Source organism: Massilia sp. Root418, from assembly GCF_001425265.1.
In the GTDB taxonomy this organism is placed as follows: Bacteria; Pseudomonadota; Gammaproteobacteria; order Burkholderiales; family Burkholderiaceae_D; genus Rugamonas.
Genome location: NZ_LMEC01000022.1, coordinates 564093 through 659049 on the forward strand (window position 1 = coordinate 564093; position 94957 = coordinate 659049).

At 66.6% G+C, this 94957-nt stretch carries 85 protein-coding genes, 4 tRNA genes, 3 pseudogenes and 1 riboswitch (1 of these 93 running past the window's edge); of the genes and pseudogenes, 58 read left to right on the forward strand and 34 right to left on the reverse strand.

Annotated elements, in window-relative coordinates; translation table 11 throughout:
* The 9 genes in view from ASC94_RS23035 to ASC94_RS23075 are tightly spaced (at most 42 nt apart) and all read left to right on the forward strand, a layout consistent with a single transcriptional unit that may run on beyond the window.
* A protein-coding gene (locus tag ASC94_RS23035; protein ID WP_082616769.1) for a type II and III secretion system protein family protein crosses the window boundary here: on the forward strand, positions 1–76 show its 3' portion. The gene continues 1520 nt to the left of window position 1, outside the view; only the last 76 of its 1596 coding nucleotides appear in the window; its start codon lies beyond the left edge, outside the window; it ends in the stop codon at positions 74–76.
* Positions 73–438, forward strand: coding sequence for a hypothetical protein (locus ASC94_RS23040; protein ID WP_056401159.1), 366 nt, complete (start codon positions 73–75; stop codon positions 436–438). The genes ASC94_RS23035 and ASC94_RS23040 overlap by 4 nt, the downstream gene beginning before the upstream one ends.
* Positions 435–1880 (forward strand): pilus assembly protein TadG-related protein, encoded by a 1446-nt coding sequence (locus tag ASC94_RS23045; RefSeq protein WP_082616770.1) that lies wholly within the window; start codon positions 435–437, stop codon positions 1878–1880. The genes ASC94_RS23040 and ASC94_RS23045 overlap by 4 nt, the downstream gene beginning before the upstream one ends.
* Positions 1877–2341, forward strand: a complete 465-nt coding sequence (locus ASC94_RS23050) for a hypothetical protein (protein ID WP_056401164.1) — start codon at positions 1877–1879, stop codon at positions 2339–2341. The genes ASC94_RS23045 and ASC94_RS23050 overlap by 4 nt, the downstream gene beginning before the upstream one ends.
* Positions 2331–2933 (forward strand): TadE family protein, encoded by a 603-nt coding sequence (locus ASC94_RS23055; RefSeq protein WP_082616771.1) that lies wholly within the window; start codon positions 2331–2333, stop codon positions 2931–2933. The genes ASC94_RS23050 and ASC94_RS23055 overlap by 11 nt, the downstream gene beginning before the upstream one ends.
* 42 nt (positions 2934–2975) lie before the next feature.
* Positions 2976–4151, forward strand: coding sequence for an AAA family ATPase (locus tag ASC94_RS23060; RefSeq protein WP_056401175.1), 1176 nt, complete (start codon positions 2976–2978; stop codon positions 4149–4151).
* Between the two features lie 22 nt (positions 4152–4173).
* Complete coding sequence (locus ASC94_RS23065; protein WP_056401177.1) at positions 4174–5541, forward strand: CpaF family protein; 1368 nt, start codon at positions 4174–4176, stop codon at positions 5539–5541.
* 34 nt (positions 5542–5575) lie between these two features.
* Positions 5576–6568 carry a type II secretion system F family protein gene (locus ASC94_RS23070; protein WP_056401179.1) on the forward strand — a complete coding sequence of 331 codons (993 nt, stop codon included), beginning with the start codon at positions 5576–5578 and terminating at the stop codon, positions 6566–6568.
* Positions 6565–7503, forward strand: coding sequence for a type II secretion system F family protein (locus ASC94_RS23075; RefSeq protein WP_056401182.1), 939 nt, complete (start codon positions 6565–6567; stop codon positions 7501–7503). Before ASC94_RS23070 ends, ASC94_RS23075 begins: the two co-directional genes overlap by 4 nt.
* A gap of 7 nt (positions 7504–7510) precedes the next feature.
* On the opposite strand, the gene ASC94_RS23080 is transcribed toward ASC94_RS23075, so the two are convergent.
* From ASC94_RS23080 to ASC94_RS23090, 3 genes are all read right to left on the reverse strand, one after another.
* A complete protein-coding gene (locus ASC94_RS23080; protein WP_056401184.1) occupies positions 7511–8272 on the reverse strand; it encodes a GIN domain-containing protein in 762 nt (253 codons plus the stop codon).
* A 41-nt stretch (positions 8273–8313) separates the two neighbouring features.
* Entirely contained in the window at positions 8314–8514 is a 201-nt protein-coding gene (locus ASC94_RS23085; RefSeq protein WP_056401187.1) for a hypothetical protein, read from the reverse strand.
* A 145-nt stretch (positions 8515–8659) separates the two neighbouring features.
* The gene (locus ASC94_RS23090) at positions 8660–9748 is read right to left on the reverse strand and encodes a tartrate dehydrogenase (protein ID WP_056401189.1); all 1089 of its coding nucleotides are present in this window, start codon (positions 9746–9748) and stop codon (positions 8660–8662) included.
* An 89-nt stretch (positions 9749–9837) separates the two neighbouring features.
* On the opposite strand from ASC94_RS23090, the gene ASC94_RS23095 reads away from it, so the two are divergent.
* Positions 9838–10743, forward strand: coding sequence for a LysR family transcriptional regulator (locus tag ASC94_RS23095; protein ID WP_056401194.1), 906 nt, complete (start codon positions 9838–9840; stop codon positions 10741–10743).
* A gap of 22 nt (positions 10744–10765) precedes the next feature.
* Here the strand turns inward: ASC94_RS23095 and ASC94_RS23100 are convergent, their stop codons facing one another.
* From ASC94_RS23100 to mscL, 3 genes are read right to left on the reverse strand one after another with little or no spacing between them, the layout of a single operon-like run.
* Entirely contained in the window at positions 10766–11455 is a 690-nt protein-coding gene (locus ASC94_RS23100) for a DUF2461 domain-containing protein (RefSeq protein ID WP_056401200.1), read from the reverse strand.
* A gap of 18 nt (positions 11456–11473) precedes the next feature.
* On the reverse strand, positions 11474–12634 hold the full coding sequence (locus ASC94_RS23105) for a S1C family serine protease (protein WP_056401202.1): 1161 nt from the start codon (positions 12632–12634) through the stop codon (positions 11474–11476).
* A gap of 45 nt (positions 12635–12679) precedes the next feature.
* Positions 12680–13099, reverse strand: coding sequence for a large conductance mechanosensitive channel protein MscL (gene mscL / locus ASC94_RS23110; RefSeq protein WP_056401210.1), 420 nt, complete (start codon positions 13097–13099; stop codon positions 12680–12682).
* Positions 13100–13305: 206 nt separating this feature from the next.
* Between mscL and petA the strand changes: the two genes are divergently transcribed.
* The 8 genes from petA to ASC94_RS23150 all read left to right on the forward strand — a co-directional run bounded on the left by petA (position 13306) and on the right by ASC94_RS23150 (position 18753).
* Positions 13306–13914 (forward strand): ubiquinol-cytochrome c reductase iron-sulfur subunit, encoded by a 609-nt coding sequence (gene petA / locus ASC94_RS23115; RefSeq protein WP_056401212.1) that lies wholly within the window; start codon positions 13306–13308, stop codon positions 13912–13914.
* Between the two features lie 3 nt (positions 13915–13917).
* Positions 13918–15330 (forward strand): cytochrome bc complex cytochrome b subunit, encoded by a 1413-nt coding sequence (locus tag ASC94_RS23120; RefSeq protein ID WP_056401214.1) that lies wholly within the window; start codon positions 13918–13920, stop codon positions 15328–15330.
* 30 nt (positions 15331–15360) lie between these two features.
* Positions 15361–16125 (forward strand): cytochrome c1, encoded by a 765-nt coding sequence (locus ASC94_RS23125; RefSeq protein WP_056401215.1) that lies wholly within the window; start codon positions 15361–15363, stop codon positions 16123–16125.
* A gap of 117 nt (positions 16126–16242) precedes the next feature.
* A complete protein-coding gene (locus tag ASC94_RS23130) occupies positions 16243–16854 on the forward strand; it encodes a glutathione S-transferase N-terminal domain-containing protein (RefSeq protein ID WP_050409980.1) in 612 nt (203 codons plus the stop codon).
* A 2-nt stretch (positions 16855–16856) separates the two neighbouring features.
* Positions 16857–17387 (forward strand): ClpXP protease specificity-enhancing factor, encoded by a 531-nt coding sequence (locus ASC94_RS23135; RefSeq protein WP_056401218.1) that lies wholly within the window; start codon positions 16857–16859, stop codon positions 17385–17387.
* A gap of 19 nt (positions 17388–17406) precedes the next feature.
* Positions 17407–17482, forward strand: a tRNA-Thr gene (locus tag ASC94_RS23140).
* Between the two features lie 203 nt (positions 17483–17685).
* Positions 17686–18093 carry a cupin domain-containing protein gene (locus ASC94_RS23145; protein WP_056401222.1) on the forward strand — a complete coding sequence of 136 codons (408 nt, stop codon included), beginning with the start codon at positions 17686–17688 and terminating at the stop codon, positions 18091–18093.
* Between the two features lie 156 nt (positions 18094–18249).
* Positions 18250–18753, forward strand: coding sequence for a hypothetical protein (locus ASC94_RS23150; RefSeq protein ID WP_157201551.1), 504 nt, complete (start codon positions 18250–18252; stop codon positions 18751–18753).
* Here ASC94_RS23150 and ASC94_RS23155 read toward each other — a convergent pair.
* The 8 genes from ASC94_RS23155 to ASC94_RS23190 form a co-directional block, all read right to left on the reverse strand.
* Complete coding sequence (locus ASC94_RS23155) at positions 18740–20002, reverse strand: hypothetical protein (RefSeq protein ID WP_056401229.1); 1263 nt, start codon at positions 20000–20002, stop codon at positions 18740–18742. The genes ASC94_RS23150 and ASC94_RS23155 overlap by 14 nt on opposite strands.
* Positions 20003–20019: 17 nt before the next feature.
* Complete coding sequence (locus tag ASC94_RS23160) at positions 20020–22041, reverse strand: hypothetical protein (RefSeq protein WP_056401231.1); 2022 nt, start codon at positions 22039–22041, stop codon at positions 20020–20022.
* A gap of 12 nt (positions 22042–22053) precedes the next feature.
* Complete coding sequence (locus ASC94_RS23165; RefSeq protein ID WP_056401234.1) at positions 22054–22542, reverse strand: hypothetical protein; 489 nt, start codon at positions 22540–22542, stop codon at positions 22054–22056.
* A gap of 173 nt (positions 22543–22715) precedes the next feature.
* A complete protein-coding gene (locus tag ASC94_RS23170) occupies positions 22716–23759 on the reverse strand; it encodes an NAD(P)H-dependent glycerol-3-phosphate dehydrogenase (RefSeq protein WP_056401237.1) in 1044 nt (347 codons plus the stop codon).
* Between the two features lie 10 nt (positions 23760–23769).
* Positions 23770–24213 (reverse strand): SH3 domain-containing protein, encoded by a 444-nt coding sequence (locus ASC94_RS23175; protein WP_056401238.1) that lies wholly within the window; start codon positions 24211–24213, stop codon positions 23770–23772.
* Positions 24214–24326: 113 nt separating this feature from the next.
* Positions 24327–24800, reverse strand: coding sequence for a protein-export chaperone SecB (gene secB / locus ASC94_RS23180; RefSeq protein ID WP_056401240.1), 474 nt, complete (start codon positions 24798–24800; stop codon positions 24327–24329).
* A 125-nt stretch (positions 24801–24925) separates the two neighbouring features.
* Positions 24926–25186: a glutaredoxin 3 gene (gene grxC, locus ASC94_RS23185; RefSeq protein ID WP_056401242.1), complete on the reverse strand. Its 261-nt coding sequence runs from the start codon at positions 25184–25186 to the stop codon at positions 24926–24928.
* A 20-nt stretch (positions 25187–25206) separates the two neighbouring features.
* Positions 25207–25608 (reverse strand): rhodanese-like domain-containing protein, encoded by a 402-nt coding sequence (locus ASC94_RS23190; RefSeq protein ID WP_056401249.1) that lies wholly within the window; start codon positions 25606–25608, stop codon positions 25207–25209.
* A 106-nt stretch (positions 25609–25714) separates the two neighbouring features.
* Between ASC94_RS23190 and gpmA the strand changes: the two genes are divergently transcribed.
* The 17 genes from gpmA (at position 25715) to ASC94_RS23275 (ending at position 43619) form a co-directional block, all read left to right on the forward strand.
* Positions 25715–26461 carry a 2,3-diphosphoglycerate-dependent phosphoglycerate mutase gene (gene gpmA / locus ASC94_RS23195; protein ID WP_056401251.1) on the forward strand — a complete coding sequence of 249 codons (747 nt, stop codon included), beginning with the start codon at positions 25715–25717 and terminating at the stop codon, positions 26459–26461.
* A gap of 61 nt (positions 26462–26522) precedes the next feature.
* Positions 26523–28064 carry a murein hydrolase activator EnvC gene (locus tag ASC94_RS23200; RefSeq protein WP_056401573.1) on the forward strand — a complete coding sequence of 514 codons (1542 nt, stop codon included), beginning with the start codon at positions 26523–26525 and terminating at the stop codon, positions 28062–28064.
* 23 nt (positions 28065–28087) lie between these two features.
* A complete protein-coding gene (locus tag ASC94_RS23205) occupies positions 28088–29581 on the forward strand; it encodes a S41 family peptidase (RefSeq protein ID WP_056401256.1) in 1494 nt (497 codons plus the stop codon).
* Positions 29582–29585: 4 nt separating this feature from the next.
* On the forward strand, positions 29586–30350 hold the full coding sequence (locus ASC94_RS23210) for a HesA/MoeB/ThiF family protein (RefSeq protein ID WP_056401258.1): 765 nt from the start codon (positions 29586–29588) through the stop codon (positions 30348–30350).
* 13 nt (positions 30351–30363) lie between these two features.
* A complete protein-coding gene (locus ASC94_RS23215) occupies positions 30364–32511 on the forward strand; it encodes an amidohydrolase family protein (protein WP_056401261.1) in 2148 nt (715 codons plus the stop codon).
* A 60-nt stretch (positions 32512–32571) separates the two neighbouring features.
* Positions 32572–33018, forward strand: a complete 447-nt coding sequence (gene gspG, locus ASC94_RS23220; RefSeq protein WP_056401264.1) for a type II secretion system major pseudopilin GspG — start codon at positions 32572–32574, stop codon at positions 33016–33018.
* Positions 33019–33027: 9 nt separating this feature from the next.
* Complete coding sequence (gene gspH, locus ASC94_RS23225; RefSeq protein ID WP_056401267.1) at positions 33028–33510, forward strand: type II secretion system minor pseudopilin GspH; 483 nt, start codon at positions 33028–33030, stop codon at positions 33508–33510.
* A gap of 2 nt (positions 33511–33512) precedes the next feature.
* Positions 33513–33899, forward strand: coding sequence for a type II secretion system minor pseudopilin GspI (gspI, locus tag ASC94_RS23230; protein ID WP_056401271.1), 387 nt, complete (start codon positions 33513–33515; stop codon positions 33897–33899).
* On the forward strand, positions 33896–34573 hold the full coding sequence (locus tag ASC94_RS23235) for a type II secretion system protein J (RefSeq protein WP_056401274.1): 678 nt from the start codon (positions 33896–33898) through the stop codon (positions 34571–34573). Before gspI ends, ASC94_RS23235 begins: the two co-directional genes overlap by 4 nt.
* Positions 34573–35613, forward strand: a complete 1041-nt coding sequence (gene gspK / locus ASC94_RS23240) for a type II secretion system minor pseudopilin GspK (RefSeq protein ID WP_229417381.1) — start codon at positions 34573–34575, stop codon at positions 35611–35613. Before ASC94_RS23235 ends, gspK begins: the two co-directional genes overlap by 1 nt.
* 28 nt (positions 35614–35641) lie before the next feature.
* The gene (gene gspL, locus ASC94_RS23245) at positions 35642–36910 is read left to right on the forward strand and encodes a type II secretion system protein GspL (RefSeq protein WP_056401278.1); all 1269 of its coding nucleotides are present in this window, start codon (positions 35642–35644) and stop codon (positions 36908–36910) included.
* Positions 36907–37449 (forward strand): type II secretion system protein GspM, encoded by a 543-nt coding sequence (gene gspM / locus ASC94_RS23250; protein WP_056401281.1) that lies wholly within the window; start codon positions 36907–36909, stop codon positions 37447–37449. Before gspL ends, gspM begins: the two co-directional genes overlap by 4 nt.
* Complete coding sequence (gspN, locus tag ASC94_RS23255) at positions 37446–38222, forward strand: type II secretion system protein N (RefSeq protein WP_056401284.1); 777 nt, start codon at positions 37446–37448, stop codon at positions 38220–38222. The genes gspM and gspN overlap by 4 nt, the downstream gene beginning before the upstream one ends.
* Positions 38223–38231: 9 nt before the next feature.
* Positions 38232–40433: a type II secretion system secretin GspD gene (gene gspD / locus ASC94_RS23260; RefSeq protein ID WP_056401286.1), complete on the forward strand. Its 2202-nt coding sequence runs from the start codon at positions 38232–38234 to the stop codon at positions 40431–40433.
* Entirely contained in the window at positions 40433–41854 is a 1422-nt protein-coding gene (gene gspE / locus ASC94_RS23265) for a type II secretion system ATPase GspE (protein WP_056401289.1), read from the forward strand. The genes gspD and gspE overlap by 1 nt, the downstream gene beginning before the upstream one ends.
* A 5-nt stretch (positions 41855–41859) precedes the next feature.
* Positions 41860–43080, forward strand: a complete 1221-nt coding sequence (gspF, locus tag ASC94_RS23270) for a type II secretion system inner membrane protein GspF (protein ID WP_056401291.1) — start codon at positions 41860–41862, stop codon at positions 43078–43080.
* A 2-nt stretch (positions 43081–43082) separates the two neighbouring features.
* The gene (locus ASC94_RS23275) at positions 43083–43619 is read left to right on the forward strand and encodes a type II secretion system protein N (protein ID WP_056401294.1); all 537 of its coding nucleotides are present in this window, start codon (positions 43083–43085) and stop codon (positions 43617–43619) included.
* Positions 43620–43823: 204 nt separating this feature from the next.
* On the opposite strand, the gene ASC94_RS23280 is transcribed toward ASC94_RS23275, so the two are convergent.
* The 10 genes from ASC94_RS23280 to ASC94_RS23325 form a co-directional block, all read right to left on the reverse strand.
* A complete protein-coding gene (locus tag ASC94_RS23280; RefSeq protein ID WP_056401298.1) occupies positions 43824–44018 on the reverse strand; it encodes a hypothetical protein in 195 nt (64 codons plus the stop codon).
* A gap of 19 nt (positions 44019–44037) precedes the next feature.
* The gene (gene hslU / locus ASC94_RS23285; RefSeq protein WP_056401301.1) at positions 44038–45375 is read right to left on the reverse strand and encodes an ATP-dependent protease ATPase subunit HslU; all 1338 of its coding nucleotides are present in this window, start codon (positions 45373–45375) and stop codon (positions 44038–44040) included.
* Positions 45372–45920 (reverse strand): ATP-dependent protease subunit HslV, encoded by a 549-nt coding sequence (hslV, locus tag ASC94_RS23290; protein WP_056401304.1) that lies wholly within the window; start codon positions 45918–45920, stop codon positions 45372–45374. The genes hslU and hslV overlap by 4 nt, the downstream gene beginning before the upstream one ends.
* Positions 45921–46049: 129 nt before the next feature.
* Positions 46050–47468, reverse strand: coding sequence for an STAS domain-containing protein (locus ASC94_RS23295; protein WP_056401307.1), 1419 nt, complete (start codon positions 47466–47468; stop codon positions 46050–46052).
* Between the two features lie 144 nt (positions 47469–47612).
* Positions 47613–48065: an RNA polymerase-binding protein DksA gene (gene dksA, locus ASC94_RS23300; RefSeq protein WP_056401310.1), complete on the reverse strand. Its 453-nt coding sequence runs from the start codon at positions 48063–48065 to the stop codon at positions 47613–47615.
* Between the two features lie 125 nt (positions 48066–48190).
* The gene (locus ASC94_RS23305; protein WP_056401313.1) at positions 48191–49252 is read right to left on the reverse strand and encodes a GTP-binding protein; all 1062 of its coding nucleotides are present in this window, start codon (positions 49250–49252) and stop codon (positions 48191–48193) included.
* Positions 49253–49373: 121 nt separating this feature from the next.
* Positions 49374–50318 (reverse strand): tyrosine recombinase XerC, encoded by a 945-nt coding sequence (locus tag ASC94_RS23310; protein ID WP_056401315.1) that lies wholly within the window; start codon positions 50316–50318, stop codon positions 49374–49376.
* 4 nt (positions 50319–50322) lie between these two features.
* Positions 50323–50997 carry a DUF484 family protein gene (locus tag ASC94_RS23315; RefSeq protein WP_056401318.1) on the reverse strand — a complete coding sequence of 225 codons (675 nt, stop codon included), beginning with the start codon at positions 50995–50997 and terminating at the stop codon, positions 50323–50325.
* 97 nt (positions 50998–51094) lie between these two features.
* Positions 51095–52390 (reverse strand): porin, encoded by a 1296-nt coding sequence (locus ASC94_RS23320; protein WP_056401321.1) that lies wholly within the window; start codon positions 52388–52390, stop codon positions 51095–51097.
* A gap of 220 nt (positions 52391–52610) precedes the next feature.
* Entirely contained in the window at positions 52611–53687 is a 1077-nt protein-coding gene (locus tag ASC94_RS23325) for a porin (protein WP_056401323.1), read from the reverse strand.
* A 466-nt stretch (positions 53688–54153) separates the two neighbouring features.
* Between ASC94_RS23325 and ASC94_RS23330 the strand changes: the two genes are divergently transcribed.
* Complete coding sequence (locus ASC94_RS23330) at positions 54154–55749, forward strand: SEL1-like repeat protein (protein ID WP_056401326.1); 1596 nt, start codon at positions 54154–54156, stop codon at positions 55747–55749.
* A gap of 20 nt (positions 55750–55769) precedes the next feature.
* On the opposite strand, the gene dapF is transcribed toward ASC94_RS23330, so the two are convergent.
* From dapF to ASC94_RS23345, 3 genes are read right to left on the reverse strand one after another with little or no spacing between them, the layout of a single operon-like run.
* A complete protein-coding gene (gene dapF / locus ASC94_RS23335) occupies positions 55770–56633 on the reverse strand; it encodes a diaminopimelate epimerase (RefSeq protein WP_056401328.1) in 864 nt (287 codons plus the stop codon).
* A 20-nt stretch (positions 56634–56653) separates the two neighbouring features.
* A complete protein-coding gene (locus tag ASC94_RS23340) occupies positions 56654–57556 on the reverse strand; it encodes a lipid A biosynthesis acyltransferase (RefSeq protein WP_056401331.1) in 903 nt (300 codons plus the stop codon).
* Entirely contained in the window at positions 57553–58431 is an 879-nt protein-coding gene (locus ASC94_RS23345; protein ID WP_056401334.1) for a lysophospholipid acyltransferase family protein, read from the reverse strand. The genes ASC94_RS23340 and ASC94_RS23345 overlap by 4 nt, the downstream gene beginning before the upstream one ends.
* A 188-nt stretch (positions 58432–58619) precedes the next feature.
* Between ASC94_RS23345 and metK the strand changes: the two genes are divergently transcribed.
* The 4 genes from metK to metF all read left to right on the forward strand — a co-directional run bounded on the left by metK (position 58620) and on the right by metF (position 62646).
* Positions 58620–59789, forward strand: a complete 1170-nt coding sequence (metK, locus tag ASC94_RS23350) for a methionine adenosyltransferase (RefSeq protein WP_056401337.1) — start codon at positions 58620–58622, stop codon at positions 59787–59789.
* A 53-nt stretch (positions 59790–59842) separates the two neighbouring features.
* Positions 59843–59919, forward strand: a riboswitch (S-adenosyl-L-homocysteine riboswitch).
* Between the two features lie 28 nt (positions 59920–59947).
* Positions 59948–61363 (forward strand): adenosylhomocysteinase, encoded by a 1416-nt coding sequence (gene ahcY, locus ASC94_RS23355; RefSeq protein ID WP_056401343.1) that lies wholly within the window; start codon positions 59948–59950, stop codon positions 61361–61363.
* A 112-nt stretch (positions 61364–61475) separates the two neighbouring features.
* Positions 61476–61832, forward strand: coding sequence for a phage holin family protein (locus ASC94_RS23360; protein ID WP_056401346.1), 357 nt, complete (start codon positions 61476–61478; stop codon positions 61830–61832).
* On the forward strand, positions 61819–62646 hold the full coding sequence (gene metF / locus ASC94_RS23365) for a methylenetetrahydrofolate reductase [NAD(P)H] (RefSeq protein WP_056401349.1): 828 nt from the start codon (positions 61819–61821) through the stop codon (positions 62644–62646). Before ASC94_RS23360 ends, metF begins: the two co-directional genes overlap by 14 nt.
* 88 nt (positions 62647–62734) lie before the next feature.
* Here metF and ASC94_RS23370 read toward each other — a convergent pair whose 3' ends face one another.
* The gene (locus ASC94_RS23370) at positions 62735–63349 is read right to left on the reverse strand and encodes a 5-formyltetrahydrofolate cyclo-ligase (RefSeq protein WP_082616773.1); all 615 of its coding nucleotides are present in this window, start codon (positions 63347–63349) and stop codon (positions 62735–62737) included.
* A 38-nt stretch (positions 63350–63387) separates the two neighbouring features.
* Between ASC94_RS23370 and ASC94_RS23375 the strand changes: the two genes are divergently transcribed.
* Genes ASC94_RS23375 through ASC94_RS23390 form a run of 4 tightly spaced genes read left to right on the forward strand, consistent with a single transcriptional unit; the run spans position 63388 to position 68066 of the window.
* Complete coding sequence (locus ASC94_RS23375) at positions 63388–65373, forward strand: lytic transglycosylase domain-containing protein (protein WP_056401356.1); 1986 nt, start codon at positions 63388–63390, stop codon at positions 65371–65373.
* Between the two features lie 23 nt (positions 65374–65396).
* Positions 65397–66113 carry a glutathione S-transferase family protein gene (locus tag ASC94_RS23380; protein WP_056401359.1) on the forward strand — a complete coding sequence of 239 codons (717 nt, stop codon included), beginning with the start codon at positions 65397–65399 and terminating at the stop codon, positions 66111–66113.
* A 20-nt stretch (positions 66114–66133) separates the two neighbouring features.
* On the forward strand, positions 66134–67393 hold the full coding sequence (locus ASC94_RS23385; RefSeq protein ID WP_056401362.1) for a multifunctional CCA addition/repair protein: 1260 nt from the start codon (positions 66134–66136) through the stop codon (positions 67391–67393).
* On the forward strand, positions 67386–68066 hold the full coding sequence (locus ASC94_RS23390; protein WP_056401365.1) for a GNAT family N-acetyltransferase: 681 nt from the start codon (positions 67386–67388) through the stop codon (positions 68064–68066). The genes ASC94_RS23385 and ASC94_RS23390 overlap by 8 nt, the downstream gene beginning before the upstream one ends.
* Before the next feature lie 15 nt (positions 68067–68081).
* Here ASC94_RS23390 and ASC94_RS23395 read toward each other — a convergent pair whose 3' ends face one another.
* Positions 68082–68609 (reverse strand): Lrp/AsnC family transcriptional regulator, encoded by a 528-nt coding sequence (locus tag ASC94_RS23395; RefSeq protein WP_056401368.1) that lies wholly within the window; start codon positions 68607–68609, stop codon positions 68082–68084.
* A gap of 127 nt (positions 68610–68736) precedes the next feature.
* On the opposite strand from ASC94_RS23395, the gene hppD reads away from it, so the two are divergent.
* The 4 genes from hppD (at position 68737) to ASC94_RS23415 (ending at position 77174) form a co-directional block, all read left to right on the forward strand.
* Positions 68737–69861, forward strand: a complete 1125-nt coding sequence (gene hppD / locus ASC94_RS23400; RefSeq protein ID WP_056401370.1) for a 4-hydroxyphenylpyruvate dioxygenase — start codon at positions 68737–68739, stop codon at positions 69859–69861.
* A 189-nt stretch (positions 69862–70050) separates the two neighbouring features.
* On the forward strand, positions 70051–73611 hold the full coding sequence (locus ASC94_RS23405; RefSeq protein ID WP_056401373.1) for an indolepyruvate ferredoxin oxidoreductase family protein: 3561 nt from the start codon (positions 70051–70053) through the stop codon (positions 73609–73611).
* Positions 73612–73752: 141 nt separating this feature from the next.
* Positions 73753–75357 carry a S41 family peptidase gene (locus tag ASC94_RS23410; RefSeq protein ID WP_157201553.1) on the forward strand — a complete coding sequence of 535 codons (1605 nt, stop codon included), beginning with the start codon at positions 73753–73755 and terminating at the stop codon, positions 75355–75357.
* A 56-nt stretch (positions 75358–75413) separates the two neighbouring features.
* Positions 75414–77174: a M14 family metallopeptidase gene (locus tag ASC94_RS23415; protein ID WP_056401380.1), complete on the forward strand. Its 1761-nt coding sequence runs from the start codon at positions 75414–75416 to the stop codon at positions 77172–77174.
* 35 nt (positions 77175–77209) lie between these two features.
* Here ASC94_RS23415 and ASC94_RS23420 read toward each other — a convergent pair.
* The 4 genes and pseudogenes from ASC94_RS23420 to ASC94_RS23435 all read right to left on the reverse strand — a co-directional run bounded on the left by ASC94_RS23420 (position 77210) and on the right by ASC94_RS23435 (position 82143).
* Positions 77210–79607 (reverse strand): annotated as a pseudogene (locus tag ASC94_RS23420) (membrane-bound PQQ-dependent dehydrogenase, glucose/quinate/shikimate family).
* 375 nt (positions 79608–79982) lie between these two features.
* Positions 79983–80897 (reverse strand): tRNA 2-thiocytidine(32) synthetase TtcA, encoded by a 915-nt coding sequence (ttcA, locus tag ASC94_RS23425; RefSeq protein WP_056401384.1) that lies wholly within the window; start codon positions 80895–80897, stop codon positions 79983–79985.
* On the reverse strand, positions 80897–81295 hold the full coding sequence (locus tag ASC94_RS23430; RefSeq protein WP_056401387.1) for a dihydroneopterin aldolase: 399 nt from the start codon (positions 81293–81295) through the stop codon (positions 80897–80899). The genes ttcA and ASC94_RS23430 overlap by 1 nt, the downstream gene beginning before the upstream one ends.
* Positions 81296–81336: 41 nt before the next feature.
* Positions 81337–82143 carry an SDR family oxidoreductase gene (locus ASC94_RS23435; protein ID WP_056401390.1) on the reverse strand — a complete coding sequence of 269 codons (807 nt, stop codon included), beginning with the start codon at positions 82141–82143 and terminating at the stop codon, positions 81337–81339.
* A 34-nt stretch (positions 82144–82177) separates the two neighbouring features.
* Here ASC94_RS23435 and ASC94_RS23440 point away from each other — a divergent pair, with 34 nt between their 5' ends.
* The 5 genes from ASC94_RS23440 to ASC94_RS23460 all read left to right on the forward strand — a co-directional run bounded on the left by ASC94_RS23440 (position 82178) and on the right by ASC94_RS23460 (position 89714).
* Positions 82178–83332, forward strand: coding sequence for a class I SAM-dependent methyltransferase (locus tag ASC94_RS23440; protein ID WP_056401393.1), 1155 nt, complete (start codon positions 82178–82180; stop codon positions 83330–83332).
* Between the two features lie 131 nt (positions 83333–83463).
* Positions 83464–84489, forward strand: a complete 1026-nt coding sequence (locus ASC94_RS23445) for a J domain-containing protein (RefSeq protein ID WP_082616774.1) — start codon at positions 83464–83466, stop codon at positions 84487–84489.
* Positions 84490–84646: 157 nt separating this feature from the next.
* Positions 84647–86236 carry a DUF3369 domain-containing protein gene (locus tag ASC94_RS23450; protein WP_056401395.1) on the forward strand — a complete coding sequence of 530 codons (1590 nt, stop codon included), beginning with the start codon at positions 84647–84649 and terminating at the stop codon, positions 86234–86236.
* A 196-nt stretch (positions 86237–86432) separates the two neighbouring features.
* On the forward strand, positions 86433–88079 hold the full coding sequence (locus ASC94_RS23455) for a tetratricopeptide repeat-containing response regulator (RefSeq protein ID WP_056401397.1): 1647 nt from the start codon (positions 86433–86435) through the stop codon (positions 88077–88079).
* A gap of 93 nt (positions 88080–88172) precedes the next feature.
* Positions 88173–89714, forward strand: coding sequence for an HDOD domain-containing protein (locus ASC94_RS23460; RefSeq protein ID WP_056401400.1), 1542 nt, complete (start codon positions 88173–88175; stop codon positions 89712–89714).
* Positions 89715–89788: 74 nt separating this feature from the next.
* Here the strand turns inward: ASC94_RS23460 and ASC94_RS23465 are convergent, their stop codons facing one another.
* Entirely contained in the window at positions 89789–93046 is a 3258-nt protein-coding gene (locus ASC94_RS23465) for an EAL domain-containing protein (RefSeq protein ID WP_056401403.1), read from the reverse strand.
* A gap of 228 nt (positions 93047–93274) precedes the next feature.
* Between ASC94_RS23465 and ASC94_RS23470 the strand changes: the two genes are divergently transcribed.
* From ASC94_RS23470 to ASC94_RS33855, 5 genes and pseudogenes are all read left to right on the forward strand, one after another.
* A tRNA-Tyr gene (locus ASC94_RS23470) sits at positions 93275–93358 on the forward strand.
* A gap of 49 nt (positions 93359–93407) precedes the next feature.
* Positions 93408–93481: transfer RNA gene (locus ASC94_RS23475), tRNA-Gly, on the forward strand.
* A gap of 38 nt (positions 93482–93519) precedes the next feature.
* Positions 93520–93594, forward strand: a tRNA-Thr gene (locus tag ASC94_RS23480).
* Positions 93595–93677: 83 nt separating this feature from the next.
* Positions 93678–94741, forward strand: a pseudogene (locus ASC94_RS23485) (GTP-binding protein); the annotation flags it as partial.
* A 1-nt stretch (position 94742) separates the two neighbouring features.
* Positions 94743–94957, forward strand: a pseudogene (locus ASC94_RS33855) (EF-Tu/IF-2/RF-3 family GTPase); the annotation flags it as partial.

The following is a 94957-nucleotide window of genomic DNA, read 5'->3' on the forward strand; positions in this document are numbered from 1 at the left end:
GCCCACCGGCGGCATGGCGCCGCCCGAGCGCGGCGAACTGTTTCTGGGCGCCCGCCCGCAAGGAGCACAGCCATGAAGCCATGCATCAAGCCGCGCGGTTCCCGTACGTTGCCAGCGCTGCCGGCCCTGCTGCCGGCCATGCCGCCTGTCCTGTTGCCGGCATTGCTGGCCGCGCTGCTGTCGGGCTGCGCCGCCGGGCGCGCGCCGCAATCCGCCGCAGCCGCGCCGCCACCGTTCGGCAGCGTGACCCGCGCCGCGCTGGCGCAGCAGATAGCCCATCCGGACGCGGCCCGCCAGGCCCAAGCCAGGGGGCAGGGCGAGGCGGCCGGCATGGACGGCCGCGCAGCCGGCCAGGCGCAGGGGCGCTACCAGAAGAGCTTCGGCGAGGCCGCGCCGCAGCAAAGCAGCTTCACCATCGGCGTGAGCGGCGCAAAATGACACGCCGGGCCCGCCCCATGCACTGCGCGGACGCCCGCCAGCGCGGCGCGCTGCTGATCGTGTTCGCGCTGCTGCTGCCGGTGGCGCTGGGCGCGGCCGGCGTGGCGCTGGAACTGTCCCTGGTCTACCAGCGCAAGGCCCAGCTGCAAAATTACGCCGACGCGGTGGCGCTGGCGGCCGCGCGCTCGCTCAACGGCACCACCGCCGGCGTGAACGACGCAGTGCTGAAAGCCGCCACGGCGGCCGCCGACCAGGCCGCGTCCGGTGCGGCGATGACCTGGAGCCCGGACGCGCTGAGCTTCAGCGCCGCGCCGGATGCGGCCGAGGCGGATTGGCGCAACGCGGCCGCAGCGGCCGCCGCACCGGCCGGCCTGGCCTACGCCAGGGTCGATACCCGCGAGCTGGACATGGCGCCGGTCAGCAGCGCCTTCCTGGCCCTGGTGGGCGGCGCGGCGCCGGTGTCGGCAGCCGCGCGCGCCGTGGCGGGACGCGCGGGCACCAGGGTCACGCCGCTGGCGGTGTGCGCCATGGGCGATCCCACGGCCACGCGCAGCAACCCCGGCGGCGGCACCGGCACCGGCGGCGGCGCCACGGAACTGCTGCAGTATGGCTTCCGCTTCGGCGTGTCCTACAACCTGCTCAAGCTGAACGCCGCGAAGAACACGGTCACGCCGGAGTACTTCCTGGTCGACCCCATCCAGCAGGGCGGCGGCGGCCCGGGCGGGGCCGTGGATCACACGGCCGACGCGGTGCTGGCGCCGTTCATGTGCAGCGGAACGGTGCAGCTGCCGCGCGTGACGGGCGCCACGCTCAGGCTGCGCCGGCCGGCCAGCTTTACGCTGGGCGGCCAGCTCAATTCCCGCTTCAGCGCGTACGGCACTGGCGCGCTGGCCTGCCTGCCGGCCAACGCCCCGCCCGATACCAATGTGCGCGAATACAACAGCACCGGCAGCTGGATGGCGCCGGCGCCCGCCGCCGCCAGCGCGGCGCCCGCTGCGGCCGACAGCGACCAGCCCTACAACACGGTGGCGGACCGCGCCATTGCGCCGGACGCGGCGTCCTACGGCCCGCTGTGGGCCTACGGCACGGCGCGCCAGGCTGCGGGCGGCGGCGCCATCAGCCGCAACCGCTGGCCGGCCCTGTATCCGGTTGCCACCGGCCAGGCACCCACCGCGCCGGCCTACGGATCGGGCACGCCGTACACGCAAACCACCGTGGCCAATTTCCTGGCGCCCACCGAGCCTGGCCTGGCCCTGCGCCGCATCCTGGTGATCCCGCTGGTGAGCTGCCCGGTGCCGCCGGGAGCGGACACCCAGGCGCAGGTGCTGGCGCTGGCGCAGTTCTTCATGATGGAGCAGGCCGGCGCGGCCGGCGTGCGCGGCGAATTTGCCGGCGTGGCCGACGAGAGCACGCTGGCCGGCGCAGTGGAGCTGTACCGATGAAGGCGCGGCTTCCGCAGCGCTGCTTCGCGCGCGGCGTGGCTGCCCTGGAGGCGGCGCTGACACTGGGCCTGGCGGCGTTCATGGTGCCCTGCCTGATCGTGCTGGGCAACGTGCTGCGCCAGCGCCTGGTGCTGGAAACGGTGGCCTACCAGAGCGCGCGCCAGCTGGCCGTGCTGCCGCGCCCGCAAATGTCGAAAAGCGCGGGCTACCAGGAAGCCGAGGCGCGCATACGGGCACAAGCCATGGCGGCGCTGGGCGGCGCCGGGATAGACACGTCCGAGGTGACCTTCCTGGCCGATTGCCCGCGCGGCTTTTGCGGCAGCGCCAGCCTGCCGCAGCAGGTGCAGGTGCGCCTGGTGGCCACGGTACACGCCAGCGCGTGGGGCCCGGCGGTCGGCTGGCTGATCGGCTCGCAGGGACTGGAACTGCGGGCCGTGGCGGTGCTGCGCTATGAAAACTGAACGCCGCCGCGATGCCGGATCGATGCTGGTCGAGATGGCACTGGTGCTGCCGTTTTTTCTGCTGTTCATGTACGGCCTGCTGGAGTGCGCGCGCCTGGTCTTCCTGTGGAACACGCTGCAGGAAGCCACGCGCGCCGCCGCGCGCGCCGCCGCCGTCACCGACTACACCGATGCGGCGGCCATGCAGGCGCTGCGCCGGCGCGCGCTGCTCCGCCCCGGCGGCGGCGCCTTGCCGATGGCGTCCCAGCTCGACAGCAGCTACCTGCGCATCGAGTACCTGTGGCAGGACGCGGCTGGCGCGCTGCAGCCGGTGGCCGCCGCCGCGCGCGCGCCGTGCCCGGCGCTGAACCGGCTGTACTGCCTGCGCAATCCGAACGGCAGCGACTGCATCCGCTACGTGCGCGCCAGCGTGTGCAGCCCGGACGACGCGGCCAGCTGCCAGCCCGTGCCGTTCCAGCCCCTGCTGCCCCTGCCTCGGGTGGACTGGCGGGGCCTGGCCTTGCCGTCTTCGGCCAGCACCGCGCGCGCCGAAGCGCTGGGGTATCAGCCGGGCAGCGCGCTGTGCGCCGCGCCTGCCCCGCCGCCTGCCTGATACGGCGCGCCAACAACGATGGAAGCTTGCGAAGGAATGCCTATGAAAGCCTTGATGATAAGCCGGGACAGCCAGCTGCACGCCGAAGTGGCGGCGCAGGGATCGGCCCGCATGCCGGCGGTGCAGGTGGTGGCCACGCGCCAGGGATTGCGCGACGCGGTCGAACGGGTGCTGGCCGAGCCGCCCGATCTGGTGGTGTTCGACGCCAGCGACGTGGCGCCGGAGGAGGCCGAGCTGGTGGAGCGCCTGGGCAAGCACTATCCGCGCGCCTCCTACATGATGCTCACGCGCGAGCCGCAGCAGGACCTGCTGATCCGCGCCATGCGCGCCGGCATGCGCGAGGTGCTGCCGCTGCCGCTGGTGCACCGCGCCTTCCACGAGGCCATGGACCGCATCGAGATCGAGACCGGCGTCGCCCATATGCGCGACGGCAAGGCGCTGGCCTTCATCTCCTGCAAGGGCGGCAGCGGCGCCACCTTCCTGGCCACCAATTTCGGCTACGCGCTGGCGGTGCTGGCCGAGCGCAAGGTGCTGCTGATCGACCTGCACGGCCAGTTCGGCGACGCCACCTTGTACGTGTCCGACCAGAAGCCGGCCATGACGCTGTCGGACATCTGCGCCCAGATCGGGCGCATGGACGGCGCGTTCCTGGACTCCTGCCTGGTGCACGTGACGCCCAATTTTGGCGTGCTGGCCGCGGCAGACGATCCGCACCAGCTGTCCGACATGAAGCCGGACCACATGGACGCCATCCTGCGCGTGGCGCGCCAGCACTACGACTACATCGTGCTGGACGTGGGCCGCCAGATCGACGCCATCTCGCTGCGCGCGCTCGACAGCGCGGACGCCATCTATCCGGTGCTGCAGCTGGCGCTGCCGGACATCCGCGACGGCCGCCGCCTGCTCGACATCTTCCGTTCGCTCGGCTATCCGGGCGAGCGGATCCGCCTGATCGTCAACCGCTACGAGCGCGGCGGCAAGCTGCGCCTGGCGGACCTGGAGCAGGCGCTGGGCGCGGAGGTGATGCACACCGTGCCGAACGACTATTTGTCGGCCACCGACTCGGTGAACCAGGGCGTGCCGCTGCTGCAGCTCTCGCGCAGCAGCCCGGTGGCGCGCAGCCTGGCCGACCTGGTGGAAGTGGTGACGGCGCGCCGTATCCCGGAGAGCAAGGGTTTGTTCGACCGCCTGTTCGGGCGCAGCGACGCCGAACTGTGACAGTCCATTCAAGGAGAGCGACATGAGTTTGCGGGAACGCCTGGCCAGCGGCGACGAGCCGCGCGGCAGCAGCAACGTGGTGGGCTTGCAGCCGGGGGCGATGGGCAGCCTGCCCGACGCCTCCTACCAGGAACTGCGCAAGACCATGCACCAGACCATACTGGACCGCATCGACCTGGAGCGCCTGAAGCGCCTCACGCCGGAGCAGTTCAAGCACGAGCTGGCGCTGCTGGTGCAGCGCGTGATCGAGGACGAGCGCATCGTGCTCAACCAGCAGGAGCGGCACCGCCTGGTGCTCGACATCCAGCACGAGATGCTGGGCTTCGGGCCGCTCGAACCGCTGCTGGCCGATGCCGGCGTGTCCGACATCCTGGTCAACACCTGGTCCAAGGTCTACGTCGAGCGCGCCGGCCGGCTGGAGCTGACCGGGGTGACCTTCCACGACAACGCCCACCTGATGAAGATCATCGAGAAGATCGTCTCGCGCGTGGGCCGCCGCATCGACGAGTCGAGCCCCATGGTGGACGCGCGCCTGCCGGACGGTTCGCGCGTTAACGCCATCATCCCGCCGCTGGCGATCGACGGCCCCATGCTGTCGATCAGGCGCTTCGCGGTGCAGCCGCTGACGGTGGCCAACCTGCTGGCCTACAAGAGCGTCACGCCGCCCATGGTGCAGGTGCTGGAGGCGCTGGGCCACGCCAAGATCAACATCCTGATCTCGGGCGGCACCGGCAGCGGCAAGACCACCTTGCTCAACGTGCTGTCCGGCTTCATCCCCGGCAGCGAGCGCGTGGTCACCATCGAGGACGCGGCCGAGCTGCAGCTGCGCCAGCCGCACGTGGTGCGCCTGGAGACGCGCCCGCCCAATATCGAGGGCAAGGGCGAGGTGACGCAGCGCGCCCTGGTGCGCAACGCGCTGCGCATGCGGCCCGACCGCATCATCCTGGGCGAGGTGCGCGGCGCCGAGGCGGTGGACATGCTGCAGGCCATGAACACCGGCCACGAAGGCTCGCTGGCCACCATCCACTCCAATACGCCGCGCGACGCGCTCTCGCGGCTGGAAAACATGGTGGGCATGGCCGGGCTGACACTGACTCCGCGCGCCACCCGCCAGCAGATCTGCTCGGCCATCACAGTGGTGATGCAGGTGTCGCGCCTGACGGACGGCGCGCGCAAGCTGGTCAGCCTGCAGGAAATCACCGGCATGGAGGGCGACATGATCGCCATGCACGAGATCTTCCGCTACGAGCAGACCGGGGTGGACGGCGACGGCAAGGTGCAGGGGCAGTTCCGCGCCACCGGCGTGCGGCCGCGCTTCGCCGACCGCCTGCGCCTGTTCGGCGCGGCCGTGCCGGACAGCGTCTTCGACCCGGACAAGATCTACGAATAGGCGCGTGGCGGCCTCAATTTATCTGGAGACGCATATGGACCTGGTGTTTTCCTCTTTCGTAGTGCTGCTGTTCGCCGCCGTGATCCTGCTGATCGAGGGGGCGTGGCTGTGGTGGTCGGGCACCCACGGCGGCGGCGCGCGCCGCATCGCGCGCCGGCTGGAACTGATGGCCGCGCGCGGCGACGACGGCGGCCTGGGGCCGCGCGTCACCATTCTCAAGCAGCGCCGCTACAGCCATGCGCCGTGGCTGGAGCAGCTGCTGCGGCGCGCGCCGCTGCTGCCGCTGGCGGCGCTGCTGGACCGGCTGCTGCTGCAGGCCGGCCTGGGCTGGAGCGTGGCCCGCCTGCTGGGTGCGCAGCTGGCGCTGCTGCTGGCGGCGGCGCTGCTGCCGCCGCTGGCCGGCTTGCCGCGTCCGGCGCAGCTGCTGGCGCTGGCCGCTGCGGTAGTGGGGCCGGCGCTGCTGCTGTACCGGGCCCGCAGTGCGCGCCTGGCCAAGCTGCAGGAGCAGCTGCCGGAGGCGGCCGATTTCCTCAGCCGCGCGCTGCGCGCCGGACACTCCTTTGCCAACGTGCTGCACATGGTGGGCAACGAAATGCCCGAGCCGATCGGCCGCGAATTCCGCACCGCCTACGAGGAGATCAACTATGGCGTGCCGATGAACGAAGCCTTGCACAACCTGGCCGCGCGGGTGCCGCTGACCGACCTGCGCTACCTGGTGATTGCGGTGTTGATCCAGCGCGAGTCGGGCGGCAACCTGGCCGAATTGCTGGGCAATATCTCGCGCATGGTGCGCGCCCGCCTGCGCCTGCTGGCGCAGATCCGCGTGCTCTCGGCCGAGGGGCGCATGTCGGCCTGGATATTGGGCCTGCTGCCGCTGGGGACCATGGCGCTGATGTCGCTCACCAGCTACCAATACATCAGCCAGCTGTGGACCGATCCGGCCGGCGTGAAGCTGCTGTGGTACGGCGCCGGCGCCATGCTGGGCGGCCTGCTGTGGATGCGCCAGCTGATCAGGATACGCATATGAGCGCCGCGCAGCTGGACCTGAACCACCTGCTGTTCCTGGCGGTGGTATTCCTGGCGGTGCTGCTGGTGGCGCTGGCGGCCATGCTGCTGTTCGCGCCCGGCGCACTGCGCCAGCGCCTGGCCGCGCACGCGCTGCCCGAGGGCACGGCCGAGACGCCGTCCGGCTGGGTGGAGCGCGCCGCCAAGGTGGCGCAGCCGTTCATGCGCCTGTCGCTGCCGGAGGAGGGCTGGGAGCGCTCGCCGCTGCGCACGCGCTTCATGACGGCAGGCTGGCGCCACGCATCGGCGCCTACTTTCTACTTCGCCGGCAAGAGCGTGCTGGCGCTGCTGCTGCCGGCGCTGGTGGCCGGCCTGAAGGGCGGCACCATGGGCGGCGGCTGGCTGTACTTCCTGCTGGGGGCGGCGGCCGTGGGCTATTACCTGCCCAACGCGCTGCTGGCGCGCACCGCCGCGCGCCGCCAGCGCGACATCTTCGAGCATCTGCCCGATGCGCTGGACTTGCTCACGGTGTGCGTGGAGGCGGGCCTGAGCCTGGAGCGCGCACTGGCCAAGGTGGCCGGCGAAGTGCACATCAAGAGCGTGGTGCTGGCGCAGGAACTGCAGCTGGTGCTGATGGAGATGCGGGCCGGCTTCAGCAAGGAGAAGGCCTTGCGCAACCTGGCCTTGCGCAGCGGCGTGGAGGATGTGGATACGCTGGTGGCCATGCTGATCCAGTCCGAGCGTTTCGGCACCAGCATGGGCGACTCGCTGCGGGTGCATGCCGAGAATTTGCGCAGCAAGCGCAGCATGCTGGCCGAGGAAGCGGCCGCGAAGATCGCGCTCAAGCTGCTGTTCCCGCTGATCTTCTGCATCTTCCCCACCCTGATGATGGTGCTGCTGGGGCCGGCCATGCTGCAAATGTCCCGCGTGCTGCTGCCCGCCGTCGGCGGGCGCTGAGCCTGGCCTAGTTCCAGGCCACGCTGCCCAGGCCGCGCGCGCTGGCGCTGCGGTTGGCCGGCTTGCCGTACACGGTGGCCGAACCGAGGCCGCTCAGGCGCAGGTTGGCGCTGGTTTTGGCGTACACAGTGGCGCCGCCCAGGCCGCTAAGGTCGACGTCCACACTGTCGGCGCGCAGCTGCTGCGCGTCCAGGCTGCCGATGCCGCCCAGCTTGGCGTTCAGGTTCTTGCTCTGGCCGCTGACCACCATCTGGCCGGCGCCGCGCAAATCGATGCCCACCGTGTCGGACTCGCCGGCGTTCACGTGCATGCTGCCCACGCCGGTCAGCCTGGCGTTCACGGTGCGGTAGCGCGAGGTCAGGTTGACGGCGCCCGCGCCTTCCAGCGCCACGCGCATCTCGTCGCCGGTGAACCCGCTCACCTCGGTCGAGCCGACGCCGGCCGACACCAGTTCGCGCAGGTTGGGCAGGGTCAGTTCGGCGCGCAGGTTATGGCTGTGCATTTGCACGCCGCGCAGTTCGGTGCCGATGCGCAGCGTGTCGCCGCTCTGCACCACGGTGACTTTTGGCAGGTAGCGTTTGTCGCCGGTGACCACCAGCGACGCGGTCGGGCCTTGTTTCACGCTCAGGCTGATCACGCCGTCCAGCACCACCTTCACGGCACGCGCGTCGATGCTGCGGCTTTCGCTGGCCAGTTCCTGCGCTACCGCGGCGCCGTGCGTCGCGTACAGGGTGACTGCCATCATCGTGGCGCTGATAAAGTTGTTCATTGCGTGCTCCGTGTGGTGGTCTGCGTGGCGTGGCGTGGCGATTAATTGGCGAGCGCGGCTTTTTCGGCAGCGCTCAGCCGTTTGGCGGTAATCGTCACGACCTGCATGGGAGCGGCCTTGGCGACGGTGACGGTGACGGGAGCCGGTGCGGTGGCTGGCACGGCTGCGGTGGCGAAGCTTGCAACGCCTGCCAGGGCGACGGTGGCGATGAAGATGGCTTCCATGTTTTTTGCGATGTTCATGATGTGCTCCTTGTCTGGTGGGGTGCTGCGTTTGTGTTTGCGTTTGCGATGAGTGAACTATAGATAAACCCAAGGCACCACTCCACCGGAGTGCGACGAACTGCCGAATCGGCGACATGAACTGCAAAAATGCGAACCCGGGCGCTCAGATCAGCGCGGCGATGGCTTCCCCCATGGCCGTGGTGCTGGCCGTGCCGCCCATGTCCGGCGTGCGCGGGCCCTGCACCAGCACGGTCTCGATGGCGCGCATGATGTCGTCGTGCGCCGCCTGAAATGCGGCCTGCCGCTGCGCGTCGCCCTGGCCGAGGAAGTCCAGCATCAGCGCGCCGGACCAGATCATGGCCACCGGATTGGCGATGTTCTTGCCGGCGATGTCGGGTGCCGAACCGTGCACCGGTTCGAACAGCGAGGGGAAGGCGCGCTCCGGGTTCAGGTTGGCCGACGGCGCAATGCCGATGGTGCCGGTGCAGGCCGGGCCCAGGTCGGACAGGATGTCGCCGAACAGGTTGGACGCCACCACCACGTCGAAGCGCTCGGGGCTGAGCACGAAGCGCGCCGCCAGGATGTCGACGTGGTACTGGTCCCAGCGCACGTCGGGGTAGTGCCCCGCCATCTGCTTCACGCGCTCGTCCCAGTAGGGCATGCTGATGGCGATGCCGTTGGACTTGGTGGCCGAGGTCAGGTGCTGCTTCGGGCGGCTCTGCGCCAGCTCGAAGGCGTACTTCAGAATGCGGTCCACGCCCTTGCGGGTGAACACGGCTTCCTGCAGCACCGTCTCGCGCTCGGTGCCTTCGAAGATGCGACCGCCCACGGACGAGTATTCGCCCTCGGTGTTCTCGCGCACCACGAAGAAATCGATATCGCCCGGCTGCTTGTTGGCCAGCGGGCAGGGCACGCCCGGCATCAGCCGTACCGGGCGCAGGTTGACGTACTGGTCGAACTCGCGCCGGAATTTGATCAGCGAGCCCCACAGCGAAACATGGTCGGGCACCGTGTCCGGCCAGCCGACTGCGCCGAAGTAGATCGCGTCGTAGTCTTTCAGCTGGGCGAACCAGTCGTCCGGCATCATTTTGCCGTGCTGCGCGTAATACTGGCAGTCGGCCCATGCGAAGGTGGTGAATTCCAGGGGCAAACCGTGCTTGCCGGCGGCCGCCTGCACGGCGCGCAAGCCCTCCGGCATGACTTCCTGGCCGATGCCGTCGCCGGCGATGACTGCGATGCGGTGTGTTTTCATGAGGGACTCCTCCTGTTGGTGTGTGTGCAGCATAGCGTTAATCTGCGGCGCTATAATCGGCTGATTCGTAATCCCGGCGTACACATATCGTGAACAATCAACCTCTGCTGGCAGACCTGCGGCTGTTCTGTACCCTGGTGCGCGAGCGCGGTTTCGCCGCCGCCGCGCGGGCGCTGGGCGTGTCGAACGCGTACGTGAGCAAGCGCATTGCCTTGCTGGAGCAAGCCTTGCAGGTGAAGTTGCTGCACCGGACCACGCGCAACGTCACGCTGACCGAGCAGGGCGGAGTGGTGCACCAGTGGGCGCTGCGCATCCTGGAGGACGTGGACCAGATGCGCGACGCGGTGTCGAGCGAGCGGAGCGCGCCCAGTGGGCTGCTGCGCATCTGCACCAGTTCGGGCTTCGGCCGCAACCGCGTGGCGCCGGCCATCTCTGCGCTGGCGCTGCGCTATCCGGCGCTGGAAGTGCAGCTGGAACTGCTGGACCGGCCGGTGGACTTGATCGGCGAAGGCTTTCACCTCGATATCCGCGTGGGCGAGGCGCATGAGCCGCACCTGATGTCGCGGCGCATTGCGGCCAACCAGCGCGTACTGTGCGCGGCGCCGTCCTACCTGGCGCGGCATGGCGCGCCAGCCTCGCTGGCGGAACTGGCGCGGCACCACTGCATCGTCATCCGCGAGCGTGACCAGGGGCATGAGCAGAATGCCGGCCGCTGGCAGCTTACCGGGCCTGGCGGCGTGGAATCGGTGAAGGTGCGCGGGCCGCTATCGGCCAGTAATGGCGAGATTGTGCACCAGTGGGCGCTGGACGGCCATGGCATCATCTTGCGTTCGATCTGGGATGTGGGGCCGGCGCTGGCGCGCGGCGAGCTGCAGCGGGTGCTGCCGGGCTATGCCCAGCCGGCGGACGTGTGGGCGGTCTATACGTCGCGGCTGTCCACCTCGGCCAAGGTGCGGGTCTGCGTCGAGTTTATCGAGCAGTGGCTGAACGGTTGACCAGCCCTGCGGCACCTGCGCCTTACTCCGCCAACTCTTCGACCTTGGCCGAGCGCATCCAGGTCACCAGCGGGTAGGCGTCCTTCAGGCCGTTGGCGATCAGGGGCAGCAGCAGGTCGGGCTTGTTCAGGTCCAGCTTCATCTCGGTCCACACGAAAAAGCTCTTCAGCTTGATGAATTCGATGTGCTCGTGATCGGCGTCGAAGCCCTTGGGCGGGCGCTGCAGCTTGCCCTCGTCCTGGATGGTGCCGTAGCGCGCCTTCAGGGCCTTGTTCTTGAGCGCTTTGGAGAAGCCGGCCGCATCCTCCACCATGTGCTTGCGCAGGGCCCTGGTGCGCTCGGGCGGCGGCATGTATTCGCCGGCGCCGAACAGCAGCCGGCCCTCGCCGTCCAGCTGGAAGTAATAGGTGGGCCCGCCGGCCTTGGACGGGCGGCGCATGTCGTTGGGCGCGATGGCGGCCGAGAAACGCGTCTTGTACGGGCTCTTGTCGTGGGCGAAGCGCACGTCGCGGTTGATGCGGAACATGGCTTTCTTCGGATTGCAGAACTTCACCGCCGGATCGAACTTGCCCAGCTCGATGATCACCTGGGTGACCAGTTCCAGGAATTCTTCGCGCAGGATGTCGTAGCGCGGCTTGTTCATGATGAACCAGGGGCGGTTGTTGTTGTCGGCCAGTTCGGTGAGGTAGTTCTTCAGGTCGCGCAGGTGCATGTCGGATGGGAGAGTGATTTAGCGTGAAACCGGGCGCTTGCCCACGGTAATGGCAAGGTCCGTCTCGCGGCTCTTGCGCAGCACCCGCATTGTAGCTTTTTCCCCCGGCGGCAGCTGGGCGATCAGGTTCAGCATGTCGTTGGTGTCGTTCACGGTCTTGCCCTCGACCGACAGCAGGATGTCGCCCGGCTTCATGCCGCCCTGGTCGGCCGGGCCGTTGCGCACCACGCCGGCGATGATGGCGCCGCTCTGCACCTTCAGGCCGAAGCTGTCGGCCAGCTCGGGCGTGATTTCCTGCGATTCCACGCCTATCCAGCCGCGCACCACGTGGCCGGAGGTGATGATGGCGTCCATCACGTTCTTGGCGGTGGAGACCGGGATGGCGAAGCCGATGCCCACCGAGCCGCCGGTCTGCGAATAGATGGCCGAGTTGATGCCCAGCAGGTTGCCGCTGGTGTCGATCAGCGCGCCGCCCGAGTTGCCGAAGTTGATGGCGGCGTCGGTCTGGATGAAGTTCTCGAAGTTGTTGATGTGCAGATTGTTGCGCCCGAGCGCGGAAATGATGCCCATGGTGACGGTCTGGCCCACGCCGAAGGGGTTGCCGATGGCCAGCACCACGTCGCCCACCTTGGCCTGCTCGGCGTGGCCCAGCACGATCACCGGCAGCTTGTCCAGGTCCACCTTGATCACGGCCAGGTCGGTTTCAGGGTCGGTGCCCACCACCTTGGCGGCCGCCTTGCGGCCGTCGGCCAGCACCACCTGGATCTCGTCGGCGGCGTCCACCACGTGGTTGTTGGTGAGGATGTAGCCCTGCGGGCTGACGATCACGCCCGAGCCCAGGCTGGACTGGTCGTCCTCGTCGCCGTCCCGGTCGCGGTCGCCGAAGAATTTCTTGAAGAAGGGATCGCGCGTGAGCGGATGCTTGCGGCGCGGCGCCTTGGTGGTGAGCACGTTGACCACGGCCGGCATGGCTTGCGCGGCCGCCGCGCGGTAGGAGCCGGGCGAGGGCGCGGCGTTGTTGAGCAGGGCGCTGCGGGCGGCGCCGGCGGCCGGCAGGGACGGCGCGCGGGGCCCGAGGCCCGGCAGTCCGGGCCAGTCCGGCCGCATGGCGCTGTAGACGAAGTACAGCGCCAGGACCACGGTCACCGCTTGTGCAAACAATAACCACAGTCGTCGCATGATACCGTCCTAAACGTTGCCGCCGGGCGGTGCGTGCCGTCCGGCTTATTTTTTCAGCGCGTCGCGGATTTCGCGCAGCAGCAGGATGTCCTCGGCAGTCGGCGCCGCCGCTTCCGCCGGAGCGGGTTCGGCCTTGCGGGCTTTCTGCAGCACGCGCACCATCTGGAAGATGATGAACGCGAGGATGATGAAGTTTAACAGGATGGTCAGAAAGTTACCGTACGCCAGCACCGCGCCCAGCTTCTTCGCTTCCGCCAGGCTCAGGTTGGCGGCCTGGCCGTTGAGCGGCAGGTAATAGTTGGCAAAATCCAGCCCGCCGATCAGCTTGCCGATCGGCGGCATGATGATGTCCTGCACCAGGGAATCGACGATCTTGCTGAAGGCCGCGCCCACGATCACGCCGACCGCCAGGTCGACCACATTGCCCTTCATGGCGAAGTCTTTGAATTCCTGCATCATGCCCATGGTGTCCTCCTTGCTATGTTGTATAGCTGATCATAACGTGTTTTTTAGCAACTGGTCGATAGTTTGCGACGATCGCCATGGGGCGGAATTTAGACAAATGCAACGTTTCGCTTTAAAACGGTTTTGGCTTCACCTATAATCTAAGGTTGCTGGAAGCTTGGTTGACGCATAATAACTATTTCGCAATTTGATGATTGGGGTTTGGTATGAGTAACGATAAGCAGGTCGATTCTGGCCGTCGTGGCTTGATCGCCGCAACATGCGCGGCAGGTGGCGTGGTAGGACTGTCCACTGCCGGTGTCCTGGTAAGCACCTTCCAGCCGTCCGAGCGAGCGAAAGCGGCAGGCGCTCCAGTCGAAGTTGATATCTCCACGCTGCAACCGGGCGAAATGCGCACTGTCGAGTGGCGCGGCAAGCCGGTCTGGATCCTCAAGCGCACCCCCGAGATGGTGGCATCGCTGAAAAAGACCGACGGCAAGGTGGCCGACGCCGACTCCAAGCGCAACCCCGAAGAATTCACCCCCGAATACTGCCGCAACGAACACCGCTCCATCAAGCCTGAAATCCTGGTCGCGGTGGGCATCTGCACCCACCTCGGCTGCTCGCCATCGTCGAAATTCACCCCGGGACCGCAGCCTTCGCTGCCGGACGACTGGGAAGGCGGCTTCCTGTGCCCATGCCACGGCTCCACCTTCGACATGGCCGGCCGCGTCTACAAGAACAAGCCTGCGCCGGATAACCTGCAGGTTCCGCGTCACATGTATCTGGGCGACACCAAGCTGGTGATCGGCAAAGACGAGAAAGGCGAGGCATAAACCATGGCAGCGTTCAAAGAGACCAAACTCCCCGCCAACGCCCCGGCTGCGCAAAAGGCGCTGGGCTGGGTGGACGACCGCTTCCCGCTGTCCAAGCTGTGGAACGACCAGTGGGGCAAGTACTACGCCCCGAAAAACTTCAATTTCTGGTACATCTTCGGTTCGCTGGCCATGCTGGTGCTGGTGCTGCAGATCGTCACCGGCATCTTCCTGACCATGCACTACAAGCCGGACGCCAACCTGGCCTTCGGTTCGGTGGAATACATCATGCGCGAAGTGCCGTGGGGCTGGCTGGTACGTTATATGCACTCGACCGGCGCCTCCGCCTTCTTCATCATCGTCTATCTGCACATGACGCGCGGCCTGCTGTACGGTTCCTACCGCAAGCCACGTGAACTGATCTGGCTGTTCGGTTTCGCCATCTTCCTGTGCCTGATGGCCGAGGCCTTCTTCGGCTACCTGCTGCCATGGGGCCAGATGTCGTACTGGGGCGCCCAGGTGATCGTCAACCTGTTCGGCGCCATTCCGCTGATCGGCCCCGACCTGTCGCTGTGGATCCGCGGCGACTACGTGGTGTCCGACGCCACCCTGAACCGCTTCTTCGCCTTCCACGTGATCGCCATCCCGCTGGTCCTGCTGGGCCTGGTTGCCGCCCACCTGATCGCGCTGCACGAAGTGGGCTCATCCAATCCGGACGGCATCGAAGTGAAGGAAAACCTGGGCCCGGACGGCCACCCGGTCGATTCCATCCCGTCGCACCCTTACTACACCGTGCACGACCTGTTTGGCGTGTCGATCTTCCTGCTGATCTTCAGCACCGTGGTGTTCTTCGCGCCTGAAATGGGCGGCTATTTCCTGGAATACAACAATTTCCTGCCGGGCGACTCGCTGAAGACCCCGCTGCACATCGCGCCGACCTGGTACTTCACGCCGTTCTACTCGGTGCTGCGCGCCACCACCGCCGACTTCATGTGGGTGCTGATGGTGGCCGTGGCCGCCTACGTGGCCTTCCTGTGGCTCAAGTCGCGCCTGGCGTTCACCACCAAGGCCATCATCGCCGTGGTGGCGCTGGTGGCCATCGTCGGCATGCTGCCGTCGGTGCTGGACGCGAAATTCTGGGGCGTGGTGTTCTTCGGCGGTTCCGTGGTAATCCTGGCCTTCCTGCCGTGGCTGGACCACTCGCCGGTGAAGTCGATCCGCTACCGTCCGGACTGGCACAAATACGTGTACGCCGTGTTCGGCCTGTCCTTCATCACGCTGGGCTACCTGGGCACCCAGCCGCCCAGCACCGTGGGCACCATCGTGTCGCAAGTGTGCACGCTGTACTATTTCTTCTTCTTCCTGCTGATGCCGTGGTGGAGCGCGATGGGCCAGTTCAAACCTGTGCCTTCCCGCGTGACTTTCCATCCGCACTGATCCGCCGACCACAGCTCAAGAGGACTAGATATGAATTTTGCAAAGAAACTGCTCGCGATCCTGGCGCTGCTGCCGGGCCTGGCCCTGGCAAGCGAAGGCGGCCACCCGCTGGACAAGGCGCCGGACCGCTCCACCAACATGGCTGCGCTGCAAAATGGCGCCAAGTTGTTTGTGAACTACTGCCTGAACTGCCATAATGCGTCTTCGATGCGTTTTAACCGCCTCAAGGACCTGGGCCTGACGGAAGAGCAGATCAAGGGCAACCTGTTGTTTACCGGCGAAAAAGTGGGCGAAATGATGACCACGGCCATGCCGGCAAAGGATGCCAAGGCCTGGTTCGGCGTGGTGCCGCCAGACCTGTCGGTGATTTCGCGCGCCAAGGCAGGCCCCGGCGGCAGCGGCGGCGACTACCTGTACACCTATCTGCGCACCTTCTACAAGGATGACACCCGCCCGAACGGCTGGAACAACCTGATGGTGGCGAACGTGGCCATGCCGCACGTGTTGCATGAACTGCAAGGCGTGCAGGTGGCCAAGTTTGTCGAGGAAAAAGATCCGCACGATGCCAGCAAGGTCGTGCACAAGTTCGCCGGCTTCGAGCAGGTCAAGCCCGGCACCATGGACAAGCTGACCTTCGACACCAACGTGGCGGACCTGGTCGGCTACATGGAGTGGATGGCCGAACCGGCCGCGCAGACCCGCAAACGCCTCGGCGTGTGGGTGCTGATTTTCCTGACCGGCTTCGCGCTGCTGGCCTGGCGATTGAACGCATCGTACTGGAAAGAGGTCAAATAAGTGAGCATGCCGGCCCCGGGCCGGCTATGTTGTTTTGTGCGCCGCCCGCGTGGCGGGCGCGTTCTGGGGTGAGCCGTTCGCGGCTGCATCCCATTTTGTTTCTAAGGAACTACAAAAATGATGGTTCTCTATTCGGGTACAACCTGCCCATTTTCGCAACGCTGCCGCCTGGTCCTGTTTGAAAAAGGCATGGACTTTGAAGTGCGCGACGTCGACCTGTTCAACAAGCCGGAAGACATTTCCACCATGAACCCGTACGGCCAGGTGCCCATCCTGGTCGAGCGCGAGCTGATCCTGTACGAATCGAACATCATCAACGAGTACATCGACGAGCGCTTCCCGCACCCGCAGCTGATGCCGGCCGACCCGCTGATGCGCGCGCGTGCCCGCCTGATGCTGTTCAACTTCGAAAAAGAACTGTTCGTGCACGTGCACACGCTGGAAAGCGAGCGCGCCAAGGCCAACGACAAGAGCCACGACAAGGCGCGCGCGGAAATCCGCGACCGCCTGACCACGCTGGCGCCGCTGTTCCTGAAGAACAAGTACATGCTGGGCGACGAGTTCTCCATGCTGGACGTGGCCGTGGCCCCGCTGCTGTGGCGCCTGGACCATTACGGCATCGAGCTGTCGAAGACCGCCGCGCCGCTGATGAAATACGCCGAGCGCATCTTCTCGCGCCCGGCCTACATCGAAGCGCTGACGCCGTCCGAGAAGGTCATGCGCCGCTGATCATGTCCGAGATTTCCACCAAGCCCTACATGCTGCGCGCCATTTACGAATGGTGCACCGACAGCGGCTACACGCCTTACCTGGCCGTGAAAGTCGACGCCGCCACCACGGTGCCGATGGAATACGTCAAGAAGGGCGAGATCGTGCTCAACATCAGCTTCGGCGCCACCTCCGGGCTGAAGATGGACAATGACAGCATCCGCTTCCACGCCCGCTTCGGCGGCGTGTCGCGCGAGATCTACGTGCCGGTGAACAATGTGATGGCGATCTACGCCAACGAGAACGGCCAGGGCATGGCCTTCGAGCCGCAACTGGGCGGCTACGACGACGCCCCGGCCGCCTCGGCGCCCGCGCCCGCTCCGGCGCCGCTGGCACCGGTGTCCGCCGCGCCTACCCTGGCCCCTGTGCCGACCCCGGCGCCGCAGCCGCGCCCGGCCGGCACCGACGGCGGCGACGGTCCGGATGGCCCGGACGGCGGCGGCGAGCCGCCCAAAAAAGGCGGCGGACGCCCCACCCTCACGCGTATCAAATAGCGTATAATCTTCGCGCAACGCCGACTTAGCTCATTTGGTAGAGCAGTTGATTTGTAATCATCAGGTGGCCAGTTCGAAACCGGCAGTCGGCACCAGATACGACAAAAAGCCCAGCCTTCATGGCTGGGCTTTTTGCATTGGCGGGCGTCTTTCTTGTATCCGCGTGTGTCCGGCGGGGCGCTGGACACATGCCGACTTCCTGCGCGCCGATCGCGACACAAGCGCGATACACGCAGCCGGTGTAATGGCTGCATGGAATCGATATCCGATCCGGTCAACGCAGAAAAAGGACACGCCAATGAAAACCGTACACACCATGATGGCAGCAGCAGTGATCGCCGGCAGCGCGCTGATGGCGCAGGCCGCGCAGGCGCAAGTGCAGATGCAGGGCTTGAAGCGCACCGACATCCTGAAGAGCGACTTCAGCGTCCCCGGCCGCGAAGTGCTGCAGGTGCGCGTCGATTTCGCCGAAGGCGTGGAATCGCCCAAGCACGCCCACCCCGGCGAGGAGGTCGCGTTCGTGCTGGAAGGCACGCTGGAATACCGCATCGAAGGCAAGCCGCCCGTTACGCTGAAGGTGGGCGACGCCGTCTTCATCCCGGCCGGCGCCATGCACGTGGCCAAGAACGTCGGCCCTGGCAAGGCGTCCGAACTGGCCACGTACCTGGTGCAAAAGGGCCAGCCGCTGGCTACCTTTGCCAAATAGGCGACGCCCCTGGCCTGCCGCGCTGCACAATGCTTGACTTCCATGCTGAAAGATGTCATTTTTATATGATAAAAATGACATCTTCGCCAAAGGAAGAACATGGGGCGCATTGTTGCTGACTATCCGAAACCTGCCAGCTGGCAGGATTTTGACCGCTTGAGCCGCAGTCTGATGTCGGCGGTCCACGGCGTGAAATTTGAGCGCTGGGGACCGCAGGACCGCCGCGAGCACGGCGCCGATGCCTGGGCCAGGCTGCCGAACGGCAAGGTGATGGTGTTGCAATGCAAGGGCCGCAGCCGCAGCTTCGGCAAGTCGCTCAGCATCGCCAACCTGGACGCGGCGGTGCGCGAGCTCGACGGCTTCCCGCATCCGGTGGAGGAGCTGATCATCCTGACCACCACCCCCGAAACCGTCGCGCTGCAGGACCGTGCCGACGACCTGACCGAGCAGCGCGCGAAAGCGGGGCTGTCGCGCGTGTCGGTGCACGGCTGGTACAGCATCGGCAGCCTGATCGCGCAGAACGAAGCGGCGCTGCAGGACTATTTCAAATCCCGCCGCCGTGTCTGGCACCGCCTGCGCTGGCTGGCGGTGGTGGTGCTGGCTGTGCTGGCCGTGCTGCTGGCCAGCTTCGCCTTCCTGCCGGGACTTAAGTTATTTTGATGATCTGCGGTTTGCGGGTCTGGTCACTGCAGAACACAAAGCCTTGCAGCTGCCTGGACCAGCGGAACTTCGACCAGGCGCCGTTCTGGGCCGCTTGCAACTGAGCCTGGCCCCCCACATCCTTATCCCAGTGCTGTACCGTGACCGTGCTCCACGTCCACGGGTTGGTGGCCGGATTGGTGGCGGGGGGCGTCAGCTTCACCAGCTCAGGCGGCGACTTGGACTGATCCAGGCCGAACATGGCACCCAGCTCTTCCACCCATTCCAGGCCCATCGTATCGGGCCGGTGGAAGTTAAGGCCGCCGCCGTCGTACCCGCCCAGTAGCGCAGGAACCGTGCCCAGCGTGGTGTTGCGCGTCACTGTGCCGGTAGCCAGGTTTCGGATGTGCAATGTTCGGTAGGAGCCATTGGCATACGAGCCGTTGATATAGCCGCCGTCCACCGCTACCAGCAGATTCAGTTTAGGGCAAAGCGCGAGTACGCCATTGGACAAATTGCCGCCCAAAGCAGGGTACTGGGTGACCTCGCCGCTCTTGCTGATGAACAGCGTATAGTCGACCATACCGGTTACGGATGCCCACCACCCCTGGCGCTGTTCGTCAATCACCGTGATCGGGTAGTTGCCGCCAGCTCCGCCGGCCGAGAACCGGATTTCGCTTGGCACGGCGTTTTGCGGCTGGCGCGTGGCCAGCTTGCTATAGCCCAGCTGTGCGCGCGAAACATCGATCAGCTTCACCCGGTTGGGGAAGCGGGAACCGCCCCAGAAGAACGACACCAGCGTTCCTTTCGGTGCCCCGCCCCACGCCGCAGGCATTTCCTGCAGACCAAGATAGCTGTGAGGATTGTAGGGCGTGCCGTCGGCTGCGTAGCCGTTCGCGTCAAAGCTCCCCGCTGCGTTGCTTTGCAATGGCACGTTGGCTGTTTTCCATGTCAGCGTAGTGAAGTCGCAAATCAGTGTGAACTGCAGGTTAGGCAAGCCGGGAGAGGACTCGTGGCCCGCCGAATAGTACACCTGAGCGCCGTAATCCCCATAGTCGCGCAGGATCGCGCTGCCGCCCCAGATGACGAAGGGCGTGTTCATGATGTAATTGTCGCGGTTGTATATCGACGGCGTGACACTCATTGGTGTGTTGGTCATCGGCACGTCGGCGAAATACCCGGCTGGCGGTACCCATGCCGGCAACACCGGACGTGCGACGGGATTGGCAGCCACGGAAACCGTGAAGGCGTTGGACGATGCTTGGCTCATAACTTTCCTTGACTGAATTAATCGGCGCGCGGCTGTACGCCCCATACGGGCGACTTGTTCCAGCCAGCGGCCAGTTCATTCCAGTTGCTGGCGCTGATCATGCGATTGTATGCCGTTTGCGCGCCGGGCACGCCGTGTTGAACGGCATACGCAATGGCCGGCTGTAAATTGCCCCAGTAGCCGGTGGCATCCGGGAAATTGCCGCCGCGCAGCGGGCCGGCGACGCCGGGATTACGCGTGCGCTGGGCTGCGAAATACAAGTCTCCCCAACTGGCGTACCAAGGGCCCGTGCCGCCTTCAAAATCGGCACGCTCGACCGGCGCCACCGGCATGTAGTATTGCGCGGCGTCGCAGTACAGATACTCGCCGCTGGTGGTGCCGCCCAGGCGGCCGATGACGCTTTGGGCTTTCCAGGCAAAGAAAGCGTTCAGCTTCACCAGTACGGCTGCAGCCAGCGGCGGACGCAGATCAATGGCATAGCCGATGGCTGCAGTGAAGAAGTCTTGCTGCCAGGTTGCTTCGGACTGCACGCCGGTTCCCTGCGTATAGTTGGTGTAGGGAACAACAAACCCGAACTGGTTGTTGGGCTTGGCTACATAGGTGCTGTGGTAGTACTCGACGTTGGCCGCCAGCGAAGCGCTGAACTCACCGCGCAGCGCAGTGTCGTCATCCGGTGTAGCGCACAGCGCCTGCGCCAGCGTGCGCAGCGACCATGCCGCGCCGCGCGTGGTGTTTGAGCCCGAATTGGACAAAAACAGCCCGGCGGAATAGTTACGGTGGTTATCCGGATTTTTCAGATAGCCCAGCGTGGCGGAAAACTGCACCTCTTCCATGAAATAGAACCGGCCGGTCAGCAGGTAGGCGGTGTAACCCACGGACGGGTGGTGGGGCGTATCCCATACGGGGGCGGCAGTGCCGCTCGCGGCTGGCGTGGTCTGGCCCTTGGTTGACCCGCCGACCCCTGCCACTGCGCTGGTGCCGCTCGCTACAAGATTAGGATAGCTTGAAAAGCGCAGCGGCCGTTGCGTGGTTTCGTCGCGGAAGTGGATGCCGTAGCGGCCTGCTGCGTAGCCATTGAATATCACGGCGGCGTAGGGGCGGGCATCGCTGCTGGTCAGGTAGAGTGCCTCCCATTCCGGGATCAGGCCGATTGCGCCGTGGTAGCCGGTTTGGCCCATGGCATTTGAATAGTTGCCTTGCTGCAGGGGAGAGTATGAGCTGGTCAGTCCGCTTAGCGCGGGCGCCGTGGACGGCACAGTGGCGCGGTAATGCGGCACCAGGCGCGACGCTTGCAGGTAGGCCTTGTCGTGGCTCGGTGCGATGCCCGGGTCGGCGGCCAGCCAGTGGCTGTGCGCCGTGCCTTGCAGCAGCACGGTGCGGCAGTGGTGGGGCAGGTCGATGGCGGCGCTGAAGCGCTGCGTGCCGCCCAGGGTGAAGCTGTAGGTGGCGCTCTTGTTGGTGGGGCCGGCCACTTTCAGGTAGCCGTTCTCCACCCACGGCAGCACTTCCACCGCGCCGCCCGCATACAGGCGCACTTCCAGCCACGCCACCAGGTGCGCGTCGCTGCCGATGGGCTTGCGGTAGATCCAGGAACTCATGGCCGGGCCGCTGACCCAGGCCAGGAAGGGCGTGTCCCAGTCGGCGCCCGACCAGCTGGCCGTGCCGAAGCTGCCCGCGCCCACGGCGGCGGCCAGGTTGGTGGCGCGCAGCGAGGCCGTGCCGAGCGCGGCGGACGTGGCGGCCGCGCCGGCCGCGTTCAGCGTGTAGCTTTGGGCGGTATTGGCCGCCAGGGTGGCGCGTCCGGACAGGATGGCGAACTTGAGCGAGCCGTCCGGCCAGTAGTTCTTGGGCGTCACCTGCAGGCCGGCCAGGCTGCTGCCGACGAATTTGCCGGCCGGCACCTGGCCCTGGCGGAAGGCCTGGCCCAGGGTGAACGGCAGGTTGGCACCGCCGGTCGCCGAGCTCAGCGAAAACGTGGCGAAGAATGCCGCAGGCGCCTGCACCTGGATGGTGAAGGGGTTGGAAGAGGACTGTGACATAGGATCAGCCTGTCAGATATCGCTGGCGGTCAGCACATGGCCGTCCGTGCTGCCCACCGCGCCGATGCCGTCGTAGACAAAGGACAAGGTGCGGGCGTTGTAGGTCACGCCGGGCGGCAGGGCGATGTTGTTGAGTGCGATGGCCAGCGGTCCGCCGCTGGCGCTCTTGACGTATTTGGAAATGGAAATAGTGCTGGCTACGCCTTGCGTGAACGTCAGCGTCGGCACGGCGGTCCACACCGGCGGCGTGCTGGCCGGCACCAGTGCGGAAGGGCCGCTGCTGCCACCCGAAGCGGTGCTCGGCGGCAAAACGCCCTCGGCAGGCGGCGGGCCGCCTTGGGTAGTGGCGGCGCTGGCGGCTGCGCCGCCGCCGCCGCAGGCTTGCAGGGCCATGCCTGCGGCGCCGGCCGACATCAGTTTGATGAAGCGGCGGCGCTGCCTGGCCTGCTGGCCGTCCTGGTCATTGCTGGGGTGTGCGACGAAAGTGCGAGTAGGTTTCATTGCCGATGATCTTCTGAAATAAAGGAAGAGCAGAACGTTGCCGCGCTGCATGACAACTAGTTTCGCACAAAATTAAGGCAAATTAGTGGCGGATTCAACCGTGCGTTCGATTTATTTTGTTCGGCAAAATGACAATTGACGGAATATTATTTAACTTTTAAACACCGGATATTTCACACAGGCAAGCCATTTTCGCCGCGCGGATCGCGCGCCAGCAACTGCGCCACCAGGGCCTGCGGCTGGTCGCCGTCGAACAGCACGCCGGCCACCGCGTTGGTGATGGGCATGTCCACGCCCAGGCGGGCCGCCAGCTCGCGCACGGCCTTGGCGCAGGGCACGCCCTCGGCCACGTGGCCCAGCTCGCTGACGATGGTGTCCAGCGCCTTGCCCTGCGCCAGGCCGAGGCCGACGCGCCGGTTGCGCGACAGGTCGCCGGTGCAGGTGAGGATCAGGTCACCCATGCCGGTCAGGCCCATGAAGGTTTCCACCGCGCCGCCCAGGGCGGTGCCGAGGCGGGTGATTTCCGCCAGGCCGCGCGTGATCAGGGCGGCACGGGCGTTCAAGCCCAGGCCCAGGCCGTCCGCCACGCCGGTGGCGATGGCCAGCACGTTCTTGACCGCGCCGCCCACTTCCACGCCCACCAGGTCGGCGCTGCTGTAGACCCGCACATTGCCGCCGTGCATTACCCCCACCACGCAGTCGCGCAGCGCGGCCGAGCTGGAAGCGATGGTCAGCGCGCACGGCAGGCCGCGCGCCACTTCCTGCGCGAACGAGGGGCCGGACAGGGCGCCGCCGGGCACGCTGTCGCCCAGCACCGCGTGCACGATCTGGTGCGGCAGCAGGCCGGTGTCGTACTCGAAACCCTTGCACAGCCATACCAGGTTGGGCAGCACGCGGCCGCTGTGCTGCGCGGCCTTGAGCTGTTCCAGCAGCGGGCGCAAACCGGCCACCGGGCAGGCCGCGATCAGCAGGTCGCTGCCGTGCGCCAGCGCGGCGCCGAAGTCGCCGCCCACGCGCAGGCCGGGCGGGAAGGGATGGCCGGGCAGGTAGTGCAGGTTGTCGCGCGCGGCTGCCATTTCATGCATGGCGGCATTGTTGCGCCCCCACAACAAGACATCGTGGCGGGCGGCCAGCGCCATGGCCACGGCCGTGCCCCAGGCGCCCGCGCCGAGCACGCTGATCCGGCGCGCGCCGGCGGCATGTTGATGGTTCTGCATGGCTGCCTTCTTAAATGCCCCAGATATCGCTGCTTTTTACGTAGCCGCTCTGGCCGTCGCGATGGCGCACCTTGACCCAGCCGTTGCCGGCCGACTCGGCCAGCTCCAGCAGCACGCCCTTGTCGGCGGTAAACACGGTGGCGGCATTGTCGTCGGCGCTGGCGCGCACTTTGGTGTTGGCGGCGCGCACCACCAGGGTGCGCCTGGGGCTCAGGCCCTTGGCCTCGGTCCATGCCAGGTCGCCGCTGGCGTCGCGCACCTTGACCCATTCGCCGTAGCTCAGCACCACTTCCAGCGGCATGCCGCGCGGCGCCACGAACAGCTTGCCGCCCTTGGTGGACGGCGCGTCATACAGGATGGCCGGGGCCGCGCCCACCGATTTGAAGTCGAGCGCGTGCCCGGCCGTAGCGGCCAGCAGCAGTGCTGCGCCTGCGATCCATCGGAAGAGTGTCATACCGGGGCCTCTGATTCAGAATTCGGGAGTGGAAAAACGCAAAGGCCGCTGCCGGCCTTTGGGATGGCAGCGCGCACCGCGCGCTGCCGGTCCAGCATCCAATCGCTCAGCGATTAGTGTGCTGCGCCTTCGGCTGGGGCAGCAGCTTGCTGCTCGGCCAGGGCTTGCAGGCGCTGCTGGTAGAACACTTCGAAGTTGATCTCGGCCAGGTGCACGGGCGGGAAGCCGGCGCGGGTGATCATGTCGGCGATGTTGGCGCGCAGGTAAGGGTACACGATGTTCGGGCAACCGATGCCCAGCAGCGGATCCAGCTGCTCGGCTGGAATATTGCGCGCTTCGAAGATACCGGCTTGCTTGCCTTCAACCAGGAAAGCCACTTTGTCTTTGATCTTGGCGGTCACGGTGATGGTGACGGTCGACTCGAAGATGCCTTCGGCCAGCGGCTCGGCAGCCACGTCCAGCGCCACTTCGATCGCAGGCGCTTCCTGTTCCAGGAAAATGGCTGGGGAGTTCGGCTGTTCCAGCGACATGTCTTTCAGGTAGACGCGTTGGATTTGGAAGACTGGTTGCAGATTTTCGTCAGACATGGTGCGCTTTCATATATTGGAAAAGAGCGGCAGAACCGCCCGCAGTTAGGGTATCCGCGCGCCGCATCCACGGGGGACGGGCGCGCCAATGCGCAGCAATTGTAGCAAAACCAATTTGAGGGCGGTCAGCCTTTTAACAAGGGGTCCAGGCCGCCGGCTTGATCGAGCGCATACAAATCGTCGAAACCGCCGACATGGGTGTCGCCGATATAGATTTGCGGCACGGTGCGGCGGCCGGTTTTCTGCATCATCAATACGCGCTGTTCCGGGTCGAGGTCGACGCGGATCTTGTTGATGCCGGTCACGCCCTTGGCTTCCAGCAGGCGCTCGGCGCGCACGCAATAGGGGCACACTGCGGTGCTGTACAGGGTTACTGGGGCTGTCATGATGATAGTTCCTCTGTCAATTATTTGGCTACTGGCAAGCCTGCGGTCTGCCAGGCGGCTTGGCCGCCCTCCAGGACGACCACGTTGTCGAATCCAGCCCCTTCCAGGATCTTTGCCGCGCCGAACGCCCGTCCGCCCTTCTGGCAGACCACGACGATGGTGCGGTTCTTGAATTTTTCCAGTTCTGCGATGCGCTGCTTGAGCTCGCCTGCCGGGATATGCTTGGCATCCGGCAAGTGGCCGTCGGCGTATTCCTTGCCTTCGCGCACATCCAAGATGGTGGTCTTGGCGCGGTTTATCAACTGCACGGCCTCGGCCGGGGAGACTTTTTTGCCGCGCTGGGTCAGTACCGGCCACAGCAGCGCGCCGCCCGACAGGGCAACGATGCCAATAAGAAAAATCTGATCAATAAGGAATTTCACGGTGTTCCAATGGTTATAGGTTATGCGCGCATTATAAAATAGAAGCTGAACAGAGGCTGGAACGCTGCCTCCCGCAGATTTTTTCACACTTTAATAGATAGTTCCCATGTACAAAATTGTCTTCATGCGTCACGGCGAGTCCACCTGGAACCTCGAAAACCGCTTCACCGGCTGGACCGATGTGGATCTGACTGAAAAAGGTATTGCTGAGGCGAAAGCCGCCGGCCAAGTGCTGAAACAGGAAGGCTACACCTTCGACCTGGCCTACACCTCGGTGCTCAAGCGCGCCATCCGCACCTTGTGGCTGTCGCTGGACGAAATGGACATGATGTACCTGCCGATCAAGCACGACTGGCGCCTGAACGAGCGCCACTACGGCGCGCTGCAGGGCCTGGACAAGGGCGAAACCGCCGCCAAGTACGGCGACGAGCAGGTGCTGGTCTGGCGCCGCAGCTACGACACCCCGCCGCCGGCCCTGGAGGCGGACGACGACCGCACCTCCTTCAACGACCCGCGCTACGCCGGCCTGCCCAAGGACAGCATCCCGCTCACCGAATGCCTGAAGGACACCGTGGCGCGCGTGATGCCGGCCTGGGACGAGGAAATCGCCCCGGCCATCCGCGCCGGCAAGAAAATCATCATCTCGGCCCACGGCAACAGCCTGCGCGCGCTGATCAAGATGCTCGACGGCATCAGCGACAGCGACATCGTCGGCCTGAACATCCCCAACGGCCAGCCGCTGGTATATGAGCTGGACGCCGACCTGAAGCCGATCCGCCACTACTACCTGGGCGACCCGGCCGCCATTGCCGCTGCGCAAGCTGCGGTAGCCAACCAAGGCAAGGCCAAGTAAGCAATAGATGTCCTGGTCTTCTACCACCCGCAGCGCGGGGGCGGCGCTGTCGCTCCTGCTGATGCTGGGCGCGGCGGTGCCTGCGCACGCCGCGCCCGCCAAGCCCACCGAACGCAGCAAGCAGAAACTGCAGGCCGAAGCCGAGCGCGCCGGCCTGCAGCAAAAGCTCAACGAGCTCAAGCGTGACATCGGCAAGACCGAAAGCGCCCGCGAGGACGCAGCCGACACCCTGGCCGAGTCCGAGGAGGCGATCTCCAACGCCAACCGCAGCCTGCGCGAGCTGTCCGAGGAGCAAGCCCAGACCAACGTCAAGCTGCAAACGCTGGGCGAGGAGCGCGCGCGCCTGCAAGCCACGGTGGAGCAGCAGAAGCAGCAGCTGGCCAAGCTGCTGCGCGAGCAATACGTGGCGGGCAATGAAGACCGCATCAAGCTGCTGCTGTCCGGGGACAACCCGAACCGCATTAACCGCGACCTGCAGCTGATGGCCTATGTGTCGCAGGCGCAGGCGCGGCTGCTGGAATCGCTGCGCGCCAATCTGCGCGCGGTGGAGGCCAACCAGGCCGAGGCGCAGAACGCGCGCGACGAGCTGGAAGAAATCGCGCAGGAAGAACGCCAGCAGAAAGAGCTGCTGGTGAAGGAAAAAGCCAAGCGCGCCGCGGTGCTGGCCGGCCTGTCGCAGCGCCTGGTGGCGCAGCGCAAGGAAGCCGGCAAGGTGGCGCAGGACGAGCAGCGCATGGCCGGGCTGGTGGACAAGCTGGGCAAGCTGATCGAAGAACAAGCCAGGGCGGCCGCCGCCGAGAAGGCGCGCCTGGAACGCGTGGCCGCCGCCAGGGCCGCCAAGGCCAGGGCGGACGCCGAAGCGAAGGCGCTGGCGCAGGCCAAGGCACGCGAGCAGGCCAAGGCGCGCGCCGAGGCGCTGGCCAAGGCCAGGGCCGAGCAGGCCGAGCGCGAGCGCATCGCCAAGGCCGAGGGCAAGCCCAAGCCGGCGCCGCTGCCGTTGCCGCCGGCTGCCGTCGCCCCGCCGCCGGGCCCGACGCCGCCGGCCGCGCCGGCGCAGACCGCGCAGGCCGAACCGGGCAAGCCGGCCGCGTCCGGCGAGCACGGCAAGCTGGAGCCGATCGAGGTGGACGAAAGCAAGGTGGCGGCGGTGAAGGACGAGCCGCCGGCGCGCAAGGCCGACATTGCGCTGGCCCCGGCCATGCCGGACGGCGCCTTCGCCGCGCTCAAGGGCCAGCTGCGCCCGCCGGTGGCGGGCAAGGTCGCTGCGCGCTTCGGCAGCAAGCGCGGAGACGGCCCCAGCTGGAAGGGCATGTTCATCCGCGCCGCCGAAGGAGCCGAGGTGCACACGGTGGCCAGCGGGCGCGTGGTGCACGCGGCCTGGCTGCGCGGCTTCGGCAACCTGATCATCGTCGACCACGGCGGCCAGTACTGGAGCCTGTACGCCAACAACCAGTCGCTGCTGCGCCGCGTGGGCGACGTGGTCAAGGCCGGCGAGGTGATTGCAGCGGCCGGAAACACCGGCGGCAACGAAGAATCGGGTTTATACTTTGAACTCAGGCACAAGGGCAAGGAGTTCGATCCGGCCGGCTGGGTCAAATTCTGAAGTCCAACACAGCGGAAGAAGTCATGGGTAACAAGTTCAAGAATTTCGGCCTGATCGGCCTGGGCATGGTGGCCGGCGTGGCCGCTTCCCTGCAGTTTTCCGCTGTGGCACAAAAAGCGCCGGGCATGCCGCTGCCGCTGGAGGAACTGCGCCAGCTGTCCGACGTGTTCGGCCTCATCAAGTCCGACTACGTGGAAGACGTGGACGAGAAGAAGCTGGTCACCGAAGCTATTTCCGGCATGGTGGCCTCGCTCGATCCGCACTCGGTCTACCTGGACAAAAAAGCCTTCAAGGAAATGCGCGAGTCCATGCTGGGCAAGTTCGTCGGCATCGGCATCGAGGTGGCCATCGAGGACGGCTACGTGAAAGTGGTCTCGCCGATCGAGGATTCGCCCGCCTTCAAGGCCGGCATCAAGGCCGGCGACCTGATCACCCGGCTGGACAATACCCCCATCCGCGGCCTGTCGCTGGACGACGCCATCAAGAAAATGCGCGGCGAGCCGCACTCGAAAATCGTGCTGACCCTGTCGCGCAAGGGCGAGGACAAGCCGCTCATCGTGCCCATCGTGCGCGAAGAGATCCGCGTGCAGAGCGTGAAAGCCAAGATGATCGAACCGGGCTACGCCTGGCTGCGCGTGTCGCAGTTCCAGGAGCCGACAGTGGACGACATGGCGCGCAAGCTGGGCAACCTGTATGCGCAGAACCCCGGCATCAAGGGCCTGGTGCTGGACCTGCGCAACGACCCGGGCGGCGTGGTGCCGGGCGCCATCGGCGTGTCGGCCGCCTTCCTGCCCAAGGACGCGGTGGTGGTCTCCACCAACGGCCAGCTGGCCGACTCCAAGCAGACCTTCTATGCGCGCCCCGAATACTATTCCGGCCGCGCCAACAGCGACCCGCTGGCCAAGCTGCCGGCCGCGCTGAAGAGCGTACCCATGGTGGTGCTGGTCAATTCCGGCTCGGCCTCGGCCTCCGAAATCGTGGCAGGCGCGCTGCAGGACTACAAGCGCGCCGTCGTCATGGGCACCCAGACCTTCGGCAAGGGCTCGGTGCAGACCTTGCGCCAGCTCACAGCCGACACCGCCGTCAAGCTCACCACCGCGCGCTACTACACGCCGCATGGCCGCTCGATCCAGGCGCGCGGCATCGTGCCGGACATGCTGGTCGACGAAACCGCCGAGGGGGACGGCTTGAACAGCATGCGCTTGCGCGAGGCCGACCTGGTCAAGCACCTCAACAACAAGGACGACGCCGAGCTGCCGTCGGCGCCGCCGCAGCCGCTGCACGACGAGCTGGAGGAAGAGCAGCGCCTGCTGGCCCTGTCCAAGACGCGCAAGCCGGTGGAGTTCGGCAGCAAGGACGACTTCCAGCTGGCGCAGGCGCTGAACCACTTCAAGGGCCTGCCGGTGCAGCTGTCGAAAACCGAAAAGGCGCGCGACCTGGACCCTGAAGCGGCCGCCAAGCCCGCCAAGCAGGAACCGGTCAAGCAGGATGCGCCGGCCAAGCCGAAGAAGCAGTAAGTCGATGGACGACAGCCAGCTGTTGCGCTACTCGCGCCATATCCTGCTTGATGAAATCGGCATCGAGGGCCAGCAGAAACTGCTGGACGCGCGCGCGCTGGTGATCGGCGCCGGCGGCCTCGGTTCCCCGGCCGCCATGTACCTGGCCTCGGCCGGCGTGGGCCGGCTCACCCTGATCGACAACGACACGGTCGACCTGACCAATCTGCAGCGCCAGATCGCCCACAACATGGCGCGCGTGGGCCAACCCAAGGCCGAATCGGCGCGCGCCACCCTGGCCGCCATCAACCCCACCATTGCCATCGAAGCGCTGGTCGAGCGCGCGGACGACGCCCGCCTGGCCGAGCTGGTGGGCCGGGCCGACGTGGTGCTCGACTGCACCGACAACTTCGCCACCCGCCACGCCGTCAACCGCGCCTGCGTGGCGCATGGCGTGCCGCTGGTCTCCGGCGCGGTGATCCGCTTCGACGGCCAGGTCAGCGTGTTCGATCCGCGCGGCGGCAGCGCGCGCAGCGCGGACCTGCCGTGCTACTCCTGCCTGTTCCCGCAAGACCAGCCCTTCGAGGACGTGGCCTGCTCCACCATGGGCGTGTTTGCGCCGCTGGTGGGCGTGGTCGGCGCCATGCAGGCGGCCGAAGCGCTCAAGCTGCTGATGGGCATAGGCGAGCCGCTGTCGGGCCGCCTGCTGCTGCTGGACGGCTTGCGCATGGAATGGACCAGCATCAAAATCGCCCGCAACGACGCGTGCCCGGTGTGCGCGCAACCTTAGGAGACAGACCCAGATGAAGCGACTTCCCGCCGCCATGGCCATGGCGATAGCCTCGGCCTTTGCCGCCTACGCCCCCACTGCGGCCACCGCCGCCGAGACCCTGCGTTACGTGCTCATCACCGAGAACGGCAAGCAGGCCGGCGAGCAGGTGGTCGAGCGCGGCGACGACGGCCTGACCAAGGTGCGCTTCATCTACAAGAACAACGGCCGCGGCCCCGAGCTGACGGAGCAGATCCGCTACCACGCCGACGGCACCATGGCCAGCTACGCTGTGCAGGGCAACTCCACGTACGGCGCCGTGGTCAACGAGCAGTTCTCCGTCAAGGACGGCAAGGCCGCGTGGCAGTCGACCACCGAGCGCGGCGAGAAGGCCGTGGCCGGCCCGGCCATGTACGTCCCCCTCAACAACTCCTTCGAAGTGGCATCCGCCGCCATCAGCGCACTGTCCGCCGCGCCGGATGGCAAGCTGGCGCTGCTGCCCTCGGGCACGCTGACCCAGCGCAAGCTGGCCGAAGCACAGGTCACCCTGGACGGCCAACGCCGCACGGTGCAGCTGCTGGCGCAAACTGGCCTGGGCCTGTCGCCGCAGTTCTACTGGGCCACGACCGGCGCCGGCACGGCTGAGAAGCCGCGCCTGTTCGCGGTGGTGATCCCCGGTGCCTTCACCGCCATCGAGCAGGGCTGGGAAGCCAACGGCCCGGCGCTGGCCGCGCTGCAGAAGGAGGCCGAGCAGAAGATGCTGGCCGAACTGGCCGCCACCCTGCAGCATCCGCTCAACGGGCTGACGGTGGTGAAGAACGCGCGCGTGTTCGACAGCGAGAAAGCGAAACTGGGTCCGGCCTCGGACGTGTACGTGCTGCGCGGCCGCATCACCGCCGTGCTGCCGGCCGGGTCGCCGGTGCGCGGCGCCGTCAACGAGATCGACGCCGACGGCCGCGTGCTCCTGCCCGGCCTGTTCGACATGCACGGCCACGTGGGCCGCTGGGAAGGCGGCCTGAATATCGCCGCCGGCGTGACCTCGGTGCGCGACATGGGCAATGACAACGCCCAGCTGCAGCAGATCATGGACGAAACGGCGGCCGGTACGCTGCTCTCGCCGCAAGTGGTGCCGGCCGGTTTCCTGGAAGGCGAAAGCCCCTATTCGGCCAACCTGGGTTTCGTGGTAAAGACGCTGCCGCAGGCGAAGAATGCCATCGACTGGTACGCCGAGCACGGCTACCCGCAGCTGAAGATCTACAACTCCTTCCCGAAAGCCATCCTGAAGGACACGGTGGCCTACGCGCACAGCCGCGGCATGCGCGTATCCGGCCACATCCCCGCCGGCCTGCGCGCCTTCGAGGCGCTGGACGCGGGCTTCGACGAGATCCAGCACATCAACCAGGTGATGCTGAACTTCCTGGCCACGCCCGAGACCGAGACCCGCACCCTGGAGCGCTTCGTGCTGCCGGCCGATAAGAGCGCCGCGCTCAAGTTCGATTCCAAGCCGGTCAAGGATTTCATCGCCCGCCTGGCGAAGCAGAAGACCGTGATCGACCCCACCCTGGCCACCTTCGCCTTCCTCAAGCAGAAGGACGGCGACATGAACACGCCGTTCGCCGCCATCGCGCCGCACATGCCGCCGGACCTGCAGCGCGGCTTCCGCGTCGGCACCATGAAGATCGCGGACGAGGCCACGCTGAAACGCTACGAGCAGTCCTATGCCCACATGGTGGACTTCGTGGGCCGGCTGTACCGCGCCGGCGTGCCCATCGTGGCCGGCACCGACGAACTGGCCGGCTTCACCCTGCAGGCCGAGCTGGAACTGCTGGTGCAGGCCGGCCTGACGCCGTCGCAGGCGCTGCAGGTGGCCACCCGCAACGGCGCGCTGTACACGCGCACCAGCCACGAGCGCGGCAGCATCGCGCCGGGCAAGCTGGCCGACCTGGTGCTGGTGGACGGCGACCCCACCAAAAACATCGGCGACGTGCGCAAGGTGGCTGCCGTCATCACGCGCGGCTTCCTGGTCTATCCGCACGAAGTGGACCGCGCGCTGGGCATCCAGCCCTTCGTGACGGCGGGCCCGGCGCTCAAGAAGCTGGAGCCGGTGTCGAGCAACATCGCCGGCGGCGGCAACGAGGGCGCCTTGCAGCGCATCGGCGTTTCTGGCCACCGCCACGATTAAGCCTGCGGCCGCGATTAAGCCTTATACTTCCGCACTCTCACCTGAAAAGTGTCCTTGACTATGCAAAACGTAACACTCCCCGCCAAGCGGCGCGCGCGCGGTTTCACCCTGATCGAGATCATGGTGGTGGTAGTCATCATGGGCGTGCTGGCGGCGCTGGTTGTGCCCAAGCTGCTGAGCCGCACCGGCGAGTCGAAAATCGCCGCCGCCAAGGTCGACATCGCCACCGTGATGCAGGCGCTGAAACTGTACAAGCTGGACAACCAGCGCTACCCGACCACCGAACAGGGCCTGCAGGCGCTGCTCACCAAGCCCACCACCGGACCGGCCGCCAACGGCTGGAAAGCAGGCGGCTACCTGGAGAAGATGCCGAAAGACCCGTGGGGTAATCCCTACCAGCTGATGTCGCCCGGCCTGAAGGGCGAAATCGACGTGTTCTCGCTGGGCGCCGACGGCCAGCCCGGCGGCACCGGCGACGATGCCGACATCGGCTCCTGGGACAACTAAGCTTCCGCCATGGGCGCCCGCCGGCCACAGCGCGGCTTTACGCTGATCGAGCTGCTGGTGGTGCTGGTCATTGCCGGCATCACGGTGGGGCTGGTGTCGCTCAACGCGGCGCCCAGCCGGCGCCAGGGCATGCAGCAGGAAGCGCAGCGCGTGGCGCTGCTGCTGCAGCTGGCGCGCGACGAAGCCATCGTGCGCAACCGCCTGGTGGCTTTTGAGGCCGGCCCGGACAGCTACCGCTTCCTGGTGCGCAACGAGCAGCGCGTGTGGGAACCGATCACGCAGGACAAGCAGGACGACCTGCTGCGCGAACGCCAGTTCAAGAACAGTCCCGTGACCCTGCTGCTGGACCCGGCCTCCACGGTGCCGGGCGATACCCTGCGCATCACCTTCGGCCGCGAACCGGTCGACAAACCCTTTGTGCTGACCATGGCCAGCGGCGACGTCAGCGTCGCCATCCGCGCCGACGGCATCGGCCACTTTACGGTGGACTGAATATGCGCCCGAACCTGCCCACCCCGCGCCGCGCGCGCGGCTTCACGCTGCTGGAAGTGCTGGTGGCACTGGTGATCGTCGGCACCGCGCTGGGCGCCTCGCTGCGGGCGGTCGGCAGCCTGACGCAGAACAGCGACGGCCTGCGCGCCTCCATGATGGCCACCTGGTCGGCCGAGAACCGGCTGGTGCAACTGAGCCTGAACAAGCAGTTCCCCGCAGTCGGCAAGTCCACCTTCGAGTGCCCGCAGGGCGACCTGAAGCTGATGTGCCAGGAAGAAGTGATCGCCAGCCCCAACCCGCGCCTGCGCCGGGTGGAGGTGAGCGTGTTCGATGAAAAACAGCCGGAGCGCCTCATCATCAAGCTGGTCCAACTGAAGCTGCTGGAATGACGGCCCCCATCCAGGGCCGGCGCGGCGCGCGCGGCTTTACCCTGATCGAACTGCTGGTGGCGGTGGCGGTGCTGGCCATCGTCGCGGTGCTGGGCTGGCGCGGCCTGGACGGCATCGTCCGCTCGCGCCAGGCGCTCACCGAGCAGATGGAGCAGACGCGCGGCATCCAGCTCGCCTTCGCCCAGCTGCAAAGCGACATGGAGCAGCGCGCGCTGCGCAAGCAGCTGCACTCGCGCGAAAGCCTGGCGGCCGATGCCGGCCGCATGATCTTCGTGCGCACCGTGCTGGCCGAAGGCGAGCCGTCGCGCCTGCAAGTGGTTACCTACCGCATCCGCGACGGCGTGCTCACGCGCCGCGAGTCGCTGCCCACGCGCGACCTGGTGCAGCTCGACACGCTGTGGGCGGCCGCCGTGGGCGACACCGACAACGCGCCGGCCGTGCCGCTGCAGAGCGGCGTGGACAGCATGGCGGTGCGCGGCTGGCGCGACAGCGCTTGGCAGCCGGTGCAGGGCGTGCAGGGCGTGCAGGGTGGCCAAGGCGGCCAGGGCGGCCAGGCTGGCCAGGACGCGCAGGCCACCACCAGCACCCAGGACTTCGACGGCCTGGAACTGACGGTGCAGCTGCACGGCCAGTCCGCGCCGCTGGTCAAAGTATTCCTGATGGGAGAGAAGTGATGCGCCGCGCCGCAGCCGGGAAAGCCATGCCGCGCCAAGTGCGCCAAGTACGCCGACAGCGCCAGGCGGGCGTCGCCGTCATTACGGCGCTGCTGCTGACCACCCTGGCCGTCACCATCGTGGCCAGCCTGTTCTGGCAGCAGCAGGTACAGGTGCGCTCGATGGAGAACCAGCGCCTGCACCTGCAAACCAAGTGGATCATGCGCGGCGCGCTGGACTGGGCGCGCCTGATCCTGCAGCAAGACGGCATTTCCAACCCCACCGTCACCACCGAGACCGGCCCCTGGGCCACGCCGCTGGCCGAAACGCGGCTGGATGATTACGTCGAGCGCGAGCGCGTGGCCAACGAAAAATTCGACGCCACCCTCTCCGGGCAGATTACCGACGCGCAAGCACGTTACAATCTGGCTAACCTGGGGGCCAAGGGTGTGCCGGATGCGGCGCAGGTGCAGGTGTTCCGGCGCCTGCTGCAGCACCTGCAGCTGAATCCGAGCCTGGCGCAGTCGCTGGCTGAGGAAGTGGCGCGCAGCCAGGCACCGACGGCTGCGGCGGCCGACGGCACGGGCGGCGCCGGTGCCGGTGCAGCCGCCGGCGGGGGGCTGGCCGGCAGCAACAACGGCACGCGCCGCGAACCGCTGGAGCTGATCCGGGTGGAAGACTTGCTGTCGGTGACAGGCTTTACGCCGCCCATGATAGAAAAGCTGCGCGATTTCGTAATCGTGCTGCCGGGTGTCACGCCGGTGAATGTGAATACGGCGCCGGCCGAAGTGCTGGCGGCGCTGGTGGAAAACTGTTCGGTGTCGCAAGGGGCCACGATGGTGCAGTTCCGGCGCCGCACGCCGTTCAACTCGGAGGCCGACTTCAAGAGCTACCTGGCGACGCAGACCAGCCAGCAGCTGCCGCAGGGCGTGAGCGTAAGCGTCAAGAGCGACCACTTCCTGGTGCTAAGCCGGGTGCGGCTGGACCGGGCCGCGCTGGATGCGCAGTCGCTGATCATCCGCAACAAGGCTGTAACGCTGCTGTGGACACGGGAAATTTGAGTAGCATGAACGAAAGCGAGATTCTTCTTTGACGACTTTATACATCCGGTATCCAGCCAGGGCGGCCGCCGACGGCGGCGCTGCGCCCGCATGCCATTTCGCGCTGGTCGGCGACGGCGGCAACGTGATGCAGCAGGGCGCTTCCCCGCTCGGCAACCTGGCCGACCAGGTGGCCTCGGCGCGGCGCGTGGTGCTGCTGCTGGCCGCCGCCGACGTCACCCTGCTGCACGTGCCGGTGCCGCCGCTGTCGAACGCGCGCCTGAAGGCCGCGCTGCCGGCGCTGGTGGAAGACCAGGTGCTGGGCGACCCGGCAGACTGCGTGCTGGCGCTGGCACCGCTCACCGCCACCCAGGACGGCAGCAACCGCACGGTGGCCGTGGTGCAGCGCAGCTGGCTCGACGTGCTGGTGAAAACCCTGGTGGCGCAAGGCGCGCAGTCGGTCTCCGCGCTGCCCGCGCAACTGTGCCTGCCGCTGGCGCCGGGCGGTGCCTCGGCGGCCGTGGTCCAGACCGACGCCGGCCTGGAACTGACGCTGCGCAAGGGCCAGCAGGACGGCATGGGCCTGACCGTAGGCCCGCAGCCGGAAGCCGCGCTGCAGATGCTGCGCGCGCTGGCCGGCGACGCGCCGCTGACGGTGTACCTGCCTGCCGCGCTGCTGGAGCAGTACCAACCGCTGGCCGCTACCCTCAGCCACGTGGAACTGGAAACGGACCGCTGGGAGCACTGGGTGTCCGCCGCCAAGAGCGCCAAGGGCGGCCAGGCGCCCGACCTGGCCGCCGGGCTGGGCGCGAGCGGCGCGCAGTCGCGCGCCTGGCAGCGCTGGCGCTGGCCGCTGCGCCTGGCGCTGCTGGCGGTGGTGGTGAACCTGGCCGGCATGAACATCGAATGGCTGCGCATGAAGCGCGAAGAGCGCGAGCTGCGCGAATCCATGGTGCAGATCTTCCGCGCCGCCTATCCGAAGGAAACCGTGATCCGCGACCCGGCCGCGCAGATGCGCATGAACATCGCCGCCGCCAAGGCCGGCAGCGGCGAAGTCAACGCCGACGAATTCACCGCCATTGCCGCCGCCTTCGGCGAAGCGCTGGCCGCCAGTGGCAAGCGCGACGTGGTGGCCTCGCTGGAATACCGCGAGCGCAGCCTGGTGATCAAACTCAAACCCAATACGGCGGACGCCGCCACCCTGCAGCAGCTGCAGGGCGCCTTGTCGGCGCGCGGCCTGCAGCTGGCTGAAACGGCGGCCGGCGTGTGGCAGGTAAAAGCTGGCGCCAACACTAACGCCGCAGGGAGCAAGGCATGAGCGAAGCGACCATGAAGATCCAGCAGCTGCGCGACACCGCGTCGGCCTTCTGGAATGAACGCAGCGAGCAGGAACGCCGCATGCTGGCCATTGGCGGCATCGTGGTGGGCCTGGCGCTGGTGTACAGCCTGTTCGTGGCGCCCGCGCTGGAAGGCCGCGAACGGCTGCGCAAGGCGCTGCCGCAGCTGCGCCAGGACGTGGCCGAACTGAAGGCCATGGGCCGCACCGCCGCCGAACTGGCGGCCCGGCCGCCGGTGCAGGCGCCGCCCATGTCGCGCGACGCGCTGAACGCCAGCCTGAACGCGGCCGGCCTCAAGCCGCAGTCGCTCAACCTCACCGGCGAATACGCCAAGCTGGAAGTGAAGGGCGTGCCCTTCGCGGCCCTGGTCACCTGGCTCGATGCGCAGCGTCGCGACAGCGCGGTGCTGGTGCAGGAAGCCGTGGTCACCGGCCAGGCCACGCCCGGCATGGTGGACGCCAGCATCACGCTGCGCCAGGCTTCCGGACAAGGCATGAACAATGCCGGCGGGGGCCGATGAAGCGCGCCGTGCTATGGTTGCTGGCGGCGCTGCTGGGTGTGCTGATAACGGTGCTGGCCTTCTTCCCCGCCGCCTGGGTGGCGGACCTGGTGGAGAGCCGCACCGGCGGGCGTTTGACGCTGGGCGACGCGCAGGGTACGCTGTGGCGCGGCTCGGCCTTCGTGGGCGGCGCGCCGAGTGGCAACGGCGCCGTCACGCCGCTGCTGCCGGGGCGGTTCGCGTGGCAGGTGTCGCCGCTGTCGCTGCTGGGGATGGTGGACGTGGAATTGGCCAACCCGCAGGCGCTGGCGCAGCCGGTCGGCTTCAAGGGCAGCTGGAAGCAGTGGCAGTTGAGCCCCTCGGCCCTGCTGCTGCCGGCCGACGGCCTGGCAGGCCTGGGCGCGCCGCTCAACACACTGGCGCCCAGCGGCCGCCTGCGGCTGTCGTGGACCACGCTGGAGCTGGCGCTGGCCGCCCAGCGGTTGGACGTGAACGGCCGCACCACGCTGGAAATGGCCGACATGGCCTCGCGCCTGTCGCCGCTGAAGCCGCTGGGCAGCTACCAGCTGGCGCTGGACTGGCGCGGCCAGCAGGCGCAGTTGGAACTGAGTTCCCTGAAAGGGCCGCTGCTGTTGAGCGGGAAAGGCAGCCTGAATAACGGCCGCCTGCAGTTTTCCGGGCAGGCCGAAGCGGCCGACGGATACGAGCAGTCGCTGGGCAATTTGTTGAATTTGCTGGGCCAGCGCCGCCCCAACCAGGGCGGCAAGAACATCATCGCGTTAGAGTTCAGATAAGTACAGATAATGAAAAAACAGTCCGCAAACAAGTCTCAACGTCCAACGCTGCGCCAGCTGAGCGCGGCCGCCATGCTGTGCTGCGCCGCGCTTACCGCGCAAGCGCCGGCATGGGCCGCCCCCGGCGATGATGCCGCGCTCAATTTCGTCGGCGCCGACATCGAATCCGTCATCAAGGCGGTCGGCCACTACACCAACATCACCTTCCTGATCGACCCGCGCGTGAAAGGCACCCTGACCCTGGTGTCCGAAGGCCCGATGAGCAAGACCCAGGCCTTCGCGCTGCTGACCTCCGCGCTGCGCCTGCAGGGTTTCGCCATCGTCAGCGGCGACGGCTACGCCAAGGTGGTGCCGGAGGCCGAAGCCAAGCTGCAGGCCACGCCCACCCAGATCGGTTCCGGCGCGGTGCTCAAGGGCGACCAGATCGCCACCCAGGTATTCCACCTGAATTATGAATCGTCGGCCAACCTGGTGACGGTGCTGCGTCCCCTCATCACGCCCAACAACACCATCAACGCCAACCCGGGCAACAACACCCTGGTCATCACCGACTACGCGGACAACCTGAAGCGCCTGGGCAAGCTGATTGCCGCGCTGGACGCGCCGTCCAGCACTGACATGGACGTGATCCCGGTGCGCTACGCCATCGCCAGCGACCTGGCCACCATGCTCACCAAGCTGCTCGAACCGGGCGCCGGCGGCGGCGCCGACTCCGGCCGCGTGAGCGTGCTGGCGGACCCGCGCACCAATTCGCTGGTGGTGCGTGCGCCGTCGGTGGCGCGCGCCAACCTGGCCAAGTCGCTGATCGCCAAGCTGGACCAGCCCACCGCGCAGCTGGGCAATGTGCACGTGGTGTACCTGAAGAACGCCGAAGCGACCAAGCTGGCGCAGACCCTGCGCTCGGTGATGTCGGGCGACAGCAGCGTCACCGGCCAGGCCACCAGTGCGGCCGGCCTGAACACCCAGCAGGGCGGCGCCGGCGGCGGCGGCGGCATGACCGGCAGCGGCAGCGGCATGACCGGCGGCACCGGCAGCAGCGGCCCCACCAACCCGCTGCTCAACGCCAGCAGCGGCAGCAACCAGCTCAACGCGGGCGGCGCGGGCGGCTTCATCCAGGCCGACGCCACCACCAACACGCTGATCATCACCGCGCCGGAATCGGTGTACCGCAACCTGCGCGCCGTGATCGACCAGCTGGACGTGCGCCGCGCCCAGGTCTACATCGAATCGCTGATCGTGGAAGTAAGCGCCGACAAGGCCTCCGAGTTCGGCGTGCAGTGGCTGGGCCTGAGCGGCAACGACAGCTCCACCTACCGCGTGGGCGGCGGCACCTCCTTCGCCGGCGGCACCGGCAACAACCTGCTCAGCCTCGCGGCGGGCGACGGCAAGGTGCTGCCGGGCGCCGGCATGACCATCGGTATCTTCAAGCAGCTGGCGAACGGCAAGCTGGGCCTGGGCGCCGTGGCGCACGCGCTGGAAGGAGAGGGCGGCACCAACATCCTGTCCACGCCGAACGTGTTCACGCTCGATAACGAGCTGGCCACCATCCGCGTCGGCCAGAACGTGCCCATCCTGACCGGCCAGTTCACCACCACTTCCGGCACCAGCACCAACCCGTTCCAGACCATCGACCGCAAGGACGTCGGCCTGACGCTGAAAGTGCGTCCGCAGATTTCCGAAGGCGGCACCATCAAGCTGGCCATCTACAACGAGAGCTCCAGCATCGACACCAGCGTCACGTCCGAAAGCGGCATCGTGCTCAAGACCCGCGTGATCGAGACCAACATCATTGCCGACGACGGCCAAATCGTGGTACTGGGCGGCCTGATCTCGGACGACGCCAACGACAACGTGGAAAAGGTGCGCGGCCTGGGCGACATCCCGGTGCTCGGCAACCTGTTCAAATACCAGAAGCGCGGCCGTAAAAAAACCAACCTGATGGTGTTCCTGCGCCCGGTGGTAATCCGCAACAAGGACCAGAGCACCAGCCTGGCCACCGACCGCTACGACTACATGCGCGCCACCCAGCAGGATGTGAAGCCGAACGACACACCGCTGCTGAAGAACCTCGGCCAGCCCATGCTGCCCGGCCTGCAGGACGGCCAGCCGACGCCGGGAAGCGGCCAGATGGCGCGGCCCGTGCCGCCGCTGGTGCCCGGCCAGCTCAATCCGAACCAGGCGCCCGCGCCAGCTGAAGGCAAGCCGCAATAATGAGCAACCTGCTGCCCTACGCCTTCGCGCGCGACTATTCGGTGCTGGCCCAGCCGGGCCAGGAAGCCGAGCACTCGGTGGACCTGTACGTCTCAAGCGCCACCGCGCCGGCCGCCATCGCCGAAGTGTCGCGCCGCTTCGGCCGCATCAACCTGAAAACCCTGGGCCGCGCCGACCTGGAGGAAGCCATCGCCAAGGCCTACGCCGGCGCCGGCGGCGACGCCTCGCAGGTGGCCGACGAATTCGACGCCGACCTGGACCTGACCAAGCTGCTGCAGGACGTGCCGGCCATCGAGGACTTGCTGGAATCGAGCGACGACGCGCCGGTGATCCGCATGATCAACGCGCTGCTCACCCAGGCCCTGCGCGAAGGCGCGTCCGACATCCACATCGAGCCCTTCGAGCAAACCTCGGTGGTGCGCTTCCGCGTGGACGGCACGCTGCGCGACGTGGTCAAGCCGCGCAAGGCCATCCACGGCTCCTTGATTTCCCGTATCAAGATCATGGCGCAGCTGGACATCGCCGAGAAACGCTTGCCGCAGGACGGCCGCATCACGCTGCGCGTGGGCGGCAAGCCGGTCGACGTGCGCGTCTCCACGCTGCCCACCGGCCACGGCGAACGCGCCGTGCTGCGTTTGCTGGACAAGGAAGCCGGCCGCCTGGACCTGCAGCACCTCGGCATGAGCGACGCCATGCTGCCGCAGTTCGACAGCCTGATCGCCCAGCCGCACGGCATCGTGCTGGTGACCGGCCCCACCGGCTCCGGCAAGACCACCACCTTGTACGCCGCGCTCTCGCGCGTGAACTCCACCACCACCAACATCCTCACGGTGGAAGACCCGATCGAATATGACCTGCAGGGCGTGGGCCAGACCCAGGTCAACCCGCGCATCGACATGACCTTCGCCAAGGCCCTGCGCGCCATCCTGCGCCAGGATCCGGACGTGATCATGATCGGCGAGATCCGCGACCTGGAAACGGCGCAGATCGCGGTGCAGGCTTCGCTCACCGGCCACCTGGTGCTGGCCACGCTGCACACCAACGACGCCTCGGCGGCCGTCACGCGCCTGCTGGACATGGGCATCGAGCCCTTCCTGCTGTCGTCCTCGCTGCTCGGCGTGCTGGCCCAGCGGCTGGTGCGCAAGCTGTGCCCGTCCTGCAAGACCTTCGACGGCGCGCAGTGGCACGCGGTGGGCTGCGAGCATTGCGGCCACACGGGCTACCAGGGCCGGGTCGGCATCTACGAACTGCTGCGGACCACCGAAGAAATCCGCGCCCAGATCCACAACCGCGCCTCGGAAGCCGAAGTGCGCGCGGCCGCGCAGGCCGGCGGCATGAAGACCATGCGTGACGATGGTGAACGCTGGCTGCGCGACGGTACCACCACGCAGGCCGAACTGCTGCGCGTGGCGAAGGACTAGCGACCATGCCCGCATTCCGCTACGAAGCCGTGGACACCGGCGGCGCCACCAGGAAGGGCGTGGTCAACGCCGACAGCCCGCGCTCGGCCCGCTCCGACCTGCGCGCGCAAGGCCTCACGCCGCTCAAGGTGGAAGCCATCTCGGCCCAGGTGGACGCCAGCGGCAAGGCCACCCGGCGCGGCTTCGGCGAGCGCCTGTCCACCACCGAGCTGGCGCTGTTCACGCGCCAGCTGGCCAGCCTGCTGGAAGCGGGCCTGCCGCTGGAGCAGGCCTTCTCGGCGCTGCTGGAACAGGCCGAGCGGCCCTATGTGCGCGACCTGATCGCCTCCATCCGTTCCGAGGTGATCGGCGGCGCCGCGCTGTCCGAAGTGCTGTCGCGCCACCCGCGCGACTTCGCCGAGATCTACCGCGCGCTGGTGGCCTCGGGCGAGCAGATCGGCCAGCTCTCGCGCGTGCTCACCCGCCTGGCCGACTACATCGAACGCCGCAACGCGCTGGTGCAAAAGGTCAAGCTGGCGTTCACCTACCCGGCCATCGTGACCGTGGTGGCGTTCTCCATCGTGATCTTCCTGCTCACCTACGTGGTGCCGCAGATCGTCTCGGTGTTCGCCAACACCAAGCAAAAGCTGCCGGTGCTGACCGTGATCATGCTGGCCGTATCCGACTTCGTGCGCAACTACGGCCTGATCGTGCTGGTGCTGCTGATCGGCGCCTGGGTGTCGTGGCGGCGCGCGCTGCAGAACATCGCGCTCAAGACGCGCTGGCACACCTGGCTGCTGACCGCGCCGCTATACGGCAAGTTCGAGCGCAGCCTGAACACCGCGCGCTTCGCCAGCACCCTGGCCATCACCACCGGATCCGGCGTACCGATCCTGCGCGCGCTGGAAACCAGCCGCGACACGCTGACCAACGTCGCCATGCAGCAGCTGGTGGAAGAAGCCAGCGACGCGGTGCGCGAAGGCGTGAGCCTGGCGCGTGCGCTGTCGGCGCAGAAGCATTTCCCGCCCATGCTGGTGCACATGATACGGGCCGGCGAAATCACCGGCGAGCTGCCGGCCATGCTGAACCGCGCCGCCAGCGCGCAGGAAGCCGACCTGGAACGGCGCACGCTCACCATCGCCGGCCTGCTGGAGCCGGCGCTGATCCTGGCCATGGGCCTGGTGGTGCTGCTGATTGTTCTGGCGGTGCTGATGCCGATTATCGAAATTAACCAGCTGGTGCATTGAACATGAATCGTCTGCCTGTCGTAGCAAGTTTTGTGGCCGTGGTGGCCCTGTCCGCCTCGTGCGCCTATTGGGGCATGCTGCTGTTCAAACCCGAGCAGCGTCCGCTGGCCGCCGTGCCGATGCAGGCGCCGCCGGAAGCGTCGGTGGCGGCTGCGCGCAACCTGTTCGGCGGCGACATCACGGTCGCCGCCGCCAGCAACTACCAGCTGCGTGGCGTGGTGGCCGCCGCCAACGGGCGCGGCAGCGTGGCCATCATCGCGGTGGACGGCCAGCCCGGCAAGGCCTACCCGGTGGGTGCCGAAGTGGCCAGCAATGTGAAAGTACAGGAAGTGCAGGGCTTATACGTGGTGCTGTCCGAAGGCGGCATCCAGAAGCGGCTCGACCTGCCGCCGCCGGAAAGCGCCAGTTCCTCCAGCGCCACCGCCGCGCCGCTGCCGATGCCGCCGGTCCAGCAGCCGGCGCCGCCCGCGCCCCAGCCTGCCCCCCCGGCGCCACAGCCGCCCCCCCAAATGCCTACACCCGTCAGCGGAACCCGATAAGCAAGCTGAGCCGCATTCTCCCCCATTCGGGGTCTGACCCCGAGTGCGGCTCAGCCCGCTCTGTCATAGGGCGTGGCAAATCAGCTCATGCCAGAGTACAAGTTCGCGTGATGGAAATCCGCTGTATCAACAAGGCGGCCTCAGCCGCATTCCGCCCCACTTCGGGGTCTGACCCCGAAGTGGGGCGGAATGCGGCTCAGGCCGCTAGTCGTCGTCGGATTGGGCGGGGTCGATTTTCTTGAGGGCGGCCTTGGCGGCCTGGCGCTGGGCCGAGACCGGCTTGGCGTGCGGGCCGGCCGCGCGGTTCTTGGCCAGCGCCGCGTAGGGATTGCGCGGCTTTTGGGAGGGTTCGACGCGGAACTGCATCTTTTGCCGCGTCGCCAGGGCCTTGTTTGCCATCGCCGTTGCCCTCCTTTCCTTACAGCACGTAGCGCGACAGGTCTTCGTTGACCGCCAGCGCATCCAGGCGCGCGTTGACGTAGCCGGCGTCGATGGTCAGCGTCTGGCTGCCGCCTTCGCTGGCGCTGAAGGAAATTTCTTCCAGCAGCTTTTCCATCACCGTGTACAGCCGCCGCGCACCGATGTTTTCCGTGCGCTCGTTGACCTGGTAGGAAATCTCCGCCAGCCGCGTGATGCCGTCCGGCGCGAAGTCCAGCTTGACGCCCTCCGTGGCCAGCAGCGCTTCGTACTGCTTGGTCAGGCAGGCGTCGGTCGAGGTCAGGATGCGCTCGAAGTCGGCAATCGACAGCGATTCGAGCTCCACCCGGATCGGGAAGCGGCCCTGCAGCTCCGGGATCAGGTCCGACGGCTTGGCCAGGTGGAAGGCGCCCGAGGCGATGAACAGGATGTGGTCGGTGCGTATCATGCCGTACTTGGTGTTGACCGTGGTGCCCTCCACCAATGGCAGCAGGTCGCGCTGCACGCCGGCGCGCGACACGTCGGCGCCGCCCATTTCCGAACGCGAGGCAATCTTGTCGATCTCGTCCAGGAACACGATGCCGTTCTGCTCCACGTTCTGGATGGCTTTCTGCTTCATCTCGTCTTCATTGACCAGCTTGGCCGCCTCCTCGTCCAGCAGCAGCTTCATGGCTTCCTTGATCTTGACCTTGCGCGCCTTCTTGCGCCCGCCGCCGATGCCGGAGAACATGGACTTGATCTGCTCGGTCATCTCCTCCATGCCGGGCGGGGCCATGATTTCCATCTGCGGCGCGGTGTCGGCCAGTTCGATCTCGATTTCCTTGTCGTCCAGCTCGCCCTCCCGCAGGCGCTTGCGGAAGGTCTGGCGGGTGCTGTCGGGCTTGGCGTCGTCGGCCGGCGCGGCGGTGGCGAAGCCGAAGTCGCGCGGCGGCGGCAGCAGGATGTCGAGCACGCGGTCTTCCGCGGCGTCCTCGGCGCGCGCGCGCACCTTGGCCATCTCGGCCGACCGGGTCTGCTTGATGCCGATGTCCACCAGGTCGCGGATGATGGTGTCCACGTCGCGCCCCACGTAACCCACCTCGGTGAACTTGGTGGCTTCGATCTTGATGAAGGGCGCGTCGGCCAGCTTGGCCAGGCGGCGCGCGATCTCGGTCTTGCCCACCCCGGTGGGGCCTATCATCAGGATGTTCTTGGGCGTGATTTCGTGGCGCAGCGGCTCTTCCACCTGCTGGCGGCGCCAGCGGTTGCGCAGCGCGATGGCCACCGCGCGCTTGGCCTTGCCCTGGCCCACCACGTGCTTGTCGAGTTCGCCGACGATTTCTTGCGGAGTCATATTCATTCTGCCTTCCCGTCCAGCGTTTCGATGATGTGGGACATATTCGTGTAGATGCACAGCTCGCCGGCGATGGTGAGCGCTTTCTTCACGATCTCGGCCGGCGTCAGTTCGGTGTTTTCCTGCAGGGCCAGCGCGGCCGACTGGGCGTACGTGCCGCCCGAGCCGATGGCGCCGATGCCTTTTTCGGGTTCCAGCACGTCGCCGTTGCCGGTGATGACCAGGGTGGAGGTGGCGTCGGCCACCAGCAGCATGGCTTCCAGGCGGCGCAGCACGCGGTCGGTGCGCCAGTCCTTGGCCAGCTCGACCGAGGCGCGCAGCAGGTTGCCCTGGTGTTTTTCCAGCTTGGCTTCGAAGCGGTCCAGCAGGGTGAAGGCGTCGGCGGTGCCGCCGGCAAAGCCGCACAGCACTTTGCCCTGGTACAGCTTGCGTACCTTGCGGGCCGTGCCCTTCATGACGATGTTGCCCAAGGTGACCTGGCCGTCGCCGCCCAGCGCGACCTGGCTGCCGCGGCGCACGCACAGGATGGTGGTGCCGTGAAATTGTTCCATGTTGACCTCAAAGTAGTGACGCTCGACGCTGATGCGGGCGCCAGCCCCTGACATGGGGTCTGGCTGGACAATTGCAAGACGGGCCAGCGGCGCTGCCCCGCTGCCTTCATCGCTGCCTTGATCGCCGCCCTAGTACTTGTGGGCGAAAATGCGCGCCAGGCCGGCGTAGCCCAGCAGGCGCATCAGCGCTGCCACCAGGTGGTTCACTTCCCGGAATTCTACTCTTCTGCCGTCCTGCGCGAGGTGTTGCAGACGCGCCAGCAGCTGGTTGGCGGCGCCGAAGTCCAGCCGCGCCAGGCGCGAGCAGTCGAACACCAGGGCCGGATAGCGGGCGGCGTAGTCGCTGATGGCGTCCAGCAGCGCGCCGCAGTTGTTGTCCACCAGCGGCGGCAGCAGGAAGCGGTCGGATGCGGCGCCGGCAGGCGCGGCCAGGCGCGCGGCCATGGCCACCTGCTGCGGCGCCGGCGGCGCATAGGGCGGGGGCGACACCTCGAAGGTGACGCAGTAATCCATGCTGGCTTCTTCAAAATCCTTCTCGCGCTGCAGCAGCTGCAACAGTTCCAGCAGCAGCAGCCAGGGCGCTTCGCCGTCGTCGCGGCGGCCCACTGCCAGCCCGCTTTGCAGCAGCGCGGCCAGCTCGGCGGCGGCCACCACGATCAGTTCGCGGCCCTGTTTTTGCAGGCTTTGCAGGGCGGCCAGCAGCAGCGCGCAGCCGGCCGCGTCCGCCACGGCCACGCGGCTCAGGTCCAGGCGCAGCGGTGCGGCGCCGTCCAGCGCGGTCAGGCGCGCGATGGCGCCGGCGGCCTCCGCGTCCAGCGCCGGACCGAAGGCCACGGTGGGCGTGATGCCGGCGTAGGCGGCCGGGGCGGCAGCGCCAGTTGCGGCGGCGGGGGCGCTGCCGTGGAGGGCCGGGATCGCGGGTGCGGCGCCCGGGCCGCGCCACGCCGGCGGCGAGGTCTCGAAAGTGCTGGCGTAGTCGATCGACAGGCTGTCGAACTGTTCCTGCAAGCCCTGCACCTGGTACAGGTCGAACAGCAGCCACCATACCGTGCGGTCTTGCTGCGCACCCAGGCCGGACGCGCCGGCCTCGGCCAGTGCGGCGCCCAGCATCTGCCCGGCCAGGGCGGCCTGGCCGTTGGCGTACAGCAGGGCGCTTTCTTCCACCACCGGCGCGCTGGATTCGGCGGCGGCGGGCGCCGGCATTTCATCGTCGGCCAGCAGCTGGGTGGTGCTGGCGTCCAGCAGGGGCAGGGTGTCGGGGCCGCCGGCGAGGTCGGCGCTGGCGCCGGGCGCCGGGGCCGCGGCGGCCGGCCGTGGCGGGCGGCTGCCCCAGGCCGGTTCCGGGGTGTTGAAGATGTCGGCCTCCATGGCTGCTTCGATGGCGTCGATCTTGAGGGCCGTGGCGCGCGCAATGTCGCGCTGCAGCTGGCTGTTGGCGGCGGCGCGCTGGGCTTCGCTGTTGGCTGCCAGGCGCGCGGCGTCGTCGTCGCCATCGGTGGCGGCGGCAGTCTCCGGCTTGCCTTTCTTGAACAGGGAAAACAGGCCCACGGCGTTCCTCGCTATGCTGGACTCTCAGTGTAGCCGAAGAGCAAGGCAGAAAACAAAAAAAGCATGCGGCGCGGGCGGCATGCTTTTTCGGGGTGAGCCGTCCGCCTGCGCCCATGCGCCGGGGAGGCTGCTGCTGCGGCCGGCTCAGTCGCCGTACAGCTTCTGCTTCAGTTCGCGGCGCTGCTGTGCTTCCAGCGACAGGGTGGCGGTAGGACGGGCGATCAGGCGCGGAATGCCGATCGGTTCGCCAGTCTCTTCGCACCAGCCATATTCGTTGTTGTCGATGGCGACGATGGATTGCTGCACTTTCTTGAGCAGCTTGCGCTCGCGGTCGCGGGTGCGCAGTTCCAGTGCGTGCTCTTCCTCGATGGTGGCACGGTCGGCAGGGTCCGGCACCAGCACGGTTTCGCGCAGGTGTTCGGTCGTCTCGCCGGCATTTTTCAGCAGCTCTTTCTCTAGGGCTTGCAGCTTGGCCTTGAAAAATGCCATTTGCGCCGGGTTCATGTAGTCTGCTTCGCCCATCTTCAGAATTTCTTCTTCCGTGAGGAGGCGGACTTCTTCGATAGCGGCGGGGGTCGATTTATTAGTTTTAGTCATCACTTCGCTTACCTTCGATACGACAGAGTTTTCAAATTATCAGTTGCGCGATGAATTCGGCAACCGCGCCGGCACCTAAGTCGTTTACCTAGTTGCTAACCGGCACCCCACAAAACCCGGTTAGTTTATACCAAACATTGTTCCAATCCGCGAATAAAGATGTCTTTCGGTAGATTTTTGCCAATAAATACCATTTTGCTGCCACGTTCTTCGCCTTCGGCCCACTTGGCGCCCAGATCGCTGCCCATCAGCTGGTGCACGCCCTGGAATAACACCTTGCGTTCGGCGCCCTGCATCAACAATACGCCTTTGTAGCGCAACATGCGAGGACCGTACACGTTGACCAGCCCGCCCAGGAATTCGTCCAGCTTGGCGCTGTCGAACGGGCGCGTGCTCTTGAAGACGAAGGCGGCAATGTCGTCCGTGTGGTGGCCATGGTGGTGATCGTGGCTAGGGTGGTTGCAGTGCTCTCCGTGCTCGTGCTCATGGTCATGGGCATGGTCATGGGCATGGTCGTGATCGTGCGCTTCGGCGGCCAGGAAGTCCGGGTCCAGCTCCAGCTTTTCGTTCAGGTTGAAGCCTTTCAGGTCGAGCACCTCGGAGATCGGCGCGCTGCCGAAGTTGGACTGGCTGATGGGCGCGCGCGGGTTGATGCGCTTCAGGCGCGGCAGCAGCTCGTCCAGCACGGCCTGGTCCACCAGGTCGGTCTTGGACAGCAGCAGCTTGTCGGCAAAGCCCACCTGGCGCTGCGCTTCCTCGTTGTCGTCCAGTTGCTGCATGGCGTGGCGCGCGTCTACCACGGTGACGATGGCGTCCAGCATGTAGTGGCTACCCACTTCATCGTCGATGAAGAAGGTCTGCGCCACCGGGCCGGGGTTGGCCAGGCCGGTGGTTTCGATCACCACGCGGTCGAAGTGCAGCTCGCCGGCGGCGCGCTTCTGCGCCAGGTTCGACAGCGCCACGATCAGGTCGCCGCGCACGGTGCAGCAGATGCAGCCGTTGTTCATCTCGACTATCTGTTCCTTGCTGTCCTGCACCAGGATTTCATTGTCGATGTTTTCCTGGCCGAACTCGTTCTCGATGACGGCAATGCGCATGCCGTGGCTTTCCTGCAGGATACGGTTGAGCAGGGTGGTCTTGCCCGCGCCGAGGAAGCCGGTCAGGATGGTGGTAGGTATCATTGCCATGTTCAGCTAGCCGATCAGTAGTTATGTGGCCCCCTGGGCCGGGATCGAGCGATTATGCCGGAATTTCGCCGCATCGGCCAAACCCCGGCCTTGATGCAGCGCATGCTTACTTTACTTTGTATTACTTCACTTTGGCGCGCGGATGAGCTTGGTCGTACACCTGGGCCAGGTGCTGGAAGTCCAGCGCCGTGTACACCTGGGTGGAGGCGATGGTGGCGTGGCCCAGCATGTCCTGCACCGCGCGCAGGTCGCCCGACGATTGCAGCACGTGCGAGGCGAAGGAGTGGCGCAGCATGTGCGGGTGCACGCCCGATGGCGCGCCGGTGGCCACCCCGTGCGCCTTGAGCCGCAGCTGCACTGTGCGCGCCGATACGCGGGTGCCGCGCGCGCCTGTAAACAGCGCGGCGCTGCCGTCGGCGGGCGCCGGGCGGACCTTGAGCCAGGCGGCGATCGCGGCCATGGCGGCCTGGCCCACCGGCACCGTGCGGCGCTTGTTGCCCTTGCCTAGCACGGTCACGTCGGCGTTGCCCTGTTCCAGCCAGCCCAGCGCATCCTTGCTGTAGTGCAAGTCCAGCCCCACCAGTTCGGACACCCGCAGCCCGCTCGAATACAGCAGTTCGAACATGGCCTGGTTGCACAGCTCGGCCGGCGCCAGTGCCGCGTCGGGGCCGCCGGCGGCGTGCGCGCGCGGCGCGGTGGACACCAGGCGCACCGCGTCGTCCACCGACAGGGCCTTGGGCAGGGCTTTGGCGCGCTTGGGGGCGCGCACGCCTTGCACCGGATTGGCGGCCAGCGCGGTTTGCCCGGCCAGCCAGTCGAAAAAGCCGCGCCAGCCGGACAGCTTGCGGGCGATGGAGCGCGGCGCCAGTTGCTTGCCGTGCAGGCGCGCGGCGTAGCGCCGCAGGTCGGCCTGCGTCAGCGCGGTCCAGGCCGTTTCGCCGCTGAGGGCGGCCAGCTCGGCCAGGTCGCGCCGGTAGGCGTCCAGGGTGTGGGGAGAGAGTTTGCGCTGGGTGCGCAGCTGCTCGGCGTAGGCGTGGACCCACTCGGCCTTGCTGCGCGCGCTCATGGCCTCAGGCCAGCAGCGGGGCCAGCGCAATGCTGGCCGTTTCGCCGATGTGGACCAGGAAGTCGGTGGCCATCAGCGAGGTGAAGCGTTCGGAATCGGGCGAGCCCAGGATCAGCAGGCCGAAGGTGGCCGCCTTGCCGGCCGGCGCGCCGCTGCCCGGCTTGCGCAGCGGGATGATGACGGTGGACTGCACGTGGCCCGCGTCTTCCAGCCAGCGCACCGCCTCGAAGTCGTTGTTGGCGCCGCAGTACGGGGCCATCAGGCTGTTGGCGAAGATGCGCGCATCGTCGGACGCGCCGGCGGTGAACCATTGCTCCGCGTAGTCCGGCTTGGCGCCCCACAGGCGCAGCGTGGCCTGCGGCACGTGGAAGCTGCTCTTCAGGCTGTCGGCCAGCACACGCGGCATGGCGCCGTCCTCGCGCACCTGCAGCAGGGCCTGGGTCCAGCTGTGGAAGCGGCCGGCGATGGTTTCGTTTTCCTTGGCGTGGCGCGACAGTTCGGCCATGCGCAGCTCCAGCGCCTTGTACTTGTCGCGCATCACTTCCATCTGCCGTTCCTGCAGCGAGACGGCGCGCCCGGTCAGCGGACTGGAAAGTTTCACCTCGCCCAGCAGGCTGGCGTGCTCTTCGAAGAAGTGCGGGTGGTCGGTCAGGTATTGCAGTACGGCGGTGGCATCCATTGTTCAGCTTGTGGGTTGAGAGCAATGCACATTCTAACCGACGCCACAGTAAAAAAGACGCCCGCGGGCGTCTTTCGGTGTGGCGTGGAACGCCGGCTTAGAAGCGGTGGCGCATGCCGACCTGGATGCCCTTGCTCGACTGGCCCGGTTTCGCGGTGAAGCCGCCCGAGGCGCTGGCAGCGCCGAGCGCGTACTGGCCATCGTTCTCGTTCTTGATGTAGGCGCCCACCAGGTACACGTCGGTGCGCTTGGACAGGTTGTAGTCGTAGCCCAGGCCGTACTGGGTGGCGTCGCTGGCGTCGGCGCGCTTGTCGTCCTGGCGCACCACGGAAGCCATGATGCGGCCCGCGCCCACCTTGTAGTGGAAGCCGACCTGGTAGCTGATCGCGTCGAGCAGGAAGTTGCGCTTCAGCGCGGCGTTGGCCTGGCCGGCCAGCAGCGTGCTCAGCGGAGCAGGGAAGGCGGCGAAGGTCGGCGCCAGCAGGTCGCCCGCGTAGCGGATGATGACCGAGTTCTCGTTCTTCTGCTTGTGGGCGCCCAGGAACAGCTTCCAGTTGTCGAAGGCGTAGGAGCCGGCCAAGGTGGTGGTCACCAGGCCGCGCGCGCCGACCTGGTCGGTGCCGTGGTTGTGGGCCAGGCCGACGTCCCAGCCGTTCGCCACGTAGCGCACGTTGGCGCCCCAGGAACGCTTGTCCATGCCGATATAGCCCGACTTCTCGGTGCCGTACATGGCCGACGCCTTCAGGCCGTTCGGCAGTTCCATGCGGTACTGGATCGACTTGTCGGAACGGATGGCGATGCCGGCCGTCAGCAGGCCGCCGGTGCCGCCCACGATGCCGCCCCAGCCTGCCGCCGTGCCCGATTCGAACACGTCGCCGGCGTTCAGCACTTCATAGCCCGGGGTGTACATGCGGCCCAGCAGCACCGCGCCCACCGGCGTCACCAGGCCGACCATGGAGGTGCGGTCGAACAGCGCGTTGTTGATGTTGACGTTGATGGCGGGGTTGAGCGCAGCCTGCACGCCGGCGCGCAGCTTCTCGGCCGTGGCTGCGCCGCCTGCCGCTGCCGGCACGGTGAAGTTCAGGCCTTCGGTCAGCGCGAAGGTCGGATTGCTGCTCAGGTTGCCGGTTTGCTGGCGGCCGGTGTCCAGCTCCACGCGCGCTTCCAGGTTGAAGATGGCCTTGTAGCCGCCGCCCATGTCCTCGATGCCGCGGAAGCCGAGGCGCGAACCGTCGGCGATGCCGCTGACCAGCTTGGTCTTGGCGTCCTGGCCGCCGTTCTTCACATACATGACGCCGGCATCGGCGATACCGTAAATGGTGACCGAGGATTGTGCCATGGCTGGCACGGCGAAACAGGCGGCGATACCGGCTGCGAGCAGTTTAGTTTTCATGCAGTCTCCAAAAGATTTATATGTGTATTTTTTGTTATTCTCAAAATAGTACGTGCGTACTAATTCGGTGCAACCAATATGACACGGCAATCCAACCTTGTACAGAAAGCCATGCTGGCTTCTGCGGTCACAGTTGCGAAAAAGTCACAAGGCAAAAAAAACGGACCTGCTGCCAGGTCCGTTCGGTGCTACGCGCGCTGGCGCATGGCGGGTCCGGCGGTCAGAAATTGTGGTGGATACCGACCGAGTAGTGGTTGACCGTGCTGTCGTTGACGGTGGCCGTGGTGGCCGGCAGCGGGGTCTTCTTGTTCGACAGGTCGAAGTAGATATAGGTGCGGGTCGAGATGTTGTACTCGTAGCCGATCGACGCCTGCTTGGTCTTCAGGATGCGGTCCGGCGACTTCTGGCCATAGCCCAGCAGCAGCTTGCCCGGGCCCATGGTGTAGTTGGCGCCCACGATCCAGGCATCGGTTTCGTGGTTGGCCGCGCCAGCCACCACGGTATGGTCCATGTCCTGCTTCTGGTACGAGGCCATCAGCTTCAGGGCCGGCATCGGCTTGAACGAGGCGCCCACCGACCACAGCTTGGTCTCGATGGCGTTGCGCTCATAGGCGGCGTAGGCGGCGAACTGGTTCAGCGTGTAGGTGGCGCTGGCGCCCCATGGGTTGGCCGATGGCAGGGCGTTGACGGTGTACTGCGGCGCCAGCGCGGTGCCGCGGCCGATGATGGCGGTGGTGTTGCCCAGCGCTTCCTTGGCGGCCACGGCCACGTTCAGCTGGAAGCCGTTCACCACGGGCGTGTTGTACCAGACCGCGTTCGAGAAGCGGTTGCCCGACGAGCCCGGCGGCGCCAGCGGATCGCTGCTGTAGCCCGCCACCTGCAGGTTGGTCTGGTAGCCGGCCACGGCAGGCACGCCGCTCCATGGCTCGAAGGCGGTGGAGGTTTCCTGGAACGGGGTCAGGCCGCGGCCCAGGCGCACGGTACCGAAGTCGCCTTGCAGGCCGACCCGGCTCTGGCCCTGGAACAGCGGACGGCTGTTGGCGCCGCTGGTGTTCTCAATGGTGCCGGTGTCCGGCTCGTAGCGGATCTCCAGCTGGAACAGGGCCTTCAGGCCGCTGCCCAGGTCTTCCACGCCGCGGAAGCCCAGCTTGTTGTTGTCGCGTTTGCCGATCTGGGCAGTGGTGCCGGTGGTTTTCGAAACGCCGGCATCGACGGTGCCGTAAATAGTGACGGACGATTGCGCATGGGCTCCAGCGAAGGCGCCCATGAGTGCCAGGGCCACTAATGATTTTTTCATTTGTTCTTCCTTTTTGGTTAACTTTTAGTTAATCGATCAAATCGCTAAAACGTGAAGTGCGCTCACTCGACACTCGTCTGGTCTGAACCTTAATAGCTGCCCGCGGCTACGGTGGAGGATTGGTCGATTATGAGGCCCAGTATTGGTCGAAAGCCAAAAAAATGTGGTTTCGTGTTGTATTTTTGAAACGCTTGTATGGCTGTCCATTGCATGCAGTCGAGCAAGGTTTCCTTTCGCTTAGTAATGGATTGCTATTCAGCGTACACGGAATGTGCTGCCGTATTACTTGAGTAATATCAAACACTTAGCAATTAACAGGGAATACGATTGGTATTAAAACTACACTTGGCCTTACTGTCGTAGTTGGAATGTGGCAAGATCAAGCTCGTGACAAGCCACCTGGTGCCTGGCCGGCCTGGTAGGAACGCAGCGTTTTTCTTGAATGAATCATATTAATAGTGGAACGATGGCAAATCGTGAAGAACTAGTAATGATCAGAGGGGCGCGCGCCGGAGACGCCCAGTGCCAGCTGGCGTTGGGAAAACTCTACCTGTTCGGCGGCGCCAGCCTGCCGCAAAGCCCGCCCACCGCCCTGCACTGGCTGCACCGCGCCGCCATCCAGGGGCGCGACGAGGCGTGGCGCCTGATCGGCAGCCATGTCGGCTATGAACACGCGCAGCACAGCCGCGAAGCGGTACTGCCCTGGTATGAGCGGGCGTGGGAAGCCGGCGTGCTGCCGGCCGGCCTGGTGCTGGCCCAGCTGGTGCTGAACGCCCCGCCCGGCGACGCGGACGCCGCCGGCGCGCTGGGGGCGCTGGGCGCCCTCGGCGTGGCAGCCGGCGGCACGCTGCGCGCCAAGGCCATGCAGGCGCTCGACGCGGCAGTGCGCGCCGGCCTGCCGGATGCGCTGCGCCTGCTGGCCCAGCAGCAGCCCCTGCCCGCCGCCAAGGCGGCCGCCGCGCCGGCCGAGGCCGCGCTGGCCGCGCCGCCCGTTCCCATCAACACCCTGGCCTACGTGGCGCTGGACGAGGCCTGGGACAAGCTGTCCCGCGCAGCCTTCCTGGAGCAGGCGCTGCCGCTGGTGCGCCAGCTGTTGCGCGAGGCGCCGCCGGACGCCGAGGCGGCCCGCAACGCCAGCTGGCAGGCCGCGCCGCAGCAGGTGCAGCTGCTGGCGCGCTGCGCGCAGGCGCTGGCGCAGGTGGACGCCTACGCCGACGAGGACATGGAGGGCGACGGCACCGAGCTGCGCTGCCGCGAACTGGCCGCGCACGGCGGCGACCGCACCGCCCAGCTGGCGCTGGGCCTGTGGTTTGCGCGCATGAACCGGGACGGCGAGCGCGTGCGCGACGGCATCGCGGCGGTCAATTTCAAGCGCGCCATCCGCTGGCTGACCCAGGCCGGCGAGCAGGGCCTGGCCGACGCCTGGTTCGCGCTTTCGCGCATCTACATCAAGCCGGAGTTCTCGCAGCGCAGCGTGAGCGAGGCGCAAGCCTGCCTGGAGCGCGCGGCCGACATGGGCCACAGCGCGGCCCAGCTCGAATGCGGCATCCACGCCTGGCGCACCCGCCGCGGCGGCGAGGAAAACGACGTGCGCGCGGCGTACTGGCTGCAGAAGGCTGCCGCCCAGGGCAGCGAGGAGGCGCGCGCGGCGTTGCAGCGCATTGCGCCGCAAACCGATGGCGGCGGCTGGGCTGCCAGCCTGCCGGGCGTGAGCCGGGAATTGCTGGGCAACCAGCCCTTGCTGGCAGCGCGCGTGGAACTGGCGGGGTGGTTCGGCCTGAGCCGCGCCGAGGCGCTGCTGCTGGACGTCAAGGCCGCCGACCGCGGCCATTGCCTGGTGGTGGACATCCGCGCCAGCTACGGGCGCGGCAAGCGCCGCCTGGTGCTGGTGCGCAACGCCCAGCAGCGCCAAGCGCTGGACCGCATCAGCCGGCTGTTCGACAAGCTCGACGCCGGCCTGGACGGCCCGGAAGGCAATTACCGCCAGCGCCTGTACCGGCTCAAGACCTGGTTGCCGGAAGAGGGCGGGCGCGGCGGCGCGGACGGCCTGCAGCCGGCCTGAGACCGGGCTTCCCCCTCGGCTCAGATCTCGATCTCGCCCTCGAACACGGTCACCGCCGGGCCGGTCAGGTAGACCGGCTGGCCTTCTCCTGCCCAGGCGATCGACAGCTGGCCGCCGCGCGCGTCCACCTTCACCGGCGAATCAAGCAGGCCGCGGCGGATGCCGGCCACCACGGCGGCGCAGGTGCCGGTGCCGCAGGCCAGGGTTTCGCCCACGCCGCGCTCGAACACGCGCAGGCGGATGTGCTGCCGGTTCATCAGCTGCATGAAGCCGGCGTTCACCCGGCGCGGGAAGCGCGGATGGTGTTCGATCAGCGGGCCGGTCAGCTCGACCGGTGCCGTATCCACGTCAGCCACCAGCTGCACCGCGTGCGGATTACCCATCGACACCACCGACACCAGCACGGTTTCCTTGTCGCCGCCCAGTTCCAGCACCAGCGGCCACAGGACGTCGCGGCCCTCGGCCACCCCGTCCAGGCCCTCGGCGTCGAACGGCACCTGGGCTGGCTCTAGCACCGGCGCGCCCATGTCCACCGTCACGCTGCCGTCGTCTTCCAGGCGCGGCGCGATGATGCCGGCCATGGTTTCCACGGCGATGCTGCGCTTGTCCGTCAAGCCCTTCTGCGAGACGAACTTGGCGAAGGCGCGGGCGCCGTTGCCGCATTGCTCGACCTCGCCGCCATCGCTGTTGAAGATGCGGTAGCGGAAATCGCAGCCCGGCCGGGTCGGCTTTTCCACCACCAGCATCTGGTCCGCGCCCACGCCGAAGCGGCGGTCGCCCAGCTGCTTCCACTGCGCGGAGGTGAAGTCGATCTGCTGGCCGATGGCGTCGATTACCACGAAGTCGTTGCCGGCGCCGTGCATCTTGGTGAATTTCAGTTTCATAATGAGTTGGTGTCGTAGTCTTAGCGGGCCTTGCCGTAGAAGGAAGGCTCGCCGTTGGGACGCGTCTTGAAGCGCTTATGCGTCCAGAAATATTCGGCCGGGGCCTCGCGCACGCGCGCCTCGATGAAGGCGTTCATGCGGCGCGTCGCTTCCACCATGTCCGGACCTGGATAATTGTCCCACGGTGCATAGAATTTTACCTGCCAGCCCTGGTAATCGGGCAGGAAGGTGCAGATCACCGGCATCACCTGCGCGCCAGTGGCCGCCGCAATGCGCGCCGTGGCCGACAGCGTGGCTGCCGGCACGCCGAAGAAGGGCACGAATTCCGCGTCCTTCTCGCCGAAATCCATGTCCGGCAGCATGAAGTAGGGCAGCTTTTCCTTCAGCGCGCGCAGGATGGGTTTGATGCCGTCCAGGCGCGTGAACAGGCGCACCGGCTTGAAGCGCGCGCGGCCGTCGCGCAGCACCTTGTCGAACACGGCGTTCTTCTGCTGCACGTACATGGACGAGGCTGACGCTTGCATGGCGATAGCCGCGCCGGCCACGTCCAGGCACACGAAGTGCGGGCACAGCAGGATGGTCGGCTGCTGCGTCATGGCCGCCACCGGGATGCCGGCCGATTCCGGGTGCGCGCCGTCGAAGGACACCACCTTGATCAGGCGCTGCAGGCGCGCTTCCGACGCCCACCACAGGATGGAGCGCTCGAACACGCTGCGCGAATACGCCTGGAAGTGGCGCCGCGCCAGCGCGGTGCGCTCGGCCTCGGACAGCTCGGGCAGGCACAGGCGCAGGTTCACCAGCGTGATGTCGCGCCGCGGCTTCATGATGAGGAACAGCAGCGAGCCGACCGCCGTGCCGAAGCGGCCCAGCACCGGCAGGGGCAGCCAGTGCAGCAGCCACATGAATCCCAGCAGCAGCCTCATTTCGCCTCCGGCTGGTCGGCGGCAGCGCCATCGCTTGCAGCGCCCGCAGCGGCCGCGCCGGCCGGCACCTTGTAGCGGTTGTAGCTCCAATAATATTGCGACGGCGCGCGCGCGATCAGCTGTTCCATGGCGGCGTTGATGGCGCGCGCCTGCTCGGCCGCGCTGCCGTCCAGCGTGCCCTCGAATGGCACGAAGCGGATCACGTAGCCGCGCCCGAACGGCAGGCGCTCGGCGTAGGTGACGATGACTGCCGCGTTGCCCATCTGCGCCAGCTTGGCCGGCAAGGTCATGGTGTAGGCGCTGCGGCCGAAGAAGTCGGCGAACACGCCTTCGCCTTCCTGCGGCACCTGGTCGGGCAGCAGGCCGATCGGCATGCCCTTCTTGAGCGTCTTGGCCAGCATGCGCACGCCGGACATATTGGCCGGCGCCAGCAGCAGATTCTTGCGCGCGCGCGCGCCCTCGATCAGCGGCTTGAGCGCGGCTTTTTTCGGCGGCCGGTACATCACCATCAGCTCGGTGCGCAGCGCAATTTCCTGAGCGACAATTTCAAAGCAGCCAAGGTGTGGCGTCAGGAACACAATCCCGCGGCCGGCGTCCAGATTTTTTTGCACCAGCTCCCAGTTCTCGGTGCTGGCGTGGCGCGACACACGTTCCGGTTGCGCGCACCAGATGAACGGCAATTCCAGTATGCTCTTACCAGACTCGGCGATGGCCGCGCCCAGATGGCGCTCAACGCCGGCCTGGCGCATATTCTCGCGCATGCGGCGGCGGTGCGACGGCGACAGCAAATAAACCAGCCAGCCGAGCGCGGCGCCCAGGGCGTGCAACACTGGCAAGGGAAAGACGGAAAGGAAGCGGAATATGGTGACAAGCATGAATGTTTCGAGCGGGGCAAAAAATTTTGCCTTGCCAAAAGTTTTTAAAAGAAGCGTAAAATACCACGTATGCAGTATCCGCTGAGTTAACAGACAACTTGCGAAGCGGAATATAAATATCGCTAAAGCGTCGCAAGCCGTATTGGTTGTTGCGACATGTTTATCAAAACCAGTATCAGGAGCTTGCGATGTCTTCCAACGACTACCTCTTCACCTCTGAATCCGTCTCCGAAGGCCACCCCGACAAGGTTGCCGACCAGATCTCCGACGCCATTCTCGACGCCATCCTGGCGCAAGACCCGAAAGCGCGCGTTGCCGCTGAAACCCTGTGCAATACCGGCCTGGTGGTGCTGGCAGGCGAGATCACCACGCACGCCAATGTCGATTATATTCAAGTGGCGCGCGAAACCATCAAGCGCATCGGCTACGACAACACCGACTACGGCATCGACTACCGCGGTTGCGCCGTGATGGTGTGCTACGACAAGCAGTCGCCGGACATCGCCCAGGGCGTGGACGAAGGCGCGGGCCTGGACCTGGACCAGGGCGCCGGCGACCAGGGCCTGATGTTCGGCTACGCCTGCGACGAAACCCCGGAACTGATGCCGGCCGCGATCTATTACTCGCACCGCCTGGTCGAGCGCCAGTCGCAGCTGCGCAAGGATGGCCGCCTGCCATGGCTGCGTCCGGACGCCAAATCGCAAGTCACGCTGCGCTACGTCGACGGCCGTCCGGTGTCGGTGGACACCGTGGTGCTGTCGACCCAGCACGCGCCGGAAGTGAGCCACAAGCAGATCGAAGAAGCGGTGATCGAAGAGATCATCAAGCCGGTGCTGCCGTCGGCCTGGCTGAAGGACACCAAATTCCTGGTCAACCCGACCGGCCGTTTCGTCATCGGCGGCCCGCAGGGCGACTGCGGCCTGACCGGCCGCAAGATCATCGTCGACACCTACGGCGGCGCAGCCCCGCACGGCGGCGGCGCCTTCTCCGGCAAGGATCCGTCCAAGGTTGACCGTTCCGCCGCCTACGCCGCGCGCTACGTGGCCAAGAACATCGTGGCCGCCGGCCTGGCGCGCCAGTGCCAGGTGCAGGTGTCGTACGCGATCGGCATCGCGCGCCCGATCAACATCACGGTCTACACCGAAGGCACCGGCGTGATTTCGGACGACGCCATCGCCAAGCTGGTGCTGGAGCACTTCGACCTGCGCCCGAAAGGCATCGTGCAGATGCTGGACCTGCTGCGCCCGATCTACCAGAAGACCGCGGCCTACGGCCACTTCGGCCGCGAAGAGCCGGAATTCAGCTGGGAGCGCACCGACAAGGTTGCCGCCCTGCGCGCCGCTGCCGGCCTGAACTAATGTTGTATCGCCGCCGTGTCTATCGACGCGGCGGTTTTTTCTGCTAGAATCCCTCTTCCGAGGAGCGCTGCGACCCGCCAGACAACACCAGGCAGGCCAGGCTCGGAATTCAACACCGCGCTCACGTTACTTTTTTCAACCATTGAAAGGAGGGCGTGATGAACGCCGTACTCAAATCCGCACAAGACTACATCATCGCTGACATCGGCCTGGCCGCATGGGGCGAAAAAGAAATCAAGATCGCTGAAACCGAAATGCCCGGCTTGATGGCCATCCGCGAAGAATTCGCGGCCGCGCAGCCATTGAAGGGCGCACGCATCACCGGTTCGCTGCACATGACCATCCAGACCGCCGTGCTGATCCGCACGCTGGAAGCGCTGGGCGCGCAAGTGCGCTGGGCCTCCTGCAACATCTACTCCACCCAGGACCACGCCGCCGCCGCCATCGCCGCCGCCGGCACCCCGGTGTTCGCCGTCAAGGGCGAGAACCTGGACGAATACTGGGAATACACCCACCGCATCTTCGAGTGGCCGGGCGAAGGCGTGTACTCCAACATGATCCTGGACGACGGCGGCGACGCCACCCTGCTGCTGCACCTGGGCACCCGCGCCGAAACCGACATCTCGGTGCTGGCCAACCCGGGTTCGGAAGAAGAAATCTGCCTGTTCAACTCGATCAAGGCCCACCTGGCGAAAGACGCCACCTGGTACTCCAAGCGCCTGCCGGCCATCCTGGGCGTGACCGAGGAAACCACCACCGGCGTGCACCGCCTGTACCAGATGCACAAGGAAGGCAAGCTGGCCTTCCCTGCGATCAACGTGAACGACTCCGTCACCAAGTCCAAGTTCGACAACCTGTACGGCTGCCGCGAATCGCTGGTGGACGGCATCAAGCGCGCCACCGACGTCATGATCGCCGGCAAGATCGCCGTCATCGCCGGCTATGGCGATGTAGGCAAGGGCTCGGCGCAAGCCATGCGCGCCCTGTCGGCGCAAGTGTGGGTGACCGAGATCGACCCGATCTGCGCGCTGCAGGCCGCGATGGAAGGCTACCGCGTGGTGACCATGGATTACGCTGCCGAACACGGCGACATCTTCGTCACCTGCACCGGCAACTACCACATCCTGACCGAACAGCACATGCTGGCCATGAAGGACCAGGCCATCGTCTGCAACATCGGCCACTTCGACAACGAGATCGACGTTGCCGCGCTGAAGAAGTACCAGTGGGAAAACATCAAGCCGCAAGTGGACCACGTGATCTTCCCGGACGGCAAGCGCATCATCCTGCTGGCCGAAGGCCGCCTGGTGAACCTGGGCTGCGGTACGGGCCACCCGTCGTACGTGATGTCGTCCTCGTTCGCCAACCAGACCATCGCCCAGATCGAACTGTTCGTGAACACCAAGGACTACCCGGTCGGCGTGTACGTGCTGCCGAAGCACCTGGACGAGAAGGTCGCCCGTTTGCAGCTGCGCAAGCTGAACGCGCAGCTGACCGAGCTGACCGAAGAGCAGGCCGCTTACATCAATGTGAAAAAAGAAGGCCCTTACAAGCCTGAGCACTACCGTTACTAAGCGGTTCGGCGGGTTACGCTACGCTAACCCGCCCTACGCGGCAACAACGATACACCGCAGGGCGGGTCAGGCCGCAGGCCGTCACCCGCCAGCTCCGTTGCGAGGCATATTTATGCGTTTGGTCCTTACCTGGTTAATCAATGCCGCGGCGCTGTTCGCCGTGCCCTACCTGATGCATTCCGTCGATGTCACAAGCATAGGCGCCGCCCTGATCGCAGCCTTAGTGCTGGGTCTGGTCAACACACTGATACGTCCGATACTGCTGCTGCTCACCCTGCCGGTGACCGTGCTGTCGCTGGGCCTGTTCATCCTGGTCATCAACGGCTTCATGTTCTGGATGGTGGCGCACTGGGTCGACGGCTTCCATGTCGACAGCTTCTGGGCTGCCATGGGGGGCGCCATTCTGTACAGTGTGATTTCCTGGGCTCTGTCCACCTTACTTCTGAAGAATGCCGATGGAAACCCATAATTTCAGTATCGAATTCTTTCCGCCCAAGACGGCGGAAGGAGCGGAAAAGCTGCGCGCCGTGCGCGCCAAGCTGTCCGAGCTGCATCCCAAGTATTTCTCCGTCACGTTCGGTGCCGGCGGCACCACCCAGACCGGCACGCTCGACACGGTGCGCGAGATCCTCGCCGCCGGCGAGGACGCCGCGCCCCACCTGTCCTGCGTGGGCGGCACGCGCGCATCGATCCGCGCCATCCTGAACGAATACAAGTCGCACGGCATCAAGCGCATCGTGGCGCTGCGCGGCGACCTGCCGAGCGGCTACGGCGCCTCGGGCGAATTCCGCTACGCCAATGAGCTGGTGGAATTCATCCGCGCCGAAACCGGCGACTGGTTCCACATCGAAGTGGCAGCCTACCCGGAAGTGCACCCGCAAGCGAAATCGCCGCAGGATGACCTGCTGGCCTTCGAGCGCAAGGTCAAGGCGGGCGCCAATGCCGCCATCACCCAGTACTTCTACAACGCCGACGCGTATTTCAATTTTGTCGAGCAGACCCAGAAGCTGGGCATCCAGGTGCCCATCGTGGCCGGCATCATGCCGATCACGAACTACACCCAGCTGATGCGTTTTTCCGACATGTGCGGCGCCGAGATCCCGCGCTGGGTGCGCCTGAAGCTGGCCAGCTTCGGCGACGACAGCGCCTCCATCAAAGCCTTCGGGCTGGACGTGGTGGGCAGCCTGTGCGAACGCCTGCTGGCGGGCGGCGCGCCCGGCCTGCACTTCTATAGCATGAACCAGGCCGCCGCCACCACGGCGCTGTGGCAGCGGCTGGTTTGAGGCCTTGGCGGGTTACGCTGCGCTAACCCGCCCTACGATGCGCCAGCAGCGCCGGTGATGCCGGCGACCCGGTGGCGCGTAGGGCGGGTTAGGCGGAGCCGTAACCCGCCAGCTCCGTCAACACCGCATCCAGCGCGATGTCGTGGCTATCATCCGGAAAGTCCGCCTGCAGGCACGAGTAGGCAATCCCCACCGTGGCCGGGCGCGGTTCCCGGGCCAGGGTGCGGTCATAAAATCCGCCGCCATAGCCCAGCCGGTAGCCATGCCGGTTATAGCCCAGGCAGGGCACCAGCAGCGCCGGCGGATACGGCGCCATGCGCAAGTCGGCCGGCACCGCCACCCCCATCGCATCCTTCACCATCGCCTCGCCGATCTGCCAGTGCGCGAATTCCAGCGCCGCATCCTTCCGCACCACCACCGGCAACAGCAGCCGCACGCCGCGCCGCGCCAGTTCCGCGTAAGCCGGGTGCAGGTCCGGCTCGTCGCGCAGCGGCCAGTACACGCCCAGCACGTCCACCTTGTTTTTTTGCTGCCACGCCAGCACCTGATCACATAGCGCCCGGTCCCACTGCGCACGCGTGTCCGCGCCGAGCGCGCGGCGCGTGGCCAGCATCTGCTTGCGCAGCGCCGTTTTCGGGTTGCCGCCCTCTGGCGGAGCTAGGGGCTGGGCTGGGTTGCGTGGTATTCTAGGGTCGCCGCTCATGTCTTGGGTCTGTCGTGAATTTTAGTGAGAGTCGTACATTGATTTCCCCGTTGAAATGGATTGCCGGCGTCATTGCAGGATGCGCCTTTGTCAGCCTGGTGCATGCCCAAGACGCTGGCGCGGACAACCGCAAAGAGGACGATGCCTTCCTGCTGCTGCGCGAAGCGGTGCGCAAGGACGAGACGCAAAAGGCCGAGTTCTACGCCGCCCGCCTGCCCAACTATTCCATTCCTTCCTATGTCGATTATTATCGGCTGAAATCGCACTGGCGTGACGCCACCACGTACGAGATCCGCGAATTCCTCAAGCGCTACGAGGGCAGCGCCATCGCCGACCGCCTGCGCAACGACTGGCTGCTGGAGCTGGGCCGCAAGAAGGACTGGCCCAATTTCGACGACCAGCTGCCGCTGTTCGTGCTCAACGACGACACCCAGGTCAAGTGCTACGCGCTGCAGTCGAAAGCGCTCAAGGGCCTGAAGGTGGCCGACGACGCGCGTGCCCTGCTGACTGCGCCCAACGGTTACGGCGAAGCATGCGCGGGCCTGATCGCCACCCTGTACCAGGCCGGCCAGTTTAGCGACGAGGACGTGTGGGCCCAGGTGCGCCTGTCGGGCGAATTCAACGCCACCGGCCAGGCGCGCCGCGCCATCATGCTGCTGGGCGGCGTGGACAAGAAAATCACGCAGGCGGTGGACCTGCCGCTGGTGGCCATCGCCAAGGGACCGGGCACGGGCCGCGTGGAACACGAGACCTTCCTGGTGGCGGTGGGCCGCGCCGCCAAGACCAGCATGAAGCTGGCCGTGCTGGCGCTGGAGAAGGCCGCGCCCAGGCTGAGCGCGCAGGAGCAGGCCATCGGCTGGGCCGCCATTGCGCTGCAGTCGTCCTACACGCTGGCGCCGGAAACCAGCGCCTACTGGCGCAAGTCCGAGGGTGCGCCGCTGTCGATCGACCAGCACCAGTGGAAGACCCGCATTGCGCTGCGCGACGGCGACTGGAAGCAGGTGAAAAAGAACATCGCCGCCATGCCCGAAGCGCTGCGCAGCGACCCGGCCTGGATCTACTGGCGCGCCCGCGCGCTGATGGCCGAATCGGCCGTGCCCGGGCAGCCCGCGCATGCCACGCCGGAAGCGGCCCAGCTGCTGCGCTCCATCTCGGACCAGGCCAGCTTCTACGGCCTGCTGGCGCAGGAAGAGCTGGGCCGGCTGATCTCCATCCCGCCGCCCGGCGCGCCGCTGGCGCCGGCCGAAGTGGCCGCTATCGCCGAGCGTCCCGGCTTCCAGCGCGCGCTGAAATTCTTCGGCATGCGGCTGCGCTTCGAGGGCACGCGCGAATGGAACTGGGAGCTGCGCAGCCTGGACGAGCGCGGCCACCTGGCCGCCGCCGAATTCGCGCGCCAGAACCATATCCTGGACCGCATGGTCAACACCTCGGACCGCACCCGCGTGCAGGTCGACTACACCCAGCGCTACCCCTCGCCGCACGACGACATCATGCATCCGGCCACGCAGACGCTGGGGCTGGACAAGGCCTGGGTGTACGGCATCATCCGCCAGGAGTCGCGCTTCATCATGGACGCGCAGTCGCACGCCGGCGCCTCCGGCCTGATGCAGGTCATGCCGTCCACCGCGCGCTGGGTGGCCAAGAAGATCGGCGTCACCGACTTCGTGCAGGACGCCATCACCGACGTCAAGACCAACATCATGCTGGGCACGAACTACATGAATATGGTGCTGGGGAATATGGACGGCTCGCAGGTGCTGGCCACGGCCGCCTACAACGCCGGGCCGGGCCGCCTGCGTTCCTGGCGCGCCACGCTGGACAAACCGATGGAAAGCGCGGTCTTCATCGAATCGATTCCTTATTTCGAAACCCGCGTCTACGTGAAAAACGTGATGTCCAACGCCACCTATTACGCCGCCCTGTTCGAGGGCCGTCCGCAATCGCTGAAGGCGCGCCTGGGCACGGTCGGGCCGAAAGGCTACACGGAGCAGGAACGCAACGAAGCCAGCTTCGGCGGCAAATAACCATTCAAACCTCGGGAACACACATGCAAAACACAGTACTGGATCCTACATTGACGCAAACCCTGGCCGCCGCCCGCGAGCCCGGCCTGACCCTGGTCATCGGCAACAAGAACTATTCCTCGTGGTCGATGCGCCCCTGGGTGGCGATGACCGCGTTCAATATCCCGTTCCAGGAAGTGCGCGTGCTGCTGGACCAGAACGATACCGCCACCAAGATCGCTGAATACTCGGCTTGCGGCCGGGTGCCGGTGCTGCTGGCGGGCGAGATGACGATCTGGGACAGCCTGGCCATCTGCGAATACCTGGCCGAGCAGTTCCCCGAAAAGCATATGTGGCCGCAGGACGTGGCCGCGCGCGCCATGGCGCGTTCGGTCTGCGCCGAGATGCATTCCGGCTTCGCCAGCCTGCGCAACTCGATGTCGATGAACGTCAAGGGCAGCTATCCCGGCAAGGGCCGCACGCCCGGCACCCAGGCCGACATCGGCCGCATCAGCGAAATCTGGGAAGAGTGCCTGAGCCGCTTTGGCCACCATGAATTCCTGTTCGGCGACTTCACCATCGCCGACGCCTACTACGCGCCGGTGGTGATGCGTTTCAAGACCTACGGCGTAGTGCTGCCGCCCGCGCTGAACGCCTACTGCGAACGCGTGCGCGCCCATCCCGCCGTGGCGCGCTGGATCAGCGAAGCGCTGGCCGAGACCGAAACCTGCCCGCTGCACGACGCGGAAATGCCGGACTAACGGTGACAAAGGGGATCGCGATGCGCATCTACGTCGTCGGCGGCGCCGTGCGCGATGAGCTGCTTGGGCTGCCCGTGCAGGACCACGACCACGTGGTGGTCGGCGCCACGCCGGAAGACATGGCGGCGCAGGGCTTCCGGGCGGTGGGCAAGGACTTCCCGGTGTTCCTGCATCCGAAGACGCAAGAGGAGTACGCGCTGGCCCGCACCGAGCGCAAGACCGCGCCCGGCTACAAGGGCTTCGTGTTCCACACCTCGCCCGAGGTGACCCTGGAGGAAGACCTGGTGCGGCGCGACCTCACCATCAACGCCATCGCCAAGGCCGAAGACGGCACGCTGACCGACCCCTTCAACGGCCGGCGCGACATCGAACAGCGCATCTTCCGCCACGTCTCCGACGCCTTTGCCGAAGACCCGGTGCGCATCCTGCGCGTGGCCCGCTTCGCCGCGCGCTACCCGGACTTCACGGTGGCGCCGGAAACCAATGCGCTGATGCGCCAGATGGTGGAGCAGGGCGAAGTGGACGCCCTGGTGGCCGAGCGCGTGTGGCAGGAGGTGTCGCGCGGGCTGATGGAACAGGCGCCGTCGCGCATGCTGCAGGTGCTGCGCGGCTGCGGCGCGCTGGCGCGCATCATGCCGGAACTGGACGCGCTGTGGGGTGTGCCGCAGCCGGAGGCGCACCATCCCGAAATCGACACCGGCGTCCACATGCAGCTGGTGGTGGACTACGCCGCTGCGCGCGGCCACGAGCTGCCGGTGCGCTTCGCCAGCCTGATGCACGACCTGGGCAAGGGCATCACGCCGCCGGACAAATGGCCTTCCCACCACGGCCATGAAGGCGACGGCGCCAGGCTGGTGGAGCAGCTGTGCAAGCGCCTGAAAGTGCCCAGCGAATGCCGCGACCTGGCCGTGATGACGGCGCGCGAACACGGCAACGTGGGCCGCGCGCTGCAGCTGCGCCCGAACACCATCGTGAAACTGCTGGAGCGCTGCGACGCCTTCCGCAAGCCGGCCCGCTTCACGCAGATGCTGCTGGCCACCGAATGCGATTCCTGCGGCCGCGAAGGCAACGGCGTGAGCTTCCGCGACAAGCCTTTCCCGCAGCTGGCCCACCTGGAAAAAGCGCTGGCCGCCGCGCGCGGCGTCAACGCCGGCGAAATCGCCCAGCGCACCGCCGACCATCCGCAGCGCATACCGGAGATGGTGCACCGCGCCCGCGTCGGCGCCGTGCGCGCCGCGCTGGGCGTCGCCGACGGCACCACGGAGGTCGAGGATGACTAGGCTGAACATGTTCCGCAATCCGCTGCGGCGCTGGCTGAAGGGCAGCAAGTACCGCCCGACCGTGATGGTCAAGGAGCTGGCCGAGCGCGACCGGCGGCGCATGCTGAAGCACTTCCTGGCACTGGAAAAGCCCGACCGCCTGCTGCGCTTCGGTTCCTACCTGGGCGACGAGCAGGTGACCAAATACGTGCAGGCCATCGATTTTTCGCGCGACATGGTGTTCGGGGTCTACAACCGGGTGTTCAAGCTGGTGGCCGTGGGCCACCTGGCGTTCGCGCCCAAGGAAGCCAAGCAGTCGGCCACCGAGAAGGAGCAGGTGGCGGAATTCGGCGTGTCGGTGTCGAAGTCGGCGCGCGGGCTGGGCATCGGCTCCAAGCTGTTCGAGCGCGCCSCCATCCACTGCCGCAACAGCGACGTCGACACGCTGTACATGCACTGCCTGTCGTCCAACCAGACCATGATGCATATCGCCAAAAAGGCCGGCATGCAGATCCACCGCGACTACGGCGAAGCGGACGCCTACCTCAAGCTGGAGGTGGCCAACCCGGCCAGCATGCTGCAGGAGGCCGTGGAGGAGCAGGTGGCCACGCTGGACTACGCCATCAAGGCCAACACCCGCGCCGCCGTGAAATGGCTCGACAAGCTGCCGGGCCGCAAAAAACAGGAAAAATAGACCCGACAGCGGCGCTTACACCAGCGGCAGCGCGGTGGTGTCCTTCACGCGCTGCAGGGCGAAGCTGGATTTCACGTCCAGCACGGCCGGGTGGCGCAGCAGGGTCGCCATCATGAAGCGCGAGAAGTGGTCCATGTCTTCCACGTGCACGCGCAGCAGGTAGTCCATTTCCCCCGTCATGGCGTAGCAGGCCACCACTTCCGGCCACTGTTCCACAGCCACCGCGAAGTCGGCGCGCGGCGAGGTGCCGCTGGGGTTCACGCCCAGCGCGCGCGCGGTGCTATGGTTGGCGGCAGCCGCGTCGCTGTGCTTTTCCAGCCGCACGTTCACGTAGGCCAGCAGGCCCAGGCCGATCTTGTCCGGGTCCAGCAGCGCCACGTACTGGCGGATCACGCCTTCCTCTTCCAGGCGCTTGATGCGGCGCAGGCAGGGCGATGGCGACAGGCTGACCTGTTCCGCCACGTCCTGGTTGGACAGGCGGCCGTCGTTTTGCAAAATTGACAGAATCTTACGGTCGGTTTTATCGAGCGCAATCTTGGTCATAAATCCCTCTTTTGGTCAGGTTACAAGCAATATTATTGCGCAAATCCCGGGTGCCCGGGAATTGTTCGCAATTTAATGCTGCCTCCTGAGGACTATACTGGGCGGAAAATAAGCACAGGAGACACGCATGAAATTCGAGTCCTGGGACAACCCCATGGGTACCGATGGTTTTGAGTTTGTCGAATACGCCGCGCCGGACCCCAAGGCCCTGGGCGCGCTGTTCGAGAGCATGGGTTTTACCGCCATCGCCCGCCACCGCCACAAGGATGTCACCCTGTACCGCCAGGGCGAGATCAACTTCATCATCAACGCCGAGCAGGACTCGTTCGCGCAGCGCTTCGCGCGCCAGCACGGCCCGTCCGTGTGCGCCATCGCGATCCGGGTTGACGATGCCGCCTACGCCTACCAGCGCGCGCTGGAACTGGGCGCCTGGGGCTTCGACAACAAGACCGGCCCGATGGAGCTGAACATCCCCGCCATCAAGGGCGTGGGCGATTCGCTGCTGTACTTCGTGGACCGCTGGCGCGGCAAGAATGCCGCCAGCGGCGTGCCTGCGGGCGCCATCGGCGACATCAGCATCTACGATGTGGACTTCGTCGCCATTCCCGGCGCGGTGGCCAACCCGGTCGGCAATGGCCTGACCTATATCGACCACCTCACCCACAATGTGCACCGCGGCCGCATGAAGGAATGGGCGTCGTTCTACGAGAACCTGTTCAACTTCCGCGAAATCCGCTACTTCGACATTGAAGGCAAGCTCACCGGCCTGAAGTCGAAAGCCATGACTTCGCCGTGCGGCAAGATCCGCATCCCGATCAACGAATCGTCGGACGACAAATCGCAGATCGCCGAATACCTGGACGCCTACCATGGCGAAGGTATCCAGCACATCGCGCTGGGCACGGACGATATCTACCAGTCGATCCAGGCCATGCGCGACACCGGCATCGTGTTCCAGGACACCATCGAGACCTATTACGAGCTGGTCAACCGCCGCCTGCCGCACCACGGCGAGAACCTGGAAGAGCTGCGCCGGCTGCGCATCCTGATCGACGGCCACAGCACCGAAAACGAGCGCGAGCTGCTGCTGCAGATTTTCACGCAGAATGTAATCGGCCCGATCTTCTTCGAGATCATCCAGCGCAAGGGCGACCAGGGCTTCGGCGAAGGCAACTTCCGCGCGCTGTTCGAGTCCATCGAGCTGGACCAGATCAAGCGCGGCGTGCTGAAAGACGACAAGGCGGCGGTATGATTCGGCGGGTTACGCGCGGTGCGCTAACCCGCCCTACACACCACGCACCACGCAACACCTGCGCAAGCGTACATTCGTACATTCGTACATTCGTAGGGCGGGTTAGCGGCAAAGCCGCGTAACCCGCCACAGCTCCGCCAGCGCCGCACAGAACGGCGCACCGGACCCGAGAAATAGTGGAGACAACACATGAACGCACCAGTCAAAGATTCCCATCTGGAATCCGGTAAGCCAGCGCAAGACATTTCGCTGGACGACAAATGGACCCTGGAGCGCGGCCGCGCCTTCATGACCGGCACCCAGGCGCTGATCCGCCTGCCCATGATGCAGCGCGAGCGCGACCTGAAAGCGGGCCTGAACACGGCCGGCTACATCACCGGCTACCGCGGCTCGCCGGTCACCAGCGTCGACATGACGGCCATGAAGGCCAAGAAATACCTGGACGAACACCACGTCAAGTTCCACCCCGGCATGAACGAAGACCTGGCGGCTACCGCCGTCTGGGGCACCCAGCAGACCAACCTGTTCGAGGACGCCAAGTACGACGGCGTGTTCTCCATGTGGTACGGCAAGGGCCCCGGCGTGGACCGCTGCGGCGACGTCTTCAAGCACGCCAACAACGCCGGCTCCGCCAAGCACGGCGGCGTGCTGGTGCTGGCCGGCGACGACCACGCCGCCAAATCCTCCTCCACCGCGCACCAGTCCGACCACATCCTGAACGCCTGCGGCATCCCGGTGCTCTACCCGTCCTCGGTGCAGGAATACATCGACTACGGCCTGCACGCCTGGGCCATGAGCCGCTACACGGGTCTATGGGTGTCCATGAAATGCGTGACCGACATCATCGAATCGGGCGCCGTGGTCGACTTCGACCCGGACCGGGTGCAGATCCAGCTGCCGACCGACTTCGAGCTGCCGGCCGGCGGCCTGAACATCCGCTGGCCGGACACCGTGCTGGACATGGAAGTGCGCATGAACAGCTACAAGTGGTACGCCGCGCTGGCTTACTGCCGTGCCAACAAGCTGAACAAGATCATCTGGGATTCGCCCAAGCCCAAGATCGGCATCATCACCGCCGGCAAGTCCTACCTCGACACGCGCCAGGCGCTGGCCGACCTGGGCATCGACGAGCAGGCCGCCGCCGACATCGGCATCCGCCTGTACAAGATCGGCATGACCTGGCCGCTGGAAGCGGACGGCGTGCACGAATTCGCCAAGGGCCTGGACGAGATCCTGGTGGTGGAAGAGAAGCGCCAGATCCTGGAATACGCGCTCAAGGAAGAGCTGTACAACCTGCCGGACGGCCAGCGTCCGCGCGTGGTCGGCAAGTTCGACGACACCGGCGAGTGGAGCAACAAGGGCAAGACCGGCCACGGCGACTGGCTGCTGCCGGCCACGTACGAGCTGAACCCGGCGCAGATCGCGCGCGCCATCGCCTCGCGCCTCGCGCACTACTGCGCCGGCCATCCCGTCGCCAGGCGCGTGCAGGAGCGCATCGCCTTCCTGGAAGCGAAAGAGCTGGCGCTGAAAAACCTGCCGCTGAAAGCCAACCCGGAAACCGACCGCACGCCGTTCTTCTGCTCCGGCTGCCCGCACAATTCCTCTACCAAGGTGCCGGAAGGCTCGCGCGCGCTGGCCGGCATCGGCTGCCACTACATGGTGCTGTGGATGGACCGCGAAACGTCCACCTTCACCCACATGGGCGCGGAAGGCGTGACCTGGGTCGGCCAGGCGCCGTTCACCAACGAGAAGCACGTGTTCACCAACCTGGGCGACGGCACCTACTTCCACTCCGGCATCCTGGCGATCCGCGCGGCGGTGGCGGCCAAGGTGAACATCACCTACAAGATCCTGTTCAACGACGCCGTCGCCATGACCGGCGGCCAGGCCTTCGACGGTCCGCTCGATCCCGGCATGATTTCGCGCCAGATCGCGGCCGAAGGCGTGACGCCGATTATCGTCGTCACCGACGAACCGGACAAATACCCGGACGATTACAAGTGGGCCGAGGGCGTCACCGTGCGCCACCGCTCCGAGCTGATGGACGTGCAGCGCGAACTGCGCGACATGCCCGGCGTCTCGGCCATGATTTACGACCAGACCTGCGCCTCCGAGAAGCGCCGCCGCCGCAAGCGCAACGAATATCCTGATCCGGCCAAGCGCGCCGTGATCAACGAAGCCGTGTGCGAAGGCTGCGGCGACTGCTCGGTGCAGTCGAACTGCCTGTCGGTGGAGCCGCTGGAAACGGAACTGGGCCGCAAGCGCCAGATCAACCAGTCCTCCTGCAACAAGGACTTCTCCTGCACCACCGGCTTCTGCCCGTCCTTCGTGACAGTGGAAGGCGGCGCGCTGAAGAAGCCGAAGAAGGCCGCAGCCGGCGACATGGCCATGCCGCCGCTGCCGTCGCCCGCGCTGCAGTCTACCGCCGAGCCGTACGGCATCCTGATCACCGGCATCGGCGGCACCGGGGTGGTCACCGTGGGCCAGATCCTGGCCATGGCCGCGCACGTGGAAGGCAAGGGCGCCGTGGTGCTGGACATGAGCGGCCTGGCGCAGAAGGGCGGCCCGGTCATGTCGCACGTGCGCCTGGCGGACAGGCAGTCCGACCTGCACTCCACCCGCGTGGGCACCGGCGCGGCCAATCTCGTGATCGGCTGCGACCAGATCGTCACCGCCAGCCGCGATGCGCTGTCGCGCATGGGCGAAGGCCGCACCTGGGCCGCGGTCAACTCCACCGGCGCCACCACGGCGGCCTTCGTGAAGAACCCCGACTGGCAATTCCCGGGCGCCAGTTCGCAGAGCGAAATCATGCGCGCCTGCGGTGCGGACCGCGTGGAGTTCGTCGACGCCGGGCAGATCGCCACCGCGCTGATGGGCGACTCCATCGCCACCAATATGTTCATGCTGGGCTACGCCTTCCAGAAGGGGCAAGTGCCGCTGACGGAAGCGTCGCTGCTCAAGGCAATTGAGCTGAACGGCGTCTCGGTCGGCTTCAACAAGACCGCCTTCAACTGGGGCCGCACCGCCGCGCACGACCTCGGCCTGGTCACGAAAATGACCACGCCCGCCAAGGTGATCGAGTTCAAGCGCACCCAATCGCTGGACGACATCATCAACCGCCGCGTGGAACTGCTGACCGCCTACCAGGACGCCGCCTATGCCGCCAGGTACAAGGAATTCGTGGACCACGTGCGCGCCGAAGAGGGCAAGCTGGGCAACAAACAGCTGCGCCTGACCGAAGCGGTGGCGCGCTACTTCTACAAGCTGATGGCCTACAAGGACGAATACGAAGTAGCGCGCCTGTACACCGACCCGGCCTTCAAGGAAAAGGTGGCCAATATGTTCGAAGGCGACTACCAGCTCAAGTTCCACCTGGCGCCGCCGCTGCTGGCCAAGACCGACGCCGAAGGGCACCTGGTCAAGCAGCAGTTCGGCCCGTGGATGATGAAAGCCTTCGGCGTGCTGGCCAAGCTGAAGGGCTTGCGCGGCACCGCGCTGGACATCTTCGGCTATACCGAAGAGCGCAAGATGGAGCGCGCCCTGATTGCCGACTACCGCAGCACGGTGGCCGGCCTGCTTGGCAAGCTCAGCGCCGACAACCTGGCGCAGGCGGTGGCCATCGCCAGTATCCCGGAAGACATCCGCGGCTACGGCCACGTCAAGGAGCGCCACCTGAAAGCGGCCAAAGCCAAGGAAGCCAGCCTGCTGGCAGCCTACAACGCCCCCGCCGCCGCCCACCACGCAGCCTGAGGTCGCTCCCCCGAAAATGGGGTCAGGGTTAATTATTCGGGAAATATTTCCCGAATAATTAACCCTGACCCCATTTTTTTTGGTTGCAATTCGTTGCACTTCGGCGAGTGAAGGGCGTTGCTTGCCGACTATAATCGCGTGATGACTTCTTTCCCAGCCAAGGCCCTTGCCGTGATGTTGCTCGCCGGTCTGGCCGGCTGCGGCAGTAGTGAATATCATCCCGCAGAAACGCCTCCTCCGGTGACGCCGGAACCGCCGGTGACCCCGCCGGTGGTCGAGCCCCCGGTCACGCCGCCCGTAACGCCCGAGCCTCCCGTCACGCCGCCGCCGGTCACGCCTGAGCCCCCGATTACTCCTCCGATTACCCCCCCGGTGACCCCGACGCTGCCGCCGGTCGTTCTAATCTGGAACCACTGCGAGAAACCGCGCGGGCCTGGCTATCCGGATGTACAAGGCACGCTGGAGGATGAGCGCACCTTCTTGCGCCTGTTTACTGAGGAAACATATCTCTGGTACAAGGAAGTGCCGACCGACTTGGTGCCGGGCAATTATGCCAACCCTGTCGACTATTTCAACGTCCTGAAAACGCCGCTGCTGACCCCGGGAGGCCGGCCCAAGGACCGTTTCCATTTCAGTTACCCGACCGCGAAATGGGAGGAAATGTCGAAGGGAGGCAACCTGGGCTATGGGACGCATTGGGCACAGAACGGTGCGGTACCGCGTATCTGGCGCCTGGCGACCGTGGAGCCGGGGTCGGCGGCGGACAAGGCGGGCCTGCGGCGCGGCGATCAGCTGATGAAGGTCAACGGCGAGGACTTCGTCAACGGTACCGGCGCTGAACTGGTAGCAAGGTTTAACGCGGCGCTGTTTCCTGTGAAGGCGGGCGAGCAGCACAAGCTGACCGTGCAGCGCGGCGCGCAGATAGTGGAGGCCAGCATGACCTCGGCTGTCGTGATGGAGACGCCCGTACGCGGCGTGTCGGTGCTTGATACACCCACCGGCAAAGTCGGTTACCTGTTGTTCAGCGACCATATTGGCGCGTCGGAAAACATGCTGATCAAGGCCATCACGCAGCTCAAGGATGCCGGTGTCGTCGATCTGGTGCTGGACATGCGCTACAACGGCGGCGGCCAACTGAACATCGCCAGCGAGCTGGCTTATATGGTCGCCGGGCCGGCACAGACTGCCGGCCAGACGTTCGAGCTCACCACGGGCAACGACAAGATGAAACCAAAGTCACCGCTGCTGTTCAAAAGCACGGCGGTTGGCTATACCGCGCCGGACCCCGCCAAGCCGGGGCAAGCGCTGCCGTCGCTGAACCTGAAGCGCGTAAGCATGCTGACCAGCGCCGGCACCTGTTCGGCCAGCGAGTCGCTGATCAACGGCTTGCGCGGCATCGGCGTGGAAGTGAACCTGATCGGCGAACAAACCTGCGGCAAGCCCTACGCGTTCACGCCGCAGCAGAATTGCGGCGTCACCTATTTCACCATCCAGTACCAGGGCGTTAACGCCAAGGGCTTTGGCGACTACGCGGATGGCTTCGCGCCGACCTGCCGCGTGGCTGACGACTTTGGGCGCGACCTGGGCGACCCCGCCGAAGGCCAGCTGTCGGCCGCTTTGCAGCACCGCAGCAGCGGCAGCTGCCCGGCAATGGCGCAGGGGACGCTCATCCGCTCCAGCGCCGCCGCGCCCGCGTTGGTGCCGGTGCGCCCTATGGGTAAAGAGATTTCCATTATCGGTCTATAATTTCCGGCTGTTGCATTCCCTTGGCGCATGCCACCTAACTGCCGGAGTTCCGATACATGAAACGTAGTGCCTTGCTGCTCGCCCTTGCCGCCGCCTTGCCCCTGGCCCACGCCGCCGCGCCCACCTCCCTGGTCACTGTCTCGGAGCGCTCCGGCTTCCAGCAGACCGGCCGCTACGAGGAGGTGCAGCAGCTGTGCAAAGCCTTCCAGCAGGCCTATCCCAAGCAGGTGCGCTGCTTCGAATTCGGCCGCACGCCGGAAGGCCGGCCGATGCTGGCGCTGGCCGTGTCGCGCACCGGCGCGCTGACGGCGGAACAGGCAAAACAGCGCGGCCTGCCGGTGCTGCTGGTGCAGGGCGGCATCCACGCCGGCGAGATCGACGGCAAGGACGCCGGCTTCCTGGCCCTGCGCGAAGCGCTGGAAGGCAAGGCAGCCCCGGGTGCGCTGGACAAGCAGGTGCTGCTGTTTGTGCCGGTGTTTAACGTCGACGGCCACGAGCGCTTCGGCGAGTGGAACCGTCCCAACCAGCGCGGCCCGGCCGCCATGGGCTGGCGCACGACGGCGCAGAACTACAACCTGAACCGCGACTACGTGAAGGCCGACGCGCCGGAAATGCAGGCCATGCTGGCGCTGGTGAACGCCTGGGACCCGCTGGCCTATATCGACCTGCACGTCACCGACGGCGCCAAGTTCCAGCCGGACGTGTCGATCCAGGTGGAGCCGGTGCACGGCGGCGACGCGGCCCTGATGCCGGCCGGCGTGGCGCTGCGCGACGCGGTGATGGACGACTTGCGCAAGCAGGGCTCCGATCCCAAGCACTTCTACATTTCCTTCGCCAAGACCGATGATCCGCAGTCCGGCTTCGAGGACAGCATGGCTGCGCCGCGTTTCTCCACCGGCTACTTCCCGTTGCGTAACCGCTTCGCCATGCTGGTGGAAACCCATTCGTGGAAGGACTATCCGACCCGCGTGCGCATCACGCGCAACACCATCGTGTCGCTGCTGTCGCAGGTGGCCCAGCACGGCGCCGAGTGGCGCAAGCTCGCGCAGGAGGCGGACGCGCGCGCGCTCAACCTGGGCAACCAGCTAGTGCCGCTCAGCTACCGCACCACCGACCGCACGAAGATGATCCAGTTCGCCGGCTACGAATATACGCGCACGCCGTCCGACGTGTCCGGCGCGCTGTGGACCCGCTACGACGAGAGCAAGCCGCAGACCTGGACCGTGCCGCTGCGCGACGAGGTGGTGCCCAACCTGCAGGTGGCGGCGCCGGCCGGCGGCTACCTGGTGCCGGCCGCGCAGGCCTCCATGGTGGCCGCAAAGCTGAAGCAGCACGGGATTGCCTACAAGGTGCTGGACGCGGACCTGGGCAAGGTGGAGGTGGAGGCCTTCCGCGCCGAGAAAACCAAGTTCGGCGCGCAGTCCTTTGAAGGCCATCAGGCGCTGGCGGTGGAGGGCGCGTGGCAGAAGGAGGCGCGCGAGGTGGGCAAGGGCGCGCTGTTCGTGCCCATCGCCCAGGCCAGGTCGCGCCTGGTGATGACCATGCTGGAGCCGGAAAGCGCGGACTCGCTGCTGGCCTGGGGTGTCTTCAACAACGCCTTCGAGCGCAAGGAGTACATGGAAGAATACGTGGCCGAAGAAGTGGCGCGCGAGCAGCTGAAGGACCCGGCCGTGGCGGCCGAGTTCAAGCGCAAGCTGGCCGATCCTGCGTTCGCTGCCAGCGCCGCGCAGCGCCTGGAATTCTTCGCCCGCCGCCACCCATCGTGGGACGAGCGCTTCAAGCTGTACCCCGTGCTGCGCAGCGCCGTGGTGCGCTGAGCGCGGCGGCGCGCGCCAGCGGCACCAGCCTTGTGTCAGGGCACCTGCTTCGGCAGCGCGTACGCCATGACATAGTCGCCCGCCTTGGTGCCGGTCGAGCCGTGCCCGCCGGCGGCCACCACGATGTATTGGCGGCCGTCCACGCTATAGCTGACCGGCGTGGCCTGCCCGCCGGCCGGCAGGCGGCCCTGCCATAGCTGCTTGCCGGTGGCGCTGTCGTAGGCGCGCAGGTAGTTGTCCATGGTGCCGGACAGGAAGCCCACGCCGCCCGCAGTCAGCAGTGGGCCGCCCAGGCTGGGCACGCCCATCCTGAACGGCAGCGGCAGCGGCGACAAGTCGCGCACCGTGCCGTTGCGGTGCTGCCATACCACCCTGCCGGTGCGCAGTTCGGCGCCCGCCACGTAGCCCCACGGCGGCTGCTGGCACGGTATGCCCAGCGGCGACGTGAACGGCTCGAGCTTCACCGCGAACGGCGCCCCCAGGTTTTCGTTCAGTTTCGGCAGCATGCCGTGCGGCGGGGCATTGCCCTGCACCAGCAGCGCGGTGTCATTGCTGCGCGGGACCAGGCGCGAGGTGAAGGCCAGATACACCGGCGTGGCAAACACCATCTGCCGGACCGGATCGACCGCCACGCCGCCCCAGTTGAACACGCCGAAATTGCCTGGATAGATCAGTGATCCCTGCACCGACGGCGGCGTGTAGCGTCCCTCGTAGCGCAGGCGCTTGAGCGCGATGCGGCAGTACAGCTGGTCGAACGGCGTACCGCCCCACATGTGTTTGCCCTGCAGCGGCGGCGGATCGAAGGACAGCGCCGACAGCGGCTGCGTGGGCGCAGTGCTGTCGCCCGCCGCGGCGCCCTGCGGGGCGGCCGTTTCGTGCACCGGCAGCAGCGGCTGGCCGGTGCGCCTGTCCAGCACGAACAGCTCGCCCTGCTTGGTCGGCTGCACCAGGGCCGGGACGGTGGCGCCGCCGATGGCCAGGTCCACCAGGGTGGGCTGGGCCGGCACGTCGTAGTCCCACAGGTCGTGATGGACAGTCTGGAACACCCAGCGCAGCTTGCCACTGTCCAGGTCGAGCGCCACCACCGACGAGGAATGCCGCTCCACCTCGGGCGAGCGGCGCCCGCCCCACTGGTCCGGCGGCTGGTTCCCCATCGGCAGGTAGACCAGGTTGAGCGTCTCGTCCACGCTGGCGACCGACCAGCTGTTGGGCGAATTCGGCGTGTACGTCTGTCCCGGCGCAATGGGCGCGGTGGCGTCCGGCCTGGCCGAATCCCAGTTCCACACCAGCGCTCCGCTGTCGATGTCGTAGGCGCGGATGACGCCCGACTGCTCGTGCGTCGAGGCGTTGTCGAGCACGGTGCCGCCGATGATCACGTACTTGCTGGTGACCACCGGCGGCGACGTGGCGTAGTAGGCGCCGGGCTGGACGTTCGGCATGCCGGCCCACAGGTCGACCTGTCCGCGCTTGCCGAAGGCCGGGCACAGCACGCCCGTGTCCGGGTCCAGCGCCAGCAGGCGGCCGTCGGCGGTAGGCATGAAGAGTTTGGCGGCAGGGGCCGGCCGATGCTGCGGACGTGGCGGACGCTGCCTGGGCCGGGCGCGGCGGCTGGTAGGACAGGCCCCGGCAGGTCAGGTGCTGCAGCGCCAGGCCGGTGCTTTCCATGGCCGTGTAGCGCCACAGCTGCTTGCCGCTGGCCGCGTCCAGCGCGATCACGGACTGGTGCGGCGTGCACAGGAACAGCCGGCTGCCGATTTTCAGCGGCGCCACTTCAAACGTGGTTTCGACCGGGTCGCCGGGCCGGCCGCGCACGTCGCCGGTGCGGAATTGCCATGCCGGTTCCAAGCGGGCCGCGTTGGCAGGCGTGATCTGCGCCAGCGGCGAATAACGCTGGCCATAGCCGGTGCGGCCGTAGGCGTGCCAGTCGCCGTCTGGCACGGGCGTTGTCGGAGATGCGGCAGATGCGGAAGTTGCTCCTGATGCTGCCGGTGCGGCGGCGCTGGGAGCGTTGACAGCGGCGACGGCAAAGTTGCCTTCGCGCAGGTGCGGATCGCTGGCCATCGCGGCCAGCGAGACCAGCGCGGTTGCGGCCTCCACTGCCAGCAGCGCTTGCCAACCGCGCCTGCGCAGCGCCGGCTTTGCGCGCTCGCGGTCCAGCCGCCGGGTGATCCATGGCGTCAGCAGCACGGCGCCGGCGACAAACAGCAGGTCCAGGCGCGGCACCAGCGGCCACCAGTCCAGGCCGGATTCCCACAGCGCCCAGGCCAGCGTTGCCGCCAGCAGCGCAGCGTGCAGCCAGAGCGCAAAGGCGGAGCGCAGGCACAGCGCCAGGCCGGTGGCCAGCAAAACCAGGCCCGCGCCGAAGTAATACCCACTGCCGCCCAGCGACAGCAGCCAGAGGCCCCCGCCACCGAGTGCCAGGCCGGCCAGCATCAGCAGCGCGCCGGTCAGCGATGCCGCATGCACGCGGCTGGCGTTATTGAGTGTCTGCATGGTTTCCCCGCTGGTAGTGCAGGGATCGTGCCGTAAAGTCCGCGGCGGGGGCGCGAGCTTGCCTGAAAGATGCATCGGCGGTGCCGATCCGGGGTAGGCGTGGTGGCGGTTTGTGCCATGCGTTCCAGAAAGCGGTTCACTGCTGATCAGCGCCGCGTTTTCACCGGCAGGCGGCGCGAGATGGCGGGGGCGCCCATCTCGCAGACCGTTTGGCGGGCCGGTGTCAAGCGTGAATGGCGAAGCGCAGGCGGGAGGGGGATCGTGTCGGAGGACGTGGCGGCGCAAGGCGTCGCCACGGGGCAGGGGTTACAGCGATTACAGCGATTGCAGCGGGATGGTGCCGGGCAGGGTGGCCGGCGTGGAGCAAGGCTCTTCGTCGAAGGCGATGTCGCCCAGCGGGTTGGCTTCGCCGTTGGCCTTGATGTCCTGGAAGCCGAACAGGTCGCGGTCCATCAGGTGCGACGGCACCACGGTCGACAGCGCCGAGAAGATGTTGTCCACCCGGCCCGGGTGCTTCTTGTCCCATTCGCGCATCAGGTTCTTGATCTGCTTGCGCTGCAGGTTTTCCTGCGAGCCGCACAGGTCGCACGGGATGATGGGGAAGCCTTTCACTTCGGCGTAGCGCTCGGTGTCGGCTTCCTTCACGTAGGCCATCGGGCGGATCACCATGTGCTTGCCGTCGTCCGACACCAGCTTGGCCGGCATGCCTTTGAGCTTGCCGCCGAAGAACATGTTGAGGAAGAAGGTTTCCAGGATGTCGTCGCGGTGGTGGCCGAGGGCGATCTTGTTGCAGCCCAGCTCGTCGGCCACGCGGTACAGGATGCCGCGCCGCAGGCGCGAGCACAGCGAGCAGGTGGTCTTGCCTTCCGGGATCAGGCGCTTGACGATGCTGTAGGTGTCCTGGTTTTCAATGTGGTAGGGAATGCCCAGCTTGTCCAGGTAGGCCGGCAGGATCTCGGCCGGGAAGTTGGGCTGCTTCTGGTCCAGGTTGACCGCCACGATCTCGAAGTTGATCGGCGCGCGCTCGCGCAAGGTCATCAGGATGTCGAGCAGCGCGTAGCTGTCCTTGCCGCCGGACAGGCACACCATCACCTTGTCGCCGTCCTCGATCATGTTGAAGTCGCCGATGGCCTGGCCCACCAGGCGGCACAGGCGCTTGTGCAGTTTGTTGTTTTCCAGCGCGATCTTTTCGGCCGATTTGCCGGCCGGGGCGTCCATGACTGCGTTCATTACACGTTGTCCTTGATCTGGAATACTTCCACGCCCACGCCTTCGCAATCCGGGTAGACGTCCGGCTTCATGGTCGACACGCGCACGGCGCGCACACGCGGGTGCGACAGCATGGCTTTCACCACATCGTCGCACAGGGTTTCCTGCAGGTGCACATGGCCTTCGGCCATGCGGCGCGCGATGGTGTCGCGCATGAAATCGTAGTCCACCACTTCGTGCAGCTCGTCGGCGCTCGGGGTCGACAGCGCCAGCGGGATGTACAGGTCCACATTGATCAGGACGCGCTGCTCGCCCTTCTTCTCGAAATCGTGCACGCCGATGTTGATCAGCACTTCGTAGTTGCGCAGGAACAGGCGGCGGCAGTCTTGGAGCCGGGGGTGGGTCAGGGCGGACAGCATGGTTGAACTTTCAGTAAAGAGTATAAATATTGTTTCGCGAATTATTTCGCGAGGAACATCACGTCGCGCGGCGAAGCCTGCAGATGCTGGCCGCCGTCCACCAGCAGGGTGGTGCCGGTCAGCGCGCGCGCGCCGGCCGCGTACAGCACGGCGGCCACGATGTCCTCCGGCGTGCTGGAACGGCCCAGCGGCGTTTGCGTGTGCGCCTTGGCGAAGCCTGCTTCGCTCTGGTCGCCGGACACCAGCGTGATGCCGGGCGCAATGCCGACCACGCGCACTTTCGGCGCCAGTTCCTGGGCCAGCAAGGTCGTGGCCGTATGCAGCGCGGCCTTGGACAAGGTGTAGGACAGGAAGTCGGGATTGAGATTGTACAGTTTTTGGTCGAGCAGATTCAAAACCGCCGCCTGCGCGCCGTCCGGCGTGGCCGCGTGCAGCGCCTGCGCCAGCAGGATGGGCGCGGCCACGTTGGCCGCCATGTGCGCCTCCAGCCGCGCCAGCGTGAAGTCGGCCGCGCTGTCGTAGTCGAACAGCGAGGCGTTGTTGACCACGCAGGACACCGGCCCCAGCGCGGCGGCCGCCTGCGGCAGCAGCGCGCGCACGGCCGCCTCGTCGGCCAGGTCGCAGGGCAGGGCGGCGGCGCGCCGGCCCATGGCGGCAATCTGCGCCACCACCTGCTGCGCTTCGGCCAGCGAGTGGCGGTAATGCACGGCCACGTCCCAGCCGGCTTGCGCCATGCCGAGCGCGATGGCGCGCCCGATGCGGCGCCCGGCGCCGGTCACCAGCGCCACCGGCGCGGCCGTGGCGGCCGCCGCGGGCATGGGCACCGCCGAGTTCTCTGCCTGAGTCATGAATGGTTCCGTCGAAATTGTTTAAAATGCCGGGATGTCCCTACCCGCACCTTCTAGCGACGCGCTGGCCGCGTCCCACGCCCTGCAGCACCTGATCGCCGCCGACATCGCGCGCGCGCCGGGCGCCATTCCCTTTGCCCGCTTTATGGAGCTGGCCTTGTACGCGCCCGGCCTGGGCTACTACAGCGGCGGCGCCGCCAAGCTGGGCAAGGATGGCGATTTTACAACCGCTCCCGAGCTGACGCCGCTGTTCGGCGCCGCGCTGGCCCAGGTGGCAGCCGCTATTATCGCTCAAAGCGCGCCGCGCATCCTTGAGTTCGGCGCCGGCACCGGCAAGCTGGCCTTCGACATCCTGAGCGAGCTGGCGGCGGCCGGCGTGGCGCTGGAGCAGTACGCCATTGTCGAGCTGTCCGGCGAGCTGCGCGCACGCCAGCAGGAAAAGCTGCGCGCTTTCCCGCAGGTGGTGTGGCTGGACGCCTTGCCCGATGCGTGGGACGGCGTGGTGTTCGGCAACGAGGTGCTGGACGCCATGCCGGTGCACCTGGTGCGCAAGACCGCAGCCGGCTGGCGCGAGCTGCACGTGACCATCGAAGCGGGCAGCTTCGCCTACCAGGAGCAAGCCCTGGGCGGGGAGCTGCAGCGGCAGCTGGCCTTCCAGATCGGCGCCGAGGCGGAAGCCGCACTGCCGGAAGGCTATGAAACCGAACTGCACGGCACCGCCTGCGGCTTCATGGCCACGCTGGCGCGCATGGTGGCCAAGGGCCGCGGCGCGGCTTTCCTGTTCGACTACGGCTTCCCCGGCCACGAGTACTACCTGGACCAGCGCGACAAGGGCACCCTGATGTGCCACTACCGCCACCACGCGCACGCCGAGCCGTTCTACCTGCCCGGCCTGCAGGACATCACCGCCCACGTGGACTTCACCGCCATGGCGCTGGCCGCGCAGGACGCCGGCGCGGCCGTGCTGGCGTATATGAACCAGGCTTCCTTCCTGATCGGCGCCGGGGTGGGCGAGCTGCTGCTGCGCACCGACCCGGCCGATGCCAAGGCGTATCTGCCGCAGGCGAACGCCCTGCAGCGCCTGCTGTCCCCGGCAGAGATGGGCGAGCTGTTCAAGGTGTTGGTCATAGGCAACAATGTGGCGCTGCCGCCTGCGCTGGCCGCGTCCGACCGCAGCCACCGGCTGTAATCCCCGGCATTGCCCGAATTGCCACGCTTTTCATCATGTGTTTGATGGGATAGCCAGCCCGGAATCAGCTATGATGATCGATTCAGCGCGGTCCCCCGTCGCGGCGCGCTTGTCGAAAAGTTAATGGAACGATGGGAAAGATACACACTCACTATGACAACCTGAAAGTGGCGCGCATGGCGCCGCAGGAAGTCATACGTGCCGCCTACAAGGCGCTCAGCCAGAAATACCATCCGGACAAGAATCCGGGCGACGAGAAGGCGGCGCGCATCATGGCCATCCTCAACAGCGCCTACGGCACCCTGGCCGATCCGCAGCGCCGCAAGGAGCACGACGAGTGGATCGCCGCCGAGGAGTGGGAAATCGAGTGGCTGGAAAGCACCCGCCACGAGGACGGCCACAAGCCGGCCCGCCACGCCGGGCCCGAGCATGCCTGGCCCGAACCCATGGACCCGCCGCGCGCGGTGCGCTCGGCCTGGCGCCGCAACTGGAAATGGGGCGTGGCGCTGGGCGCCAGCCTGGTCGTGGGCTGGGTGGGCGGCGTGATGTCCGCCGGCCAGCCGCGCCTGCAGGCCGTGCTGGCCGCCGCGCTGGGCAATAAAAGCGAGCTCAGTGCGGCGGCGCCGGTGGCCGCCTCGTCCGCCGCCGCGTCCGGCGTGCCGGGGCACGGTTCCCGTGCCGACGCCAAGGCCGACCCGCTGGCCGACAGCTGGGCCGTGGCGAAACCCTACGCCGCCGAGAGCGGCGTGCTGCGCGCGCCGCTGATCAAGGTGGTGGCGCTGTCCCAGGTGGTGCTGCCCGGCGCCGCCGCTGCCGCAACCCCGGCCGACTGCGACAGCGAGGCCCAGGCCGCCGCGCTGGCGGCGCCCAACGGCGAGCCGTGGCCGGCGCGCTCCGGCTACGTGGAAGGCTTTCCGATCCAGAACAAGGGCGAGGACATGCAGCTTACCCTGGACAACAGCGGCAACGACTCGCCCGTCTTCATCAAGGTGTACGACCTGGAGCGCAAATCGAACGTGCGCTACGCCTATGTGCTGGCGCGCGACAGCTGGGTGGTCGACAAGCTGGCCAGCGGGAAATACGAGATCCGCTACCAGAATATCGACCCGGCCGGCGACAAGGCCGGCTGCCGCCGCAAGGGGCAGCAGGCCGGCTGAGCGCGCCGCGCCGCACCCCGGCGCGGCCATTGTTGCCAGGATGCGGCGCAGCGGACGGCGGGGGTTGTCAGGCTATTAAAATCTGATTATGCTGGGAACCAGAGATTCAGCGCCGGGAGAGCGTATCCGCGCGGCATCGCGCGACCTTGGAGAACGTATGACCGATTCAAACGCTGCAGACGACAACTGGCTGCTCGACGAGGACGAAGAGGAAGCGCCGGCTGTCGGACTGGCTGCCCCGGACCAGCGCCTGTGGCGCGTGCTGATCGTCGACGACGACGTCGATGTGCACGCGGTGACCCGGCTGGCCCTGCGCAACGTCAGCTTCAAGGGACGCGAGCTGGAACTGTTCTCGGCCTACAGCGGGCGCGAAGCCTACGACATCCTGCGCAACACGCCCGACATTGCCCTGGTGCTGCTGGACGTGGTGATGGAAACCGACGACGCCGGCCTGCTGCTGGCGCGCCGCATCCGCGAAGAGCTGCACAACGCCATCGTGCGCGTGGTGCTGCGCACCGGCCAGCCCGGCCAGGCGCCCGAGCAGCGCGTCATCATCGAATACGACATCAACGATTACAAGGCCAAGACCGAGCTCACCACGCAGAAGCTGTTTACCACGGTGATCTCGGCGCTGCGCGCCTACGAGAGCCTGAACATGCTCGAACGCAGCCGCGTGGGCCTGGGCAAGATCCTGGCCGGCGCCACCAATCTGTACCAGATCCATTCGCTGCGCGAGTTCGCCTCGGGCGTGCTGAACCAGGTGTCGGCCATCCTGGACGTGGGCGCGGACGGCGTGCTGTGCCTGATGCAGGGCGAGAACGGCCCGGCCACCGTGGTGGCCGCCACCGGCAGCTACGCACCGCTGGCCGAGAACGAGCGCATGCCGGTGGCGCACCCGCTGTGGCCCACCATCGCCAAGGCCTTCGCCGAAAAGAAAAGCCAGTTCGAGCATCCCGCCAACGTGCTGTTCATCCACACCCAGGAGCGTGAAGTGGCCATTTCCGTCACGCCGCCCTGGCCGCTGGCGCAGATCCAGCGCGACCTGCTGGAAGTGTTCTGCCAGCGCATCGCCGCCGCGTTCGACAACCTGTACATGTTCGGCCAGCTGCGCAAGGCGCAGGAAGCCACCGTGGTGGCGCTGGCCGACCTGGCCGAGTTCCGCGACAGCGGCACCGGCGGCCACGTGCGCCGGGTGCAGGCGCTGTCCTCGGCCATCGCCGCGCGCATGAAGGAGCGCGGCGCGTATCCGGACGAGCTGACCCCGCAGCTGCTGGACATGATAGGCCTGGCGTCCATCCTGCACGACGTGGGCAAGGTGGCCACGCCGGACCATATCCTGCTCAAGCCGGGCGCGCATACGCCGGACGAGCAGGTGCAGATGCGCACCCACGCCGAGGTGGGCCGCACGATACTGGAGCGCGCCGCCAACATGGTGGACGGCCCCAGCTATCTGCACTTCGGCGCCGAGATCGCCGGCGGCCACCACGAGCATTTCGACGGCCAGGGCTATCCCAACGGCCTGAAGGGGCACGAGATTCCCCTCTCGGCGCGCATCGTGGCGGTGGTGGATGTGTTCGATTCGCTGCTGCACGAGCGGCCCTACAAGGAACCGTGGCCCTATCCGGAAGTGATGACTTACATCAAGGCCCGCAACGGCAGCCAGTTCGATCCCGAAGTGGTGCAGGCGCTGCTGGACGTCATCGAGCGCGACCCCACGCTGGGCCAGCAGCCGGAGTCGGCCAAGTAGCACGGCCGGCGGGTGTGGCGGGGCAGCCCCGCCGCGCGCCGGATCTGCCCGGAATGCTTCGTAAATTCGCGCAAATCTCTCCAATTCTCACCCGTCCGTAATATACTTTGCCCATAGGCAGCCCGCCGCCGCACCCCTGCGCGCCGCTGCCATCACCTGCGCCACGCCCATGCGCGGACGAATTCCGGACACCGACATGAACCCCTTCCCGGGCTTAAGCACCGCGCTCAGCGCGCTCATCATCGAGCCCCACCCGGGCATGCGCGCCAGCTTGCACAATATGCTCAACCTGTGCGGCGTCACCCGCATCGAGGACGCCAGCAGCGCCGGCCAGGCAGTGCGCATGCTGTCGAGCAAAACCTACGATATCGTGCTGTGCGAATACAGCCTGGACGGCGGGCAGGACGGCCAGCAGATGCTGGAGGATTTGCGCCACCACCGCCTGATCCAGCCGGCCACGCTGTTTTTCATGGTCACCGGCGAGGGCCAGTTCAACAAGGTGGTCAGCGCGGCCGAGCTGCAGCCGAACGACTACATCCTGAAACCTTTCACGGCCGACAATATGCTGGAGCGCATCGCGCGCGCGCTGGACAAGCGCAACGCGCTGTCCGGCATCCGGCAACTGGTGACGCTGGGCGACCAGCGCGGCGCCATCGCCGCCTGCGTGGCGGGCGAGCAGGAGCAGCCGCGCTACGCGGCCGACTTCCAGCGCCTGCGCGCCGAGTTGCACGTGGAACTGGGCGAGCCGGAGCTGGCCGAGCCCATCTATGCCGAGCTGTACGCCGGCAAGCAGATCCACTGGGCCCGGCTGGGCCAGGCCAAGTGCCTGTTCCTGCGCGGCGCGCACGAGGAATCGCAGGCCATGCTGGCGGCGCTGGTGGAGCAGAACAAGCGCTTCCTGGACGCCTACGACTGGCTGGCCCGCACCCATGAAGTGGGCAGCGACTGGAGCCGCGCGCAGGCCGTGCTGAGCACGGCGGTGGAACTGTCGCCGCACGCGGTGCGCCGCCTGCGCCGGCTGGGGGAGGTGGCGCTGGAAGCGGGCGACCTGGACACCGCCGAGCAGGCCTGGAAGCAGGTGGTGAGCAAGGCCCGCTTCTCGGAATTCCGCGACCCGGAAGACCACGCGCGGCTGGTGTCGGCGCTGGTGCGCAAGGGCGACCCGGTGCAGGCCGCCGCCGTGATCCGCGACCTCGACAAGTCGCTGGCCGGGCAGCGCAACACCGCCGTGTGCAGCGCCATTTCGTCGGCCATGCTGCACGAATACACGGGCAACGAGGCGCGGCTGGAGGAGTCCATCCATTTCGCGCTGGCCGGCTGCCGCCGCGCCACCGGCTTGTCGAACGACTTGCGGCTGGAGCTGGCGCGCACCTGCCTGGAAGGCGGCAAGCCGGAACAGGCCGCCGAAGTGCTGCGCGGCGTGATGCGCAATGCCGGCAGCCCGGCCGCCATGGCCAAGGCCATGCGGGTGCTGGAAGACGCCGGCCACGGCGAGCTAGCGCAGCAGCTGGCGGCCGAGAGCCGCCAGGAAGTGGTGGACATGGTGGCGGTGGGGGCGGCGCGCGCCAAGGAAGGCGATTTCCGCGGCGCGGTGGAGCTGATGATGGAAGCGGTGGCCAAGCTGCCCGAGAACGGCCAGGTGGTGTTCAACGCGGCCGTGGCGGTGCTCAAATGCCTGGAGAACACCGGCTGGGACGAGATGCTGGGCCAGGACGCGCTGAATCTGATTGCCAGCGTGCGCCGGCTGGACCCGGTCAACCCCAAGCTCACCGCGCTGTCCGCGCTGCACCTGGACATATTGAAGAAATACAACATCCGGCCGGGGCGCCTGGCGGCAATGTAGCGCCCCGCGCGGCAGGCGGCGCTACAATGGCTTGCCAACCCGCTTGCCTGTGCGCTGGCCTACGCGCTTGCCTACCCTATCGGAGCCAGTTCCATGCCGTCAGCGTCTTCTCCGAATCCAGATCCGCGCCCGGTGCGCGGCCCCCTGCTGAAGAAGCTGTGCAGCGACGAAGGCGTGTTCGCGCTGGGGGTGTCGGTGGCGCGCGTGGTGCAGCTGGTCGATTCGGACGAAGGCGGCACCCAGGAGCTGGCCTACTACGTGCTGTCGGACGCGGCGCTCACGCAAAAGGTGCTGCGCATCGCCAACACGCCGCGCTACCGCAGCGTGGGCGGCATCGCCGTCACCACGATCTCGCGCGCGATTTCCCTGCTCGGCTTCGATAACGTGAAGACCACCGCGCTGGCCATGCTGCTGGTGGACACCCTGGACAACGGCAAGCACGCGCAAAGCGTGCGGGTGGAGCTGGAGGCGGCCTTGTGCGCCAGCCTGTTCGGGCGCGAGCTGGCCCGCCTCAGCGCCTACCAGGGCGCCGAGGAAGCCTCCATCGGCGCGCTGTTCAAGAACATCGGCCCACTGCTGATCGCCTCCCAGCAGCATGAGCGCTACCGTGAAATCAATGCCCTGGTGGCGGGCGGCGCGCACACGCCGAGCCAGGCCTCGCAGATGATACTGGGCAGCACCTACGACACGCTGTCGGCCGCCATCCTCAACGAATGGAAGATACCGGACGTGATCGTGCGCTCGATCGGCGCCTTGCCGCCGGCGCCGGTGCAAAAGCCGCCCGCGAACCGGCAGGACTGGGTGCGGCTGGTGGTGTCCTTCAGCATGGACGCGGCGCGCGCGCTGGTGCGGCCGGGCGCCCTGGCGCCGGACGTGGTCAGGGCGCTGTTCGAGCGCTACGGCGCGGCGCTGGGGCTGGAGCGGCCGCGCCTGGAGGACATGCTGGGCGCCATCCGCCGCGAAATGGACGAGCTGCTCGACAGCCTGCAGCTGCAGCAGGCGCCCCCGCCGCCGGACGAGGGCGCGGAAGGCTTGCCCAACGTGCTGCTGCTGGCCACCATGGACGCTGGCGGCAGCCTGTCCGAGGGCCAGCATGCCAGCGGCAAGCCCTACAACGCGCGCGAGCAGCTGCTGGCCGGCGTGCAGGAGGTGGCGCAGATGCGCGCAGCGGGGCGCTGCAAGGTGAACGAGGTGATCCAGGCGGTGCTGGAAACGCTGTACCGCAGCATGGGCTTCCGCTTTGCCACCGTGTGCCTGCGGGACGTGCGCAGCGGCACGTTCCGGGCCCGCATCGCGTTTGGCGAACAGCACGCGGCGCGCATGGCAGGCTTTGCCTTTCCGCTGGCCGGTGGACCGGGCAGCGACCTGTTCCACCTGGCCATGCAGAACGACGCCGACCTGATGATAGCCGACGCCAGCGTGCCCAAGATCCGCGACCTGCTGCCGGACTGGCACCGCAGGCTGCTGCCGGACGCGCGCAGCTTCATCGTGCTGCCGCTGGTGGTGCAGGGCGTGCAGCTGGGCCTGTTCTACGCCGACCGCCGCGAGGCGGCGCCGGAAGGCGTGCCGCCGGACGAAACCTCGCTGATCCGCGCGCTCAAGGGCCAGGTGGTGGCGGCGCTGACGCCGGCGTGACGCGCGGCGGGTTACGGCGCCAGGCGCCTAACCCGCCCTACGACACCGCGGCGGAGGCAAAGCCGTAGGGCGGGTTAGCACAGCGTAACCCGCCGTGCCTGCGCAGCGAGGGCCTCGAACTCGGCCACCGGCACCGGCCTGGCGAACAGATAACCCTGCGCTTCCTCGCAGCCCTTGCTGCGCAGGAAGGCGCGCTGGGCGGCGGTTTCCACGCCTTCCGCCACCACCGCCAGCCCCAGCGAATGGGCCAGCGCAATGGTGGCGGCCACGATCACCGCGTCGTTCGGGTCGCTCTCGATGTCCTTCACGAAACCGCGGTCGATCTTGATGCGGTCCAGCTCGAACAGCTTGAGGTAGCTGAGCGAGGAGTAGCCGGTGCCGAAATCGTCGATGGCCACCTTCAGCCCGCGCGAGCGCAGTTCGCGCAGCAGCGTGCGGCTGCGCTCGGGGTCCTGCATGGCGGCCGACTCGGTGATCTCCAGCTCCAGCAGCGCAGGGTCGATGCCGCTTTCGGCCAGCAGCCGGTCCAGCAGCGGCAGCAGGGCGCCGCCGTGGCACTGGCGTGCCGACAGGTTGACCGCCAGCCGCAGATGGCCCAGGCCGCCGTCGCGCCACTGCCGCAGCCGCTGCACCGCGCACTTCAGCACCCATTCGCCCAGCGGCAGGATGAGGCCGGATTCCTCGGCGATCGGGATGAAGCGGTCCGGCCCCACCATGCCCAGTTCGGGATGGTGCCAGCGCAGCAGCGCCTCGGCGCCGATCACGCTGCCGTGTTCAAGCTCCACCTGGGCCTGCAGGTAGAGCTCGAATTCGTTTTGCTCCAGCGCCTGCCACAGCCGGCTTTCCAGCAGCAGGCGCTCGTGGGTGGCGGCGTTCATGGCCGGCGCGAAGAACTGGAAGTTGCCGCGGCCCTGGCTCTTGGCGGCATACATGGCGGTGTCGGCGTGGCGCAGCAGGGTGGGGCCGTCCACGCCGTCGGACGGGAACATGGCCACGCCCACGCTGGCGCCGCTGTGGATGGTTTTACCCTGCAGCACAAAGGGCGTGCTCAGCGCTTCCACGATGCGCACCGCCACCTGGCTGGCGCTGTCGGGCGTGACGTTGTTGCCCGCCAGGATGATGAATTCGTCGCCGCCCAGGCGGGCGATGGTGTCCACTTCGCGCAGCAGCTCGCGCAGGCGGCCGGCCACGCCGATCAGCAGCAGGTCGCCCACCTGGTGGCCGTGGGTGTCGTTGATCTTCTTGAAGTGGTCGAGGTCGATGAACATGACGGCGCCGGCGGCCTGGCTGCGGCGGGCCTGGGCCAGCAGCTGGTCCAGCCGCAGGTTCAGCGACAGGCGGTTGTCCAGGCCGGTGAGCGGGTCGTGGTGGGCCAGGCGGTAGATGCGTTCCTGGGCGCGCTGCTGCTCGGTCAGGTCGTGCAGGATGGCCACGAACAAATGCTCGTCCGGCAGCTCCACTTCGCTCACCGAGACCGCGAGCGGGAAGCTGCTGCCGTCGCTGCGCCAGCCGGTGGCCTCGTGTTCGTGGGTGACGCCGCTGGCGATGCTGCGCAGCAGGCCGGCGGCGGTGTCGCCTTCGGCCACCGGCAGCAGGTGCTCCAGGCGCAGCCCGGGCATTTGCTCGGGCGCGTAGCCGAACAGGCGCCCGGCTGCGCCGTTGGCCGACACCAGGGCGCCGTCGCTGGAAATGGTGAGGATGGCGTCGGCCGCCTTGTCCAGGATGGCCTGCAGCCTGGCCTCGCGCTCGCGCAGGCGCGCGGTGGCATCTTTCACCTGCGCCTGGATCAGCACGCGCTCGCCCGAGATCAGCAGCATCATGCCGCCCAGCAGGGCCGTCAGCAGCAGGCCGCAGGTGAGCACGGTCCAGCTCTGCCAGCCGCGCTGGGCCGCCGCGTAGTCCGCCGTGGGCGCCACCGTCAGCAGGTAGTCGCGCCCGCCGAAGCGCAGGCGGCGCTGCACGTCGCCCGCCTGCGCCGCGCGCGGCAGGCGGTCGTGCATGGTCTGCGGGGCCGGGCCGCTGATGTCCTGCAGGCGCACCTGCAGGGCCGGGAAGTTTACCTGCGCAATGGCGCGCTCGATGTAGGAATCGGCGTGGATGGAAATCAGCAGCATGCCGATGGTGGCGGCGTCGTCGCCGGCCGCGCGCACCGCCTGCAGCAGAATGATGCCCTGCTCCTCGCCGCGGCGGAACAGCGTCACCGGCGCGCTGACGGTGGGCTGGCCGCTGCGCAGCGCTTGCCGCACCGCCGTGCTGCGCACCGGTTCGCTGAAAAAGTCGATGCCCAGGTAGCGCCTGCTGCTCATGGGCTCGATATAGGTCGACACCATGTACTCCGGCCGGTCGGCGGCGCGTTGCAGGCGCCGGATGCCGGCGCCTTCGCGCACCTCGAAATCCGGGACGATGGCTTGTTTGCCCCACTGCTCGTAGGCGGGGCGCTGCGCGTGGCTGAGCGGCTTGAGCCAGCTCATCGACAGCAGTTCCGGGCGCTTGTCGAGATAGCCCGAGGCAAAGTTGCTGAAGTCGCCTGCGTCCATCGCGCGGCGTGGATCGTTGAGCGCTTTCGACATGGCGTAGATGAAGCGCTCGTGTTCGCTGAACTGGGCTTGCAGCTGGTCGCCCAGTTGCTGCGACTTGAGGCGGAAGGTTTGCATCTGCTGCGCGCTTTCCCAATGCTCGACCTGGAAGTAGATCCCCACGAACACCGCAGTCGACAGCAGCAACGGCAGGCCCACCAGCCAGCGCCGGCGCCGCCACAGCGGGCGCGGCTGGCCGATGGCAATCCAGGTCAGCGGCGCAGCCAGCAGCATGCCGGTGGTGTCGCCCAGCCACCAGGTGAACCAGTTGACCGGCAGCGCCGCCGGCGGCAGCGTGCCCAGCAGTCCGCTGCTGCCGATGGCCACGGTGCTGCTGACCAGGGCCAGCAGCGGCGCCAGCAGCATGAAGCTGAGGACGTCGCGCCCGCGCCCCAGTGCCGGCTGGATGAGGCGCCGCAGCACCAGCATGGCCACCCAGGCCTGCAGCGCGGCGCCGGCGCCCGAGGCCAGCGCGACGGCCAGCGGCAAACCGCCGGGGAAGGTCAGCGCGCCCGAGACGCCCAGCGGGATCAGGTTCACCAGCACCGCGCCCAGCGCGACAGCGGGCAGCAGGCGCGGCCCCAGCGTGAACACGGTGGCCAGCGCAATGCCGGCGGGCAGGAACAGCGGGGTGGCGTAGGCGGCGCCCAGGGCCATTTCCAGGCCCAGCCGGCCGGCAGCGACGTAAACCAGCAGCAGCGCCACATTGGCCAGCAGCGTCTGGCGCCAGCGGCGCGGGAGGACTCGTGTTTCCAAACTGGCTCCAGTCTTGGCGGTCGTACGTTGAAGGTCGGCCCTTGAATGCTGTCGATTCTATAAGAAATCATTCAACTTAAAAACAACACTTGCACATTCACATTCTTGTGATTACAATCTCGCCCCGAAGCAGACGAAACATCGCAGCTTGCAGGTAGAACGGTAAAACGAACTGCAAAACAGCGTTGACAAGTCAAGCAAGTTGCTTCATACTCTGCGGTTCCTCGCGGAGGGGTGGCCGAGTGGTTAAAGGCGACAGACTGTAAATCTGTTCTTTCGAGTACGCTGGTTCGAATCCAGCCCCCTCCACCAAGTTTTTGCAAGAAAACTGAGTGATAGTAGTGAAGATGATCTAAACCTCGCGGGTGTAGCTCAATGGTAGAGCAGAAGCCTTCCAAGCTTACGACGAGGGTTCGATTCCCTTCACCCGCTCCAGTTAGCTTGCATCTATGTGGTACATCGCAACAAATACAGCCCTTGTAGCTCAGTGGTAGAGCACTCCCTTGGTAAGGGAGAGGCCACGTGTTCAATCCACGTCAAGGGCACCAGAATTCGCAGTACCAATATCGGCAGTATCTTCAGACAGTCGGGCGCGTGCCCTGCACACTTATCAAATTGTTAGGAGTCTAAAATGGCAAAAGGTAAATTCGAGCGGACTAAACCGCACGTGAACGTTGGCACCATCGGTCACGTTGACCATGGCAAGACGACCCTGACCGCTGCAATCGCTACCGTTCTGTCGAAGAAATTCGGCGGCGAAGCCAAAGCATACGACCAGATCGATGCTGCACCAGAAGAAAAAGCACGCGGCATTACCATCAACACCGCGCACGTTGAGTACGAAACCGCTTCGCGTCACTACGCGCACGTTGACTGCCCAGGCCACAGCACCAGAAGAAAAAGCACGCGGCATTACCATCAACACCGCGCACGTTGAGTACGAAACCGCTTCGCGTCACTACGCGCACGTTGACTGCCCAGGCCACGCCGACTACATCAAGAACATGATTACCGGTGCTGCGCAGATGGACGGCGCGATCCTGGTTTGCTCCGCAGCTGACGGCCCAATGCCACAGACCCGCGAGCACATCCTGCTGGCGCGCCAGGTTGGCGTTCCATACATCGTTGTGTTCCTGAACAAGTGCGACCTGGTCGACGACGAAGAGCTGCTGGAACTGGTTGAGATGGAAGTGCGCGAGCTGCTGTCGAAATACGAGTTCCCAGGCGACGACCTGCCTATCATCAAAGGTTCGGCACGTAAAGCACTGGACGGCGACACCGGTCCTCTGGGCGAAGTAGCTGCTGTCGAAATACGAGTTCCCAGGCGACGACCTGCCTATCATCAAAGGTTCGGCACGTAAAGCACTGGACGGCGACACCGGTCCTCTGGGCGAAGTRGCCATCATGGCMCTGGCCGACGCACTGGACAGCTACATCCCTACGCCAGAGCGCGCAGTGGACGGCGCCTTCCTGATGCCAGTRGAAGACGTGTTCTCGATCTCGGGCCGCGGCACCGTGGTGACCGGTCGTGTTGAGCGCGGCATCATCAAAGTCGGCGAAGAAATCGAAATCGTTGGTATCACCGACACCGTSAARACCACCTGCACCGGCGTGGAAATGTTCCGCAAGCTGCTGGACCAGGGTCAAGCCGGCGACAACGTTGGCCTGCTGCTGCGCGGCACCAAGCGTGAAGACNACCACCTGCACCGGCGTGGAAATGTTCCGCAAGCTGCTGGACCAGGGTCAAGCCGGCGACAACGTTGGCCTGCTGCTGCGCGGCACCAAGCGTGAAGACGTACAGCGTGGTCAGGTTCTGGCGAAGCCAGGCTCGATCAAGCCGCACAACCACTTCACCGGCGAGATCTATGTTCTGTCGAAAGACGAAGGCGGCCGTCACACCCCGTTCTTCAA

Excerpts from the sequence above, each read along its gene's own strand:
- ASC94_RS23040 (WP_056401159.1), top strand. The coding sequence starts at position 73 with ATGAAGCCATGCATCAAGCCGCGCGGTTCCCGTACGTTGCCAGCGCTG.
- ASC94_RS23045 (WP_082616770.1), top strand. The coding sequence starts at position 435 with ATGACACGCCGGGCCCGCCCCATGCACTGCGCGGACGCCCGCCAGCGC.
- ASC94_RS23050 (WP_056401164.1), top strand. The coding sequence starts at position 1,877 with ATGAAGGCGCGGCTTCCGCAGCGCTGCTTCGCGCGCGGCGTGGCTGCC.
- ASC94_RS23055 (WP_082616771.1), top strand. The coding sequence starts at position 2,331 with ATGAAAACTGAACGCCGCCGCGATGCCGGATCGATGCTGGTCGAGATG.
- ASC94_RS23060 (WP_056401175.1), top strand. The coding sequence starts at position 2,976 with ATGAAAGCCTTGATGATAAGCCGGGACAGCCAGCTGCACGCCGAAGTG.
- ASC94_RS23065 (WP_056401177.1), top strand. The coding sequence starts at position 4,174 with ATGAGTTTGCGGGAACGCCTGGCCAGCGGCGACGAGCCGCGCGGCAGC.
- ASC94_RS23070 (WP_056401179.1), top strand. The coding sequence starts at position 5,576 with ATGGACCTGGTGTTTTCCTCTTTCGTAGTGCTGCTGTTCGCCGCCGTG.
- ASC94_RS23075 (WP_056401182.1), top strand. The coding sequence starts at position 6,565 with ATGAGCGCCGCGCAGCTGGACCTGAACCACCTGCTGTTCCTGGCGGTG.
- ASC94_RS23080 (WP_056401184.1), bottom strand. The coding sequence starts at position 8,272 with ATGAACAACTTTATCAGCGCCACGATGATGGCAGTCACCCTGTACGCG.
- ASC94_RS23085 (WP_056401187.1), bottom strand. The coding sequence starts at position 8,514 with ATGAACATCGCAAAAAACATGGAAGCCATCTTCATCGCCACCGTCGCC.
- ASC94_RS23090 (WP_056401189.1), bottom strand. The coding sequence starts at position 9,748 with ATGAAAACACACCGCATCGCAGTCATCGCCGGCGACGGCATCGGCCAG.
- ASC94_RS23100 (WP_056401200.1), bottom strand. The coding sequence starts at position 11,455 with ATGCACCTGCGCGACCTGAAGAACTACCTCACCGAACTGGCCGACAAC.
- ASC94_RS23105 (WP_056401202.1), bottom strand. The coding sequence starts at position 12,634 with ATGCGACGACTGTGGTTATTGTTTGCACAAGCGGTGACCGTGGTCCTG.
- mscL (WP_056401210.1), bottom strand. The coding sequence starts at position 13,099 with ATGGGCATGATGCAGGAATTCAAAGACTTCGCCATGAAGGGCAATGTG.
- petA (WP_056401212.1), top strand. The coding sequence starts at position 13,306 with ATGAGTAACGATAAGCAGGTCGATTCTGGCCGTCGTGGCTTGATCGCC.
- ASC94_RS23120 (WP_056401214.1), top strand. The coding sequence starts at position 13,918 with ATGGCAGCGTTCAAAGAGACCAAACTCCCCGCCAACGCCCCGGCTGCG.
- ASC94_RS23125 (WP_056401215.1), top strand. The coding sequence starts at position 15,361 with ATGAATTTTGCAAAGAAACTGCTCGCGATCCTGGCGCTGCTGCCGGGC.
- ASC94_RS23130 (WP_050409980.1), top strand. The coding sequence starts at position 16,243 with ATGATGGTTCTCTATTCGGGTACAACCTGCCCATTTTCGCAACGCTGC.
- ASC94_RS23135 (WP_056401218.1), top strand. The coding sequence starts at position 16,857 with ATGTCCGAGATTTCCACCAAGCCCTACATGCTGCGCGCCATTTACGAA.
- ASC94_RS23145 (WP_056401222.1), top strand. The coding sequence starts at position 17,686 with ATGAAAACCGTACACACCATGATGGCAGCAGCAGTGATCGCCGGCAGC.
- ASC94_RS23155 (WP_056401229.1), bottom strand. The coding sequence starts at position 20,002 with ATGAGCCAAGCATCGTCCAACGCCTTCACGGTTTCCGTGGCTGCCAAT.
- ASC94_RS23160 (WP_056401231.1), bottom strand. The coding sequence starts at position 22,041 with ATGTCACAGTCCTCTTCCAACCCCTTCACCATCCAGGTGCAGGCGCCT.
- ASC94_RS23165 (WP_056401234.1), bottom strand. The coding sequence starts at position 22,542 with ATGAAACCTACTCGCACTTTCGTCGCACACCCCAGCAATGACCAGGAC.
- ASC94_RS23170 (WP_056401237.1), bottom strand. The coding sequence starts at position 23,759 with ATGCAGAACCATCAACATGCCGCCGGCGCGCGCCGGATCAGCGTGCTC.
- ASC94_RS23175 (WP_056401238.1), bottom strand. The coding sequence starts at position 24,213 with ATGACACTCTTCCGATGGATCGCAGGCGCAGCACTGCTGCTGGCCGCT.
- secB (WP_056401240.1), bottom strand. The coding sequence starts at position 24,800 with ATGTCTGACGAAAATCTGCAACCAGTCTTCCAAATCCAACGCGTCTAC.
- grxC (WP_056401242.1), bottom strand. The coding sequence starts at position 25,186 with ATGACAGCCCCAGTAACCCTGTACAGCACCGCAGTGTGCCCCTATTGC.
- gpmA (WP_056401251.1), top strand. The coding sequence starts at position 25,715 with ATGTACAAAATTGTCTTCATGCGTCACGGCGAGTCCACCTGGAACCTC.
- ASC94_RS23200 (WP_056401573.1), top strand. The coding sequence starts at position 26,523 with ATGCTGGGCGCGGCGGTGCCTGCGCACGCCGCGCCCGCCAAGCCCACC.
- ASC94_RS23205 (WP_056401256.1), top strand. The coding sequence starts at position 28,088 with ATGGGTAACAAGTTCAAGAATTTCGGCCTGATCGGCCTGGGCATGGTG.
- ASC94_RS23210 (WP_056401258.1), top strand. The coding sequence starts at position 29,586 with ATGGACGACAGCCAGCTGTTGCGCTACTCGCGCCATATCCTGCTTGAT.
- ASC94_RS23215 (WP_056401261.1), top strand. The coding sequence starts at position 30,364 with ATGAAGCGACTTCCCGCCGCCATGGCCATGGCGATAGCCTCGGCCTTT.
- gspG (WP_056401264.1), top strand. The coding sequence starts at position 32,572 with ATGCAAAACGTAACACTCCCCGCCAAGCGGCGCGCGCGCGGTTTCACC.
- gspH (WP_056401267.1), top strand. The coding sequence starts at position 33,028 with ATGGGCGCCCGCCGGCCACAGCGCGGCTTTACGCTGATCGAGCTGCTG.
- gspI (WP_056401271.1), top strand. The coding sequence starts at position 33,513 with ATGCGCCCGAACCTGCCCACCCCGCGCCGCGCGCGCGGCTTCACGCTG.
- ASC94_RS23235 (WP_056401274.1), top strand. The coding sequence starts at position 33,896 with ATGACGGCCCCCATCCAGGGCCGGCGCGGCGCGCGCGGCTTTACCCTG.
- gspK (WP_229417381.1), top strand. The coding sequence starts at position 34,573 with ATGCGCCGCGCCGCAGCCGGGAAAGCCATGCCGCGCCAAGTGCGCCAA.
- gspM (WP_056401281.1), top strand. The coding sequence starts at position 36,907 with ATGAGCGAAGCGACCATGAAGATCCAGCAGCTGCGCGACACCGCGTCG.
- gspN (WP_056401284.1), top strand. The coding sequence starts at position 37,446 with ATGAAGCGCGCCGTGCTATGGTTGCTGGCGGCGCTGCTGGGTGTGCTG.
- gspD (WP_056401286.1), top strand. The coding sequence starts at position 38,232 with ATGAAAAAACAGTCCGCAAACAAGTCTCAACGTCCAACGCTGCGCCAG.
- gspE (WP_056401289.1), top strand. The coding sequence starts at position 40,433 with ATGAGCAACCTGCTGCCCTACGCCTTCGCGCGCGACTATTCGGTGCTG.
- gspF (WP_056401291.1), top strand. The coding sequence starts at position 41,860 with ATGCCCGCATTCCGCTACGAAGCCGTGGACACCGGCGGCGCCACCAGG.
- ASC94_RS23275 (WP_056401294.1), top strand. The coding sequence starts at position 43,083 with ATGAATCGTCTGCCTGTCGTAGCAAGTTTTGTGGCCGTGGTGGCCCTG.
- ASC94_RS23280 (WP_056401298.1), bottom strand. The coding sequence starts at position 44,018 with ATGGCAAACAAGGCCCTGGCGACGCGGCAAAAGATGCAGTTCCGCGTC.
- hslU (WP_056401301.1), bottom strand. The coding sequence starts at position 45,375 with ATGAATATGACTCCGCAAGAAATCGTCGGCGAACTCGACAAGCACGTG.
- hslV (WP_056401304.1), bottom strand. The coding sequence starts at position 45,920 with ATGGAACAATTTCACGGCACCACCATCCTGTGCGTGCGCCGCGGCAGC.
- dksA (WP_056401310.1), bottom strand. The coding sequence starts at position 48,065 with ATGACTAAAACTAATAAATCGACCCCCGCCGCTATCGAAGAAGTCCGC.
- ASC94_RS23305 (WP_056401313.1), bottom strand. The coding sequence starts at position 49,252 with ATGGCAATGATACCTACCACCATCCTGACCGGCTTCCTCGGCGCGGGC.
- ASC94_RS23310 (WP_056401315.1), bottom strand. The coding sequence starts at position 50,318 with ATGAGCGCGCGCAGCAAGGCCGAGTGGGTCCACGCCTACGCCGAGCAG.
- ASC94_RS23315 (WP_056401318.1), bottom strand. The coding sequence starts at position 50,997 with ATGGATGCCACCGCCGTACTGCAATACCTGACCGACCACCCGCACTTC.
- ASC94_RS23320 (WP_056401321.1), bottom strand. The coding sequence starts at position 52,390 with ATGAAAACTAAACTGCTCGCAGCCGGTATCGCCGCCTGTTTCGCCGTG.
- ASC94_RS23325 (WP_056401323.1), bottom strand. The coding sequence starts at position 53,687 with ATGAAAAAATCATTAGTGGCCCTGGCACTCATGGGCGCCTTCGCTGGA.
- ASC94_RS23330 (WP_056401326.1), top strand. The coding sequence starts at position 54,154 with ATGGCAAATCGTGAAGAACTAGTAATGATCAGAGGGGCGCGCGCCGGA.
- dapF (WP_056401328.1), bottom strand. The coding sequence starts at position 56,633 with ATGAAACTGAAATTCACCAAGATGCACGGCGCCGGCAACGACTTCGTG.
- ASC94_RS23340 (WP_056401331.1), bottom strand. The coding sequence starts at position 57,556 with ATGAGGCTGCTGCTGGGATTCATGTGGCTGCTGCACTGGCTGCCCCTG.
- ASC94_RS23345 (WP_056401334.1), bottom strand. The coding sequence starts at position 58,431 with ATGCTTGTCACCATATTCCGCTTCCTTTCCGTCTTTCCCTTGCCAGTG.
- metK (WP_056401337.1), top strand. The coding sequence starts at position 58,620 with ATGTCTTCCAACGACTACCTCTTCACCTCTGAATCCGTCTCCGAAGGC.
- ahcY (WP_056401343.1), top strand. The coding sequence starts at position 59,948 with ATGAACGCCGTACTCAAATCCGCACAAGACTACATCATCGCTGACATC.
- ASC94_RS23360 (WP_056401346.1), top strand. The coding sequence starts at position 61,476 with ATGCGTTTGGTCCTTACCTGGTTAATCAATGCCGCGGCGCTGTTCGCC.
- metF (WP_056401349.1), top strand. The coding sequence starts at position 61,819 with ATGGAAACCCATAATTTCAGTATCGAATTCTTTCCGCCCAAGACGGCG.
- ASC94_RS23370 (WP_082616773.1), bottom strand. The coding sequence starts at position 63,349 with ATGAGCGGCGACCCTAGAATACCACGCAACCCAGCCCAGCCCCTAGCT.
- ASC94_RS23380 (WP_056401359.1), top strand. The coding sequence starts at position 65,397 with ATGCAAAACACAGTACTGGATCCTACATTGACGCAAACCCTGGCCGCC.
- ASC94_RS23385 (WP_056401362.1), top strand. The coding sequence starts at position 66,134 with ATGCGCATCTACGTCGTCGGCGGCGCCGTGCGCGATGAGCTGCTTGGG.
- ASC94_RS23395 (WP_056401368.1), bottom strand. The coding sequence starts at position 68,609 with ATGACCAAGATTGCGCTCGATAAAACCGACCGTAAGATTCTGTCAATT.
- hppD (WP_056401370.1), top strand. The coding sequence starts at position 68,737 with ATGAAATTCGAGTCCTGGGACAACCCCATGGGTACCGATGGTTTTGAG.
- ASC94_RS23405 (WP_056401373.1), top strand. The coding sequence starts at position 70,051 with ATGAACGCACCAGTCAAAGATTCCCATCTGGAATCCGGTAAGCCAGCG.
- ASC94_RS23410 (WP_157201553.1), top strand. The coding sequence starts at position 73,753 with ATGACTTCTTTCCCAGCCAAGGCCCTTGCCGTGATGTTGCTCGCCGGT.
- ASC94_RS23415 (WP_056401380.1), top strand. The coding sequence starts at position 75,414 with ATGAAACGTAGTGCCTTGCTGCTCGCCCTTGCCGCCGCCTTGCCCCTG.
- ttcA (WP_056401384.1), bottom strand. The coding sequence starts at position 80,897 with ATGAACGCAGTCATGGACGCCCCGGCCGGCAAATCGGCCGAAAAGATC.
- ASC94_RS23430 (WP_056401387.1), bottom strand. The coding sequence starts at position 81,295 with ATGCTGTCCGCCCTGACCCACCCCCGGCTCCAAGACTGCCGCCGCCTG.
- ASC94_RS23435 (WP_056401390.1), bottom strand. The coding sequence starts at position 82,143 with ATGACTCAGGCAGAGAACTCGGCGGTGCCCATGCCCGCGGCGGCCGCC.
- ASC94_RS23440 (WP_056401393.1), top strand. The coding sequence starts at position 82,178 with ATGTCCCTACCCGCACCTTCTAGCGACGCGCTGGCCGCGTCCCACGCC.
- ASC94_RS23445 (WP_082616774.1), top strand. The coding sequence starts at position 83,464 with ATGGGAAAGATACACACTCACTATGACAACCTGAAAGTGGCGCGCATG.
- ASC94_RS23450 (WP_056401395.1), top strand. The coding sequence starts at position 84,647 with ATGACCGATTCAAACGCTGCAGACGACAACTGGCTGCTCGACGAGGAC.
- ASC94_RS23455 (WP_056401397.1), top strand. The coding sequence starts at position 86,433 with ATGAACCCCTTCCCGGGCTTAAGCACCGCGCTCAGCGCGCTCATCATC.
- ASC94_RS23460 (WP_056401400.1), top strand. The coding sequence starts at position 88,173 with ATGCCGTCAGCGTCTTCTCCGAATCCAGATCCGCGCCCGGTGCGCGGC.